Origin of the sequence: Janthinobacterium sp. PLB04, assembly GCF_021165895.1 — a bacterium.
GTDB lineage: Bacteria > Pseudomonadota > Gammaproteobacteria > Burkholderiales > Burkholderiaceae_D > Janthinobacterium > Janthinobacterium lividum.
Map to the genome: position 1 here is coordinate 3643399 of NZ_CP088968.1, position 108115 is coordinate 3751513.

A 108115-nucleotide genomic window follows, 5' to 3' on the forward strand; every position below is an offset into this window, starting at 1 on the left:
AGTGATCCGGCACCTTATCCTTCAGACCCAACCGGCAGAACCAGCGGTAAGCCAGATTCATGCCGACTTCTTCGCACAGCCTCCGCTCAGAACGTATGCCATAGCAGTAGCCAATGATCAGCATGCGAGCCATGAGCTCGGGATCGACTGATGGTCGACCGGTATGACTGTACGACTGGGCCAAGTTCTCGCGAAACTCGGTCAGGTCGAGGTACTGATCCACCGCTCTCAGTAGATGGTCTTGGGGAACGTATTCGTTTAGACTAATCAAGACGAACAGCTCCCGTTTGGTTTCCTGACGTCCCATCATCGCAGCCTCCGTCTTTTCTTGGCTTAGACAGCGGCAAATCGTGAAGATCGCCTGCTCAACTGGAGTTTTTCAACGCAATAGGGCGAAAGCAGACCTTCCTCAACCGCAAACTGCCAACGACAGCAAGACCACGCCCGTGCCTCGAGCAAAGGCTCCCCGGGCCAGCGAGCCTGAAAAATGGCCAGGGCAAGGCGCGCGGGCGAAGACAGTACGCATGTACGGCGAGCCCAAGCAACGCAGCCATGGTCATTTTCTCAGGCCCGCGACTCAGGCCCGCCGTTCAAAACAATACGATCACTGAACCCGCGCCAGGTACTGTGCCAGCTGAGCGAACGTCGCCTTGAACCCCTCCTTCATCGACTCAAACCCCTGCTTGAAAGTCTCATGCTGCTCATCCGTCGCCTTGTGCGGCGTGGACCGCAAGGTCATCGTCGTCTTGCCATTCTCTTCGGTGAGCGTCATGGTGTTGAACGATTCCAAAGGCCAGGTGGCGCTGACCGGATGCTGCACGGCATTGCCCTGCTTGTCGGCAAACGACAGGATCGACACGATGCGTTCAGGCGCTTCAATGGACTGGTAAGTGAACTTGCCCCACATCTCATAGCCATTGTCGGCGCGCATGCCGTAGTGGAAGACTCCGCCCGGTTTGAGATCCAGCGCCAGCACGCTCAATTCGAAGCCGATGGGACCCCACCATTGGGCCAGGCGCTCCGGCTCCACCCACGACTGGAATACCAGTTCGCGCGGCGCGTCGAAAGTTTGCGTGATGACAAAGTCGCTGCTGTCGCGGTGCTGTCCGTCCTGCTTCTGTTCTGCGGTGGTCATGGCGCTCTCCTGAGGATGATGGTCTGGCACTAATGTACCAGCGGCGCCGATAAACGGGAAGGCCTGTACGCCTGCCAAACTCGCATGCTAGAATATTCGTTAGACACCTAACCATTAGACGACTTACCTTATGACTTCTATCGAAGAGCGCTTTTCCGCCGCCCTCCACAAGACGGCGCGCGGCTGGCGCCATGCCATCGACCGGCGCCTGAAAGACCTGGACCTGGGGCAAGCGAGCTGGATGTGCATCGCCATGATCGCCAAGTCGCCGCAGCCGCCGTCGCAAAGCGAACTGGCCCATCAATTGGGCGTGGAAAACCCCACCATGGTGTCGATGCTGGACCGGCTCGTGAAATCGGGCTTCGTGCAGCGCCAGCCATCGGAAACGGACCGCCGCGTGAAACTCGTCGTGCTGACCGAGGCGGGCCTGCAAGTGTATGACACCGTGCGCAAGGAAGCGGATGGCTTCCGCAAGGAACTGCTGCAGGGAATTGATCCCGATCAACTGCGGGCCGCCACCGAACTGCTGGAAGCGTTACAGGCGGCCACGGAGAAATCCGCATGAGTTCGGCCACAGCCGGCGCCACACCGGCGCTGCCCGCTTCACAAGACCCCAGCCTGAACCGGCGCATGATCACGATTTCGATCATGCTCGCCACCATCATCCAGGCGCTTGACGGCACCATCGCCAACGTCGCCCTGCCCCACATGCAAGGCAGCCTGTCCGCCTCGCAAGACCAGATCACCTGGGTACTCACCTCCTTCATCGTTGCCGCCGCCATCGCCACGCCCCTGACGGGCTGGCTGTGCGACCGTTTCGGCCAGAAGAACACCTTTCTCGTTTCCGTGGCCGGCTTCACGCTCGCCTCCGTGCTGTGCGGCTTGTCCGCCACCCTGTCCGAGATCGTCGCCGCCCGTTTGCTGCAAGGCGTATTCGGCGCGGCGCTGGTGCCGCTGTCGCAGGCGGTGCTGCTCGACATCAATCCGCGCGAGAAACACGGCTCGGCCATGGCCATCTGGGGCATGGGCGTGATGATCGGCCCCATCCTGGGACCGACCTTGGGCGGCTGGCTGACAGACAGCTACAGCTGGCGCTGGGTCTTCTTCATCAATATCCCCATCGGCGCCATGGCCTTCTATGGCATCTGGCGCTACATCCGCAAGGACCCGCCGAACCGCCGCATGAACTTTGACATGTTCGGCTTTGCCACCTTGAGCCTGTCGATCGGCGCGCTGCAGATGCTGCTGGACCGGGGCGAGCAGAACGACTGGTTTTCTTCCACGGAAACGTGGATCGAAGCCATCGTGCTGGCCATGAGCTTGTGCTACTTTATCGCCCATACGGCCTTGCGCCCGGCCGGCAAGTCCTTCCTCGACTACCGGCTGTTGAAGAACTCAAACTATGTGAGCGGCTTGCTGTTCATCTTCATCGTCGGCATGGTGCTGTTCGCTACCCGCGCGCTGACACCGTCGATGCTGCAAGGCTTGATGAACTACCCGGCGGCGATTGCCGGCCTGGTGACGGCCCCCAGCGGGCTGGGCACGATGCTGGCCATGCTGATCGTCGGCAAGCTGACGGGCAGGATCGACACGCGCATCCTGCTGGGCGTGGGCTTTTCCATCACCGCGTTTTCGCTGTGGCAGATGGCCAATTTCACCCTGGATCTGGTGCCGAAGACCGTCGTGTGGAATGGCATCATCCAGGGTATCGGCCTGGGCCTCGTCTTCGTGCCGCTGAGCGCGGCCACGTTTGCCACCCTGTCGCCGCAGATGCGGGCGGAAGGCACGGCCATCTACAGCCTGGTGCGCAATATCGGCAGCAGCATCGGCATCGCCCTCGTGCAGACCTTGTTGGTGCGCAATACGCAGATCGCCCATGCGTCCTTGACGGAACACATCAATATCGCCAACCCGGCCCTGCATGACCCTGCCATTGCCGGCGTCTACAACCTGGGTACGGCTTCTGGCATGGCGGCGCTGAATGGCGAAATCACGCGGCAGGCGTCGATGATCGCCTACCTCGACGACTTCTGGCTGATGATGTGGCTGACCATCCTCGTGCTGCCGCTCTTGCTCCTGATCAAACCACCGAAGAAGAATGCGCCCGTCGTGGTCGACCACGCGGCCATGGAATAACCCTCATGCACACACCTATGAAACTCTCCCTGCGCATATTGGCGCTCAGTTTGGCCCTGGCCGGCTGCGCCAGCATCCCGCCCGACACGCAGCAGTTGCCGCAGCAAGACCTGGCCACGATACAGCTGGCGGCCGACATCCACCTGGCCAGCGAAGGCTGGCCCGCCGCGCAATGGTGGCGCCAGTTCCAGGACGAGCAGCTGGACCAGCTGATTGAAAGCGCCCTGTCCAGCAGCCCGAACCTGGACGTGGCGAATACCCGCATCGGCTCGGCCCTGTCCGCGTTTGACGCGCTGCATGCGCAGCGCGGCCCCAGGGTCGACCTGGGCGCAAATGCCAGCCGCCAGCGCTATTCCGCCAACGGCCTGATGCCCGCCCCCATCGGCGGCAATTACTACAACGAGGTGACCGTGGGCATGCAAGCCCATTACGACCTCGACTGGTGGGGCAAGCACAAGGCGCAGATCGCGGCCAGCCTGGGCGAAGTCAACGCCCGCCGTGCCGAATACGCGATGGCGGAACAGATGCTGGCCGCCGAGATCGCCCGCCACTACTTCAGCATGCAAAATGGCTGGGCCCGCATGGATAACCTGCATGCGCTGGTCAAGTTGCAGCAGCAACTGGTGCTGGACAAGGAAAAACGCATCGCCAACGGCCTCGGTGTCAGCGACGACCATTTGTCGGCGCAAACGCGTTTGAGCTTGCTGCAGCAGCAGATCGCGCTGCTGGAAACGCAGGTCGTCACGGAACGGGAAGCCTTGCGTGCGCTGTTGGGAACATCCTTGGGTGCGGATGCCTCGGCCCTGGCCAGCCTGCAAGCAAAAGAAGCACAGGCGCTGCCGCACACCCTGCCCGGCAAGCTGGGCATGGAATTGCTGGCGCGCCGGCCCGACTTGCAGGCGGCGCGCTGGCGGGTGCAGGCAGCCATGAGCAAGATCGAAGCGGCGCAGGCGTCGTTCTACCCCGATATCGACCTGAGCGCCTCGTTTGGCCTGGATGCGATAACACTGGGCAAGCTGCTGCAGTCCGGCAGCCGCACCCTGTTCATTGGCCCGGCACTGTCCTTGCCGCTGTTCGACAGCGGCCGCCTGCAGGCGCAGCTCGGCGGAGCGCGCAGCGAACGCAATGAACTAATCGCCGACTACAACCAGAGCGTCTTCAATGTCGTGCGCGATGTGGCGCAGGCGGGCGCCAGGGTGCAGGGCGTGGAAAACCAGCTGCGCCTGCAGCAGGAAAACCTGCGCGCCAGCGAAGCGCAGTTGCGCAATGCGAATGCCCGCCTGAAACAAGGTCTGGCCGACCGCGCCACCCAGCTGAATGCGGAAATGACCGTGCGCGGCCAGGTCGACCTAGGCATGCAGCTGCAAAACCAGCGCCAGAACGCGGAAATCAACCTGACCGTGGCCCTGGGCGGCGGCTACCGGGGCGGCAGCGACTTTTCCGCCAACGCCACGGCCAAACAATAACCATCGATTACGGAACACATCATGAGCAGCGATACCACAGCCACCACCACCCAAACGGAACAACCCGGCAAGCGCAAGGCCGTCCTCATCGCCATCACGGTCGCCTTTCTCGCGGCTGGCGCGGCCTGGGGCGCGTATTATCAGCTGGTGCTGGCCAAGGAAGAAGTGACGGACAACGCCTATGTGGGCGGCAACCTCGTCACCCTGTCCGCGCAAGTGACGGGCAATGTCGATGCCATCCGCGCCGACGAGACGCAAATGGTCAAGGCGGGCGCGCCCCTGATCACCCTGAACGCCATCGATGCGGAGCTGGCCCTGAGCCAGGCCGAGGCACGGCTGGGCAACGTCGTGCGCCAGGAGCGCGAGCGCTATGCCAATGTGGCGCAATACGATGCCGTCATCGGCCAGCGCCGCCTGGCGCTGGCCACGGCGCAGGGCAACCTGGCGCGCCGCGCGCCGCTGGCGGCGGACCAGACGATTTCCGGCGAAGACCTGGCCCATGCGAAACAGGCCGTCGACGACGCGAAAGCGGCCTTGACGGTGGCCCAGCGCCAGGCCGAATCCGCCAAATCGGGCGTGGCCGGCGTGAACCTGGCCAGCCATCCGGCCGTCCTGTCGGCCCGGAGCGACGTGCTGCAGGCGTGGCTGGCCGTGTGCCGCAATGCCGTGGTCGCGCCCGTCTCGGGCTATGTCGCCAAGCGCAGCGTACAGCTGGGCACGCACGTGACGCCGGGCACGCCCCTGATGTCCATCGTGCCGCTGGACCAGTTATGGGTCGATGCGAACTTCAAGGAATCCGAACTGCGCAATATCCGCGTGGGCCAGGCGGCCACCATCGAAACGGACTTATATGGCAGCAAGGTGGTCTACCACGGCAAGGTGCTGGGCATGTCGGCCGGCACGGGCAGCGCATTTTCCCTGTTGCCGGCGCAAAACGCCACGGGCAACTGGATCAAGGTGGTGCAGCGCGTGCCCGTGCGCGTCACGCTCGATGCCAGGGAACTGGCAGCCCACCCGCTGCGCATCGGCCTGTCGACCACGGTGACGGTCGATACCAGCCATGGCGAAGGCGCGACGTTGGACCAGCCGATGGTGGCGTCCACCGTCTACACGACCAAGGCGCTGGAACAGCCGGTGGACGAGGCGGAGAAGATGGCCGATGCGATCATTGCGCAGAATCTTCTGAATTGATGCGTAGGTCGGGTTAGCGCAACGCGCGTAAGCCGACACCACCAACGGCCTGGGCCAATAATGTTGTCGGATTACGCGGGGCTTTGCCCCGCTAATCCGACCTACTTCGCTTTGCCAGCCGCCGCCACCTGGTCGAGTATATGCTTGGGCACGGCCGCATAGTGCTTGAATTCCATCGTGTAGGTGGCCCGACCCTGGGTCAGCGACCGCAAGGTGGTGGAATAGCCGAACATTTCCGCCAGCGGCACCAGGGCCTTGACGATGCGACCCGCGCCGCCGGGAATGTCGTCGACGCCCTGCACCATGCCGCGCCGCGCCGTCAAATCGCCCATGACGTTGCCCATGAATTCCTCCGGCGTTTCCGCCTCCACCTGCATCATCGGTTCCAGCAGCACGGGCGACGCTTTGCGCATGCCATCCTTGAAGGCGATGGAGCCGGCCATGCGAAACGCGTTTTCGTTCGAATCGACGTCGTGATAAGAACCGAAGGTCAAGGTTGCCTTCACGTCCACCACGGGGTAGCCGGCCAGCACGCCCGACTTGAGGGTTTCGGCGATGCCCTTGTCGACGGCCGGGATGAACTCGCGCGGCACCACGCCGCCCTTGATGGCGTCGACGAACTGGTAGCCGGTGCCTGGCGGCAAGGGTTCCAGTTTCAGCACCACGTGGCCGTACTGGCCCCGTCCGCCCGATTGCTTGACGAACTTGCCTTCCACGTCTTCCACCGCGCGCGTGATGGTTTCCCGGTACGCCACCTGCGGCTTGCCGACATTGGCTTCCACGCCGAATTCGCGGCGCATGCGGTCGACCAGGATTTCCAGGTGCAATTCGCCCATGCCCGACATGATGGTCTGGCCCGATTCCTCGTCCGTATGGACCCTGAACGACGGATCTTCCTGCGCCAGGCGGTTCAGGGCGATGCCCATCTTTTCCTGGTCAGGCTTGGTCTTGGGTTCGACAGCCTGGGAAATCACGGGTTCCGGGAAGATCATCTTTTCCAGCACGATGATGTGATCGATGGCGCACAGGGTGTCGCCCGTGGTGACAGCTTTCAGGCCCACGGCGGCGGCGATGTCGCCCGCATACACTTCCTTGATTTCCTTGCGCTCGTTCGCGTGCATCTGCAGGATGCGCCCCAGCCGTTCGCGCGCGCTCTTGGTGGGGTTGTAGACCATGTCGCCCGAATTCACCACGCCCGAATACACGCGGAAGAAGGTCAGCTGCCCCACGAACGGGTCCGTCATGATCTTGAAGGCCAGGGCCGAGAAATGCTCGTCGTCCGTCGGGTGGCGCTCCACCTCGTTGTCGTGCTCGTCATGGCCCATGATGGGCGGCACTTCCATCGGTGACGGCAGGTATTCGATGACGGCGTCCAGCATCGCCTGCACGCCCTTGTTCTTGAAGGCGCTGCCGCACAGCATGGGCACGATCTCGTTGCGGATGGTGCGCGCGCGCAGGGCTTGCTTGAGCTCGGTTTCCGTAAACGTGTCGCCATTCAGGTAGCGTTCCGTCATCTCAAGCGTGGCTTCGGCCGCGTGCTCGACCATGTGGTCATGCCACTCCTGCGCCTGCGCCTGTAGTTCCGCGGGAATCTCGCCATAGCTGAACTGCACGCCCTGGCTGGCGTCGTCCCAGGTGATGGCGCGCATTTTCAGCAGGTCGATCACCCCCGTGAAATGGTCTTCGGCGCCGATGGGCAGCTGGATGGGCACGGCCACGCCCTTCAGGCGCTCGGCGATCTGCTTGCGCACGCGCAAAAAGTCGGCACCCACCCGGTCCATCTTGTTGATGAAGGCGATGCGCGGCACATGGTATTTATTCGCTTGCCGCCAGACGGTTTCCGATTGCGGCTGCACGCCGCCGACGGCATCGTAGACCATCACGGCGCCGTCGAGCACGCGCATCGAGCGCTCGACTTCAATCGTGAAGTCCACGTGGCCCGGCGTATCGATGATATTGATCCGGTGTTCGGGGAAATTGCCTGCCATGCCTTTCCAGAAGGCCGTGGTGGCGGCCGAGGTGATGGTGATGCCCCGTTCCTGTTCCTGCTCCATCCAGTCCATGGTGGCGGCACCGTTATGCACTTCGCCGATCTTGTGATTGACCCCCGTATAAAACAGGATGCGCTCGGTGGTGGTGGTCTTGCCGGCGTCGATATGGGCGCTGATGCCGATGTTGCGGTAGCGCTCGATAGGTGTTTTGCGGGTCATCACAATCTCCATGGCTAGCCCCGGCATCACTGGGTTTGCGCCGGTTTTCCAGTGTAGCAGACATCGATTTGGGCGGCATGGCAGCAGGCAGTTTACCAAGCGTACAACACTGGCGGTCGCGCACACGTCAGGCGCACGGAAGCTAATTGCGGATTCGGCTATACTTCCCAGACATTAATTTTTGAACTTTAATTCAACAAAGATTAATAAAAATCAATACGCATGGCATCCTGCCATGCAAGGCGACGCCGCCGGCATGCAGCCCAGGTGCGCACCGAACGACATGCCCTACTCAGCTTATGACTATCCAACTAAGAAAAATAATCCTTTCCTCCCTGCTGGCATCGCCGGCGCTGGCCATGGCCGGCGAACTGGAACAGCAAATGCAGCGTTGCGCCGTCCTCGGTGACGCCAGTGCCCGCCTTGGCTGCTTTGACACCCTGGCCAAGGCGGCGGAAAAGGCCACCATCGCGGCCGGCGGCGATCCCGTCACCGCGGCTGTGACCCTGGCTGCCGCTGCCGAGGTCGCGCCCCTCACACCAGTCAGTCCGCCGGGCGTGGCCACGCCGGACGCCGTCAACGCCGCCATTCCCGCCATCGCGCAGGCTGGCGCGGCGCCACCGGAAGCGCCGATTTCGCGCACGCAGCAATCGTGGGAACTGAACGAAGCGTCCAAGCGCGGCCTGTTCAACTTCCGCCCGCACCGCGATACCTATCTGCTGCTGGCCAATTACAGCGACGCTTCGAACGACGAACCGTTCCAGGATTTCACGCCGGCCGGCATCAAGAGCCAGCATGTGGAATTGACATTCCAGCTCAGCTTCAAGATGAAGCTGCTGGAAGACATCGCCGGCACGCCCATCGACATGTGGTTCGGCTACACGCAGCAAAGTTTCTGGCAGGCGTATAACCGCAAGGCATCGAGCCCCTTCCGCGAGACCAATTACCAGCCTGAGCTGATGCTGATCTTGCCGATCAACAAGAATTTCGCAGGCGTGGAATTCAATTACCTGAACTTCGGCCTCGTGCACCAGTCCAACGGACAGACGTCGACCCTGTCGCGCAGCTGGAACCGCGTGTATGCCGAGCTGGGCATGGAGAAGGACAACCTGGCCGTCACGACGCGCGTCTGGCACCGCCTCGACAATGGCAAGACCGACAATGACAATATCGACATCACCGATTACATGGGGCATGGCGACTTGCGCGTGAGCTACCGCAACAAAGGCCACGAGTACGCCGTGACGGCCCGCCGCAATTTCAGCAAGAAGCATGGCTCTATGCAGGCCAGCTGGGCTTTCCCATTGAAGGCCAATTTGAAAGGCTATCTGCAACTGTTCTCCGGCTATGGCCAGAGCTTGATCGACTACAACTATTCGCAGAAGTCGATCGGTGCCGGTTTCATGGTTGACCTGTAAGCAGCACCGTGACAGAAACGAAAATGGCGCCTATGGCGCCATTTTTTTATTGCGGGAAAGTAAGTTTCAACGCCGGCCGCCGCCCAGCACGCGCGCCGGCAGCATGACGATGGCGCGCAGCAATTCAAACACGCCCTCCACGCCGATGCCGATCAAGCGGAATGGCAGCAACAGCAGCCAGGCCAGCGGATACAGCACGAGGGCCAGCAAGGCCAGGGGCCAGCACACCAGCAAGAGCAGCAGCCACAGCACGAATCCCAGCATCGCGTTCCCCCTAGAATGAAATGTGCGGAGCAAGCCGTGCTTGCCCCGCTACCGTGACAGCACTATATGAAAGCGCCGCGACGGCGGCAACGGCCATGCGATGAACTGCGCGCTGCGGGGATGAACGGTGCAAAAACGGGAATGAACGGAGACTTACTGGCCGACGCAAATCACTTTCGTGATGTATTCATGCGCATTCGGCTTCTTGCTGGTGGCCCATTTGATGGCCTGGTTGGCATCTTCGATGGTCATGACGGTGGCCTTGTCCTTCGACTTGATGAAGGACACGCCTTCAAACACGCCTTCCTTGCTGCGCATTACCTTGGCAAACACGGGCGGCCTGGTCTCGCCATCGCTGATTTTGTTCTGTTGCACGAGGTAACGCTGATCGATCTGTTCCATGATAGTAAAGCTGTCCAGTGGGTAAAAGACGAAATATACCCTGAATGGACGAACGCCGCAGGATGAAATCGCTGCGGCGTTGCCTGGGAATTAACGATGCTTATGCATACACGGCGTTCTGCGTAGCGGGCTGAAGATTCACGTCGTAGATCACCTGGGCGCGGATCGACGCTTCCAGCGAGGGAATCGAGCCGCCGGCGCGGTACTGGAAGCTCACTTGCAGCACGTCGCCCGCCTTCACGGCCACCGGCGTGGCCAGCGGCAAGCACATGTAGTGGTTCAGCCAGTCGATGGTGGTCGAGCGCTCGGGCACCACGGCCAGGATGTTCTTGGTGACGAAACGCAAGGCATTCAAGGTGCCGCTGCGCTCGACGACAAACTTGCCATCAAAGCCGAACACATTGTCCGTCGGCTGGCTGAAGTCGATGATGCTGTAGACGGAAGGCGGCGCCAGCTCCTGCACGCCAGGATGAATGGCCGTGGTTTCCTGGAATTGCACGACGGGCGCATAAAAACCCTCGAAATCGTATTCCTGCTGCATCGGCTGCACGGCCATGATGACGGCTTCGGGCAGGAAGATGGGCAGCGGACCGCCAAAGCGGGCCAGGTAGCGGCGCTTGAACGATTCGATCACTTCCACCTGCTTTTCGCGCAGCATGCCGACATGGATCATTTCGCAGATGACCACATCGACGGGCTCGGGCGGCAGGTATTCAAAGGCGTCCGCGTGGACGACTTCGACTTTTTCACCGTTGGGATTGAGCGCCAGCATCTTGCGCGCTTCCTTGACCATGTCCGGATTGAACTCCACGCACCACACCTTGTCGGCGCGCGCGGCCGCAAACCACGACAGCACGCCCGTGCCGCCGCCCAGCTCCAGCACCTTCATGCCGGGTTTTACCGCGTAATCGATCGCCGACTTGAACCCGTGCATGCGGTTCTGGTCCATCAACATATTGTGGTGGTAATGGACGGGGATAAATTGCCCCAGGTAACAACTCTCGATTTCTCGTTCATTCAGCATGTCTGTCCTCTTGGAGTCTGGCTCCGATGGCCGATCGGTTTTGTCATTCCAGAAAGCAGTGATATCGCACGGGCTGCGCGAGGGGCGGCGACAATACAGCCGGCGCCTGACGGTGATGTGATGACCCATGTGACGTATCTCCTGATTAATGCGACACGATCATTATCGTTAATCGGCAGGGAGAACAAAGGGCTGAGGTGAGAGGCAATTCCATGCCAGTTTCAGCGCTGGCATGGAAAGCATTGAAATTAAAACATCACTTGCGGGCTGCGCGCGCCTTCTGTGCCGCTTCGATGATGGCGACCACGCCGGGCTTGTCGCCCGCCTGGGCAAACTGTACGGCCGTCCAGCCATGGCCGCTTTTCAGGCTGGCGTCCGCGCCCCAGGACAACAGCAGCTTGACGGCGCCCTCCTGTCCTTCGCGGGCGGCAAACATCAGCGGCGTGACGTTGGCGGGCGCAAGCGCATCGACCACGGCGTCGCGGTCGAGCAATATCTTCATGATGGGCAGGTCGCCTGCCGAGGCCGCATAGTGGAGCGCCGTCCAGCCGCTCTGGTTGACCTTGGCGCCCTTGGCCAGCAAGGCGTTCACGGCGTCCTGCTTGTGCTTGTAGGCGGCCATCATCAGTGCCGTGTTGCCATTGGCTGAACGGGCTTCCAGGTCGATGCCGGGAGCATCGAGCAGCACCTGGAACACCCGGTCCGCATCGTCGCGCAAGGCCAGCACGAGGGGAATGTCGCCCCGCTGCGCGTCAGGCTGGTTCGGATTCATGCCTTCCGCCAGCATGCTGCGCACGCCGCTGGCATTATTGACGGACACGGCGCGGAAGAAGGCGTCCGGTTCCGGCGCCGCCTGGCTGGCGGTGGCGCAGCACAGCAGCATCGCCAGGGCGAGTTTTTTCATCATGACTGACCTTAAGAAGTTACGGCAACTGATTGAATAACTTGAAGAAATTATCCGTCGTCTGCTTCGCCACCTGGTCCAGCGGGATGCCTTTCAGGGTCGACAGGTATTCCGCCACGTGGGCCACATAGCCGGGCTCGTTCATGCGGCCACGGAATGGCACGGGCGCGAGATACGGCGAATCCGTCTCGATCAGGATGCGCTCGAGCGGCACTTCCAGGGCCACGGCCTGCAAATCCTTGGCGCTCTTGAACGTGACGATGCCGGAAAAGGAAATATAAAAACCCATGGCTATGGCGGCGCGCGCCACTTCCAGGGATTCCGTAAAGCAATGCATGACGCCGGCCACGCCGCCGTCCGACACGCCCGCGCCCTCTTCGCGCATGATGCGTATGGTGTCTTCACTGGCCGCTCTTGTGTGAATAATCAAGGGCTTGCGCGTGATTCTTGAAGCTTTGATGTGAGTGCGGAAACGCTCGCGCTGCCACTCCAGGTCGCCCGTCAGGCGGAAATAGTCGAGGCCCGTCTCGCCGATGGCGATGATCTTCGGATGGTCGGCCAGGCGGACCAGGTCTTCCACGGACGGTTCAGGCGTGTCCTCGTAGTCGGGATGCACGCCGACGGACGCGAAAATATGCGGATACTGCTCGGCCAGGGCCAGCACCTGTGGAAAGTCCGGCAAGTCGACGGACACGCACAAGGCGTGTGTCACCTTGTTCTCGGCCATCTTGGCGAGGATCTCGGGCATGCGAGCAGCCAGCTCGGGGAAATTGATATGGCAATGGGAATCGATATACATAAGGCGGGATTGTACCGGAGCGGGCGGAATCTGGCAGGGGGAAGGCGCAAATCCGTCCTGCCGCTGACGACTCCCGCGCAGTCCCCCTACTGCCCCTGCGGCGGCTGCCACAGCTCTACCTTGTTACCCTCGGGATCGATGACCCAGCCGAACTGGCCATATTCGGAATCGGGCGCCTTTTCCAGCACGTTGCAGCCCTCGTCGCGCAGGGCTTGCAGCAACGCGTCGAGGTCGTCGACGCGGTAGTTGATCATGAAGGACGCCTTGCCGGGCGCGAATTGTTCGTTGTCATTGGCCGCGACGGACCAGATAGTGGTGCCGCCAGTGGGCTTGCCGTCGGCGTCCGTCCAGGTGAAGGCGGCGCCGCCCCACGGCTGCACGTCCAGGCCCAGGTGGCGCTGGTACCAGGCGCGCAGCGCGGCCGGGTCTTGCGCGTGGAAAAAGATGCCGCCGATGCCAGTGACTCGTTTCATGCACGCCTCCGTTGCTGTCCAGTGCCTTGACTGTAACACCGGGGGCCAGGCGTGGCAAACGATGCGGCGAGCCTTCCGCCGGGCCAAGAAATAGATAATTTACTTTAACTTGACCACGCAAGCACTTGATTTTATTGACAACTGGATGCGTAGTCGAGCAGCATGTCTTCCAAAAACAGCTTGGGCGACAAGGGGTGCTCGGCAATCGCCCGGCGTTCGTTCGCCGCCTTGATCGCAGCCATCAACCGGCTCACGTTGATGCGTCCTGCCAGCGCTTCCAGTTCGCGCCGGTGGCGCGGGTAGTAGCGGATGCTGCCGGACAATTTGACGGAAAACACGTCGTACAGCCAGCGCTGGAGCGATGCCACGAGCGGCGCCAGCGGAGACTTCTGTAATTTGTCCGCCGCTTTCAGGGCCGCTTCCACGCCAGGGTTCGCCAAGACTTGCAGCAATTGTTCCGTTTCTTCGCGGCCGCCCGATTCGGACTGGGCCAGCGCTGCCAGCGGCGCGCCGCCCTGCTCGCGCAGCCAGCTGTCCGCATCGTTCAAGCCTTGCTGCTTGAGCCACGTCAAGGCCTGCTCGTGGCTGGGCATGGGCAAGGCGAATTTCCTGCAGCGCGACAAGATGGTCGGCAGCAAGCGGTCCAGGCTGTTCGAAGCCAGCAAGAACAAAGTGCCCGGAGGCGGCTCTTCCAGGGTTTTCAGCAAGGCGTTGGACGCGGGCGTGTTGAGCGCCTCGGCCGGGTACAGCACCACCACGCGCAAGCCCTGGCGGTGCGTGGAAATATTCATGAAGTCGGCCAGGTTGCGGATCTGCTCGATCTTGATGTCTTTCGACGGCGTCTTGGTCTTGGCGCTTTTCTTCGCGCCCTCGCCCTCTTCGCCGTCGTCGGCCACGTCGTCTTCCAGCGCTTCCGGACGGACCCGGCGGTAATCGGGATGGTTGCCCTGGCTAAACCAGCCGCATGAGGCGCACGCGCCGCAGGCATGGCCGTCGGCGCGCACGTCTTCGCACAGTAATGCCTGCGCGAAATGCTCGATGAAGTCGGCCTTGCCGATGCCCTGCGCGCCATGGAACAAAATGGCGTGCGGCATGCGCGGGCGCAAGGCTTGCAATTGCTGCCAGGCGTTCTGTTGCCACGGATAGAGAGGACTATTCATTTTATTCCTTATCAATCAGTGGCTTGCAATACTTTGCTCAAGCAATACATCAAGCAGTTTTGCCAGCTGTACTTGAATATCGGCAATGCTTTGCGTGGAATCGATGATGCGGAAGCGTTCCTGGAACTGGGCCGCGCGGCGCAGATACTCGTTGCGCGTGGCGGCAAAGAAATCGGCCTGCTCCTGCTCGAACTTGTCGAGCGCACGCGTGGCGTCCAGGCGGGCACGGGCCACGGCCAGCGGCACGTCGAACAGGAAAGTCAGGTCCGGCTGCAAGTGCGGGTGCACCCACGCTTCCAGCGCTTCCATCTTGCGCAAGTCCATGCCCCGGCCCCCGCCCTGGTAGGCGAAGCTGGCGTCGCTGAAGCGGTCGGAAATGACCCACTCGCCCCGATCGAGGGCTGGCGCGATCACTTGCGCGATATGTTCGCGGCGGCTGGCGAACATCAGCAAGGCTTCCGTTTCCAGGTGCATTTTTTCATGCAGCAGCAGTTCGCGCAGTTTTTCGCCCAGGCTGGTGCCGCCCGGTTCGCGCGATGAAACGAGGCTGACGCCACGCTGCTGCAGGTAGTCGGTGACAAAGCCGATATGCGTCGACTTGCCCGCGCCATCGATGCCTTCGAAGGTGATGAAGCGGGGTTGATAGTGTGGTGTCATGAAGCTTCTAGTTTGAAATAATTAACGCTGGTATTGATTCACGGCGCGGTTATGGTCGGGCAAGTTGGCCGAGAACTGGCTGGTGCCGTCGCCCCGCGCCACGAAATACAGCGCTTGCGTGCGGGCCGGCGCCAGCGCCGCCGTCAGCGACTGCGCGCCAGCCAGGGCGATCGGCGTGGGCGGCAAGCCGCCGCGCGTGTAGGTATTGTACGGGGTGTCCGCTTCCAGGTCGCGTTTGCGGATCTTGCCCTGGTAGTTGTCGCCCATGCCATAGATCACAGTCGGGTCCGTCTGCAGCAGCATGCCCGTCTTGAGGCGGTTGACGAACACGCCGGCAATCATGGCGCGCTCGGACTTTTGCCCCGTTTCCTTTTCCACGATGGAAGCCATGATCAGCGCTTCGTACGGGTTTTTATATGGCAAGGCGGGGTCACGCTTGTCCCACGCTTCGGACAGGCGGCCGATCATGGCCGTATGCGCCTGCCTGAAAATCTGCATTTCGCTGGCGCCCTTGGCAAACAGATACGTATCCGGGAAGAACAAGCCTTCCGGGTGCACATATTCCGGGCTGATTTTCGCCATCAGTTCCTTGTCGGACAGGCCCGCGGTATCGTGCTTGAGACCGGGATGGTTGGCCATCGCCAGGCGCATCTGTTTGAAGGTCCAGCCTTCGATGATGGTCAGCGACTCTTGCGCGAATTCGCCGCGCGCCAGCTGCGTGATCAAACGCTGCGGCGTGGTGCCCGGTTTCAGTTCATAGGAACCGGCCTTGATCTTCGAGGTCTTGCCTTCGATTCGCGCCAGCATGTTGAACAGGATGGGCACGATGGGCACTCCCGCGTCCGCGATCTGCTGGCCGGCCGCATGCGCGCCGCTGCCCGGGCTGATCGTAAACGGAATCGCTTCTCCGTCCGTGGTGATGGGCTGCTGCGCCCAGTACACAAAAGTACCGCCCACGCCGATAGCGGCGATGACTGAACTGACTACAAGTTTTTTAAAGAAAGCCATTGTTCCGATTCTTGTGATGCGAGCGCTGATGGCCAACGTCCGCTTGTTATGATCGTTCATTTGTGAAGCAAGTGCGCGCAAAGCGGCGCCAACACTGGCAATCTTGCCGTTGCCGACGCAATCTGCGCGACATCACTATAATGAACCCGTAATGATAATGCTTAATCGCTGATCTAATGGAAATTATGAATAACTGGAATCAATTTTTAACAGCCCAAGGCGCCCGCCCCGTTGCCATCGATGGCGCGCCTGACGGCACCGCCCCCATCACCGCCGTCCCTATCCATGATTTCGGCCAGTCCCTGACAGTGCCCCAGCTGCAAGAAGGTTTTGTCGCGGCCATCACGGACCAGGGCTTGATCGGCTTGAGCGGCGACGATGCGGCCAGTTTCCTGCACGGCCAGCTGACCAACGATGTGGAACACCTGAACCAGGAGCAAGTGCGCCTGGCCGGCTACTGCACGCCGAAAGGCCGGCTGCTGGCCAGTTTCCTGATGTGGCGCAACGCCACCACCATTTATCTGCAATTGCCGCGCGCCATACAGCCGGCCATCCAGAAGCGTCTGCAGATGTTCGTGCTGCGCGCCAAGGCCAAGCTGCACGATGCATCCCTTGATGAAACCAATCAAGTTGTCCTGGGCCTGGGCGGCAAACAAGCCAGCGCGGCCCTGTCCGGCTGGTTCCCGGCGCTGCCCGCCACGCCGTTCAGCAAGGTCGAACACGCGTCCGGCACCCTGCTGCGCGTGGCCGATGCGTTCGGCAGCGCCCGCTATGAATGGCTGACGTCGGCCGCCACGGCGCGCGACGCGTGGCCGCAGCTGGCGCAAACGCTCGCCAAGGGCGGGATTGACGCCTGGCGCTTGTCGGAGATCCACGCGGGCATCCCGCAGATCACGGCCGCCACGCAAGAGCAGTTCGTGCCGCAAATGATCAACTTCGAGCTGCTGGGCGGCGTCAATTTCAAGAAAGGCTGCTACCCGGGCCAGGAAATCGTCGCGCGCAGCCAGTACTTGGGCAAGCTCAAGCGCCGCACCACCCTCGTCAGCATTGCCGATCCCTCGGTAGTGGCCGGCGGCGAACTGTTTGCCGTCAGCGACCCCGAGCAACCTTGCGGCATGGTCGTCAACGCGGCGCCCAACGGTGATGGCGGCATCGACGCCCTCGTTGAAATGAAGCTGGGGGCGATCGAAGAAGGTGCAAGCGCCGCCGGCGCCGTGCGCTACGGTTCGGCCCAGGGCGCTCACGTGCAGTTCCTGTCCATGCCTTACGTGCTAGACGCACTCGACTTGTGAGAATGCCATGAAAGATTTGTACATTTATTACCAGGTCAAGGAAGAGCACGCCCAGGCGCTGGAAGCCCGGGTCCGTGCCTTGCAGGCAAAACTGGCTGCCGCGTCCGGCGTGGCGCCGCAATTGAAGCGCCGCCCTGACGCCAAGGATGGCTTGCAGACGTGGATGGAAATCTACCCCGTCGTCGGCGAAGGTTTTACGGAGCTGTTGGCCAGCGCGTCCGACGAAGCGGGATTGCTGTCCTTGACGGCTGGCGCGCGCCATACGGAAGTGTTCATGGATTTGCCTCCATGTGCCTGATCGTTTTTGCCTGGAAAGTCAATCCGCACATCCCGCTGATTGCCGCCGCCAACCGCGACGAATTCTATGAACGCGCCAGCGCCCCCGCCGGCGCCTGGCCCGAGCACCCGCAAGTGTATGCGGGCCGCGACCTGCAGGCGGGCGGCAGCTGGATGGGCATCACCCAGGCCGGCAGCGGCAGCTCGCGCTTTGCCGCCATCACGAATATCCGCAGCCCGCAAGACCGCAACCCGGACGCCCCCTCGCGCGGCGCCCTGGTAGCCGACTATCTGGCCGGCAATATGTCGCCACAGGATTACATCGCGCAAATCCGCCCCGGCTGCACAGCCTACAACGGCTTTAACCTGGTGCTGGGCGATGCGGACACCCTGATCTGGTTTTCCAACCGGGGCGATGGCGATGCGCGCAATGGCCAGCCATTGGAGCCGGGCATCTACGGCCTGTCGAACGCCCTGCTGGACGCGCCGTGGCCGAAAGTCCTGAAGACCAAGGCCCAGTTCGCCAGCCTGCTGTGCCAGGGTGCGCCCGACGAGGCGTATTTCGACATGCTGGCTGACACCACGCGCGCACCCGATTTCCGCTTGCCGGACACAGGCGTGCCGCTCGACCTCGAGCGCGTACTGTCCGCCGTCTGCATCGAAACGCCGGGTTACGGCACGCGCACTTCCACCGTCGTGAAACTGTTCCCGGATTCTCCCGGCGAACTGCATGAGCTGGTGATCCAGTAGGTCGGGTAGGTCGGGTTAGCGCGCAAGCGCGTAACCCGACAACACCAGCGCCCTCAACCGGCATCACCGCCGTCCCCGATGTCGGATTACGCGCGCCTCCGGCGCGCTAATCCGACCTGCGCAAGCTTCCCCTATCCTCATCGACAACCCACCCGCCATCCATCCGCAGAAAAAAGAAAGCGCTTGCGCAAGCGCTTTCTTTTGTTTACGATAGCTTCAATCGCGGCGACACAGCCGCACCCAATCGCAGTACACAATAATAAAAAAACCTCAGGAGACACCATGGCCACCATGGAAGATGTAGCGCGGGCGGCGGACGTATCGCTGTCGACCGTCTCTCACGTAGTCAACGGCACCCGCAAGGTCAGCCCGAAAACCGTCGCCGCCGTCAACGCGGCCATGCAGCAGATCGGCTATGTGCCGAACATGCTGGCGCGCGCGCTGGCCGGCTCCTCGTCGGGCACCATCGGCGTGGCCATTTCCGCCTTCACCAATCATTATTTCAGCGAAACCGTGCGCGCCATCGAGGCTGCCTGCACGCGGCACGGCTTGATGATGCTGTTTTCCGATACGCATGACGACCCCGAGCAGGAGTTGAAAGTGGTGCAAAACTTGCACCAGCGCCGCGTCGACGGCATCGTGCTGGCGCCATCCGGCGATCCGCACAACCGCGCCCTCGACTATTTGACCAGCAACAAGATCGCTTCCGTGCTGGTCGACCGCATGTCGCCGCAACCGTTCGACCAGGTGGGCGTGGAAAACATCGAAGCGACGGCCCAGCTCGTCAGCCATCTGATCGCGGCCCATGGCCACCGCCGCATCGGTTTCATCGCCGGCGCGCCCGGCCTGTCCACGACGGACGAGCGTATCGAAGGCTACCGCCTGGCCTTGCAACGCGCCAATATTGCCTTCGATGGGGCACTGCTGCGTTCGGGCGACTCCAACCTGGAACGCAGCGGCGCAGCCACGCGCGAATTGCTGGCCCTGCCCGCCGCACAGCGTCCCACGGCCATCGTTGCCGGCAATAACCTGATGACCATCGGCACCATGCATGCCTTGCGCGATGCGCACATTGCGGTACCGCAAGACGTCGCGCTGGCCGGCTTCGATGATTTCGACTGGGCCGATTACTTCAGCCCCCGCCTCACCGTGATGGCGCAGCCGCTCGAAGAGCTGGGCGCCATGGCCGTCGACCTCCTGATCGACCGTATCGCCAATCCCGATCGCGCCCAGCACGTGCAGCGCTTGTCGCCAACCTTGCGCGTACGCAATTCCTGCGGCTGCCCCTGACCTTTTACAGTAAACCAAACATGCATCCAGCGATTTCCCTCGGTATCGACCTCGGTACCTCCGAACTGAAAACCGTGCTGATGGACAGCACTGGCGCCGTGCGCGGCCAGGCATCCGTGCGCATCGACACCAGCCGCCCGCAAGCAGGCTGGTCCGAACAGGCGCCGCAGGACTGGTGGGCCGCCTGCGTCAACGCGCTGGGCCAGCTGCGCGCAGGCTGGCCGCAGGACTATGCCTGCATCGCCTGCATCGGCCTGTCGGGCCAGATGCATGGCGCCGTGCTGCTCGATGCCAACGATACCGTGATCCGTCCCGCCATCCTGTGGAACGATGCGCGCGCCGAGGCCGAAGCGGCTAGCCTGGCGCGCGACTATCCCGCATATGCGGATGTGACGGGCAGCCTGCCCATGGCGGGCCTGACGGCGCCAAAACTGCTGTGGCTGCAAACGCATGAGCCGGCCGCCTTTGCCGCCATCGCCTGCCTGCTGTCGCCGAAAGACTATTTGCGCCTGCAATTAACGGGCATCAAGCTGACGGACATGTCGGACGCGGCCGGCACCCTGTGGCTGGACGAGGCCAACCGTGCCTGGTTCGTGCCCATGCTGGCCGCCTGCGGCTTGCACCCAGAACAGATGCCGGCGCTGGCCGAAGGCGACGCCGCCACGGGCAGCGTGCTGGCGTCCGTCGCCGACCAGCTGGGCTTGCCGGCGGATGTGGTGGTGGCGGGTGGCGGCGGCGACAATCCCGTCTCGGCCGTGGGCATCGGCGCCGTCAATGGCGGCGACAGCTTTATCTCGCTGGGCACCAGCGCCGCCATCGTCAGCGTGACCGAAGCGCCTCTGGGCAATCCGGCCGGCGGCGTACACAGCTTTTGCCACGCCCTGCCCGGCCGCTGGTATGCGATGGGCGCGATCCTGTCGGGCGCCAGCTGCCTGCGCTGGGCGACGGGCGTGCTGGGCCAGCCCGACGAGGCAGCCCTGCTGGCGCTGGTGGAAGCGGGCTTGCCGCTCAACGCGCCCATCGCGCCCTCGGCGCCCCTGTTCCTGCCCTACCTGTCGGGCGAGCGCACGCCGCATAACGACCCGCAAGTGCGCGGCGCCTTTTTGCAACTGGGCCATGACAGTACGCCGGCGCAGCTCGGCTACGCCGTGCTCGAAGGCGTTGCCTTTGCCTTGCGCGACGCCATGGCGGCCGTCACGTCAACGGGCGCCGTCGTTCCCCACTGCATGCTGGTGGGCGGCGGCGCGCGCAGCCAGTACTGGGCGCAATTGCTGGCCAATGTGCTGGGACGCGAAATGCGCACCCTGCACAACAGCGAACTGTCGGCCAGCCTGGGCGCTGCCAAGCTGGGCTTTGCCGCCATCGGCGACACCAGCCTGCTGACGCAGGGCTTGCCCATCAAAAACACTTTCCTGCCCGATGCCGCGCACAGCGCAGCCTTGAGCATCCGTTACGGTCGCTACCGTAGCCTGTTTCCCGCCGTGCAAGCCTTGCACCAACTCAGTGATAAGGAATAGTAATGAATCAGCTGCAACAATTGAAGCAATACAGCACCGTCGTCGCCGACACGGGCGACTTCCTGCAACTCGCGCGCTTCGCGCCGCAAGACGCCACCACCAATCCCTCGCTGATTTTAAAGGCCGTGCTGCAGCCCGATTACGCGCCCTTGCTGGAAAGCACGGTCGCCGCGCATCAATCCGCTGCGCTGGACGATATCGTCGACCAGGTGCTGGTGCGCTTCGGCCTGGAAATTTTAAAGGTCGTGCCGGGCCGCGTATCGACGGAAGTCGATGCCCGCCTGAGCTTTGACCGCGACGCCACCGTCACTCGCGGACGCCGCCTGATCGCCCTGTACGAGCAAGCCGGCATCAGCCGCGAGCGCGTGCTGATCAAGGTTGCCGCCACCTGGGAAGGCATCCAGGCAGCGCGCGAACTGGAAAAGGACGGCATCTTTTGCAATTTGACCCTGCTGTTCGCGTTCTGCCAGGCCGTCGCCTGCGCCGACGCGAAAGTGCGCCTGATTTCGCCGTTTGTGGGCCGCATCTACGACTGGCATAAAAAATCGCTGGGCGCGGCATGGGACGAAGCGGCGCGCAGCCTGTCCAATGATCCAGGAGTGCAGTCGGTCACGCGCATCTTCAATTACTACAAACAACATGGCATCGCCACGCAAGTGATGGGCGCCAGCTTCCGCAACGTGGGGCAGATCACGGCCCTGTCCGGCTGCGACTTGCTGACCATCAGCCCGGATCTGCTGGCCAAGCTGGAAGCGGCAGATGCGCCATTCGAGCGCGCCTTGGGCGGCGACCTGGGCGCGGCACAACCTGCCATCACGTATGACGAAGCCGCTTTCCGCTACGCCTTGAACGACGACGCGATGGCGACCGAAAAGCTGGCCGAAGGCATCCGCGGCTTTGCCGTCGATGCGGGCAAGCTGGACGCCATGATCGAGAAGTTACGCAATCAATAAGTTTGCACCCCGTTTTTACCCGTAGCACCGTTTGTTTTTACAATAAAAACCCTTGGAGATCCTCATGAAAAAAGTCATTACCGCCTCCCTGCTGCTGTCCGCCGCCTGCGGTGCTTTCGCCGCTGACAAACCGCTGAAATCGATCGGCGTGAGCGTGGGCGACCTGGCCAACCCGTTCTTCGTGGCCATTGGCCGCGGCGCGGAAGAAAGCGCGAAAAAGCTGGGCGGCCCTGGCGTGAAAGTCACCACGGTGTCCAGCAAGTATGACCTGAACACCCAGGTGGACCAGATCGAGAACTTCATCGCCAACAAGACCGACATCATCATCCTGAACGCCGTCGATTCCAAGGGCATCGCGCCAGCCATCAAGAAAGCGCGCAATGCGGGCGTGGTCGTGATCGCCGTCGACGTGGGCGCCGTGGGCGCCTCGGCCACCGTGATGTCCGATAACACCATGGCCGGCGACGTGTCGTGCGCCTACCTGGCCAAGCAGATCGGCGGCAAGGGCAATGTGGTGATCCTGAACGGCCCGCCGGTCACGTCCGTGATCGACCGCGTCAACGGTTGCAAGAAAACCCTGGCCGCGTTCAAGGATATCAAGATCCTGTCCGACAACCAGAACGCCGGCGGCAGCCGCGACGGCGGCATGACCGTGATGTCGAACCTGCTGACGGCCCATCCGAAGATCGACGGCGTGTTCGCCATCAACGACCCGACCGGCATCGGCGCCGAACTGGCGATCAAGCAATCGAAGCGCACGGACGTGAAACTGATCACGGCAGTCGATGGCGCGCCCGATGGCCAGAACGCCCTGAAAAACAAGGCCGGCCTGTTTGCCGCCACCTCGGCGCAAAACCCGTACCGCATGGCCACCGACGCCGTGCAGATGGGCTACGACATCATGAACGGCCGCACGCCGAAACAGACCATGGTGCTGTTGCCGACCCCGGCCATCACCAAGGAAAACGTCGCCACCTACACGGGCTGGGTAAAGAACTGATCTGCCTGACCTGAACCACGTGGCGCCGCCAGCCAGTTGGCAGGCGGCGCCAGTTTCACCAGCAAGGAAGGACAGTCATGAGCGACGATATTATTTTTGAAATGCGCGGCATCGAGAAGCGCTTTGGCGCCACGCGCGCGCTGCGCGGCGTGCACCTGACGGTGCGCAGCGGCGAAATCCATGCCGTGATGGGCGAGAACGGCGCCGGCAAGAGTACCCTGATGAAGATTTTATCCGGCGTGTACACGCCGGACGCGGGCGAGATCATCCTCGACGGTAAACCTATCCGTATCCGCAACCCGGGTGAGGCGCGCGCGCTGGGCATCAACCTGATCTACCAGGAATTGAGCGTAGCCAGGAACATGACGGTGGCGCAGAACGTCTTCATGGGCAGCGAGCCGCAAGGACCGTTCTGGACCATCAAGGGCGGCGAAATGCGCGCGCGCACGAATGCCATCCTGGCCGACCTCGGCTCCCGCTTCGACGCGGACACCATGGTCTCGACCCTGTCGATCGCCGAGCAGCAGCAGGTGGAAATCGCCCGCGCCCTCGTGCACGAAAGCCGCATCCTGATCATGGACGAGCCCACTGCCGCCCTGTCCGACCGGGAAACCGAACAATTGTTCCGCATCATCGAAGAACAGCGCGACAAGGGCCTGGCCGTGCTCTACATCAGCCACCGCATGGCCGAGGTGGAACGCCTGGCGCGCCGCATCACCGTGCTGCGCGACGGCGCCTATGTGGGCGAGCTGGGCAAGGATGAGCTGGATCAAAAGAAAGTCGTGCAAATGATGGTGGGGCGCCCCGCCGACGACTTTTATGCGCACCAGCGGCGCACCACGCGCGGCGCCGAGCGCCTGCGCGTGGAAAACGTGGGCGGCGGCAAGGTCAAGCCCGCCTCGTTCGCGCTGCATGCGGGTGAAGTGACGGGACTTGCCGGCCTGGTCGGCGCAGGCCGCACGGAACTGGCGCGCCTGATCTTTGGCGCCGACAAGAAGCAATCGGGGCAAGTATGGCTCGACGGCCAGGAAGTGCACATCCACCGGCCGCTGGCGGCCATCCGCCACGGCATCGGCTACCTGCCGGAAGACCGCAAGAGCCTGGGCCTGTTCATGCAATTGTCGGCCATGGAAAACATGTCGATGAACATCCTCTCCAAGCACTCCACGGCGGGCGTCGTCAACCGTGGCGCCCTGACCCAGCTGACGCGCGAGGCAATTGCCAACCTCAACGTGAAAGTGTCGGGACCGGAAGGCATCGTCGGCGGACTCTCCGGCGGCAACCAGCAAAAAGTCTTGCTGGCGCGCTGGCTGGCCATCGCGCCCAAGGTCCTCATCCTCGACGAACCGACGCGGGGCGTGGACGTGGGCGCGAAGAGCGAAATCTACAAGATCATCCACCAGCTGGCCGATGCGGGCACGGCCGTACTGTGCATTTCCAGCGAACTGGCCGAACTGGTCGGCATCTGCGACCGCGTGATGGTGATGTGCGAAGGACGCCTGACGGGCGAAGTGACGGGCGACGACATTACGCAGGAAAACATCCTTGCCTATGCCACGCAGCTGGAAGCGGCATAAAAACACCTGTCAAAACCTACTGCGCGTCGCGGGTTGCGGTTTCCGATGCTCACTGTGCATCCGCACAGTTCCGCGTCTCAACCACAACCCACATCCGCTCGCTACGGTTTTGTCAGGCGTTTTAAGAATACGTCTTAAATAATCATTCAGGAGACTCATGATGACAACTAGCACCACCCGCGGCGCCGCGCGCGCCGGCGAACCCTTCAATGCCTCGAACCTGATGCGCCGCCTGGGCATGCTGCCCGTGCTGGTGGTGCTCTACCTGGCCATGTATGGCCTGACCGTGTACTTCTCGGCCGATGGCACGTCAACGTTCATGACCAGCAATAACACCATGAACATCTTCCGCCAGGTGTCGATCAATATCGTGCTGGCGTCGGGCATGACCTTCGTCATTCTGACGAGCGGCATCGATTTGTCCGTCGGCTCCGTGCTGGCCGTCTCGGCCGTGGCAGGCATGCTGATGTCCCTGTCGGCCCAGTTCGCCGGCTTCTCGATTCCCGCCTTCCTCATCGTCGGCCTGCTGCTGGGCGCGCTCAATGGCGTGCTGGTGGCCCTCGTCGGCCTGAACCCGTTCGTGGTGACTTTGGGCACCATGACGGCCCTGCGCGGCGCGGCCTACCTGTTCGCCGACGGCACCAGCGTGCTGAACACGGAAATCCCCAGCTTCGAATGGATGGGTAACGGCAGCTTCCTGGCCGTGCCCTGGCTGATCTGGCTGGCCGCGGCCGTCGTCGTGCTGACGTGGTTCATCCTGCGCAAGACCACCCTGGGCCTGCATATCTACGCTGTCGGCGGCAATATCCAGGCGGCACGCTTGACGGGCATCAAGGTCGGCCTCGTGCTGATGTTTGTCTACACGATCAGCGGCCTGTTCGCGGGCCTGGGCGGCGCCATGTCGGCCAGCCGTCTGTATGCGGCCAACGGCAACTGGGGCACGGGATATGAGCTGGACGCCATCGCGGCCGTCGTGCTGGGCGGCACCAGCCTGATGGGCGGTGTGGGCTCCGTCTGGGGCACCGTCATCGGTGCCCTGATCATCGGCGTGATGAACAATGGCTTGACGATTCTGGGACTGTCGTCGTTCTGGCAGTATGTGGCGAAGGGTGTCGTGATCGTGCTGGCCGTGATTCTGGATAAATGGCGCCAGAGCCACGCGCAGAACTGATTGTGCTGGTGGTGTCGGGTTACGTGCTGCGCGCTAACCCGACCTACCGTTTACGTCGTAGGTCGGATTAGCGCTACGCGCGTAATCCGACCACACCCTAGAACACCAGCCGCATCTCCACATGCGCAATCCCCGCCTCTTCAAACACTTCCCCCTGCTGCACGAAACCGTGGCGCGCATAGAATGGCGCGGCCACGGTCTGCGCATTGAGCACCACCGCCGCATCGCCCCGTTCACGGGCTTTGTCCATCAGCAAGGTCAAAATGGCGCCGCCCACGCCCGTGCCGCGGCCCGGCTGGCGCACGGCCATGCGGCCGATGTGGCCGTCTGGCAATAAACGTCCCGTGCCGATGGCGTTGCCGGCGCCGTCGTAGGCGACGGCGTGCAGGCAGACGGCATCCATGTCGTCGAGTTCGATCTCGGCCGGCACTTTCTGTTCATCGACAAAGACTTCGAAACGGATGGCGGTGGCGTCAGGGCCCAGGGTGGCCCAGTCGCCGAGGCGGATGGTGTGATTGGTCATGGATATGCGCTAGTAAGAGACGGGCCGCAATTGTCGCACGGCCCGCCTTGCGGAAGGAAGGTCAGGCTAGTTTCACCAATTGCTTGCCGAAGTTGCGCCCTTTTAAGAGGCCGATGAACGCTTCCGGCGCGCTGGCCAGGCCATCGGCCACGGATTCGCGGAATTTCAGCTTGCCCGTCGCCACCAATGTTCCCAGTTCCGCCAATCCTTGCGGCCAGAATTCCGGCTGTTCCGACACGATGAAGCCGCGCACGGTGAGGCGGTTGGTGAGGATCAGGCGTGCATTGTCGAGCGGCGTCGGCTCGCCGTTGTAGCCGGCGATCCAGCCGCACACGGCCACGCGGCCAAACGCGTTGGTGCGCGCCAGGGCTGCATCGAAGATGGCGCCGCCCACGTTTTCAAAGATGGCGTCGATGCCGTCCGGCGTGGCCGCCGCCAGGTCGGCCTCCAGCTTGCCCGCCTTGTAATCGACGCAGGCATCGAAACCCAGTTCATTCACCACATACGCGCACTTGTCGGCGCCGCCAGCGATGCCGACGACCCGGCAGCCTTTCAATTTCGCCAGCTGGCCCACGACGCTGCCCACGGCACCGCTGGCGGCCGACACGACCACCGTTTCGCCCGCTTTCGGCGCCATGATCTGGTTCAATCCATACCAGGCGGTCATGCCCGGCATGCCGACGGAGCCCAGGTAGGCCGAGGCGGGAATATGCGTCGTGTCGACCTTGCGCAGCATGGTGCCGTCCGACACAGCCACTTCCGTCCAGCCCAAAGTCCCCACGACGGTGTCGCCCGCGGCAAACTTCGGATGCCTCGATTCCAGCACCACGCCCACCGTGCCGCCGATCATGGTTTCATCGAGCGCCTGCGGCGCCGCATAGCTTTTATTGGCGCTCATGCGCCCGCGCATGTAAGGATCGAGCGACAGATACTGGTTACGCACCAGCAACTGGCCATCCGCGATGGCGGGAATCTCTTTGGTTTCCAGACGAAAATGTGCCGGCTGCACTTCCTCATTGGAAGCGGGGCGCGAGGCGAGGACGATGCGTTGGTAGGTGGTCATGAATGCTCCTGTCATTTGTCAAATGAACCCCAGAGGCAAAGTCCGGGGTCAGACCCTCAGGGTCTGACCCCAGCCCTTCGCTTTGGGGTTAACGGGTTTTCACACTTCGTAATCCATACATTGCCGTGCTTCCCGCACGGCCCCAAAAAACGGCTTGATCTTCACGTGATCGGGATGGTTCTGGTAGGCGTCGAGCGCTTCGCGGCTGGCGAACTCGCTGTACAGGACGATGTCATAGGTGGCTTCCAGGCCCGGCTGGGCCACGGCTGCTTCGAATTTCAGGATGCCGGGCACCAGGTCCGAGCAGGAATCGAGCAGGGCTTTCAGTTTCAAGGCGTTCGTGGCGCGGTCGGCGCCTTCGGCGTGGTCTAACAGTTTCCAGAAAACGATGTGCTTGATCATGGTGGCGGGCTGGTTGTTTATTAATGAAGCATTACTGTACCCGCTATCGGCGCGCCTTGCAGGAAACGGGCGCGCAATGCAAACGGGCGGCCTTGTAAGCCGCCCGCAGACTGGATAAAACCTACCTTACAGCACTTCGAACAGGCCGGCCGCGCCCTGCCCGCCGCCGATGCACATGGTCACCACCACGTATTTGACGCCACGGCGCTTGCCTTCGATCAGGGCATGGCCCGTCAGGCGGGCGCCCGACACGCCATACGGGTGGCCGACGGCAATCGCGCCGCCGTTGACGTTCAGGCGGTCCATCGGGATGCCCAGGGTGTCGGCGCAATACAGCACTTGCACGGCGAACGCTTCGTTGAGTTCCCACAGGCCGATGTCGGCAACAGTCAAGCCCGCCTTTTTCAGCAGTTTCGGGATGGCAAACACGGGACCGATGCCCATTTCATCGGGTTCGCAGCCGGCCACGGCAAAGCCGCGGAAGATGCCCAGCGGTTGCAAGCCTTTCGCTTCTGCCACTTTCGCATTCATGACGATGGCCATCGCCGCGCCATCGGAAAACTGGCTGGCGTTGCCGGCGCTGATGACGCCGCCCGGGATGGCCGGACGGATCTTCGCCACGCCGTCGTAGGTCGTGTCGGCACGGATGCCTTCATCGGCGGAGATCGTCACTTCGCGCGACAGCAGCATGCCGCTGGCCTTGTCGGCCACGCCCATGATGGTGGTCATCGGCACGATTTCCGCGTCGAACAGGCCGGCCGCCTGGGCCGCGGCGGCGCGCTGCTGGCTTTGCGCGCCATACACATCCTGGCGTTCGCGCGAGATCTGGTAGCGCTTGGCCACGGTTTCGGCCGTCTGCAGCATGGGCCAGTACACTTCCGGCTTGTGCTGCTGCAGCCAGACGTCGCGGTACATATGCGTATTCATTTCATTTTGCACGCAGGAAATCGATTCCACGCCGCCGGCCGCATAGATATCGCCTTCGCCGGCGATGATGCGCTGCGCGGCCAGGGCGATCGCCTGCAAGCCCGACGAGCAGAAACGGTTGACGGTCATACCGGCCGTCGTCACGGGGCAGCCGCCGCGCAGGGCGACCTGGCGCGCGATATTGCCGCCCGTGGCGCCTTCCGGAAAGGCGCAGCCGACCAGCACGTCTTCCACTTCCTCCGCCTCGATGCGCGCGCGCTCGACGGCGGCCGCCAGCACGTGGCCGCCCAGGGTGGCGCCATGCGTCATGTTGAACGCGCCCTTCCAGGACTTGGCCAGGCCCGTGCGGGCGGTCGATACGATGACGGCTTCATTCATGCTGTGTCTCCTTGTGGGGAATATTATGGGGTGGAATATCTGCGGAATCAGAATAGCACATTTAAGTACGATCGTTCGCAAAGTTCTGGCGCGCATCAATTTGTAAGCTTGGTGTAAGTTTCAAGCAAGCATGACGTAAGGTTCGGAGAACACACTCGCCTCCAGCTGTTGCAAGAATGGTCAAAAAGACCGCGGCACCAGTTCACTATAAAACATAGGGAGACAAACCATGGCATCACCATCCGGCTCGGCCGACGTACGGAAATTTTCCACCAAAGGCACTCCGATCACGCCTGAGGAACGCAAGGTCATCTTTGCATCATCCTTGGGCACCGTCTTTGAATGGTACGATTTTTACCTGTACGGTTCGCTCGCTTCCATCATCGCCAAGCAATTCTTCATCGGCGACCCTACCACCACCTTCATCTTCGCGCTGCTGGCCTTTGCCGCCGGCTTCATCGTGCGTCCGTTCGGCGCGCTGGTCTTCGGCCGCCTGGGCGACATGATCGGCCGCAAGTACACCTTCCTGATCACCATCCTGATCATGGGCGGCTCCACCTTCATCGTCGGCTTGCTGCCGGGCCACGCTTCCATCGGCATCGCGGCACCGATCATCCTCGTTTTCCTGCGCATCCTGCAAGGCCTGGCGCTGGGCGGCGAGTACGGCGGCGCAGCCACCTATGTGGCCGAGCACGCGCCTGAAGGCAAGCGCGGCGCGTTCACGGCGTGGATACAAACGACGGCAACCCTGGGCTTCTTCCTGTCGCTGATGGTCATCCTGGGTACCCGCCTGGCGACCGGCGAGAAGGATTTCGAGGCATGGGGCTGGCGCATTCCCTTCCTGGTCTCCGTCATCCTGCTGGGTATTTCCGTGTGGATCCGCCTGGCCATGAATGAATCGCCGGCGTTTGCCAAGATGAAGGCCGAGGGCAAGACCTCGAAAGCCCCGCTGACGGAAGCGTTCGGCAAGTGGAAAAACCTGAAGATCGTCATCCTGGCCCTGATCGGCCTGACGGCCGGCCAGGCTGTCGTGTGGTACACGGGCCAGTTCTACGCCCTGTTCTTCATGATCCAGACCCTGAAAGTGGACCTGGCAACAGCCAACGTGCTCGTCGCCATCGCCCTGCTGCTGGCCACGCCATTCTTCCTGTTCTTCGGCAGCCTGTCCGACCGCATCGGCCGCAAGTACATCATCCTCGGCGGCTGCCTGATCGCCGCTGCGACCTATTTCCCGATCTTCAACGGCCTGACCCACTTCGCCAATCCGCAACTGGAAGCAGCACTGAAGAACTCGCCAGTGGTGGTGGTCGCCGATCCTGCTTCCTGCCACTTCCAGTTCAACATGACGGGCACGAAGAAATTCCCATCGTCGTGCGACATCGCCACGGGCTTCCTGTCGAACAGCTCGGTGAACTACACGAAGGAAGACGCACCGGCGGGCAGTATCGCCAAGGTACGCATCGGCACGAAGGAATTCACGTCGTTTAACGCCGTCATGACGGCCGATGGCTTGAACTTCGATGCGGAAAGCAAGGCCCACGAAGCGGCGCTGAAGAAAGAACTGGGCGCCGGCATCAAGGAAGCGGGCTACCCTGCGAAAGCCGATCCGGACCAGATCAACAAGCCGATGGTGGTCTTGCTGCTGTTCATCCTGGTGCTGTACGTGACCATGGTGTATGGCCCGATCGCCGCCATGCTGGTGGAAATGTTCCCGACCCGTATCCGCTACACCTCGATGTCCCTGCCCTACCATATCGGTAACGGCTGGTTCGGCGGCTTGCTGCCGACCACGGCCTTCGCGCTGGTGGCCTTCAAGGGCGATATCTATTACGGCCTGTGGTATCCGATCGTCGTCGCCCTGGCGACTGTCGTGATCGGCACCCTGTTCGTCAAGGAAACCAAGGACAACAATATCTACGCCGACGATTGATCTGATGCATGCCCCGGTCGCAAGGCCGGGGTTCGCAAAGCAAAACGCCGCTGACTCGTCAGCGGCGTTTTTTTATGCGGCGTATGCGGCGGCGAACTTGCCGAACTTACTTGTCGCTCTTGCCCTTTTTCAGCTGGTCGCGCTGCTGCACGTATTCCTGGTAGCTGGTCTGGTTGCGCTTGCGGCAGGCATTCCGGTCGTCAAAATTATTGAGGCTGTTGCAATACTCGCCGATCTTGTCCCGGTTTGCGTCATACAGTACTTCGCAGCCAGTGATGGCCAGCAAGAAGGGAATGATCAGATATTTCATTGCTACTCTCATGGATAGGGACGGGATTGCGCGAAAAAACACCAGATTGCCCACTGGATAAGCGGGCAGCTTTATCTTAACGCGATCTTGACGAAAAGTACAAGCGCTCGGTATTACTTAATGGAAAGGATTGCCTGCGCGCCCGCCACTGCATGCTATGGTGGCAGTTTCTCCCAGCAGATTCGTACCAGGCATGCCGACCATTCCTCCCGCCCCCTGCGGCCCACTGCAGCAGCATTTCGACGCCTTGCTGCAAGACGTTTGCGCCAGCCTGGCTGCGCACGCCGGTAGCTTGCTGGACGGCATATACCTGTATGGCAGCGTCGCCCGCGGCGACGCCACGCCGGGCGTATCCGACCTCGACCTGACCCTGGTACTGCGCCATCCGCCCACGCAGCAGCAGGCCGGCGCGCTGGAGGCGCTGCGCCTGGCCTTGCAGGCGCGCCACCGCGAAGTCAAGAAGATCGATTTCGATATCGGCCACCGGGCCCAGGTACTGGCGCCGGAGCACCTGTACAGCTGGGGCTACTGGCTCAAGCACCAGTGCCGCTGCCTGTGGGGCGAAGACCTGGCGCGGCACTTTGCGCCGTTCGCGCCCTCGCGCGCCATTGCCCTGGCCGTGAATGGCGACTTTGCCCGCGTGCTGGACGAGTATGCGCAGCGCCTTGATGACGAGCGCGACCCTGCCGTCATCGCCCGCCTGCAGCGCGAAGCGTCGCGCAAGCTGATCCGTTCCTGCAACACCCTGCGCCAGGATGGCGATCCAGGCTGGCCCGCCAGCCTGGACGAGCATGTCGCGCTGTTGCTGCGGCACTCTCCCGCCATGCAGGCGCCCATCGCGTATTTCCTGGCCCAGGCCGGGCCCGGTGCCGCGCCAGCCAGCGGTTTTACGCCAGCGCTGCGCCAGTTCACGCTGTGGCTGGCGCAGCAACAGGCAAGCTAAACGCCCGGCTCTTCGTTCAACAAGGGATTATCCGCCGCAAACGCCGCCAGGTGCTCGAGCAGCACGCGCACGCGGGCCGGCAGGTAGCGCCGCTGCGCCCACACGGCATACACATGGCGCGGCTGCGGCATCCAGTCGGGCAAGACGCGCACGAGGCTGCCCCGGGCCACTTCCTCGCGGCATTGTAAAAGCGGGCACAGCAGGATGCCGATGCCCGCGTCGGCCATCTCCACGGCCAAACGCATCTCGTTGACGCGCAGGCGCGCCTGCGGTTCGATCACCATTTCGGCGCCGTCGCCGGGCCGCCGCAGCCGCCAGCTGCGCAGCGGCTCGGCCACGATCAGCTCGTGCTTTTCCAATTCCTGCAAGTCGCGCGGCACGCCGGCGCGCGCCAGATAGCCGGGCGCGGCCACCATCACCAGCGCGGCACTGCCCAGCCGGCGCTGCATCAGCGAGGAATCGTCGAGCGCGCCCACGCGGATGGCCAGGTCGGCGCCGCTGCCCACCAGGTCTTGCAGCAGGTTCGACAGTTCCAGCTCGAGGCGGATATCCGGATACTTCTGCATGAAACTGACCCAGGCCGGCGTCAGCAAGCCGCTGGCGAAGTTGACGGGCGCCAGCACGCGGATGCTGCCCGAAACGGCCGACAGGCTGGCGTCGAGCTGCTGCGTCGCCTGCCGCAAGGCATGCACCAAGGGGCGGCACTGCTCGTAGTATTGCCAGCCCTCCGCCGTCGGCTGCAGGCGGCGCGCGCTGCGGTTGAGCAAGCGGTAGCCGAGCTGGCTTTCCAGCTTTTGCAGCCGGCGCGTGACGGTCGCGGCGGGCAAGTCTTCCTTCACGGCCGCCGCATGCAGGCTACCCGCCTCGACAATGGCGACAAACAGGGCTAAGTCATCAAGCATGATTGCATTTTCGGAATTTGAAATTAAAAATATGGCTCTAGTATAGATTGCTGCAAGTCGTTACGCTGCCATATCCTCATATCTTGAAAGTGCGCCATGTCCGAAGCCCTGCGTTTGCGCTGTGTATTTGCCTTCCTGATGTCGCTGGTCATGACCCTGCTGATGAGCGCCTGGGTCACCTGGCTGAATATCGGCCTGCAGGCCGACTTCCTGCCCCGCTGGCGCCATGCGTTCTTTGCCGCCTGGCCCGTGGCCTTCTGCGCCGTGATGCTGTTCGCGCCCCGCGTGCAGCTGTTCAGCCGCACTATCGTGGCCCGCCTGGCGCGTCCGGCGTCACCAAGCTGCCCCGCCTGCCCGGCCGGTGCGCCATGTGCCTGCGCCAGCCGCACTTAACCGGCAGTCGGCCAGCAACAGTATCACTCGGTCACTCCCGCCCACGGCCGCCCTGATCCGGGCTATGCTATGGCCGTCCTTGTTTTTACAGCGGAGTGCCCATGCTCGATCACGTTTCCCTCACTGTCAGCGATCTGGAGCGCGCCGAGCGCTTCTATGACGCCATCTTTGCCGCGCTGAACGTGCCCAAGGTGGGCAGCGACCATGCCAACGCCTGGATAGGCTACGGCGAGCGCAGCGATGCGGAGCATCCCGGGCGCAGCTATTTTTCCGTGCGCCTGGGTCCCAAGCCCGACGACGCGCCGCGCCGCCATTGCTGCTTCAAGGCCCCCTCGCGCGCGGCCGTGGAAGCGTTCTGGCACGCGGGACTGGCGCACGGCGGCATCGACCTGGGCGCGCCCGGCTTGCGCCACTATCACGCCAGCTATTACGCGGCCTTTTTGTTCGATCCGGACGGCAACCGCATCGAAGCCGTCTGCCATCGCGCCGACGCCGGCTGACAGGACGGTAAATCCGCCTCTGTTCGGCATTTCCACTTCGGCACGATTTGCCTATAATGGCTGGCAAGCCATACCGGTCCCCGGTCCGTGCACCAAGAAGGAGATTCATGCATCATCTATTCGTCGGCCGCCCCGCGCGCACCATGCTCCTCTCCAGCGCCGGCTTGCTGCTGGCAAGCTGTTTTTCCGGCTGCTCCCTGTTGCCATCCACCCCGGTCATGCCAGGCGTGCCGGCCACCGCCGCCCTGCCCGACGCCAGCATCGCCTACACCCTGAGCGGCCAGGGCGGCTTGCCCGTGGTCTTCCAGTCGGCCATGGGCGACGGCAAGGATGTGTGGGCCAAGGTGGTGCCCGAAGTGGCCAGGCAGCACCGCGTGCTCGTGTACGACCGTCCCGGCTACGGCGAGAGCAAAAAGACCACCACGCCGCGCGATCCCTGCACCGTTGCTGCCCAGCAGCGTGCCCTGCTGACGCAAGCGGGCTTGAAACCGCCGTATGTGCTGGTCGGCCATGGCCTGGGCGGGCTGTACCAGTACGTGTATGCCAGGCTGTACCCGCAGGACGTGGCCGGCCTGGTCTTGCTCGATCCCACGCACCCGCAGCAATGGAACCGCCTGCAGACGGACGCGTCCACCTACGCCATGCTCGTCAAGACGCGGCGCAAGCTGATGTTCAACAGTACGGAATCGGCCGAATTCGATGCCCAGACGCAGTGCCTGCAACATGTCGATATGAGCAGCCCGCTGCGCGTGCCCGCCATGCTGCTGGTGCGCGACAAGTTCGGCATCGAGGAAATGGGCTCGTTTGAAAACGTGGTGCGGGCCCAGGAAAAGGATTGGCAGCGCCTGTCCGGCGCGCCAGCCATCGAGCGCATCACGGGCACCGGCTACTACATCCAGAAGGACAACCCCGTCATCGTCAACGAGGCGGTCAAGATGGTGGCGAAGAAAAAATAACAACGTAGGTCGGATTAGCGGCATGTCGCGTAATCCGACACCGCTATGGCCGACAATGTTGTCGGATTACGCGAGGCGGAGCCTCGCTAATCCGACCTACATCTTTTCAACCGTGCCTCATCAGCTGTTGAAACCCTTGCCCTCGCCCGCCAGTTTCACCAGCAGCGGTGCCGGCGTCCACGCTTCGCCGTGGCGGCCTTTCGCATAGCCGGCGATCGTATCGAGCACGTTCGGCAAGCCGACCGTATCCGCGTAGAACATCGGGCCGCCGCGGAACAGCGGGAAACCGTAGCCCGTCAGATACACCATGTCGATGTCCGAGGCGCGCAGGGCGATGCCCTCTTCCAGGATGCGCGCGCCTTCATTGACGAGCGCATACACGAGGCGTTCGACGATTTCCTGGTCGCTGATCTTGCGCCGTGCCACGCCGATGTCGGAGGAATGCTGGACTATCATGGCGTTGACCTGTTCCGACGGATACGCCTTGCGGTCGCCCGGCTTGTAGTCATACCAGCCGGCGCCCGTCTTCTGGCCGTAGCGCCCCAGTTCGCACAGCAGGTCGGCCGTCTTCGAATACGTCACTTCCGGTTTTTCCACGTAGCGGCGCTTGCGGATGGCCCAGCCGATGTCGTTACCGGCCAGGTCGCCCATGCGGAACGGGCCCATGGCGAAGCCGAATTTCTCGACCGCCTTGTCGACCTGTTCCGGCAGACAGCCTTCTTCCAGCAGGAAACCGGCCTGGCGGCTGTACTGCTCGATCATGCGGTTGCCGATGAAACCGTCGCACACGCCCGAGACGACGCCCGTTTTTTTCAGCTTTTTCGACAGCGCCAGCGCCGTGGCCAGCACCTCCTTGCCCGTTTCCTTGCCACGGACGATTTCCAGCAGCTTCATGACGTTCGCGGGGCTGAAGAAATGCGTGCCGATCACGTCTTGCGGGCGCTTGGTGAACGCGGCGATCTTGTCCAGGTCCAGGGTCGACGTGTTCGAGGCGAGGATGGCGCCCGGCTTCATGACGGCGTCCAGCTGCTTGAAGACGGTTTCCTTCACGCCCAGTTCCTCGAAGACGGCTTCGATGACGATGTCCGCCTGCGCAATGTCGGCGTAGGCCAGCGTGCCGCTAACGAGCGCGATGCGCTGCTCGGCCTTCTCTTGCGTCAGCTTGCCCTTCTTCACCGTGTTCTCGTAATTCTTACGGATGGTGGCTAGGCCCTTGTCCAGCGCTTCCTGCTTCGTTTCCAGCAAGATGACGGGAATGCCCGCGTTGGCGAAATTCATGGCGATGCCACCACCCATGGTGCCGGCGCCGACGATGGCCGCGCTGGCGATCGTGCGCACGGGGGTATCGGACGGCACGTCCGGCACCTTGCTGGCGACGCGTTCGGCAAAGAAGGCGTGGCGCAGGGCTTTCGATTCGGGCGACTGCACCAGCTGCATGAACAGTTCACGCTCGTACTTCAAGCCTTCGTCGAATTTCATCGTCACGGCGGCCGCCACGGCATCGACGCATTTCAGCGGTGCGGGGAACGGGCCGGACATGGCTTTCACGGTATTGCGCGAAAACTGCAAAAACGCTTCGTGGTTCGGGTAATCAACCTTGCGCTCGCGCACTTTCGGCAGCGGGCGCACGTCGCCCACTTTGGCGGCGAAGGCCACGGCGGCGGCCAGCAAGTCCGCGCCGGGCGCGATGACTTCGTCGAACAGGGCCGTGCCGGCCAGTTTTTCGGACGCCACGGGCGTGCCCGAGACGATCATGTTCAGGGCCATTTCCAGTCCCAGCACGCGCGGCAGGCGCTGCGTACCGCCCGCGCCCGGCAAGATGCCGAGTTTGACTTCCGGCAAGGCCATCTGCGCGCCCGGTGCTGCCACGCGGTAGTTGCAGCCCAGCGCCAGCTCCAAGCCGCCCCCCATGCAGACGCTGTGGATGGCCGCCACGACCGGCTTGGTCGATTGCTCGACGACGTTGATCAGGGTGTGGAGAGTCGGTTCCGTGAGCGCCTTGGGCGAATTGAATTCCTTGATATCGGCACCGCCCGAAAAGGCCTTGCCTGCGCCCGTGATGACGATGGCTTTGACGGACTCGTCCGCCAGCGCCTGGCGGATGCCGGCCACGGCGGCCGTGCGCGTGGCCAGGCCCAGTCCATTGACGGGCGGATTGGCGAGGGTAATGACGGCAACGGCGCCGTTCACTTGATATTCAGCACTCATGTCTCTTCCTTATTGATTTTGCTCAGCGATGAGGTGGTTGCAAGGGATGAAGCTTCACTATACCGCATAAAAGAACGCTCGTATTATTTTTGTCGTGGCGTGCCCGGCGCCAGCATGGTACGCCATGGTACAACATCGTTTGCGGAAAGATTCTGCTGCAAGCAGCAAGCTCCCGTAGAAGCTATCACTTGGATATTCATTTAAATAATAAAAGCACAATAATAATAACGACGTTTTATTATGCAAAATAAAGGGATTGTTATATGCGGGCATGGGTCAATTACGACAGTTTTGACATTATTTATTTCCGCCCCTTGTTTTTCGCCAGATGCTGGGGAATAATCAAATTGTTGATTCAAATCAATACTCTACAATTTATCCACTATAAGGCAAACCGCAGGGCAAACACTGGCGGCCGTTGATCGCGCACATTCTCACCGATTATCACCAGATGTCGATCCATGCAATAACATCGCTGCCTTATATGGATAGCAGAAAAAATAATAACAGCAGCCTTATCGTTCCCATTCCTCTTCTCACCCCGAAGGAAATACTATGGACGCAGCCAGCCATGTCAGCCACTCCCAGGATCTGGACTTACAAGCGATAAATACTGCATTGAACCGTGTCCAGGCCGTCATCGAATTCGAACTCGACGGCACCATCCTGCATGCGAATGACAATTTCCTGCGCGTCCTCGGCTATACCCTGGACGAAGTGCAAGGCAAGCACCATGCCATCTTCTGCGACCCCGACTATGTGAAAACGGCCGAATACGCCACCTTCTGGGCCAAACTGGGACGTGGCGAGTTCGACCATGGCGAATACAAGCGCCGCGCCAAGGATGGGCGCGAAGTGTGGATCAATGCGTCCTACAATCCCATCCTCGATGCGGACGGCAAGCCGTATAAAGTCATCAAGTTTGCTACCGACATCACGGCCAGCAAGCGCCGCAACGCCGATTATGAAGGCAAGATCGACGCCATCAGCAAGGCCCAGGCTGTGATCGAGTTCCGGCTCGACGGCACCATCCTCGACGCCAACGACAATTTCCTCAAGTCCGTCGGCTACACGCTCGATGAGATCAAGGGCAAGCACCACCGCATGTTTTGCCTGCCCGACTACGCCAGGAGCGACGACTATGCGCAGTTCTGGCAGAAGCTGGGGCAAGGCCAGTTCGACTCGGGCGAATACAAACGCGTCACCAAGGACGGCCGCGAAATCTGGCTCAATGCCTCGTACAACCCCATTTTCGATGCGGAAGGACGGCCCTTCAAGGTAGTCAAGTTCGCCAGCGACATCACGGCCCTGAAAATGCGCAATGCCGAATACGAAGGCAAGGTCAGCGCCATCGGCAAGGCGCAGGCCGTGATCGAATTCGACATGCACGGCAATGTGCTGGACGCAAACGACAATTTCCTCGCCGTCATGGACTACGACTTGAGCGATATCCAGGGCGAACACCATCGCATGTTTTGCGAGCCCGAGTACGCGAGCAGCCCCGAGTACAAGAAATTCTGGCAAAAGCTCAACCGCGGCGAATTCGACGCGGGCCGCTACAAGCGCCTGGGCAACCATGGCAAGGTAGTGTGGATACAGGCCACCTACAACCCCATCCTGGACCTGAACGGCAAGCCGTATAAAGTGGTCAAGTTCGCCATCGACATCACGGAACAGGTGAACCTGGAAAACAGCATCCAGTCCAAGGCCGCCAACGACAGCCGCAAGGTCAATGCCCTGCTTGAATCGGTGGCGCGCGCGGCGCAAGGCGACCTGACCTGCAATATCGTGCCCGAGGGCGACGAGCCGATCGACCTGCTGGCCGGCGGCATCAGCAAGATGATCGTCGACTTGCGCGGCGTGATCGGCAACGTGGTATCGGCCGCGAACGGCTTTGCCGACGCCTCGCACGCGATCGCCGAACGGGCCACGGGCGTGGCCGTGGGCACGCAGGCGCTTGGCGCCACGGTGGAAGAAATGAACGCGTCCATCGACGGTTTGACGTTCTCCATCAATTCCATCGCGGAAAACACCTCGAACGCCGATTACCTGGCGAAAGCCACGCAGCAGGAAGCGGAAGCGGGCGCGCGCGCCGTCGCCAAGTCGATCGAGGCGATGGACTTGATCAACCGCTCCTCGGAAGACATCGGCGAAATCGTCAAGGTGATCAGCGAAATCGCCAACCAGACAAACATGCTGGCCTTCAACGCGGCCATCGAAGCGGCCCGCGCGGGCGAGCACGGCCTGGGCTTTTCCGTCGTTGCCGACGAGGTGCGCAAGCTGGCCGAGCGCTCCTCGCAGGCAACAAAAGAGATTTCCAAGCTGATCAACGAATCCGTCAAGCGCGTCTCGACGGGCAGCGAAATCTCGCGCCAGGCCAGCGACGCCTTCGACAAGATCGTCTCGGGCGTGGCGAAGACCACCCTGGCCATTTCCGATATCTCGAAGGCGGCCAATGAACAGCTGCTGACGGCGCGCGAAGTATCCACGGCCATCCAGTACATCGCCGAGGAAACGGAAAAGTCGGCCGCCAACTGCGACAGCATCGCCCGCTCGACGGATGGGTTGAACGAGCGCGCTGGCAGCCTGAACCAGACTGTATCCGGCTTCGTGGTGTAAGCCATGAGCCATGCGGCCACCTTGACGCCCGAGGTGCTGACGACCCTGATCGCCCTGGTGCGCCAGCATACGGGCATCGCCATGACGGCGCGCAAGAGCGTCTTGCTGGAACGGCGCTTGCAGCCTCGGCTGCGGGCGCTGTCCCTGCACAGCTACCAGGCGTACCTGGAGCGCGTCAGCAGCGACCGCGACGAGGTGGCCCATTTCATCGACCTGGTGACCACCAACGACACCCTGTTCTTCCGCACGCCGTCCATCTGGGATTACTTCCGCGACCGCTACCTGCCCGCCTGGGCCCGTGCGCATCCGGACGGCTGCCTGTCCATCTGGTCGGCAGCGGCCGCCAGCGGCGAGGAGCTGTATTCAATCGCCATGCTGTGCGAGCAATTCAGGCTGCAAGCGCCCGCTTTCCGCTACCAGATCCTGGCCAGCGACATTTCGCAGCAAATCCTGGGCGCGGCGCGGGCCGGCCAGTACAGCGGCCGCTCCGTCGAACGCATCCGCCTGTCGCATCCGGACTTGCTGCGCAAATATTTCACGCCCTCGCCGCATGGCGTCAGGGTCAACGAGGAATTGCGGCAACACGTCTGCTTTGCCCAACACAATCTGCTGGAAGCATTGCGCCCGGCGCGGCAGTTCGACCTGGTGTTCCTGCGCAATGTGCTGATCTATTTCGATGCCGAGCACCAGGAAACCGTGCTGCGCCAGGCACGGCTCAGCCTCAAGGACGAGGGCCGGCTGATCCTGGGCGAGTCGGAAACCATCGCCCGCCTCGGTACCGGCTATCAATTCGAGTTTCCCATGATTTATAAGGCGGGTAGCGCATGAACATCATCATCGACCCTAGCCTGCCGCTGCACCATGTTGGCATGGGGCAACTCAGCGTGGGCACGCATGGCGAGCAACTGCAAGCCTTGCTCGGCTCCTGCATCGGCATCGGTTTCATCTGGAAGAATGGCCCCTGCTGCGGCCTGGCCCATTGCCTGCTGCCGGAAGCGCCAGGCACCGACAGCAGCCTGGGGGCACGCTATGTGAGCCAGGCCGTGCCCTCGCTGCTGCGGATGATGGGTGTGCGCCAGGCCGATTACGCCGATATCGAAGTGGTGCTGGCGGGCGGCGCCAGCATGTTTGGCCCGCGCAATGGGAGATTGCAAGTGGGCAGGCAAAATGCGGAAGCGGCGCAAAAATACCTGGACCAGTGCGGCTTGTCGGTGAGTTTTTGCGCGCTGGGCGGACGCCACGGGCGTCAGTTGCTGATCGATTGCGCCAACCACAGCTATGCCGTCACCGATGTGGTGGCGCAACCCGAATTAATTCCACGCAAGGAAGGCGCATATGGATATGCATGAAGCGACAGGCTTGCAAGCGCAGGCCCATGGAGAAACGGCCGCCGAGCTGTTCGGCTCCTTCCACCTGGGCGACGATGAATTCGCCCTGCCCGCCAGCTGCATCCGCGAAGTCGTCAATTACCCCGCGAAAGTCACGACCCTGCCCCTGTCGCCCGCCTACCTGGAAGGCATGTTCACCTTGCGCGGCAGCGTCATTCCGGTGGTCAACCTGGGGCGCTTGTTCCGCCCCGATGCGCCGCGCGCCGTGGCCACGGACAAGATCGCCATCCTCGACTTCCAGCAAGTGCTGGTCGGTATCGTCTTCCAGGATACGGGTGAAATCCTGCGCGTGCCCGCCAGCGCCCGCAGCGCCCTGCAATATGCGGCCGGCGACAGCCACGCCGTCATCGCCGGCACGATCCTGCTCGATGGCGGTGCGCGCCTGCTGCAGGTACTCGATCCGCATGCCCTGCTGCGCATCGAAAACGTACCCCATGTGCTGGCCCTGCAGGCGACGGGCGCCAAGCTGAGTTCGGCCCGCTACCATGCGCAAAGCGAACGTCGGCAGTGCGTCAGCTTCCATGCGGCCGGCGCCACGTTTGCCTTCGAAATGCTGGCCATCCAGGAAATCATCCGGGTGCCGGAACTGCACAGCTCCCTGCTGAACAGCGAACTGTGCCTCGGGCGCATGCATTTTCGCGGCAGCCAGGTGGCCGTCGTCGACTTCGGCGCCCTGCTGCAGGCGGCCAGGTCCGGCATGGCGGCGACCAGCGACCAGCGCATCATCGTCGTGCGCCTCGATGATACGACCGTGGGCTTCCTCGTCGACTCCGTCGACAGCATCGTGCATTTCTTTGGCGACGAGGTGCTGCCGATTCCCCTGCTGAGCAAAGCACGCGCCGCCATGTTTGCCGGCTGCATCACGAAAGAGGGTCTGGGCGACATCATTTTCCTCGACCACAAGGGCATCTTGTCGCAGGCGGAGATCGTCGAGATGCGCGACGGCCACGCGCGCCTGTACCCGACCGACACGGAAGCGGGCAGCGCCGCCACGCGCAAGGCGCAGCGCCGCGTCTATATCACGTTTACGGTGGAAACCCGCTTCGCCGTGGAAATCGGGCAAGTGCGCGAAATCATCGACTTCAGCGGCGCCATCACCACGCCACCGGGCATGCCGGCCTGCATGCGCGGCATGCTCAACCTGCGCCAGCAAATGATCAGCATCATCGACCTGCGCCAGCTGTACGCCATGCCGCCGCTGGCGGACACGGGCGCGGGCAAGATTTTGATCGTGGAACGGGGTGCCGAGCGCTACGGCTTTCTCGTCGACCATGTCGACAACATCATGACCATCTCCGACAGCCAGCGCTTTGCGGCGCCGCAAATCATCCGCACGGGAGAGCATGACGACTTGCGCAGCGAAATGGATGAAATGATCGATATCGGCACGGATGCGCAGCGCCAGACCCTGTCCGTCTTCCAGTGCGACCATCTGCTGGAAAAGCTGGGCTCGGCGCTGCCGCAGGCGGCGTAAGTTTTTTTACAAGCCCGGCAACTTGTGCCCCTTGAACTGGTCACGCAGCTTGTTCTTCTGGATCTTGCCCGTGGCGCCCATGGGCAAGGCGTCGATGAACAGCACGTCGTCGGGCGTCCACCACTTGGCGATCTTGCCTTCAAAAAATTGCAACAGCGCTTCGCGCGTAACCGTCATGCCGGGGCGCAGTACCACGACGAGCACGGGACGCTCGTCCCATTTCGGGTGGAACACGCCGATGCAGGCCGCCTGCAGCACGGCCGGGTGCGCCATGGCCAGGTTTTCCAGGTCGATGGTGCCAATCCACTCGCCGCCCGACTTGATCACGTCCTTGCTGCGGTCCGTGATCTGCATGTAGCCGTCCGCATCGATGGTGGCCACGTCGCCCGTGGGGAACCAGCCATCCTGCAGCACCTCGCCGCCCTCGTTCTTGTAGTACGCGGAAATGATCCATGGCCCTTTCACCAGCAAATGGCCGTACGCCACGCCATCCCACGGCAATTCCTTGCCATCGTCATCGACGATCTTCATGTCCACGCCGTAAATGGCATGGCCCTGCTTGTGCAGGATATCGCGCTGCGCTTCCTTGTCCATGGCCAGGTGCTTGGTCTGCAAGCCGCCCGTGGTGCCTAACGGCGACATTTCCGTCATGCCCCAGCCATGGATGACTTCCACGTCGAACTTGTCGATCAGGGTATCCATCATGGCTGGCGGGCACGCCGCGCCGCCGATCACCGTGCGGCGGAAGGTGGAAAATTTCAGGTCATTCTGCAAGGCATAGTTCAGCAGGCCCAGCCAGACCGTGGGTACGCCGGCCGAGAAGGTCACTTTTTCCGATTCGAACAGTTCGTACAGCGACTTGCCGTCCAGCGCCGCGCCGGGAAACACCATGCGCGCGCCAGACAGCAGCACGGAATACGGCAAGCCCCAGGCGTTCACGTGGAACATGGGCACGACTGGCAGGACCGTGTCGGTGGCGCGCACGTTCAGTGCGCTGGGCATGGCCGAAGCATACGCGTGCAGCACGGTCGAGCGGTGCGAATACAGCGCACCCTTGGGGTTGCCCGTCGTGCCCGAGGTATAGCACAGGGCGGCGGCCGAGTTTTCATCGAACACGGGCCAGGTATACTCGTCGGAATGCGTGTCGATCAGGTCTTCATAGCACAGCAGGTCGGGAATGCTGCTGCTGGCTGGCATGCGGTCGCGGTCGCACATCAGCACGAAATGGCGCACGAAGGTACAGTCGGCGGCGATCTTTTCCACCACGGGCAGGAAGGTCAGGTCGAACAGCAGCACCTGGTCTTCCGCGTGGTTCGAGATGTAGGCGATCTGCTCGGGAAATAAACGCGGATTGATGGTGTGCAGCACGGCGCCCGAGCCGGACACGGCATAGTACGCTTCCAGGTGACGGTAGCCATTCCAGGCGAGGGTGGCGACCCGGTCGCCCATGCCTATGCCCAGGCCGTGCAAGGCATTCGCCAGGCGCCGCGTGCGCTGGTGGCAATCGCGGTAGGTATAACGGTGCAGATCGCCTTCCACCCGGCGCGACACGATTTCGCCGCAGCCATAATGACGCGCTGCAAACTCGATAATGCTGGAAATCAGCAGGGGCTGATTCATCATCTGGCCCATCACTGGACTCAAGGGAAATGCCGACATCGTGTCTCCTGGTTTGGATACTCGGTTATTGTTGGAAGTTAAAGATTTTCCTTAGTTTCGTACGGTCGTGCGGAAATCGTCAACGCATTTCGATATTGCATTGCAGCATGGAATTTTTGATTCCGTTTTTTGCCGCATTGCTCCCCACGACAGCGCCCGCCACGCGCCCTGGCGCTGTGCGGTAAAATCGCATTCCAGGCTGGCGCACCTTGCCGGTCCATCTTACTGACTGGAATTGCCATCACCGCTCATACCTTACCACTGGATAATGCCTTTGCGGCCTTGCCGCCCGCGTTCTATACGCGCTTGATGCCCACGCCCCTGCCCGCCCCATATTTCGTGGCCGCCAGCGCGCCGGCCGCCAGCCTGGTCGGCCTCGATGCGGCGCGCCTGGCCGGGCCCGATTACGTGGAGCTGCTGAGCGGCAACACGGTTGCCGAGCGCTCGATTCCCCTGTCGGCCGTGTATTCAGGCCACCAGTTCGGCGTCTGGGCTGGCCAGCTGGGCGATGGCCGCGCCATCCTGCTGGGCGACATCGCCACCGAACACGGTCCGATGGAACTGCAGCTGAAAGGCGCCGGCGCCACGCCGTATTCGCGCATGGGCGACGGCCGCGCCGTGCTGCGCTCGTCCATCCGCGAGTTCCTGTGTTCGGAAGCCATGGCGGCGCTGGGCATTCCCACCTCGCGCGCGCTGTCCATCATGGGTTCGCAGCAAGGCATCATGCGCGAAACCGTCGAGACTGCAGCCGTCGTGACGCGCATGGCCCCCAGTTTTGTGCGCTTCGGCTCGTTCGAACACTGGTTTTACCGCAAGAAGCCGGAAGAACTGAAAATCCTCGCCGATTACATCATCGACGGTTTTTATCCCCATTTGCGCGCTGCATCAAATCCATATCAAGCCTTGCTGGCCGAAGTCTGCGTGCGCACGGCGCACATGATTGCGCAATGGCAAGCCGTGGGCTTCATGCATGGCGTCATGAACACGGACAATATGTCGATCCTGGGCTTGACGCTCGATTACGGCCCCTTCGGCTTCATGGAAGCGTTCGATGCCGAGCACATCTGCAACCATACGGACCAGCAGGGCCGCTATTCCTACGCCAACCAGCCGCAGGTGGGCCACTGGAACTGCTATGCGCTGGGCCAGGCCCTGCTGCCACTGATCGGTGAAGTGGCCGAGGCGCAGGCGGCGCTGGACAGCTACCAGCCCGCGTTTGCGGAGAAGATGAATGCCTTGCTGCGCGCCAAGCTGGGCTTGCGCACGCAACATGACGACGATACGCAACTGTTCGACGGCATGTTTGCCCTGATGCAAGCCAACCACGTGGATTTCACCAATTTTTTCCGAGCGCTGGCGACACTGGAAATAGCCGCCCCCGAGCACGACACCGTGCTGCGCGACATGTTCATCGACCGCCCCGCCTTCGATACGTGGGCAGCGGCGTACCGCGCGCGCCTGCTGCAGGAGCACAGCGTTGATGCCGAACGGCAAACGGCAATGAACCAGGTTAACCCGAAATACGTGCTGCGCAACTACTTGGCGCAAGTGGCCATCGAGAAAGCCCAGCAGCAGGACTACACGGAAGTGGCGAAATTGCTGGAAGTTTTGCAAAAGCCATTTGACGAACAGCCCGAACACCAGCACTATGCGGCCCTGCCGCCCGACTGGGCCAGCCACCTTGAAGTCAGTTGCTCATCCTGAGGAGTCATTATGACCACCAATAAAGTCAAAAAAACCGACGCCGAATGGCGCGCCATGCTCGACTCGATGCAATACGAAGTCACGCGCCACGCGGCCACGGAACGGGCCTTCACGGGCAAGTTCTGGGACCACCATGAACATGGCATCTACACCTGCGTCTGCTGCAACACGCCCTTGTTTGCTTCCGATACGAAATTCGACTCGGGCTGCGGCTGGCCCAGCTATTTCCAGGCGCTCGACCCGGCGAATGTGACGGAAATCGTCGACCGCAGCCACGGCATGCTGCGCACGGAAATCGTCTGCGCCGTCTGCGACGCCCACCTGGGCCACGTCTTCCCGGACGGGCCGCCACCCACCGGCTTGCGCTATTGCATCAATTCGGCCTCCTTGCGCTTCGATCCGCAGCCTTGATCTGGCAATGGCTTAGGCGTTGCTCCTAAGCCATTCCTAAGATGATTCTAATAAGACCAGTGTAAAGTCTCGCCATGAAATTTCTATTCGACCTATTCCCCCTGATCGCCTTCTTTGCCGCTTTTAAACTGGGCGGCATGTATGAAGCGGCCACGCACGATTTCGTGCAGCAATATTTGTCCGGCTTCGTGTCTGGCGGCCTGATCAAGGCCGACCAGGCGCCGTGGATACTTGCCACCCTCGTCGGCATCGTCGCCACGGCTTGCCAGGTCAGCTATCTGCTGCTGCGCGGGCGCAAAGTGGACGGCATGCTGTGGCTGTCGCTGTTCATCTTTGTCGTGTTCGGCGGCGCCAGCATTTACCTGCATGACGATTTCTTCCTGAAATGGAAGCCGACCCTGATCTACTGGCTGTCCGGCCTGGCCCTCCTGATCGCCTACGTGGGTTTCAAGAAAAACCTGATCCGCAAGACCATGGAAGCGCAAGTGCAGTTGCCTGATGCCGTCTGGAACCAGTTGCTGGCCGCATGGATCATTTTCTTTGGCGCCATCGGCGCACTGAACCTGTTCGTCGCCTTCGTGCTGTACAAGGGCGACATGGCCGCCTGGGTCAGCTTCAAGGCGTTTGGCGCGACGGGCATCTTCTTTGCCTTCATCGTGGCGCAAACCCTGTTCCTGGCCAAACATATCAAGGAAGACGCATGATGAGCTCCACTACCGAAAACACCGCGCCGGAAACGCGCATGCAGCGCATTCGTACCCGCCTGGAAACGGCACTTTCCCCTCTGGAATGCGTGCTGGAAGACGACTCGGCACGCCACCGGGGCCATGCGGGCGCCGCCTCCGGTGGAGGCCATTACAATCTACGCATTATTTCTAGTCAATTTGAGGGGCTCAGGCTCGTCATGCGCCATCGACTGGTGTATGATTCCGTGCACGATATGATGCATAATGAGATACATGCATTGGCGATTGTGGCACTGGCGCCATCCGAAGTAGTGTAAGGATGGCGTTTTTGGCGTACCGGGGCAACTTGGTATGCCGTTTGCCGCAAGCGCCATGCACGCGTTTTCTTTCCATGCGTTTTTTACGAAACTTTCCCTAACAGGATTTAATAATGACTTTTAAGCCAGCCCGCTTGCTGATCGCACTACTCGCCGTTGTCGCGGTACCTGTTTTTGCGCAAAATGTTGCCGTTGTTAATGGCAAGCCTATCCCATCGTCGCGCGTTGATGCAGTCGTCAAGCAAGTCGTCGCCCAAGGCCAGCAACCGGATTCGCCGCAATTGCGCGAAATGATCAAGAAGGACTTGATCGGCCGTGAAGTGCTGATGCAAGAAGCGGAAAACAAAGGTTTCGGTAAAGATGCAGCCGTCAAGCAGCAAATCGAGAACGCACGCCAGGCCATCGTCATCAACGCCCTGGTCGGCGACTACCTGAAAAAGAATCCTGTCAACGACGCTGAAATCAAGGCGGAATACGACCGCTTCGTGGCCCAGACCGGCGACAAGGAATACCACGTGCGCCACATCCTGGTGGGCACCGAAGCTGAAGCGAAAGACATCATCGCCAAGCTGAAAGGCGGCGCCAAGTTCGAAGACCTGGCCAAGCAATCGAAAGATAGCGGTTCGGCCGACAACGGCGGCGACCTGGACTGGGCAGCGCCATCGTCCTTCCCGAAAGTGTTCTCCGACGCCTTCGTGAAACTGCAAAAAGGCCAGGTTACCGACACCCCGGTGCAAACGCCTAACGGCTTCCACGTGATCAAGCTGGACGACACCCGCGCGGCAAAACTGCCAACCCTGGAAGAAGTCAAGCCACAGATCGCCGAAGCGCTGCAGCAAAAGAAATTGCAAGCGTATCAGGAAGAAATGATCAAAAAAGCGAAAGTTCAATAAGAACTGACCTCCCCGGCGCCCTTTTCGGCGCCGGTCGTGTATTCTGCGCCTGAACGCGAACTGCACGGCAGTCGCGATCTCTTGTATCAGTTTTTGTAAATTTATTAGGAATGAACATGATTTTGAAGCCAGCCCGCCTGATCTTAGCCCTGGTCGCCGTTGTAGCGATCCCTGCGTTCGCGCAAAACGTGGCCACCGTGAATGGCAAGGCCATCCCATCGTCGCGCGTTGACCAGGTCGTCAAACAAGTCGTCGCCCAAGGCAAGCAAGCTGATTCGCCGCAATTGCGCGAAGCCATCAAGAAAGACCTGATCGGCCGCGAAGTGCTGATCCAGGAAGCCGACAAGCAAGGCTACGGCACGCGTCCGGAAGTCAAGTCGCAGATCGACAATGCCCGTCAAAGCATCATCATCAACGCCCTGCTGGCCGACTACGTCAAGAAAAACCCCGTCAAGGACGCTGAAATCAAGGCCGAGTACGACAAGTTCAAGGCACAAGCCGGCGACAAGGAATACCATGCACGCCACATTCTGGTCGCCACCGAAGCGGAAGCGAAAGACATCATCGCCAAGCTGAAAGGCGGCGCCAAGTTCGAAGAACTGGCCAAAGTATCGAAAGACGGTTCCGCAGCCAATGGCGGCGACCTGGACTGGGCTAGCCCAGCTTCGTACGTGAAGCCATTCTCCGACGCCATGGTTGCCCTGAAACCAGGCCAGGTCACGCAAACGCCAGTGCAATCGCAATTCGGCTTCCACGTGATCAAACTGGAAGAAACCCGTCCGACGAAGTTGCCGGCACTGGAAGAAGTCAAGGGTCAAGTGGCCGAGTCGCTGCAACAGAAGAAACTCGCCGCCTACCGCGATGAACTGATGAAGAAAGCCAAAATCCAATAAGAATACCCGATCAAACCTACTGCGCGTCGTGACTTGCGGCCTGCGATGCTCACCGTACCTTCGTACGGTTGCGCTTCCCGGCCACAATTCACTTCCGCTCGTTACGGTTTTATCGGGCATTCTGCCCTGGTATAAAGCGCTCCACGGAGCGCTTTTTTTACGCCTGAAAAAAGCGAGATGCGATGGATTTACATGCAGAACTGAAGGCCGCGCTGGAAGCGGCGGCCGAACCGGGCCGTGCGGCACCCATGCAGGCCTACATGCGCGAGCAGTTCATCTTCCTGGGCGTGGCCGCACCGCAGCGGCGGATGGCCGCCAAGGGCTTGCTGGCAGGTTTGAAGGGCATCGATCCCGCAACACTGCTGGAACACGCGCAACGGCTGTGGCAGCAGCCGGAACGCGAATACCAGCACGTGGCGCTCGACATGCTGGCCCTGCACTGGCGCCAGCTGGGTATCGAGCACATCCCCGCCCTGCTCGGCCTGGCGCGCCAGCGCGCATGGTGGGACAGCGTGGACGGCATGGCGGGCATTGTCGGCGACGTGCTGCAGGCGGAGCACCTGCGCGGCGGCGATGGCCATGCGCACATGGACGCGGCCTTGCGCCATGACGATTTCTGGCTGCGCCGCATCGCCATGCTGCACCAGCTGGGCTGGCGCGCCGACACGGATGCGGTCTGGCTATTCGGCGCGGCGCTGGCGCTGGCCCACGAAAACGAGTTTTTCATCCGCAAGGCCATCGGCTGGGCCTTGCGCGATTACGCGCGCCACGCGCCCGAGGCGGTGACAGCGTTTGCCAACGCGCACCTCCAGTTGCTCTCTCCCCTCAGCCGCCGCGAAGCGCTGAAGCACCAGCCACGCTGAAGGCCGAGCCGCCCAGCAGGCGCAGCGCGGCGTCGATGCGCGGCGCCGCATCCCAGCACGGCACGGGCGCCAGCAAGTCCAGCGCCATCTGCCGCAGCGGCTCGGCAATCACCATGGCCAGCAGCAAGCCGGCCAGTTCCTTCCCGTCGTGCAGCACCAGATGGCCGCGCGCAGCCTGGCGCTGCAGCCACTCGGCCAGCAGGGCCGTGCCCCGCTCGATGCCGTTGCGCTGATACACGGCCAGCAGATCGGCGCGGGCGGGAAACTCCGTGCACAGCAAACGGAACAGGCCCACGGCGTCCGCCGTCAGCACGCGCGCCGCCATCGCCTGCAAGATCTCTTTCAATAAAGGCAGCACTTCGCCAGGCGCGGCCGCATCCTGCGCCATGGCCGGCAGGAAGGCATCCGTCCAGCCGCGCACCACCAGGGCGACGAGTTCCTCGCGGTTGGCCGCATATTGATACAGTGACTTCTTTGCCATCCCCGCGTGGCGCGCCACCGCTTCCATGGTCGTGGCCGCATAGCCTTCGTGCAGCAGCAGCCAGGTGGCGGCCTGCACGGCCGCCTCGCGCGCTTCCTCCGGCGGGCGCGCCGGACGGCCCCGTCCACGCACAGCCTTGCTCTCATCTTCCCGCATGCCCGCTCCAAGCTTGATCGATGGACGATTTTACACTGAATCCAATTTTGGAAACGCTATACGTTTCTTTAATATATAATTGTTTTACCCAAACAACGGAAAATGACATGACGCAGCATATTCAATTCCCATGGAACATCACCGACACGGGCGACTTGCTCGACCCGTTTCCCCTGCCCCTGGAAACGGGCATCACGCGCCTGCAAGACGGTTGCCTGCTGGTGGCGGCACGCACCGAGCTGCACGGCTGCAGCGGGCGCATGCTGGACTGGTGGTTTACGTTTTTCGAGACAACACAGCACATCAAGTGGTGGCACCCGCACGATCACGTGGCCCATCACGGCTGGAACGGCGCGTGGAAAAAGGGAGAGAGTTACTACGGCGCCTCGATCGAGGCAGTGGAATCCCTGGGCGACATTCCGCCCGTGAAAGCCAAGCTGAAGTTCCATGATCCGAAAGACGTATTTGATGCGGAGCAACTGCGCCACGCACAGGACAGCGGCGCCCTGTCGGCCGCCGTCTGCGCGCGCATCGGCTTTGGCGATTACGTCGTGCTTGACCCGTACGGCGATCCGCTCGACGGCGAAATGCTGCACCTGGCACGCGATACGCCCACGGGCTGCGTGCTGCGCAGCCGCTTCCTGCTGGGGCGCAACAGCCTCAACCCCGTGCGCGACGTGCCCGACGTGCTGGGCCTGAACTTGCTGCGCCACTGCTACAGCGAATTTACCTATCTGTCGCGTTTCCTGCCGTCGCTGTACTACGGCGAACACGCCAACGGAGAGCAAGCGCCGCTGCCGTGGTAAAGCGCCGCATCACAGCCGCTTGTGCATGCGCGCCAGCGGCAGCTTGATGTCATCGGGCAAGTCCAGGTGAAACTCTTCCGTGACTACAAAGCCGCTGGCCAGGTACAGCGGCACGCCGGGCAAGGTGGCGGCCAGTTCCAGGGCGGTAAAGCCGGCGGACAGCGCCTGGCGCTCGCAATGGCGCATCAGCATGCTGCCCAGGCCCTGGCGCGCGGCCGCGGGTTCCACAAAAAAGGCGCGGATGCGGCCCGGCTGGCTGGCCGGATCGAGCAGCGGGTCCGGCCCGCTCTTGGCGCGGTCGGCGCCATACAGGGTGGCGCGCTGGCTCCAGCCGCCGCAGGCCAGCATGGCGCCATCGCGTTCGATCACGAAATACGTCCGGTCGGCAACGAGTTGCGTATCGACGCCGAACACGTGGCGCGTCACGGACTCGGCCTGTTCCTGCGTATAAAACCCCGCACTCAGCTCCACGCCGGAACGGGCGATCAGCGCATTCATTTGCGGCACATCGGCCGGCAGCGCCACGCGCAGGCGCGTCAACGCGCCAAAGCTGAACCAGGCACGGCTGATGCGACCGTGCGTCACTTCATACGTCGCCACCAGTTCCTGCGCCGATACGCCATCATCCGTGTCGCCATGGACGATTTCATGGTCGATCACCAGCTTGCCGCAGGCGATGCGGTTCAGCAACTGCGCCCGCGGCCGGCTGGCGGCGAAGCGGGCCGTGAAGCGGGGGCCGATCTGCGCGCTGCCCTGAGCCAGCAAGGTATCGGGATGCTGGAATTGCTGTGCGTCATCGGCATAGATGGCCAGCAAGGCCAGCACGTCGTGTGCGTTATAGGCATCCAGTTGTGCCTGGACCACCGCCGTGGCCGAAATGAGTGTATCGTTGGCAAGCGCCATGCATGCACCTGTTGTGATGTGGTTGGAAAGTTGCAAAGCGTAACACTGTCGCTCCTATCGCGGCGCGGTTTGCTGCGATAATTGTAAGATTCGTTATCAGATTCACCGCAAGAGACATCTTGCGGCGTCACCAATCAATCGCAAATCGCAGCAGGAGTAGATATCATGAAATGGGAAGGCAATCGCGAAAGCGACAATGTGGAAGATCGCCGTGGCGAAGACGGTGGCGGCGGCGGCGGGGGCGGCTTTGGTTTTGGCGGGCGCTCGATCGGCATCGGCACCATCGTCATCGCCCTCGTCGGCTCGTATGTGCTGGGCGTCAATCCCTTGACCTTGCTGAATCTGCTCAGCGGCGGTGGCGGCCAGGTCAGCACCCAGCAAAGCCAGGCACCGGCGCGCCAGCCGCCCGAATCGGACGAGATGGCCCGCTTCGTGAAAACCGTGCTGGCCGATACGGAAGATACGTGGGGCGCCCTGTTCAAGGCCGAGGGCGGCAGCTATGTGAAACCCAAGCTGGTGCTGTTTTCCGGCAGCACGCCGACCGCTTGCGGCACGGGCCAGAGCGCCAGCGGCCCCTTCTACTGCCCCGGCGACCAGAAAGTCTACCTGGATCTCGATTTCTTCAATCTGATGCAGCAGCGCTTCAAGGTGTCGGGTGAATTCGCCGAAGCGTATGTGATCGCCCATGAAGTGGGCCACCACGTGCAAAACCTGCTGGGCCTGTCCGAGAAGGTCGACAAGGCGCGCCGCACGCAATCGGAACGTCAGGCCAACGCCATGTCCGTGCGCCTGGAATTGCAGGCCGACTGCTTTGCCGGCGTGTGGGCGTACCACGCGAACGCCGACCGCAAGATCCTGGAACAGGGCGACGTGGAAGCGGCCCTGAAAGCGGCCACGGCCATCGGCGACGATGCGCTGCAGCGCCAGTCGCAAGGCCATGTCGTGCCGGACTCGTTTACGCATGGCACCTCGGAGCAGCGCGTGCGCTGGTTTACCAAGGGCATCGAAAGCGGCCAGATTTCCCAGTGCAATACGTTCGAGGCACGCCAATTGTAGTGCCACCACGCATGCCGCCCTGGGGGCCGGCATGCGTATCCATCAGGGCACGGTGACGTCGTAGCGCTTGCCCAGTCTTTTCAGCTCGCCCGTCTCGATCAGGTTATTCAGCTCCTGGTCGAACTGCAGGCGCAGCTTGTCGAAAGTGGGCGAGCGGGGGAAGGCGAAATAGCCGTTTTGCAGTTCTATGACTTTGGGCAATGGTTTCACCTGGCGTCCATAGCCGAGGCGCGCAATCACGGGATCGGTGTTGCGACGGTTGCTGACAAACACGTCGACGTGGTTGTGCACCAGCATCTTCAAGCCGTTTTCCACATTGTTGGCCACGCTGACCTGCAAGCCGGGCCGCACGCGCTCCCAGTCCGCGCCATAGGCCCAGCCATTGAGCAGCACCACCCGGCGGTTCTTCAGCACCGCGTAGTCGCCATCCCAGCCGAAGCTGGCGTCCTGGCGCGTATAGAAGACCATCTGGTCCTGGTAGAACGGCTTGTCGGAAAACGCCATGCTGGCGATACGCTCGGGCGTCTTGTAGGGGCCGATCAGGATATCGGCCTGGCCCTGCACCAGCATGGCTTGCGCGCGCGCCCACGGCACCATGCGAAAACGCACGGTGTTACCCGTGCGCGCCGCCATCAGGCGCAGCAGTTCCGCGCCCAGGCCGCCGTATTCACCACTGTCCTGGTACTCGAACACGCGCTCGAACTGCGCGCCCACGGCCAGCAGCTCGCGCGCCTGCAGCGGCGCGGCGAATGCCGGCCACAGCAGCGCCAAGGCCAGCAGGCGCCGCCCTGCTCTTCTCATCAGCCGACGATGCGCAAGGAGTAATCGGTGGCCCGCACATCCTTGGTCAGGCTGCCGATCGAGATGCGGTCCACGCCCGTTTCGGCAATCGCGCGCACGGTATCGAAATTGATGCCGCCGGACGCTTCCAGCAAGGCGCGGCCTTTGGTGATGGCCACGGCCTCGCGCATCATGTCGTTGCTGAAGTTATCGAGCAAGACGGAGACGGCGCCCGCATCCAGCGCTTCCTGCAATTGCGCCAGGGTTTCCACCTCGATCTGCACGGGCACGCCCGCGTCGAGGTTGCGCGCGTTTTCCAGGGCCTGGCTGACGCCGCCCGCGGCCGCGATATGGTTTTCCTTGATAAGGATGCCGTCGTACAGGGCCAGGCGCTGGTTCTTGCCGCCACCGACGCGCACCGCATACTTTTGCGCCAGGCGCAGGCCGGGCAAGGTCTTGCGCGTATCTAAAATGGACGCCTTGGTGCCGGCGATCACGTCGACATACTGGCGCGTGGCCGTGGCCACGGCCGACAGCAGTTGCAGGAAATTGAGGGCGCTGCGCTCGGCCGTAAGCAAGGCGCGCGCAGGCGCTTCGATGGTGCAGACGACGCTGTCGGCCGCCATCATGTCGCCTTCGGCGTAATGCCAAACGATGTCGATGCTGCGGTCCAGGCTTTTCATGATGCCTTCGAACCAAGGCGCGCCGCACAGCACGGCTGCTTCGCGCACGATGACACGGGCCGTGACGATGTGGTCAGGCGGCACCAGCTCGCCCGTCAGGTCGCACTGGCCCACGTCTTCCAGCAAGGCGGCCAGCAAATTGCCTTCGAATGCGCGCGCCAGGGCGGGATCGAAAGGGGCGAAAGAATTAACGAGGGTACTCATGCTGGACCGATTCCTTGGAACAATGTGGTTTCTTTTGCCAGGTCCGCGCCCGGCTTCAGGCCCGCCTTCTTGGCGGCGGCAAAATCGAGCATGCGGTTGATCGAGCGCACGGCCAGCTGGCCGACGGCAGGATCGACGTGGATTTCGTTGTGCATGTTTTCCAGCGTTTCGGCCAGGTTCAGCAAGCCATTCATGGCCATCCACGGGCAATGCGCGCAGCTTTTGCAGGTGGCGCTGTTGCCGGCCGTGGGCGCTTCGATGAAACGCTTGCCCGGCGCGGCCGCACGCATCTTGTGCAGGATGCCGTTGTCGGTGGCGACAATAAACGTGTCCGTGTCCATGGTTTGCGCTGCCGCAATCATTTGCGACGTGGAACCCACCATGTCGGCCAGCGCCACCACATTCGCGGGCGACTCCGGATGCACGAGGACTTTGGCTTGCGGATACTCTTCCTTGAGCAAATCGAGTTCGATGCCCTTGAATTCGTCGTGCACCAGGCATGACCCCTGCCACAGCAGCATGTCGGCGCCCGTTTGCTTCTGGATATACGAGCCCAGGTGCTTGTCGGGCGCCCACAGGATTTTCTTGCCCTGCGCATGCAGGTGGGCAACGATGTCGAGGCCGATGGACGACGTCACCATCCAGTCCGCGCGCGCCTTGACGGCCGCGCTGGTGTTGGCGTAGACGACGACCGTGCGGTCCGGATGGGCGTCGCAGAAGGCCGTGAATTCGTCCACCGGGCAGCCGAGATCGAGCGAACAGGTCGCGTCGAGGTCGGGCATTAATACCGTTTTTTCGGGACTGAGGATCTTGGCCGTTTCCCCCATGAAACGCACACCGGCCACGACGAGGGTCTTGGCCGGGTGGTCGCGCCCGAAGCGGGCCATTTCCAGGGAATCGGAGACGCAGCCGCCCGTGGCTTCCGCCAGGTCTTGCAGGTCGGCATCAACGTAATAGTGGGCAACGAGCACGGCTTCGCGCTCGATCAGCAGGCGCTTGATGCGCGTGATCAGTTCGGCTTTTTCAGCCGGGGAAGGCGTCGCTGGCGTGCGTGCCCAGGCGTGGGCAGTGCAGCTGGCTCCGTCTTGTGGATGTTCGTACTCGACGGATTTGATGGCTAAAGTTTGCATGGCTGTGTCAAACAAAAACGGGATAGACCGGCACGATTGCAATAAAGCAGGTGCGCCGGAACGAAAGGACCGCGGCGCGTCGGTGTGGTGCTGGGTGGCCTCACTGGCCGGCATTGTCGGATTACGCTGCGCCTCGGCGGCCCCGCTAATCCGACCTACGCGACCAAGCCGGGCAACTCACCCTGACGTAGGTCGGATTAGCGCACAGCGCGTAATCCGACGCAACGCTACTCCAGCAATTAATCAATACCTTGGCTCTTGAGGTAATCCTCATAGTTGCCGCGGTAATCGACCACTTCATCTTCCTTGATCTCGATGATGCGGTTGGCCAGCGAAGAGACGAATTCGCGGTCATGCGACACGAAGATCAGGGTACCCGCGTATTTTTCCAGCGCGATGTTCAGCGATTCGATCGATTCCATGTCCATGTGGTTGGTCGGCTCATCGAGCATCAGCACGTTGTGGCGGCCCAGCATCAGCTTGCCGTACATCATGCGGCCTTTTTCACCACCGGACAGTACCTTGACGGCCTTTTTCACATCGTCGCCGCCGAACAGCAAGCGGCCCAGGATGGAACGCACGGCCTGGTCGTCGTCGCCCTCTTTCGTCCACTGGCCGATCCAGTCGGTCAGGTTCGTGTCTTTAGCGAAATCTTCCGTCGGGTCTTGCGGCATGTAGCCGACGTTGGCGTTTTCCGCCCACTTCACGCGGCCCTGGTCAGGCTGCAGGCCGGCAATGTCGCCAGCGATGCAACGCAGCATGGTGGTCTTGCCGGCACCGTTGGCGCCGATGATGGCGATGCGTTCACCCGCCTCGACCATGATGCTGAAATTCTTGAACAGCTGGCGGTCGAAACCTTTCGAGATGTTTTCGACTTCCACGGCCAGACGGTGCAATTTCTTTTCGCCGTCGAAACGCACGAACGGATAGGCGCGCGACGATGGCTTGATGTCGTCGACCTTGATCTTTTCGATCTGCTTGGCGCGCGATGTTGCCTGGCGGGCCTTCGATTTGTTCGCGGCGAAGCGGCGCACGAATTCCTGCAGCTCGGCAACCTTGTCTTTCGCTTTCGCGTTGTTGGCCAGCTGCTGGTTGCGCGCCTGGGTCGAAGCGAACATGTATTCGTCGTAGTTGCCTGGATAAATCTTCAGCGTGCCGTAGTCCATGTCGGCCACGTGGGTGCACACCTGGTTCAGGAAGTGGCGATCATGGGAAATGATGATCATGGTGGAATTGCGCTCGTTGAGCACGTCTTCCAGCCAGCGAATCGTGTTGATGTCCAGGTTATTCGTCGGCTCGTCGAGCAGCAGGATGTCCGGGTTCGAGAACAGCGCCTGCGCCAGCAGCACGCGCAGCTTCCAGCCTGGCGACACATTGCTCATCGGACCTTGATGCAGGTCGATGGCAACACCGGCGCCCAGCAGCAGTTCGCCCGCGCGCGATTCGGCCGTGTAGCCGTCGTATTCGGAGACTTTGCCTTCCAGATCGGCGGCCTGCATGTAGTCGTCGTCGGTCGCTTCCGGGTTCGCGTAGATCGCGTCGCGCTGCTGGATGGCAGCCCACATTTCCGTGTGGCCCATCATGACGACGTCGAGGACGCGCATGTCTTCAAAGGCAAACTGGTCCTGGCGCAGCTTGCCCAGGCGTTCGTTGGTATCGAGCATGACGTTGCCGCCCGACGGGTCCAGGTCGCCGCCCAGGATCTTCATGAACGTCGACTTGCCGCAGCCGTTCGCGCCGATCAAACCATAGCGGTTGCCGTCGCCGAACTTGACGGAGATATTCTCAAACAATGGCTTGGCGCCAAACTGCATTGTAATATTTGCTGTAGATAGCATGTGATATTGGGTCTTTATTCAGTTAAAACAGCTAGTTAAATACTTTCCTTCCATTATACAGCACCGACCATGAGCCACTGTATAGCAGCCATAAAAGCATGACTGGCAATTGCATGGATCACGATGCATGACGCGGGAACGTTCCCGCCAACCGCCATGGGCTAGCGTGAGCGCAAACATGCAATCTACCACTGGCCTTGGCGTTAAGTCACCAACAACGACTAGCATGGCGAACCGGGTGAGCCAGCTGATCAACATTGCCCGGCGATCATCCCGCACAAGATTTCAACCGCCAGGATACACAGCCGCCACATATCTCCTGCTCAAAATTACGACAGATTAGTGACAATTGATTAGAATTGTTTATATTCAACCAACTAAAATAAGTAGGAATCATCCTACGCGCTGCATTGCTGGTCGAGATACCCTCTAAAACAACCGATTCTGGAGGTCGCATGAAGTTAGCAATGATTGTCGTTGCAACCCTGTTGACTTCCTCCCCATGGGTCGCTGGCGAGGAGACACAAAAATACTTGGGCCTGAACGAGTACCGGCATGTCAAGCCATTTACCGACCAGCAGCGGTGTGGTGTTGATGCCTGGGAAGATGGGAATTATTTCAAGAACAGCTATCCTCAGCGCTTGTTTACTCCCAACATCGACACCCTGACGATCAAGCTAAAAGGGGCGTATTTCGACTACGCCCCCGAGACAAATTGGAAATGGGCTCCGAAGCCAATCGTCCAAGTCGGCATATTCGCTGACATTACCGTCAAGGGTGGTTCGATGATCGCCCCCGGCACTGCGGGCATCCCCGGGCGCCTGGTCTTTTTCAGCGAAAATCATATGACCCGACAGCGCCGAATTCCCGACGTGAATACCAATGTATATGGTCCCGTCCTCTATACCGGCGGTGGATTGGCCCTCAAATTTTCCATCCTCGAGTTTGATCAATCCAACGGCGACAAGCTCGCCGATAACCTGCTGAAAAATATCGCCGACCTGGGAGCTCAGGCATCGGCTGGGGTGCCTGCCTATCTTCAGGGGCCCCTCACCTCGCTCTTCCAAACCGCCCTGGCAAGCGCCAAAAGCAAGGATGACCTTTTTGGCCAGATTACCTTCGTGCTGGACGACAGGAATGGCCCGGACAACATGCCAACCTCCCCACTTCGCACCGGCGATATCGTCTTTGTGCGCCAAAGCATCCGAAACATACCTGTGCCATGGAAAGACCTCTGCTACAAGCCGAGTACCGGCGAACTGTTCATTGACGACCGCAACGACAGTGCACGAACCACTCCTGCCAGTGTGGCGACCACGACCGAGACACCGACACCGACCGGAGCACCGTCGACTAGCGAAAAGCCTCCCCAATTGAACTATGTGACGATTTCCCTGGTAAAAAACGCAGGGGCCGACGTTGGCCGCATCCAGGACGCGTTGACCTATGAACGTTTCGTGTCCGAACTAGGCCAGCGCAACACCGACACGGGTCTCATTTCCAGCATGACGGAGGTCACTACAGCCTTGTTACACAGAGCAACCGAGCGTGAACTGTTCAGGCAGGTAGACGTGCTCGCGATGGAAGCGGGAAGCGTGTCCGAGATGGAAAAATATGATGCGACTGCGCGTTTGAGCAAGGTGCTGTATGCGACTGGATTAGAAGCCAACAAATTCGACGCAACAACGCTAAAAGCCGATCCCAACTGCGCCTACCTCTTTAACGAGAGAATCAGTCCCGCCCTGTTTGGCCGTCTTTTCGCAAGGCTTTCACGCCTGAACAAGCTTCATACGCATGCAAAATTCAAAATCTTGTTTGTGCCCAGCCCAAGCAATTGCGCCGAGGCGAACAACTCCTTGCAAGCCATCCACGATCAGTTACAGAACCCGAGGCAGTAGCGGCATCGAGTACAGTAATCCACGTCGATGCCTGCTCTCGCCTGGCAATCATCGCATGCGCGCTCAAGATAAAATTATCCATACATCATGATTGCCTTGTCCGTCTTTAGCAGTTAGGCTGCGTGCTCGCCCGCCACCAGACATTGGGATTGTGCGGGCGCATCCCAACCCTACCGGACTCACAGGCATCACTTGAAAAAAACTACCATTGCCGCCGCTGCGGCCATCATTGCCATCGCCGCCACCGTCTACGCTTCGCCGTACTACGCCTTGCACCAGATCAAGACCGCGCTGGCCGAGCGCAACGCCGACGCGCTGGCCGCACACGTGGACTTCCCCGCCCTGCGCGCCAGCGTCAAGACGCAGCTGGAAGCCAGCATGGCCCGCAGCATCGAGGCGACAGCCGGCAGCGGCAACCCGCTGGCCGCCCTGGGACAGTCGATCGCGAACGCCATGCTGGGCAAGATGGTCGACACCATGGTCTCGCCCGCCGGCGTGGTTGCGCTGGTCAACAAGAGCGCCGTCAGCCCGCAAGAAGAGGTGAATGCGAATCCGGATGCGCCCGCCGATGGTGCACGGAAGAAGGCCGACTATACGGCGGGCTATGCCGGCGTGAACACTTTCGTCGTGCGCGCCAAGGATGGCAATGCGCAGGAAGGCGCGCTGGTCCTGCTGCGCCATGGCGTGTGGGGCTGGAAACTGAGCTCGATCGAGATTGCCTCGGCGATGGCCGCACATTAGCACAGCGCGCGCATGCGCCAGCAATCTGAGACACAATGCGGGTCATTTACATCAGATTGCAGGAAACTTCATGCAGAAACACACAGCCTTGGCGCTGACCATGGCCATCGCCTGCGCCGCGCCATCCGCCCATGCCACGGATGGGATTGCTGGCGCCGAGCGCAGCCACTCCGTCGCCGCGCGCATGCAGGCGGAAACGTCCAGCGCTGCCGATCCGGATGCCCCCGCCCTGCTGCCCGTGCCCAGCGATATCTCGCTGGCCGAACTGGAGCGCCGCCTGGCACTGGGCCAGGCGCAGGCCGCTGAAAAACACTATACCAGCGCACTCGACCCGGCCGTTCTGAACGGCCTGGCACAGCAGATGGATTGCCTGGACATCATCGGCGTGCAGCCGTTCGGCTTCCCCCTCGATCAAACGCAGCCCACCGTCCTGAGCGGCGCACACCTGCTGGCTCGCTGCCCGGACAGGGCTTACGTGGCGATCACGGCGATGTCGATGGCGGGCAAGACGGGCAAGCGCGTCAGCATTTCGCCGCAATCGTTCCAGCATACCGTGGATGGCAAGCCCGCGCGGCGGCTGTATTACAAGGCGCCCAACGGGCGCCAGAAGGAATCGCTGACCATCGCCGATGGCAGTTATGTGTATGCGCTCGAATATTGGTCGCTCGATGACAGCCAGCAAAGCGGCATGGTCGGCAAGCGCAGGATGGAAACATTGACGTTGCCGCAATAAGACAGCCGCAGATAGCCAAAATACTGTATATTCATACAGTTATTGACTATCCCCCCCTTTGAGCATGCCTGCACACCCGCACAAGGACTTACCCTACACTATCTGCATCAGCGCCACGATCGATGCGGAGGTCGAGCAAACCATCCTCGATGGCTTGAATGCCTATAACGATGCGATCACGGGATACCAGGACAGGCAGGTATTGAGCGTGGTCGTGCGCGACCGCGACAGCCAGCGGGTGCTGGGCGGCGCCATGGGCCGGACCTCGCTGGGCCTGCTGTTTCTCGATCTGTTCTATTTGCCCGCCGCCTTGCGCGGGCTGGGTCTGGGCAGCCAGATACTGGCGCAATTCGAAGAGGAAGGACGCCGGCGCCGCTGCGCTTCGGCGGTGCTGTACACCATCAGTTTCCAGGCACCCGAGTTTTACGAGCGCCGCGGCTGGCGCCGCTTCGGCGACATCGCCTGCAGCCCGGAAGGCACGAGCCGGGTGTTCATGAGCAAGGCCTTGTAAGCCGCATGCGACAATGGCTGGCGGCAAACCTGCCGCCAGCCACGATCAACGGCAACTGCTTACATGCCCAGGGACTTGAGCAGGTCGGCGTTGTCGTCGTCTTCCGGTTCCGCTGCAGGCGCCGGGGCGGCGTCCCGTTCGCGGTTCGCGAATTCGCCATCCATCAGCGAGTCGGCATCGACTTCGCGCGAATCGAAATCATGCAATTTGATGAACTCGGTACGGTCGATCGCCAGTTCCAGGTAGAAAATATTGTTCTTTTCCGTGTAGAAAGTGACGCGGCGCATTTCCGGACGGTCCAGCGGCGTGTCGACGCTGAGCATCACCTGCTTGTTCAGCACCAGCATCTTCGGCTGGCTCTGGGTGATATTCGTTTGCAGTTCGCGCCGCACCTTGCCCGTGAAGTCGCCCACGATCTGGTTCATCAGCTCGCCCATGATGTTCGACACTTCGTCCGACGTGTAGAAACTGGCCAGCTCCGACTTCGGCATACCCATGTGCAACATGTAGCGCTCGTAGATTTCCATCGCCGTATCGGCGGCAAAATTGAGCACCACCAAGCCCGTGAAACCGCCATCGAACATCACGAAGCAGCCGATGTCCGGCTTCAGGCCCGTCTTGGTGATGCGCTGCACCATGCCCGAATAATTGACCTTGCTTTGCGTTGCAACGTTGAGCACCCGAACCACCGAGTTGCACAAACTCATCAACAAATCTTCTGTACCGTACACAACATCCTTTTCTGCATCCATGAGCAACCTCTCCTACTATTTTAAAGATGACAGCACTGTTCCCTGTCCACCGCGAGCCGAAACACGACAGTTTCGCTCAGCAAGCGGACGACTTCACCTTTGCATGTCTGACCTTGCGTGGCAGCGCGCGCCGCGTTGCCGCCGGCACGAACCGCCCTCTTACCTTTTTCCGTATAGAAATAAGTATCAGATGCGCAGAATACCCAGATGTAACATTTCCGTCCAGCCATACCTGCATTTACTTGATGATCTGTGCAGAAATACCATATCCGGCCTGGGCACTGGCGTCAGCACAGGAAATAGTAACTAAAAATCAAGGGCGCGCAAGACCACACCGCTGACCAGCAGATCGCGGCTCAGGTAGGCGAAGGCACGCTGGCCGATGCGCAGGCGGTGGGTGTCGAAGATGGCCAGCAAGTCGCCGCCCTGCCCCTGGTCCAGGCTGTGCAATGCCGTGATGGTGATACGGCACGTCTTTTCCGCCCCGAAAACGGTCAAATGGAAACGGATGGCGTCACCCGCCTGCTCGAGCGCGATGCTGTCGCGCAGGATTTCATAGGGCATGGCGGCTCTCCCCGCTGTGGGCCGAATGCGCAGGCCGGTGGCACCCGTTCATGTGGCGAACGTGGCGGCAGGATCGACATGCCGTGGCAAGTCGATGATGAAGACGCAGCCATGGCCAACCACGCTTTCCACGCTCAAGTTGCCGCCATTCGCTTCCACGCTGCGCCGGGCAATCGACAGGCCCAGTCCCAGGCCAGTCTTGTTGGCGCCGGCTTGCGTAAATGGCAGGAACATGTCATCCGCGGCCACGGGCGACAGGCCAGCGCCGTTGTCTTCCACCTCGATCCTGATCCGTTCGCCATTCGCATACGCGCGCAGCACCACGGTGCCATTTGGCGCGCCAAACTTGAAGGCATTCTGCAGCAGGTTTCCCACGGCGGAGAGCAGCAGATCCTGGTCCGCATGGAGCTGCAGCAAGGGAGCGACCTCTTCCACGATCAAGGTGCAGCGCAGCAACTCCGCTTCCAGACTGGCTGAATAGTTCAGTTCACTGATGAAATTGCTCAGGAAGAAAACCGAACGCTGCAAGGTCAGGCCCGCCTCCACCCGCACCTCCGCCAGGGAACGGTCGATCAGGGTGCGCAAGCCCACGAGGCTGCGGTCGAGTACGGCGCCAGTCGCGCCCGACAAGCCCATGCCGCCCTGCTTGAGGGCGGCCACGGCCAGGCTGGCCGTGCCCAAGTGATTGCGCAGTTCATGGGCAAAGTAGCCGATACGCTGACTCAGTGCCAATGCCTGTTCATTGGCAATCAGCACGTCGCGCCGCTGGGTAAATTCGGACACGGCTTCGGCAATGCCGTTGTCGAGGCAGCGGTTCAGCGTCCTGAATTCCTCGACGGCAAATTGCTCATCTAGCGCTACGGCAAGATCGCTGACAGCCTGGCACAGGTCGCCATAATCGTGCACCACCTGGCTGACGGAGTAACCGAGCGCCAGCAATTGCCCACCGTGCGTAGTGGCACTGCCGGCCAGTTCCGATGTCCCCGCCGCACTGCCGTCAGCGGGACCCGAAATGGCCAGGCTTTTCGCCATCTGGCCTGCCTCTTCCGCCTGCAGCGTGCGGATCAGCTGATCCAGAAAGATGGGTATGCCGTGTTGTAACTGTTGCTCGGTCGGCAATCGCAATGGTCTCCTGGCGACTTTTTCACGGCAACGGCGCTCCAGCTCGGCGCGATTTTTCGCTAGGAATAAATGCATCATGACGTTTCCGGCAATCTCAATGATTAAGAATAAGCAAGCCTAGCGCACTGACCTGTCAGGCACTGTCTGTTACCGTACAGATTTACCGGCGCCTGGCCGGCGCCGTGCCGCGCACGCAGCGTGCCTTCCACTGTGCTATTGTCAGCATGTACTTAATCAAGCAGGTGTCAAGCATGCACAACATCGTTACCAGCGTTTCGTTCCGCTACATCGATCCGCGTCACAAGGAACCGGGCCCGAGCAGGGAATTCATCAACCAGAACATCCTGCTGCCGCCGGGCGCCCATCTGCCGCGCATGGGCGAGGCGATCGAACTGATGCACTGGGACTTGAACCGAGACATGAAATCCGGCGTCTATTCTGTGCTGTTTGTCCACACGCGCATTGCCTTATTTGATGGCAACGAAAAGCCTTCCGGCTGGCACACCACGATCACCGTGGGACCGCAGTCCGACGACATCGACGCGCGCTTTCTCAGCGCTCCCTCCTGATAGCCGTGCGCCCCTTGTTCCGGGCAGGCCTGAGCACCTAAAATAGTGCTTTATATTAAACATAATCGTGACGGCAACAAGCACCAATGTCACGCACAAGGAAGTCAATGAGCACACTTGTAGAAGAACAGGCAACGGCGGAAATGATGGCGTCCGTGGAAGCGTGGTTTGTCGAGCGCCTGAAGCGCACCGACCTGGAAAGCGCCGTGAATCGCACCACCTTGCAGATGGGTGTCTTCAGTGATTTATTGCTCGACTACAAACCCGGACGCACCACGGCCGACGATTTCCAGCTGACTGATGCCGATGAGTTCGCACCGAGGACGCGATCGGGCCTCGATGAAGCCGTCGTGCGCGACAGCATCGCGCCCCAGCTGGTTGCCATGGTGCAAGCGAAGCTGGAAACACTGGCCGACACGCCCCTGATCGACTACCGCTTCAGCTTTCGCGGCAAATTCCAGACAGCACAGGGCACGCTGCACCTGAACCTGCTCGACTACGTCAACGAAGGCAAGCGCCTAGCCTTGCTCGAGCGCATACACGGCTACGTTACGCAAAAACTCGAGCGCGGCAGCCGGCCGACGAAAAAGCTGGAAACTTTCTTCCTGGCGCGCCACCTGCTCGATCCACACCTGTTTCCACAGCCCGATATCGCCTGGACCATCGCACAATTCGAGCGCATCGAGCAGCTGAACAAGTCTCGGCCGCAAGCGCTGGCCGAACATCGCAGCGATATCATCCAGGCCGTGTCGGCCTGGGCGGAAAAGCAGTTCCTGCCGCAGTTCTATGATGTGCAGCAATCAGCCTACCGCAGCACGGAATACACCCTGAAGCCGGGCGCGGCGCCCGATGCGCAGGCACGGCAAGCGATCGATCTGCTGCTGTATGGCGCCGTGATGATATTGCGCCACGAACCGAGCTACGCCAAATCCAGGGGCCTCGAATTCCTGGAAAGCGCGCGCGAACTGGGCAGCGAACGGGCCGTGCGCATGCTCAAGGAAGGCAGCGGCACCTTCCCGGACGGCGATATCCACGTAAAAAATGCGCTGCTGGAATGCCGCGCCAACGATGTGTTTGCCACGATCAACATCACCATCGCCCGGGAAGAGGAAAGCGCGTATGGACAGGCGCTGGCCTTCATCACGCATTTGCTGCAAAACGGTTTTCCGAAAAGCTACCAGATCAAGCTCAAATCCAGGGTCAAGGCCTACCTGCCGGTCAAGGGACTGGCGAAATCCGATACGCACCGCTTCTTTGCCAATACCCTCGCCTGGCCCGCCCTGCAGCCGCAGCTGGAAGCGTATGCGCGCGCAGCCATCGAGCAATTCGAATTCTATGCCGACACGGAAGGCGAAAAGAATTGCATGCCCGGCAGTTACGCCACGTTTGGGCTGGGCCTGCTCGACTCGCGCTATTTCCCGCTGGTGCAGCACTACATGGCCAATGTCGACGAGGAACACCAGTCCGTGCAAGACCAGTTCACGGCAGCCTTCGCCGAACAACATGGCGTGACGACGGAGTCCGTTCCCGTGCTGGCGGCGTGCCTGCGCGCGTGCACGGATAACGCAAAGGTAAAAATCCAGGCGGAACTGGAGGATGTGGAGAAACTGGAGCTGTTCTGCCAGCAACTGCAAGGGCTGGAAGGCTATCTGGTGGAGCACATGCTGTATCCCGTCTGGGGCAAGCTGGAAAAGCTGGCGGCCCAGGCGCGCAAGGCGCAAGGCCGGCGCAGGGAGCTGCTACTTGCCTTGCTTGAAGCGGCCAGCAAGACGGCCGCCTGAGGTGGACAACGTTGCGTGCGCAACGTTATGACTTTCACCATATATAATGCGGGCGCCGAAATTGCCACAAGGCATCTTTTGGCACCTGACATTGAATCGTGGAGAAAATACATGCACCAAACACAACAAACATCGCGCATCGCCATGCTCGCGACCGCCTTTGCCGCCACCATGGCGCTGGCCCAGCCCGCCATCGCCGCCGACGCCGTGGAACTGGCCCCGCTCGATGCGGCCAACCTGTACATCAAGACCATCATCAACCAGGATGAAGCCAGCGTCGCCAAGCTCAACGCCTACCTGCGTCCCACCCGCCTGGCCGGCCACCAGAGCGCCGAATACGCGTCGTACAGCGACATGAAGGAAGCGGACGCCAAATTCCCAACGGAAACGGGCAAGCTGATCGCCGACCTGTTCCCTGCCGCCATGCGCACGGCCGTGACGCCGGCCGCCGAATTGCTGGCGGCGAACGTCATCGCCGCCAAGAAGGGCGCCGCCTGCCAGGCCACCAAGGCGGACCCTGTAACGGTGGAAAACGGCATCCAGACGGCCGCCGTCAGCTTCGAATGCCAGATCGTCAAGGTACCGCTGGCATGGGCACCTGCCGCCCAGCAACTGGCGAAGAGCGGTTGCAAGGTCGAGCAATGCAAGGCTGGCTTGCAAAAGATCGCTGCGACCTACACCAGCTCGTCGAAACAGACGTGGCGCGCCGTATTTGCCGTCAGCCGCGAAAAGAACTCGGAAGCCTGGCGCAACGATTTCGCGCGTGAAACCTTCGATGAAATCTGGGAATATCTGTAATCCTTCACGGATTGATAAACTGCCGATGGATAAGCCCAAACTGACACCAGTCGCCCAGCCCGCAGGCCTGGCATTGCTGCACCTGCTCGCCCCTGAGCATGTGGAGGTCACGCTGGGCGCGCAAGTGCTGGCGCTGGATTTGCCCGCCCTGCACGGCAAGCAATTGCTGGCGCTGCTGCGCCGGCTGCGTGCCGCGCAATCCAACCAGCAGGATTATGCTGGCGCCAGCGTCGAGCAAGCCGAACAGCTGTTTGGCGCCGCCATCGCCGCCGTCAAGACGGAGCTGGCCACGCGCCCGCACACCCCCAACAAGCTGGAAGCGAAGGCCTTGCGCCAGGCGGCCAGGAAGCGTTAATCGAGGCGCAAGCCGGCCGCCAGCAAGGCCATCCCGTGCGCGCTGGCATGCCGGCGCCCTTCTATAATGGGAAGCTCTCTTGTTTCCGCTATTGAAAGACGCCCATGCCCACACGATTTTCCCGCCACGTATTGAACTGCGCTATTCTCGCTTTCTCAGGCTTGGCCGCCATGCAAGCGGCCCAGGCCCAACCTCAGCCGACAGGCCCCATCGACGCGCGCGCCGTGTGGCAGGAACGCTCGCTGTCGGCTTGCCGCAGCGAACAATCGACCACCGCGCCCGACGTGTGCCTGCTGCGCACCATGCAGCGCTCCGGTGCCCGCCCGCAAGCCATCGCCGCCGCCAGGATGCTGGTGAAAGCGAACAATGCCGGCTTCATTTCCGCCTGGCGTCCGCAGGGCAAGGCGGCCCTGGCCACCGTCACCTATCCGTTTCGCGCCAACACGAATGAAGGCACTTTGCTGATCGGCAGCGATGGCGCGGCCATCGATGTCGACGAGAACTCCGTGCGCGAGGAAGACCGCGCCACACCGGCCTGGCGCGCGTTTGCCGCCGCCCATCCAGACTCTGTGCCGTTTGCGCCCGCCGACTTCGTCGGCAGCACGGCCACCAGCGATGGCGGCCAGAGCGTGCTGTTTTCCACGCCCCTGATCACCTGCCACGCCTGCGCCGAGGATGGCGCACTGCTGGTCGCCTACACGATCGACAAGGCGGGAATCGTGCGCGAGCGCAAGCTATTGACGATCAAGTAATGCTGCACCAAAGATAAGATAGAATTGCTTGATGGCATGTCTATACGAGTACATGCCATCGATCCAAACTTACTTATTACAGGAAAACATGCGCCGCTCTTGCCTTGCACTACACCTCACCGCCGCCCTGCTGCTGTCCAGCCCCTTCCACCTCGCCAATGCCGCGCCCGCCGCTACCGCTTCCTCCAGCGCGGCCACCCCGCTCGTCATCGGCGAAAGTTTCAGCATCGATTCACAGGCGCTGAAAGAAAAACGCCACATCAATGTCTACATGGCGCGCGCCTGGGATACGCCGCCCGACGCACCGCTGCCCGTGCTGTACATGCCGGACGGCGGCGTGGCGGAAGATTTCCTGCACGTGGCCGGCTTGCTGCAAGTGTCGGTAGCGAATGGCACGATGCGCCCCTTCATGCTGGTCGGCATGCAAAATACGCAGCGCCGGCGCGACCTGACGGGCCCAACCGGGAATGCGGAAGACCGCAAGATCGCCCCCGTGGTGGGTGGCGCGGCCGCCTACCGGACCTTCATCCGCGATGAGCTGATGCCGGAAATCAAGCGCCGCTACCGCACAACGGGCGAAACGGCCATCGTCGGCGAGTCGCTGGGGGGCCTGTTCGTGGTGGAAACATATTTGCTGGAACCGCAGCTGTTCGACCATTACCTGGCCTTCGACCCCAGCCTGTGGTGGAATCATGGCGCCCTGCCGCGCCAGGCAGCAGCCCTGCTGGCGAAAGGTGCGCCAGGCAAGCACAGCCTGTACATGGCGTCCAGCAGCGAAGCGGGCATCGCCATCGAAGTGCAGCGCCTGGCCGACGTGCTGCAAAAACAGGCGCCGCGCGGCTTACAATGGCACCTGGAAAAGATGCCGGAAGAAACACATGGCACGATCTATCACCCGGCAGCCCTGAAGGCTTTCCGCAGCGTCTTCAAGCCACAGGAAGCGGCCAGACAGTAAGACATGGACAAACTGTAATCTTGCAAGGGGCTCGCCCGCAGGATCGGGCGGGTAAAATCGGCGGCCCTGCTTTTCCCGCCCGAGTCAGATACCCATGAGCTTTTTGCAATTATTGATCCTTTCCATCGTCCAGGGCTTCGCCGAGCTGCTGCCCGTGTCCAGCTCCGCCCACGTCATCATGGCGGAAAAATGGATGGGGCTGGACCCGACGTCGCCGGAGCTGACCATGCTGCTGGTGATGCTGCACACGGGCACCATGTTCGCAGTCATCGTGTATTTCTGGAAATCCTGGCGCGCCACGTACTTCAGTTCGGCCACCGCTTTCCGCAGCAATGTCCTGCTGCTGGCGGCCGCCACGGCCCTGACGGGCATCGTCGGCTTTGGTTTGCTGAAAGGCATTACGCACGTCATGAGCAAGGATGCGCCCGGCTTTGAAATCGAACACCTGTTCGGCAACGCGAAATTGATGGCCGCCGCGCTGGCCGCCGCCGGCGTGCTGATCATCGTTTCCTCGCGCCTGCAAGCGCGCCAGCATGGCACCTTGTCCATCGGCAAGGCGATGGTGATCGGCGCCGTGCAAGGCCTGTGCCTGCCCTTCCGGGGCTTTTCCCGCTCGGGCGCCACCATTTCAGCCGGCATCGCCATGGGCGTGCCGCAGCGCCGCGCCGAGGAATTCAGCTTTGCCCTGGCCGTGGTGCTGACGCCGGCCGTGCTGGTCAAGGAAGGCTGGCGCTTTTACCAGGCCGTCGCGAATGGCAGCCTCGATCATCTGCAACACGGCAACAGCCTGCTGCACCTGCTCGGCCCCAGCCTGCTGGGCATGCTGCTGTCGTTCCTGGCCGGCTTGCTGGCCCTGCGCTGGCTGTCGCGCTGGCTGGAACAGGGCCGCTGGCATTTCTTTGGCGCGTATTGCCTGGCCGCCTCCATGGTCGTGTTGTACGTAGGGTAAAATCGCCGGGTTTACAGCTATACACATCCCAGCCAGTTTTACTGAAAGCCAACGATGAATTTCGCCGCCACCGCCGCCCTCTCGCTTGCCATGTCCACCGATGCCTTCGCGGCCGCAGTGGGCAAAGGCGCCGCCCTGCACAAGCCGCAATGGCGCGAGGCGCTGCGCACGGGCCTGATCTTTGGCGTCATCGAAGCCATCACGCCCATCATCGGCTGGGCCCTGGGCAGCGTGGCCGCGCCGTACGTGGAAGCATGGGACCACTGGATCGCCTTCAGCCTGCTGGGTATCATCGGCTTGCTGATGATACCCAATGCCCTCAGCGATAGCGATGAGGAAGAAGCGCCAGCCCAGTCGCACTCGTTCTGGGTGCTGGCCGTCACCGGCCTGGCCACCAGCATCGACGCCATGGTGGTGGGTGCGGGCTTGGCCTTGCTGGGTGCCAACATCGTCGTGACGGCCGCCGCCATCGGTTTTTCCACCTTCGTCATGGTGACCTTGGGCGTGATGCTGGGCCGCGTGCTGGGCACGGTAGCGGGCCGGCGCGCCGAACTGGTGGGCGGCCTGGTGCTGATCGCCATCGGCTGCGTGATCCTGTACGAGCATATCGGCCATCCGGCAGCCTGAGCCCCGGCACGCCGGCCCCGCCTTCCTTCTCGATAGCCGCGGACGGCCTGCCTGGCGGGCGCGCCGCGCACTGTTGCTGGCGTATGATGACGGGAATCAACTTGGCTCCTACAGCCTGAAAGCAGCGATGATGCAATCGACTAAGCAATTCAAGGAAGGCGATACCGTACGCGTCAAATGTGGCGGTCCGGCAATGACGGTACTGTGCGTCGATGGCGATTACTTCACGGGCGAAGAAAACCGTACGGCTGTCTTTTGCGTGTACGAAAAAGACCAGTTCCTGTTCGAGCAAGCCTATCCCGAGAATGCGCTCGACATCCTCCGCGACGCCTGACGGCAAGCGGCGCAGCCGGCGCCCCGCTTTGTGCTACATTCAATGTTCTGCATTCCTGTCTAGCAAGGTGACCATCATGGAAACTCTTGAGCTGCTTTTTGCCTCGCTGGTGCGCGAAACGGCCGAATCGATACGCGACCACCACGTTCCTTTTGCCATCAAACACGACGAGCGCGCCTATTTCGAGTGGATGGATGGGCATCCGATCAATGGCTATATCCAGGAAGCGTATCGGGAGATCGAGGAAACAGCCCAGCAGATCCGCGCCATTCGCGCTGGATGATGACGCTTGCGACAAACGTCGATACGGTCGTTAAGCTATGCAGTGAACGTATTGACTTAGATCAAACACTCAGCTGTTCCAATCGAATTGATAGCCCAAAGCCGGGACAATCAGGTCTGGAGGCGGGAGACATGGATCAGGAACAAAAACACCAGATCAGGGGCTATGAATTTCATGTTGCGGGGGCTCTGGAGAAGGATGGGCGTTACCGGGGCATGATTTTGATTAGCAAGCGCGGCGACACGCAGCAGGTGTACACCAAGCCCGTGCTGATCGAGACGCCAAGCAGTTTCAAGTCCGTGCATGCGGCCTTGATCGAGGCATCGGCGTATGCCCAGGAACTCATCTATAACGGCGCCATCAAGGCGTTGCTGCCGGCCGATGCGCCGCTCGCAGGAAAAGAGGCGCCGCAGCCGCCGGATTTCGTCGGCAATTGACGCTGGCAAGCCGATCCGGGCACCCTGGGGACGCGTATAATGACGCGCTTTCCCGGACAAAAACTCAACACCATGGAATTTGTGAATTTACCGCTGGTCTTCCTGGTCGGCTGCGCGCTGATCGCTTTACTGGCCAAGAAGAATGGCTATTCGTGGTACCTGTTTTTCTTCGCCATCGCCGTGCCTGCACCATTGCTGCTGCTGGCCTTGCCCCATGTGCTGGGCGTGGAAACCGCTTCGCTGACCGCCGTACGGCTGGGTACCGTCCTGTTCTTCCCCGTGGCCGGCTTGCTGCTGGCCCTGCGGAGGAAGAGCTGACCGGCAAGTTGCCTCAGCCTGCCTGCACGCCATCGGCCAGGCGCCAGCCGACGGACAGCGCCAGTTGCTGCGCCTCTTTTTCGTTGCTGCAATCGTCGTAATCGCAGGTGTCCGCATACGCGCCGCATGCCTGGTTCTGGCTGACATACGAGCCGACCCAGCGGCCATCGCGGCGTTGGCTGGCCGTGGCGCTGATAATAAAACCTTTGTGGGTAGTGGGATTTTCAAACGACATAGTTCCTCCGGTGCAAGAAGCGTCAGGAAGCTGACTGGTCTCCACTGTGCGCCACCTGCCGCCCGCAGTCTGTACGTTTGACCACACACAGAAAGCACGCGCGCGCCTGGCTCGCGGCGCCGGGCGATCGGGTATGATTTCAGCATGTGTGGACGACTCGATCAAAATGACACGGCGCCCGTGCTGGCGTCATCCTTCGGCTGGACCGACGCGGTGTTCGACAGCGAGGCCGAGCCGCACCTGAACGTATCGCCCGGCACTTACCGGCCCGTGCTGCATATCCAGGATGGCGTCCACAGGGTCGATGACGTCTTCTGGGGCTACCGCCCCGCCTGGGCCGCGCAAGCCGTGCCCGCCCCCGGCAAGAAAAAAATCCCCATCGCCATCAATGCCCGCCTGGAAAAACTCGCTGGCGCCTACTGGAAGCCCTTGCTGCGCGCGGGACGCGGTATCGTCAGCGTTTCCGGCTGGTATGAATGGACGGGAGAGAAAGGCAGCAAGCAACCGTGGCACATCCACCGCAAGGACCGCGCTCCCCTGTTCCTGCTGGCGCTGGCCCAGTTCGGGCCGTACAAGCATAACCGCGAGGAAGCCGGCTTCGTGCTGGTGACGGCCGACAGCATGGGCGGCATGGTCGATATCCACGACCGCCGCCCCGTCGCCGTCAGCCTGGAAGACGCGCACCGCTGGCTCGACCCCGCCCTGACGCCGGAGCAGGTGCTGCACCTGGCGCGCACCTGCATGCTGGATGTAGAACTGTTCGAATGGCATGCCGTCGATAATCCGCTGGTGCCGTCTGCCAAACCCAAGCTGCCGCCACCGGCTGCGGCGCAGAGCGCGTTTGACTGGGGAACGGATTAAGCATCCGCTCCTCGACGTTTGCGAAAATGACCAACGGCTACGAATCAAGACCGCCGGAAGATTAAGACCAGCTATCAACAACTGGTGCGTATCGCGGCTCACGCTTTCCTATGCGCGCTGCCTCCGTGCTCCAGGGCATGCGCACAGTTTCGCTTCTCAAACACAGCCCACATCCGCTCGCCATATTTTTTGCAAGTGTTCCGACGTGATAAACAGCAAGGCGAAGCATGAAGCGGGCCACGTCATTGCATCCCCGTGCAGTTGAAAGCTTGACAGCGACGGAGATTCCCGCGATGAGCATGCCATCACGTTCCTCTTCTTGCCCCTTTTCTGCAATGAATGACGCCACATTCATTTCGCCGGGCACCTTCAATTTATTAATTACTTATTACTAATTACCGTAAAAAAAATAACTGCCAGTTCTCAGAGAGACAGCCGCCTTGTATATTCAACTATTTTTAGTTACCATGTGGAAATGTTTGGCAACCATGCAACTGCCAATTCCCATCACCTCACCAAAATATTGGTATCAAAAGGTTATTCTGTGAGAAATAATACCGTAATCAGCACCTTGAGCCTTGCCTTGATTTTCTCCACTCCATTTGCCAGCGCAATAGAATCCGATTCAAACCCCATTTCAAATTTCCTGGGGGCTTTACAGAAAATTGCTGACGGTCCCGGCGCCGCGCCCGCAAAGCGCGCAGAAAGCCCGAGCGACATGAAGTCTGATGACGTATTGCAGAGCATTGCCAATGAACATGGCGCAGATAGCCGCGCTTCGTCCGGCACATGCCGTTATTTGCTGGATGATGATGGCAAGATGCTTATTGCCCAAAAAACGGAAAACTTCCACCAAGTCTCGATATTGGCGCAAATACGTGCGGCCAACGTAGCAGCGTGTTCCCTGCGCGGAGCCGGAGCATCCATTTCGCAAGCAAAAAATGATGTCGGTCAATTACTGACGATTTCTGCGCTCAACGCGAATCAAGCCGATATGGTTACCGAAAATACACTGCGGCACGCGAAATACGCGATTATCCTGCTTAAATTAAATGCGACGGCCAATCAGAATTCTATTTCTGCATTGGAAAATGTGTTTTGGCCGAAAGGCCCCGTAGCTGACTCGAAAGCTTTTGCGGTCATGACGGCGAAAGATGCAGCGACAAAATACATCGCCAATTCATTTGCATTCCTGCGCACCTATTCCAACAAAACCCTGCAGATCAAGGGACGCGTCCAGAGCATCAATGGACATGATGACCGCGCCTCAGTTACTCTCGAGGGTATCATACAGAAAGATATCAATGACCAGGGCTGGCAACATATTGTCGCGTGTAACGTCCAGAGCAAGGATGCATTGGACGATGCAGCACGCATTTCAAAGGGCGACATGATAACCGTTCAGGGCATCTTTACGCCGCGGACATTGCCTGGTGTTTCGCTGGATGACTGCCGCGTTGTCCGATAAATTCAGGCCATGCCTGCCGTCTTCCGCGGGCGCCCTCGCTGTCCCGCCATTCGGCGCAATATAGTTCAATCCAGCCGCGCCAGGCGCCGCCATAGCGCTTCCATCGGCCCCTGGCGAAAATGCCGCAGCCAGTAACGGCTCAGCAGCACCTGCCCCGCCATGATCAACACCGCCAGGCCCAGCATCTCGGCCGGGCGCAGTGTCGCACCCCAGCCCAGACCCGGCCCCTGCAGCAGCCAGGTGCCGATCAAGGATTGCAGCAGATAATTGCTCAGCGCCATGCGGCCCACGGGCGCCAGCCATGCGCCCAGCCAGCGCAGCATGAAAGGACCGGTCAGCATCAGCGCGGCCACATAGCCGGCCGCCAGCACGGGGCCGCCTGCAAACAGGCCCACTTCGAACAGGGCCGTGTCAAACACGGTTTGATACGGATCGGCTACTTGCCACGCGACAGCGCCCGCCGCCAGCAGGTTGAACGGCAAGCCCACGCCCAGTCCCACGGCGCGCACCCGACGCCACAGGCGCTGGTGACGCTGCGGCTGCGTCAGCCAGCCACAACGCACGGACAAGATGCCCAGCAGGAACAACACGATGATATGCGGCAGCATGACGGCGGCGTACAGCAAGGAAACGAGGAAATCGTTGGCGCGCAGCTTGGCGACGGCCCACGCACCGCCTTGCGTGTAGATGGCGTAACGCTCAGCAAAACTGTGCAGGTCGCGCGCGATGCCCGGTGCGCCACCCTGCTGGCCCACGGGAATGAGCAGGCACATGAACAGCAAAAAACCGGCCGCCACCAGCCAGGCGCGGTTGCGCACGCGGCTGAGCCTGGCTGATGCCAGGGGCAGGATCAGCATGCCGGCGATGGCATACGAGGTCAGCACGTCGCCACTCCAGATGAGGAAACCGTGCAGCAGGCCGAATGCCAGCAGCCAGCGCAGCCGGCGTCGATAAGCCGCTCGCGCCTGCTCCCAGCTGCTCAGTTGGCGTTGCAGGGAACGTGTCTGCAAGGCAAAGCCGGCGCCAAACAGAAACGCGAAGATGGGATAGAACTTGAATTGCGCCAGCGCCGCCACCAAAAAAATGACGAGCTGGTCTAGCACGGGCGGCTGCGCCGGCAAGGTGCCATAGCGCAAGGAAATCGTGCCCCAGGCAAAGCCCCATATATTCACCAGCAAGATGCCGAACACGGCAAGGCCGCGCAGCACATCGAGCTGCAGCAACCTGCCGGGCCTGGCGGACATGGAGTTCAGGGGCGCGCCAGGGTGGGGTAATCGGTCACCCGCAGGCTGAAGCCGGAAGCATCCGATTGCAAGCTCGCCTGGCCGCCGAACGGCAAGGTGACCCGGCGGCGGATGTGGCCAAACTCGAGCCCCGTCAGCACGGGCACGGGCAGGCGCTGGCGCACGTAGGCCAGCATGGCGTCGAAATCGTAGCCGTTATCCATGGGACTGAGTTTATACGCGGAAAAATCGCCGAGCACCACGGCTTGCTGGCGGCCAATCACGCCCGCGTGCAGCAGTTGCAGCAGCATGCGTTCGACCCGGTACGGGTGTTCGTTGACGTCTTCCAGGAACAGGATGCCGCCGTCGATTTCCGGGAAATATGGCGTACCGAGCAGATGCACGAGCATGGCCAGGTTGCCGCCCCACAGCTTGCCTTTCAGCTCGACCTGCGGATTGCCCGTTGCCGTGCCCGTGACCGTGTGCGTGGGGCCGGCCAGGCACGACCACATCTGATCGAGCGTAAATTGCTCGGGCTCGTCGCGGATGAAATCGTCGCACATCATGGGGCCGGCAAAGCTGGCGCGGCCCGTCTTGGCCATCAAGCCCATGTGGAAGGCCGTAAAATCGCTGTAGCCGACAAACAGCTTGCCGCTGTCCGCCATGAGGCCGAAATCGATGTCGGGCAGGATGCGGCTGATGCCGTAGCTGCCGCGCAAGGCGATCACCACCTGCACGGCAGGGTCGGCCGCGGCGGCATGGAGCTGCGCCAGGCGGCCCGCATCCGTGCCGCCGAAGCGCTGGAATCTATGTTCGTGATCGTAGTAATTGTGGACGGTGGCGCCTTGCGCCTGCAAGCGGGCGATACCGCGTGCCAAGGCCGCCTCGTCGGGCGCATAACCGCCCGGCGCGACGATGGCGATGCCAATCTCAGGTGTCTTCAAAATATGCCCGGCTAGTCAAGGGGTGGGCGCGCCTGGCTCAAGCTGGCTGGGAGCGCATCTGGGGCGCCATCTTACCTTGCAGATGCACATCGATCAAGGCGAGCAGGCGCTCGATCAGCTGGGGCGGCATGTCGTGCCCCATGCCTTCGATGACTTCCAGCCGGGCGCCCGGGATCAGCGCCGCCGTATCGATGCCGCAGGCGACGGGGATCAGGGGGTCGGCCGCGCCATGGATCACCAGCGCCGGGCAACTGATGCTCGGCAACAAGGCCGTGCGTTCGCCCGAGGCGGCGATGGCCACCATTTGCCGCGCCACGCCTTCCGGGCAACTGCCCCGCTGCAGCGCCGCTTCGATGCGCTGGTACAGCAATTTTTCCGAGACGGGATAGGCGGGACTGCCGATGACGCGCACGGTGGCGGCCATGTGCGCCATCAGTTCGGCGCGGCTGGCGTTGCGTTTCGGGCGTTGCAATAGAGCGTTGCGCGCGGCCCGCGTGGGGCCGGGCAAGCCGCGCCGGCCGCTGCTCGACATGATGGACGTCAAACTGAGCACCTGCTGCGGCGCGCGCGCCGCCATCACTTGCGCGATCATGCCGCCCATCGACACGCCGATCACATGCGCCTGGGCAATGCGCAGGGCCGCCAGCAAGCCCAGCGCGTCTTCGGCCATGTCATTCAAGGTGTAGGAAGTTTTCAGGGGCCAGCCGACCAGGTTTTTCACATAGGCCAGCGGCAGATAGGGTTTGCCCGCCAGCGCCATCTTGCTAGACAGGCCGCTGTCGCGGTTGTCGAAACGCAAGACGCGAAACCCTTGCTCGACGATGCCTTCGACGAAGTCCGCCGGCCAGGCAATCAATTGCATGCCCAGGCCCATGACCAGCAGCACGCACGGATCGTTGGGGTCGCCGTGGCTCTCATAAGCTATGTTGAGGCCGTTCGCCATGATGGTTGCCATGATTGCCTCTCTTCCAGGAACCAGCACGCAGGCACGATCGCTGCGGCCTTGTAATCAGCATACCACTATTGTGCTTCAGACATGAGACCGGCACACGGCACTCAGCTGAAGTGTTGCCGCGCCGGTACGGCGCGCGGCAACGGTGACGAATCAACGGTGCTGCTTACTTGGCTTTAGGCAAGGAATCGGCCAGGTCGACCCAGCTTTGCGGCTGCGGTTTGCCCCGTTCGCGCACGCCGAAGAAGGAGACCACTTGCGTGCCTTCCTTGTCGAAGAACTCGACGGAGGTGACTCCGCCGCGCTTGACGACCCAGCCGCTGCGCAGGGCCGTGTCGCGGATGTGCAGGTTGAAGTCCGGGTCCAGCACGTTGAAGAAGCCGCCGGCGGCCATGGTTTTCTCGATCTTGCCGCTGTAGATCTGCGTCAAGCCTTCGTTGCCCAGGAACACCATGATGGCGACCTTGTCCTTTGCCGCGTTTTCCAGCAGGGTACGCAGCGCTTCGGGCGTCACGCGCTCGACCACGCCGGCCGGCGCCAGGCGCAGGGCCTGTTCGCGCGACAGGTGGAATTCACGCATGATTTGCGCAAACTGGTGCACGTCCGTCATGTCTTTCCAGGCCAGCTGGAATTCCTTGACATCGATCTCGGCATCCGGCTTTTCCGCCGCCTTCGGCGCCACGGCCAGCACGTTCAGCTCCGCGCTCTGCTGCGGCAGGCGGAACGTCGCCACCAATTTATCGTAGACAGCCACGCCCGGCTCGTTGCGCAGGTAGATCTTGTGCACGGCCGTGCCGTTGGCGTCAAAAAACTGCAGGCTGCGCGTCGGCTTGCCATCGCGGCCGGCCTGTTCCACGGCAAATGCGTATTTCCAGTTTTCAAAGTGGAAACGCAGGTCGATCTGGCCGCCCAGGTAGCCGCCGGCAATATTGCGCTGGCGTGCTTCCGTTTCCGGATCCTGCTTGGCGTCGGCCTGTTCCGACTTGTCGCCCGCCTGCTTGAATTTGCTGGCAACGCCCGTCGTTTCGATCACGCCATTTTCATTGCGCGTGATGGCTTGCACGATGCCCAGGTCCAGCGCGGCGCGCATGATTTCGCGCGGCTGGTTGCCGTCGGCCTGCAGGCGCGTGACGCCCTTGCCGATATTGGTTGCCAGCAATTGCGCTTCGGACACGCCCAGCGCGCGCGCCGCGTCGCGGATCTGCAGCTTCGGCTGCTCCGTGCGCAAGGTGGACCAGCGTTCCGCCAAAGTGGCTGGGGCCGCATATGCGTTTGCGATCAGCAGGCTGCCTAGCAGGGATAGAACGAGTTTGGATAACTTCATAGAGAGACCATTCAATCAAACATGGAAAAAAAGAGGGGCAAGCACCCCTCCCCGGTAAAAATCAATAGTTGATGCTGAGGCTGGCGGCGACGTTGCGGCCCGGCTTGGCGTAGCGCTCGATCTCCGCGCGGCTGGCCACCGTGGTGCCGGCGGACAGGCTGCGCGCAGCGGCGTAATCCCAGTACTTGCGGTCCGTCAAGTTGTACACGCCGACGATGATCTTGGCGTTCTTGTGCACGTTCCAGTAGGTCGACAGGTCGAAGATGGTATACGACGGCACCTTGAAACGCGGCGCCGTCGTGCCCATCAGCAAGTCGTTCGGCGCCTGTTTCTCGCCGGCATGCAAGGCCGTCAGCTCCAGGCCGAACAGCTGGTTCGCATGGTCGTAGCCGAAGGTCAGCGCCGTCTTGGGCGGCGCCACCGAGGCCAGGCCGCCGCTCTGGCCCGTCTGGGTATTGAAGGAGCGGCCCTTGGCCACGCCCGTGGCCAGGTCGACGCGGTAGCCCTGCATGGCAGGCGACCAGGCACCCAGCTCCGCGCGCAAGCTCAGCTCGCCGCCCCAGGTGCGGGCATCGCCGATGTTTTCCGGACGGAACAGACCCTGTACGATGGTGGGGAAATTGACCGGATCGTCTTCCTGCGCCACATACTCGATCATGTTCTTGTATTCCGTCTGGTAGACGGAGGCGTGCATGCTCAAGCCCTTGACGATATCGCCCTTCAAGCCCAGCTCGTAGGCCTGGCTGGTTTCCTTGCGCAGATTCGCATTGCCCAGCACGGCATAACCGGTGCCCGTGCCCGTATAGCTGAAGGAATCATAGGTGCCCGTGCGCTCGGCCGCCGTCGGCAAGCGTGTGCCGCGCGTCACGGTGGCATAGGCATTCATCTGCGGCAGCACTTCCACGGACAGGCTCAGGCTCGGCGTGAAATAGGTATCGCTTTCCTTGCGCACTTCCTTGGCGGCATTGGGCACGGCGATCACATAGTTTTGCAGGTTTTTCGGTTCCAGCTTGCGGTAGTCGGCGCGCAGGCCCGGCGTCAGCACGGCTTTCTTGCCGCCCAGGTTAAAACTGAGGTCGTCGCGCACGTACAGGGCCAGCTTGGTGCTGTCCATGTCGGCCATACGGTTCTTGCGCGTGATCTGGTGCACGCCTGTGGCGATGATGGTGCGGTCTTCCACCCATGGACGGCGCGATTTGCTTTGCTCCAGCTGCACGCCGTACAGCAGCGCATTGTCGGCATTGACTTGCTTGAACGCTTCCGACGTCAGGCCGATGCTGTCATTTTTGAAGCTGGTATCGATGGTCCGCTGGGACGGGCTGCCGAAGGTATAGCGGCCTTGCGTCTGGTCATCGATTTTCGCATTCTGCAGATACACCTTCGACGTCAGGCGGTCGAACAGGGCGAAGTCTTTCAGTGCCACATCGTGGCCCAGGCTGACGCGCGTGCGCTTGGTGGTGGAATCCTGCTGCACGCCCGTCGGATAATACGTGCTGACCTTGTTGCGCAGATCGCGCTTGTTCTTGCGCTCGAACATGTCAACCGTCAAGTCCAGCTTTTGTTCGCCCGGCAAGGCCCACACCAGCTTGGACAGCAAGGCGTTCGAATGCCAGTCGTCCGGATTGACGGGGGCGCTGCCGCGGCTGTCCGTCTGCTCGCCATCGCGGTGCACGTACACGGCCAGGCCTTGCAGATTGGCGCCGATCTTGGCGGCACCCGTCAATGTGTGCGCATTGCTGCGGTCGGCCGTGGCACGGCCGTATTTATACGCCACGTAATGGTCCACGCCTGCGCCCAGGTAATCCTCGGGCGACTTGGTGATGAACGCCACGCTGCCGCCCAGGCCAGGATTGGAGCCGCTGGCGGCCGTCGTGCCCGAATCGATGCGCACCTCGCGGAAAGTTTCAGGATCGAAATAGTCACGCCCCGTGCCGAAGGCGTTCAAGGTGGTGCCGTCCGGCTTCGGCGCCGCATCCGGCAGGGAAATGCCATCCACGTCCAGGCTGACCCGGTTGCCTTCCATGCCGCGGATGTTGTAGCCCGTGTTGCCCGAACCATCCCACACGCTGCCGGCGCCCGATGCCGCCATTGGCGTGCTGATCAGTGGCTGGTAGCGCACGATGCCTGCCATGTCGCTGACGCCACGGCGCTCCAGGTCGTCGCTGCGGATCACCGTCTTGGTGCCGGCGCGGCGCTCGTAATCCTGTTTGGCATTGACGACGATTTCCGGGAAGACAGGCAGCTTGGCCGGTTCCTGGGCGGCCGTGCCCGCGTTGATGGCGGCCGTTTGGGCCACGGCAGGCAGCAGCGGCGCTGCAAACAGGCCCAGCAAGGCGGCGCGCAGCACCAGGTTGTGGCGGCGGGCCGGCAGGCAAGATGAAGATACAACGGGCGCAGCGAAGCGCTGCAGAGGCACAGTAGTCATGATGATCCGGTCTAAGAGTAAAGGCTGGCTCTTGAACCCGGATCGATAACGATGCGCAAGGGAAGTTTGCTGGCGAAAACAATACTGTAACACGAATCATTCTCATTTGAGAATGGCGAAGTGGTCTAGACAGATGTTATTTCGCAACAGTTATAAAAATGCCAGCCTCGGTGGCTGGCAAGGAGGGCTGGCTGGGCAAGGCCATGGCGGCCCTGCCCTGTCAGGACTGGTGTCAGTCCTGCGGATTGGCCAGCTTGCGCGCTTCCGCCTGCGCGCGGCGGCGCTCGGCAAAGAAGCGCTTGAGGAAAGCGCCGCACTCGTCGGCCAGCACGCCGCCTTCGATGGCCGTCTGGTGGTTCAACGCAGGCTGCTCGAACAGGTTCAGCACGGAACCGCAGGCGCCCGTCTTCGGATCGCCCGCGCCGTACACGACGCGCGCCAGGCGCGCATGCAGCATGGCGCCCGAGCACATCACGCACGGCTCCAGGGTCACGTACAGCTCGCAGCCGGGCAAGCGGTAGTTGCCCAGCTTGTCGGCGGCCGCGCGCAGGGCCATCACTTCCGCATGCGCCGTGGGGTCGTGGCGGCCGATGGGCTGGTTGTAGCCCACGGCGATGACTTCCCCATCCTTGACGACGACGGCGCCGACGGGCACTTCGCCCAGGTCCCACGCGCGCTGGGCCTGCTCGAGGGCCAGCCGCATATAGCGCGCATCCTGCGCGCTAGCGTGCGTTTCAGTCATCGGTCACTTCTGCCCAGCAATTCGGCGTTTCATGCAGCACCAGCTTATGCAGGTGCAAGCCCGTGCCGAAATGGTCGGTAAACGCCGCCTTCAGGATCTCGAAGGCGATGCGCGCCAGGTTTTCCACGGTGGGGATGCGGTCGATGACGACGGTTTTATGGTCGGGCAGGCTGGCCAGGAAGTCGCGCACGGCCGTGTCTTTTTCATACACGAGGAAGGCATGGTCCCAGACATCGACCAGGTGCTGCTTGGCCAGGGTTTTCACGTCGGAAAAATCCATGATCATGCCATTGTCGGAATTGCCTTCCGCTTCGATGACCTGGCCGACCAGGGTGATTTCCACCGTGTAGCGGTGGCCATGCAGGTTGCGGCACTGGCTTTTGTGGTCGGGAATGCGGTGGCCCGCGTCGAATTCGAGCTTGCGTGTGATAGTCAGCATATTATTTGATTAAGGTATTTGCAGGAGTTTATGGGTTTGCAGGCTCAGCTTCCACTTCGGGTTGCTTTTGCACGTCTCGATGGCCAGCTTCATGTTGTGCGCGGCCAGGGGGCCGTCCATCGCTTGCACGAAGAAGTTCTCGAAGTCCAGTTGTTCGTAGGCGGCCAGGTCTTGCTGGAACTGGGGAATAACCACCTTGATTTCATTACCCTTGTGCACCACCAGGGTGGAGCCCATCTTCGGGCTGACGCAGATCCAGTCCACGCCGGCCGGCACGGGCAAGGTGCCGTTGGTTTCGATGGCGATGGTAAAGCCCACCGCATGCATGGCGTCGATCAGGGCCGTGTCCAGTTGCAGCAGCGGTTCGCCGCCCGTAAACACCACGTATTTGCTCGGCGCGTAGCTGGCCGGCCACAGGCTGTCGATCAGCGCGGCCAGTTCCTGCGGCGTCTTGAACTTGCCGCCCAGCTCGCCATCGGTGCCGACGAAATCCGTGTCGCAGAACTGGCACACGGCCGTGGCGCGGTCGCTTTCGCGGCCCGTCCACAGATTGCAACCGGAAAAGCGGCAAAACACGGCTGGACGGCCCGCATGCGCGCCTTCGCCCTGCAGGGTGTAAAAAATCTCTTTGATGCTATAAGTCACTGTATTTCCTAAGAGCTGGCTGGCGTCATCGCGCAGGGCGAACGCATCGAGGCCGGCGCACTGCGCCGTCACCGCAAAAGCCGATTGACAACCCTCTATTATATGCCGCCACGACACTTCCCGTGCAAATGCCGTGCCTGCCACCTGCCGCCGCGGCATCCAGGGGGCAAGAAAGCCACACAGGCAGGCATAACGACGTAGCTTTTGCGTTTAGACAATATAAATAGCCCCAAGTTAATATATTTTCCGTAAGGGCATTGCCTGATGGAAAACATTTTTGGGGAGCATGGACATGCTGCAACGCTGGATACGTCCGCCGTACCGCCTGAGCATTCTGGCCTGCCTGGCGGCCGCTGCACTCGCTTCCCTGCACGCCGGCCATGCCGCCGAGCCGATGCTGCAGACTGGCGCAGCGTCCCCTTCGATGCTGGCCTGCGCCGTCCTGCTCGGTGCGCTGGCGCTGCTGCTGTGGCGCCTGCGCCGCCTGGCGCTGCGCCTGCAGGCGCTGGAACAGCTGCGCGCGGAAGCCGAACAGGCGCGCCTGGCGGGCGAGCAGAACAAGGCGCGCGAACAGGAGCGCCTGCGCATCGGGCGCGACATCCACGACGACCTGGGCCAGCATCTGCTGACCCTGAAAATCGACTTGGCCATGCTGCAGACCAGCACGCATGACGCGGCGCCCTTGCTGGCGCGCCAACTGGCCATGATGGCGCGCAATGTCGACCTGAGCATCGCGGCGCTGCGCTGCGTCATCCACGACCTGCGCCCGCCCGCCCTCGACGCGGGCCTGCAAGCGGCGTGCGACGGCTTGCTGGCGGACTTCAAGCGCACCACGGGCATCGATTGCAGCTGCGATTACCGGCTCGACGCCGCCGCCGGCAGCGCGCATGGCGCCCTGCTCTACCACGCGCTGCAGGAAGCGCTGGCGAACATCGCCCGCCATGCGCGCGCCACGCATGTCCAGCTTTGCCTGCAGCAAACGGGCGCCACCCTGGCATGCCGCATCAGCGATGACGGCGTCGGGCTGTCGGGTTCGCCGCCGCGCCTCGGTTGCGGCCTGTCCGGCATGCATGAGCGCGTGGCCGCCGCCGGCGGCAGCCTGCACATCGAAAGCCACAGCGGCGCCGGCACCACCTTGCGCGTGTCGCTGCCCCTGCCAGGCTGCCACGATGAAGCGACGCTCCATCGGTGAAAATATTGCTCAATATCAACACCATCGACTCTCCACATTGCATCATGGCCAGCGAGCCAGCCCCATTCACCCCGAGAAGGATGCTTACATGCCGGATAGCCATGCACATGCCAGCGCATCGCCCTGCGATGCAGCCCAGGGTTTCGCCGTCAAGATGATGGAATTGCTGGTGGTGCCCACCTTTGTCCTCGACGCGCATGGCCAGGTGATGATCTGGAACCGCGCCTGCGAGCAGTTGACGGGCGTGCCGGCGGCCGAAGTGCTGCGCACGCGCGAACCGGGCCGCTGCTTCTACAACGACGAGCGCCCCACCCTGGCCGACCTGCTGCTGGCCGGGCGCGGCGGCGACATGCGCGCCCTGCACGCGCAACAGCAATACCGCAGCAGCACGGGCAGCAATCTGTGCGCGGAAAACTGGTGCGACATGCCCCGCACGGGACGGCGCCGTTACCTGGCCGTCGATGCCAGCCCCATCTATGGTAATCACGGCGAACTGATCGCCGTCGTCGAAACCCTGCGCGACATGACGGATGAAAAACGCGCGCATGTGGAGCTGGAACGCCTGGCCACGCGCGACGGCCTGACGGGCCTGGCCAACCGGCGCTGCTTCGACGACACCATCCTGGCCGAATGGCAGCGCGCCCAGCGGCAAGGCCAGCCCCTGTCGCTGCTGATGGTCGATGTCGACAATTTCAAGGAATACAACGACAGCCACGGCCACCAGGGCGGCGACCTGTGCCTGCGCAAGGTGGCCGGCGCCGTGGCCAGCGAAATGCGCACAAACGATCTGGTGGCCCGCTATGGCGGCGAAGAATTTGCCGTCATCCTGCCGAACCAGTCGCTCAAGGGCGCGGCCATCGTGGCCGAACGCATCCGCCAGCGCGTGGAGCGGCTGCAACTGCCGCGCAAGCGCGCCGATGGTGCCAGTGCCTGCGTCACCGTCAGCATCGGCGCCGCCACGGCCCTGCCCGGCCCCGGCACGGAACTGGGGCAATTGATCCACACGGCCGACTGCGCCCTGTACCGCGCCAAGCACCTGGGCCGCAACCGCATCAGCCTGCCGGAAACGACGCTCACCTAGGCAACAAGGAAGCACGACCAAATTTGGTGTATATTTGGTCCTATCGTATTTTTTTCGCATTCGGAGCCGCCATGGACTTCAAGGAACGCATCAAGCCGATTTCCTACCTCAAGGCCAATACCACCGAGATCGTCAACAGCTTTGACGCAGGCCAGGACGAGCCCATCATCATCACGCAAAATGGCGAAGCGAAGATGGTCGTGCTGTCCATGCACGCGTATCAGGAAGGCAAGCGGCAAGCGCGGCAGATGCAGGAGCAGCATGCATTCATGAAACTGATCGCCATGGGCAACCAGGACATCGCGCGCGGCGACGTGGTGTCCGAAGAAGACTTCCTGGCCAGCCTCGATCACGACTGACATGGCGCGCATCGTCGTGCTGAAAAGCGCGCAAGCCGATTTCAATGAACTGCGCAGCGACTTCAAGGCGCGCCACACGGCGGCCGCCCATGCCCAGTTCATCGCGGCTTTCCGGCAATTATTTGCCGATCTCAAGACCTTTCCCGACAGCGGCACGCCCGTCGAAGCCGCCCGTGAGGTCGGCATGGATGTGCGACAACGCCTGTGCGAAGATATCCGCGTCGTGTATCACCATGACCGCGCGCACGACATCGTGTACATCCGCATGTTCCTGCCCACCAAACGCGACTTCCTCGCCCACTTGACGGCGCGCATCCTGCGGCCCGACTGTTAGCCCCTATGCACGGCGGCACGAATATTCTATGCTGCGGCGTTGCACTTTCCACATTCCAAAAAAAGAAGGAGCCCCCGTGTCAAGAATCATGCCTGTTTTATTACCCGTCTTCGCCCTGGCCCTGTCGGCCATGGCTTCGTCGAACCTGGGCGCCGCGCCCGTCAAACCGGCCGCCGCCCACAGCGCCGCCGCCAGCAAGGCCGATTTGCTGCCGTTCAAGGCGACGGAAAAGACCCTGGCCAACGGTTTGAAGATCATCATCGTGCCGACCGGTTTCCCCAACCTGGTCTCGTTGCAGATTCCCGTACAGACGGGTTCGCGCAATGAAGTCGAGCCGGGCAAGTCCGGCTTTGCCCACTTCTTCGAACACATGATGTTCCGCGGCACCAAGGCTTATCCGCCCGAAAAATACCAGGAAGTCATCACCCGCGCCGGCGCGCGCCAGAATGCGTATACGAGCGACGACCTGACGAATTACCACACGACGTTTGCCAAGCAAGACCTGGAAACCGTGCTGAAGGTGGAAGCGGACCGCTTCCAGCACCTCGACTATGCGGAAGACGCGTTCAAGACGGAATCGCGGGCCGTGCTGGGCGAATACAACAAGAACAGCGCCAATCCCGTCTCGAAACTGTTCGAAGTGATGCGCGACAGCGCCTATACGACGCATACCTACAAGCACACGACGATGGGTTTTATTCAGGACATCGAAGACATGCCGAACCAGTACGCGTACTCGAAGGTCTTCTTCGACCGCTGGTACCGTCCCGAGCGCACCACCATCATCATCGCCGGCGACGTGGAACCGCAGCAAGCCATCGCGCTGGTGGAAAAGTACTGGAGCGCCTGGCAGCGCGGCAAGCAGCAGGCGGCCGTGCCCGTGGAACCGGCCCCGCGCGGCCCCGTCTACAAGCACGTGGCCTGGCCCACGCCGACCCTGCCGTGGGTCGCCGTCGGCTTCCACGCGCCCGCGTTTTCCGTAAAGGACAAAGACCAGGCCGCATTGGCGACGCTGCTGTCGCTGTCGTTCGGCCGCACCTCGCCGCTGTACAAGCGCCTGGTGCAGAACGAGCAAAAGGTCGATCAATTGTTCGACATGACGCCGGAGCGGGTCGACCCGACCCTGGCCGTGCTCGGCGCGCGCGTGAAAAACATCGATGATGCCGTCTACGTGCGCGACGCCATCCTGGCTACCGTGGCGCAGCTGCGCGATACGCCAGTGAGCGAAAAAGACCTGGCGGATGCCAAGTCGGCGGAAAAATACGGCTTGATCCGCTCGCTGGACAACACGGAGCAGATCGCCGGCACCCTGGCTTCCTTCGTGCATTTCGACCGCTCGTACGTCACCATCAACCAGTACTACCGGCTGATCGATACGCTGACACCGGCCGACCTGCAGGCGGCCGCGCGCAAATACCTGACGGACGACGGACTGGTAGTGACGACCCTGTCGCACCAGCCGATGGCGGCCGCCATCGCCACCACGCCGACACTGGCCAGCCTGCTGCCAGCCGTCTCGAACGCGAAGTTCGACGTGCTGGTGCAAAAGTCCGCGCTGCCGCAAATCCGCTACAAGCTGCTGTTTACGGCCGGTTCCGCGCAAGATCCGCAAGGCAAGGAAGGCCTGGCCGCGCTGACGGCCGCCATGGTGGCGTCCGCTGGTTCGTCCGAGCGCAAGATCGACGAGGTCAACCAGGCCCTGTTCCCGCTGGCCGGCAGTTTCAGCCAGCAGACGGACAAGGAAATGACGACGTTTACGGGCTCCATCCACAAGGATAACTGGACGCAGTTCAACGCCATCGCCCTGCCCCTGCTGCTCTCGCCCGGTTTCCGCGAAGACGACTTCCGCCGCCTGAAGGATGCGCAAAAGAATGCGCTGCTGCTGGATCTGAAGGATAATAACGAAGAAGAATTCGCCAAGGAACGCCTGCAAACCAATGTCTACGCGGGCACGCCGTATGGCCACCCGGTGCTGGGCACGGTCGCCGGCATCGACGCCATCACCCTCGACGATGTGAAACAGTTCTGGAAGAGCGCGTATGCGCAAGGCGCCGTCAAGGTGGGCATTTCCGGCGACGTGTCCGACGCCATGACGGCCTCGCTGACGCAGGCGCTGGCAAGCTTGCCGGCCGGCCCCGGCTTGCCAGCCACCGTGAAACCCGTCGGCCGCAAGGCGCAGGGCCTGGAAGTGGAAATCATCGAGAAGAACACGCGCGCCACGGCGATTTCCTTCGGCTTGCCTTTAGAGGTGACGCGCACGCACCCGGACTTCCCCGCCCTGTGGCTGGCGAAGACGTGGCTGGGCGAGCACCGCGCCTCGAATTCCTACCTGTACCAGCGCATCCGTGAAATCCGCGGCATGAACTATGGCGACTACGCGTACATTGAAGCCTTCCCGCGCGGCATGTACCAGTTCTTCCCGAACCCGAACCTGGGCCGCAAGGCGCAGCTGTTTGAAATCTGGATCCGCCCCGTGGCGCCGGACAACGCTCACTTCGCCCTGCGCGTGGCCCTGACGGAACTGGGCAAGCTGGTCGACAACGGCCTGACGCAGGACGATTTCGCCACCACCCGCGATTACCTGATGAAGAACGTCTTCGTGATGACGTCGACACAGGACCAGCAACTGGGCTATGCGCTCGATTCGCAATGGTATGGCACGCCGGAGTTCACCAAGCTGATGCGTGATGGCTTGTCGAAACTGACGGTGGCGGACGTCAACCGCGCCATCAAGCAGCACCTGTCGGCGCAGAACCTGTCCGTGGTGATCGTCGCCAAGGATGCGGCCGGCTTGAAGGATAAGCTCGTCAGCGACGCGTTCTCTCCCATCAAGTACGACGGCAACAAGCCGCAGGCGCTGCTCGATGAAGACAAGGTCATCGGCGCGATGAAGCTAAACATCAAGCCGGCCGCCGTCACAGTCACGCCGGCGGCGCAGGCGTTCGCCAGATAAGCGCGACAGAAAAATAACGCACAAAGTAAATGCAGTCATGGCCGCCAGCATAAAGCTGGCGGCTTTTTTTATGCACGAAAATGGCGCACCGCAGCATCCATTGGCGATTATCTACTCATATTATCCCGCCTAGCCGGGTGCGTCATAGAGCATCCGTCGCCGCACCAGAACGGTGCATCTGCAACATATTACAAATGTAAAAGTTTGCAACTTGAATGGACATCCTAAAAACAGCAAAAAAATATTTTTAAGCGGAAATAATTTAAATTAATCTTTAAAAAACAATAACTTACAAATTTAATGGTGCATTTATGGAATTGTTTATTTTATAATTTTTTGATATTTCCTAGCATAAAATCTTTTGCCTGCCATCAATTTTTTACCGAATATGTAAGCATAAAAATAATCTAGATAAACTGTTGTGTCAACGTGACAATATTGAAAAAAAGCATGGCGCAACTTTTCCGAAAATGTTTTGATAAAGGTCTAGGCAATACTGTTTATACGGTTTTGCAACAAAAATCGCTCAAGCGATCCACTAGACCGGGAAAGTCGCGCATCGTACAACGATGTCAGACCATGTGTTCAGCAGTTGAAATTCGATGGAGAATATTTTGCTTAAAAAAATAGTCTTAAAACAAAGTGTGATCGCAGTCGCCTTGACCTTATCTTCTTCTCAGCTGGTCTATGCGCAACTGGCACCGCAGGAGCCAGCGCTGCAGAAAATTCTCATTACAGGTTCGAACTTGAAGCGGGCCGACAAGGAAGGTACCTCCCCCGTCGATGTCATTACCGCCAAGGATATCAAGGACAGCGGCGCATCGACCGTTGCCGAACTGATGAAACTGGTGCCATCCATGGGCACCGACACCAACCAGGACCAGGCCAGCGGCAGCGGTTTTGCCAAGGGCGTCGCCACCGCCTCGCTGCGCGGACTGGGCTCAAGCTCCACCCTGATCCTGTTGAACGGACGGCGCATGACGCCATCGGCCTATGCCGACCCGAACAACGGCAACTCCACCCTGTATGACTTGAACAGCATTCCGCTGTCCGCCCTGGACCGCGTCGAAATCCTGAAAGACGGCGCATCGGCCGTCTACGGTTCGGACGCCATCGGCGGCGTCATCAACTTCATCACCAAATCGAACTATCGCGGCGCGCAAATCGCCGGCAATGCGGGCGCCAACGACGATGGCCTGTTCCGCCGCAAGAACGTCAATGGCTTCTTCGGCACGGGCGATCTTGAGACCGATGGCTACAACGTCTTCATCGCCGCCGACTTCTCGCAACGCGACCGCGTGGCCCGCCGCGACGCCAAGGATGTCGCCTACTCGACCTACCAGGACTTGAACGGCCGCTTCCGCTCCAACTACTCGAGTTCCGTCTCGAAATACGCGACCGTGTACCGCGAATCATCGCCAGGCTCGCGCAACTTCGGCGTGACGCAAGCGACTGCGCCTGCGCGCGTAACCTTCAACCTAGGCTGCGACCCGTCGGAACGCATTACGGGCGGCACCAAGGATGGCCTGCTGCCAACGAGCATCCTCATTGGCCGCACCTTCTGTAACTATGACCTCGATCAATTCCTCGAAAGCCAAGGCGACGGCCGCGATGCCAGCGTATTGAGCCGCGGCACCTTGAAGCTCAGCAGCAGCGTCACCGGCTACGCGGAAGCGGCTTACACGCGCTCCTCACGCTCGTACACGGGCGCGCCGATCTCCCTCGGCACGACCTCCGTAACCAATTACATGGCGACGGGCCTGGCCGATCCATTCCAGGCCATCCTGCCGATAGGCCATCCGGACAACCCGCTGACGAATGCCCGCGCATCGGTTGCCTACCGCTTTGAAAACCTGCGTGGCGGATCTGAAACGGTCAACCAGAACATGCGCCTGCTGACGGGCCTGCAAGGCGATCACTTCGGCTGGAGCTGGGATACGGGCCTGCTGTGGAACCGCTCGGAACGCGATGAAACGCAATATGGCCGCCTGTACCTGCCAACCTTGCGCAAACTCAATACCGGCACCTCGCTGGCGCAGCTGGCGGCCGATCCGACCATCGGCTACGATCCGAAAAGCGAAGGCGTAGCGGAAATCGTCCAGCTGGACGGCAAGGCCAGCACGGAATTCGGCAAGCTGGGCGGCGGGGCCATGGGACTGGCTATCGGCTTCGAACTGCGCCAAGAGAAAATCCGCATCGATCCGGACAGCAAGGTTGCCAACGGAGAAATCTACGGACAGTCCAATACCATCATCGACGGCCAGCGCAACGTCAAATCGGCCTTCGTCGAACTGCGCACGCCATTCACCAAAAGCTTCGAGATGGACTTTGCCGGCCGGGTAGACAAATACCCTGGCATCAAAACCAACTTCGTGCCGAAAGTGGGCGCCAAGTGGACCGCCACGGATACGCTGGCCTTCCGCGGCACGTATGCCGAAGGTTTCCGCGCTCCCGCACTGTCGCAAGTGACGCCAGGCGGCGCGCAATTCTTCCTGCAAGGCGTGTGGGATCCGAAACGCTGCCAGGAAGATGAAAGCACCCCGCGTCCCGGCGGCGTGACGGCCGACTGCAGCAAGTCGATCTCTGGCGTCGGTGGCGCCAATCCTGACCTGAAGCCGGAAACGTCGAAAAGCTACTCGCTGGGCCTGATCTACTCGCCAACCTCCAATATCGACGTGGTCGTCGATGTATACCGCGTGCGCAAGGAAAAAGAAGTGGCGCTGGGTACGGCCAGCGAAGCGCTGAAGAACGAAGACCGCTCGCCGGAAAACGTACTGCGCGACCAGAACCCGGCCAACTTCATCACGGACGCGAACGGCAATCCGATTCCCGGCACGGGCACCTTGTTGTCGGTCAAGACGCCTTGGTCCAACCAGGGTTCGACCGAACTGCGCGGCGTCGATTTCGAAGGTCGTCTGCGTAACAAGCTCGGTGAATGGGGTTCGCTCAGCACCGCCTTGCGCGGCACGTATGTCTACAGCTACAAGCTGGAGCAGCACGAAGGCGACACCGTAAACAATGTGACCGGCACGCGTCCAGGCTTGTATGACTGGCAATTGTCCACCGGCACCGATATGCCGAAGGTCAAGGCTTCGCTGACCACCAACTGGACGCGTGGCGACCATAGCGTCAACGCCTCGCTGAACTTCGTTGGCAGCGTATCGCTCAAGCGCAACCGCGATGGCGCCGAGATCTACGACCAGCCTTTCTGTGCCTATGGCACGAAGAAGCCCACCGATGCGGCGCCGGATCGCAATACCACGATCCCTGGCTACGAAGCGGCGTTCCCGGACTGCAAAGTGGCCAGCTGGACCACGGTGGGCCTCGGCTATACGTACACCGGCTTCAAGAACCTGAGCCTGGGCATCAATATCCAGAATCTGTTCGACCGCGCCGCACCGTATGATCCAGACTACCCAGCCGTCGGCTACAACGAAGGCTTGCATAACGCCTATGGCCGTTACTTCACCTTCAATGCGCGCTACACGTTTTAATTAACTGTCTGCAAAAGAAAACGCCTCCTTCGGGAGGCGTTTTTTTTGCCATTACTCGAAGGGATTGGCTACCGACGTCACTTCGGGCGGCGGCAGCTGGTCGGGCAAGTCCTGCTTTTCCAGCTGCGCCACCACGTCGCCCAGCAGTTTTTGCAGCTGTTTCGCCAGGGCCAGGCCCGGCTTGTCCAGGGTCAGGTCGATGTCGCCGCTGATGCTGATGCGGTCGATCCTGTTTTCGATAGTCAGGTTGCCAATGTCCAGCACATCGCTTTCATTGGCATACGGGACGAATTTCTTTGCGCACATGGGATTTCCTTTTTGACGGTCTTATTTCTTGGACTTGCTCTTTACCTTGGGCAAACTCAGCATGCGCAACTTTTGCTGCCGCGTCAGCGACGGTAACAGATCGATGCCTATCCTGTCTTCCAGTTGCGCAATGCTCAACACTTCATACGTCTTGGTATCGACGTTTTCAATGAAGTAGGCGGCGCCGGCGCGCTGGCGCGGGCTATACACGGCCTTGTACAGATGGCTGGGCACGATCACCCTGCCCACCTTGCGCAGGTTGCCGCCAATAAAAGCCGGGCCCGTGATCACGTACAGGTCGCCTTCCTTCTTCGCCATCTTGCGCACGGCGCCCTCGATGCCGGCCCACACATAGCGGTTGTTGCGCGCATCCTGCGGCACCATGTTGGCGAGGGTGAAGCTGTCGCGCTGGCTCTGGCGGTCCGGCATGTCGCCGTTGGGCGCCATGTGGCCACGGTCGAAGCCGCTGCGCGCATAATCGGCCAGTTCCGCGCGCTGGGCCGCGGGCAGCTTGCGTTCGGCATGGAAGGAGTTTTCGCGCGACAAATCCTGTGCCGCTTCCAGGTTGTTCGCCGTCAAGTGTTCAGCCGACCACAGCGGCGTGCGGGTGATACCCGAGTGCATCACGCCAAACACGTTGTAGCACAGCTCCTTGGTGGCCACGTCCAGCTTGGGGTTGGTGATTTCCGGCTTGCGGCCATCGACGTAATGGGCAGGACAGGCATCGGCATGCGCCAGGTTCGCGGCAAAGGCGGAAGCCAGCAGGCCGCACGCCAGGGTCAGCCTGGCGATCGATCGTTGAATCATATTTCCCTCTGAAATCTTGCAGGCCAGCATTCTAGCGGACGCCGGCCCTCAGCACCAAGCTGCACAAACCTGGCGTGCGCGGCGAAAAACAGGCGTACAGGCGGTCCTGCGCAGAGCTGGCGCAAATAAAGGCCAACAGGCCGCGCACAGCCATTCATATCTGCTAAGATTGCCTTGATTTGTTCGCATCGACCATTCAAGATTTGGAGAGCATATGATCAAAAAAACCCTGCTGCTGATCGTTGTCGTCGTCGCCGCCATCCTCGGCTATGCCACCACCAAGCCCGACACCTTCAGTGTCCAGCGCGAAATCACCATCAAGGCCCCGCCCGAGAAAATCGCCGCCCTGATCACGGACTTCCACTACTGGGCCGCCTGGTCGCCGTGGGAAAAGCTCGATCCGGCCATGCGCCGCACGTTTACGGGTCCTTCCAATGGCCTGGGCGCGCAGTATGCGTGGACGGGAAATGACAAGGTGGGCGCCGGCCGCATGGAAATCACGGAAGCGGCCCAGCCCGAACGCACCGTCATCAAGCTGGACTTCCTCAAGCCGTTCGAAAGCCATAACACCACCACCTTTACCATGGCGCCCGAAGGCGATGGCACCAAGGTGAACTGGACCATGACGGGCCCCAGCCCTTACGTCAGCAAGGTCATGACGGTGTTCGTCAGCATGGATACCATGATAGGCAAGGATTTTGAAAAAGGCTTGAACAACCTGAAGGCGGCGGCGGAACGCTAAGCCCGCTCACCGCCACCAGACACAGGGCCCGCGCGGCCCTGTTTTAGTTGGCGCCGCCCCTTGCGGGGGGCATGCTTAGCTCAGAATTGCTCGATCCAGGCCGCCAGGTGGTCTGGCGTGAGCGCCGGTTCAGCCTGCACCACCTTGCCTTGCAAGCCTTGCTCCGTCTTGCTGAGCTGCAAGGACCAGCCGCGCCGCGCCAGCCACAGCAAGCTGGCCAGCCAGAACGAGTGGATGGGCGAGACGGGCGTGGTGGTCGGCGTTTCCAGGAATTCCGTCAGCAGCCGGCCATCGAGAAACAGCGCCGTGCCGCCCTGGTTTTGCAGCGCCGCGCCGAATACGGGCAGCAGCATGTCGATCGTCTGTTCCACGCCGCGCCCCGGATAGTCGCGTTCGAGCGTGTCGAGCTGCTGGCGCACGGCGGCGGCAAAGGCTGTGCCGCGGAAGGCTTCCGAACTGACCAGGTCGGCATAATCCATCAGCAGCCAGTCCGGCTCGGGCGGCGTGACGCCGGCCGTCAGGGCCGCCGACAAATACGCTTCCACGGGCAACTGCTGCTCCGGACCAGCCAGGCTGGCGCACAGGGCGTAGAGGGTGCCGATGCGGTTGGCGACGGCTTGCCGCTGGCGCACCATCAGCTTTTCGCGCAGCAACTGGGCGTGCTCGTTGCGCAAGCGCGCCAGTTCCAGCGCCTGCTTGAGTTCCATGCGCAGGGCCGCGATATCCCACGGCTTCTGGATGTAGCGGTGGATCTGCCCCTGGTTGACGGCTTCCACCGTGTGCTCCAGCTCGGAATACGCGGTGGTCAAAATGCGCACGATGTGCGGATGGCGGTCCCAGGCATACGACAACAGCTCGTTGCCATAAGCGCCGGGCATGCGCTGATCCGACACCAGCACGGCGATGCGGTCGGCCTGCTCGTCGAGGATGCGCTTGCCCTCCTCGACCGAGGTGGCCGTCAGCACGACGGCCAGCGGCGCGATAGCGCGCTGGAAATATTTGAGGGCGTTGGCCTCGTCATCGACATAGAGTATCGTCGGCAAGCCTTGCGCCGGCTCACGCTGAGCCGGTAAACGCAGATTGGCGTCAATCATGCTCGTTCCTTATATGTACTGGAAAATTCAGGGTTACCGTGGTGGAAGTGCCAAACTCGGTGGCGATATCGAGGTTGCCGCCAAACGACTGCATCATGCGGTGACAAAACACCATGCCCCAGCCCTTGCCTTCGCCGCCGCCGGTACTGACGGGGTCGATCAACAGCTGTTCGACGATCTCGGGGGCGATGCCGGCGCCATTGTCGCGCACCATGATGCGGCCGGCGTCGATGCGGATGCCGATCGCCGGATGGGCTTGCTCGCCGGCCGAGCGCAAGGCATTCGCCAGCACGGACGATAAAATCAGCGCGACGCAATTGGGCGACTCGGCAATGGAGAAATCGTCACCCACTTCGACCGTGATGGCGGCGCGCTGGGCCGTGCTCAAGGGATAGCTGTCGAGCAAGGCGGCCAGCAGCTGGCGCGCGCTGCCGGCGCGGCGTCCGCCCTGCATGCCCGGCCCGGCACTGGCCAGGCGCACCGTGTCGATAAAGCTGGCCAGGACGGACAGGCAATAGCGCGCATTGTCGTGCATCAAGGCGGCTGCTTCGCCGATCTCGGCCTGCGGTGCCGCGTCCGTCTGCGCACGCCGCGCGATGCCGCGCGCAAAATTGGCGATGGCCGCCAGCGGGGTGTTCAATTCATGCGCGAGGAAAGCCAGCGATTCCTCCATCGCCACCAGGCCCTGGCGGCGCGCGGCGCGCTCGCGTCCCGTCTGCACGGCCAGTTGCAGCGCCGTTTGCATGGCGGGCAAGTCAAGCGGCTTTTCCAGAAGGCGGAACACCGCGCCGCCGTTGATCAGTTCGAGCAGCACGTCCTTGTCCGCATACGCGGTCACCAGCATGCAGACGATGTGCGGATAGCGCTGCGCCACTTCCTGCAGCAATTCGCTGCCCAGGCGATCCGGCATGCGGTAATCGGTGACGAGCACGTCGATCTGGCCGGCGTCGTCTTGCAACAGAGCGAGCGCCGCATCGACGCTCTGCGCCGTCAGCACGCGGTAGCGTGGCCCGACGGCACGCTCGAAATACTTGCAGGCGAGCGCTTCATCGTCCACGTACAGCACGCTGGCGCGGCTATCGTTATCCATGCTAGCGGCCCTCCCAATCGGAGCGCTGCAAGTCGAAATTCATGCTGGCCCACACGCCCAGCTCGCTTTCGGCGCTGAGGGTGCCGCCGTGGCGCTCGATCACGCCATAGCTGATGCTCAGTCCCAGGCCCAGGCCCTGCCCCACTTCGCGCGTGGTAAAGAACGGTTCGAACACGCGCGCCAGGTTTTCCGGCGCGATGCCGGGGCCGTTGTCGCGCACGCTGATGCGCAGGCGGTTCTCATCCCAGTGGGCCGTGATGCGGATCTCGAACGGCGGCGCATTGCCCTTGCGCATGGACAGCACGGCATTGCCCAGCAAGTTGATCAGCACGCCCACGATGGCCGCCTCGTCGCCGCGCACCAGGGTGTCGACGGGCAAGTCGTGGCTGATGCTGACATTTTTCGTTTCATGCCCTACCAGGCGGATGGCCGCGTCGAGCGCGCTGCGGAACTGGAAATGCCCCGTTTCCAGCTGGTTGCCGCTCTTGCGGTAGGCAAAGGTCTTCAAGTCGGACACGATGTGCTGCACGCGCAGCATGCCCTGCTTGGCGTCGGCCAGGCATTCGCTGACCAGTGCGCTTTGCTGGGCGGCCGGGTCTTCGATGGCCACCTCGATGGCCATCATGCAGAAGTTCACGGGGTTATTGACTTCATGCAGCATGCCGGCGGCCAGGGTGCCGATGGCGGCCATTTTCTCCTGCTGCAGCATCTGCCCCTTGATATCGGCCAGGCTCTTGTTGGTTTCTTCCAGCTGCGTGTTCTTTTGCGCCACTTCCGCCTTCAGCTGGAACAGCATGAAGCGGGCGCGCTCATTAAAATAGGTAAATACGGCGCTGATGCTGGCCGACATGATGAGGAACAGGCAGTTGACGACAAACGTGCCCGGCAAGTCGAAGCCGCCCGCATGCCAGGCGCAGGCGGCCACATACAGCAGGCAGGAGATGGCGCCGAAGACCATGTTTTGCCACAGGCCGAACGCCAGCACGATGCCCGACGAATAGATGGCCAAGGTCATGCCCACATAATAGATCGAGGTGGCGCCTTCCGTGACGGCGATCATCCAGGCGATCATGATTTGCGGCAGGATCAGCCAGACAAACGTCAGGCCCTGGATACGGTCTTGCGCCCAGCGCGTGCGCATGGCCAGCACGACGCAAAAGATCAGCACGGACACGACGATGCGCGCGCTGGTAAACGCCGATTGCTTGTCCGGGTACAGGGCCGAATCGAGGCCCATGCCCAGCAGGATCAGCACGATGCCCGTGTACGCCCCGCCGCGGCTGAATTCCAGGCGGAAGTCGCGCAAAACGGCCGTGTAGCCGGCGTGCAGGCCTGGAGTATCCATCAAGGAATGCTCACTTCCGCGAACACATTCACGCCCGTCGCGTCGACATAGATCAGCGGATCCGTTGCATGTTCGGGCAGCAAGGCCGACAGGCCTTCCTCATTGCGATAGATCAAATGCCACTCCAGCAAATGCTCCATGCCGAACTTGCCCGGATTGTTCGCGTGCACATTGGTGACGAGCAAACGTCCGCCCGGCCCCACGCGCGAGGCGAAGTGCATCAGCAGGCGCGCACACACCTTGTCGGACAGGTAGTCGAACAGGCCGGCGCAATACACGGCGTCGAAACTGCCCGGCAAGCCCGTAATGCCCGAGCCATGGCGGCGCTTGAGCAGGTTATGCACGGAATCGTGCACATAGTCGATCTCGACCACGCGCCCCGTGCGCTGCATGATGGTGGTCAGGCGCGCGCGCGTCCAGTCCAGGGTCTCGCTGCTGAAGTCGACCAGCTCGAAAGCCAGCCATTGCGCATCGGGACAGGTTTCCAGGAAACGCTGTACTTCGATGGCCGGGCCGCAGCCCACGTTGAGCACCTTGTAGACGCGCCCGGCAGTGCGCGCCGCGGCCGCCTTCTGCGACAGGAATTCCGTCAAAATATCGATGCGGTTGCGGTGCGCCGTGGCGACAGCCGCCTGCAGGAAGGCCGCATTGACGATCTGAAAATAGGTGCTCGGGCCCTGGCGCGGATCGTCCAGCAGCTGGTTGACCATCTGGTAATCGCCCGCATAGCCGAGCGGTTTGGTAAACGTGCGGAAGACGAACGGCGCGCGCAGGATCAATGGATGCAGCGCCGCCTGGGCGAAGGCGCGGTGCGCCGGCGCCCGCTCTTCCTCGACGAGCGAGGCTTCCACCTCAAGCTGGCGCAGGTACAGCTGGGTCTGCTCCATCAGCGGCAAGGCCAGTTCATCGAAGATATCGGGGCGCAGCCGGCCGTTTTCCTTCGGCAGCGAGTCGGACAGGTCGACCTGCTCGACCCAGCGCGCCACTTCCGACAGGAAGGCGCGCATTTCGTTGACGACGATCTGGTAGTCGCGGCGGATGCGGAAGCGCTCGCCCCAGCCGGCGACAAAGGCGCAGGACTCTTTCAGCACGGCGCCCTTGACGACGACCACGTCGCTCAGCTCGCGCCACTCGTCGATTAGGGTCACGGAAACGATGGCGGTCAGGCCCGTGTTGACGCTGCTGATGACGACGGCCTTGCCCACGTAGGCGTTTTTCGCCCCCATGCGCACCGTCACGTCATTGAGCACCTCGCTGACCTGCACAATCGAGTATGGATTATAGATTTCCATGACCAGCGAATTGCGCTGCAAGTTGAAAATCGTGCCACGCACCGCCTCACCCTGGGTGTTGCGGAAACTGACGACTGGATCGATCTGCGATTGTGAATACACGATTGAGCATTATCAAGTTGCCCGGTTTCCGGCACACCACACGGGTGACGCCAGTTTCCAGGCTGGGTTAAGGCACGGCACACCGGTCGTCTGCCGCCGGCCCCGCCATCAAGATGGCGGTATTGCGGCGTCGTTTGACGCCGTGCCGGAGCGCCTCAAAGCGCGTCTGTTCGCTCTCTGATCGAGTGTACTATGGATGTAGCAGAACGGGCAATTGTTCCCTCAGGAACGACTGTCCGTGGCGCTGGCGCGCAACGCCGGCGATCAACCAGCCACGAACAGTGCCAGCGCGTGACGCAATAGTTGCGGCGTTTGCCCCGTCCAGCGCTTGAACGAGCGGCGGAAGTTGGTGGCATCATGAAAGCCAAGGTAGGCGGCCACGGCATCGTTATCGTAGCCATGGGCCTGGAACAGGTAGATGGCCTTGTGCGCGCGCACCTGGTCCAGCTCGGCCTGGAAATGCGTGCCATGGCGCGCCAGGTGGCGTTTCAGGGTGGCGGGACTGACGCCGAATTCCTGCGCCGTGCGTTCCAGGGTCGGCGCGCAGCGGATATTGGCCAGCAGGTAGTCGTACAGCGCGCCGAGCAGGCTCGCTGCCGGCACGGGCGCCAGGGCGGCCGCCCGCAAGGCCAGCGCCGCCGCCGTGGCATTGCCGCGTGGCCAGGGTTTGTCGAGCCAGCTGGAATCGATGAGCATGGCGTCGACCTGGCAATCGAAACGCAGCGCCTGGCCCAGGTGCACTTCATGCTGTTCGACGTGGCGGGGCCGCGCGCGGTTGAAGCAGAAGCGCCACGGCAGGGACTGCCCGGCCAGCCAGCGGCACATGGCCGCCAGTGCCGTCATGTGCATTTCCACCAAAAAAGGCAGCTGGCTCGGCGCGCCGAATGCATCGACCCAATACAGCACATGCATGTCGCCCGCTTCGCGCAAGCGCGGCTGCAGCAGCGGACACAGCAAGGTATGAAAGCCGCACAGGATGCCCAGCGCCTGGCGCAGATTCTGCGCCTGCAGCAAGGCATGGCTGGCGGCGCCGTAATGGCCGGGCAGCATTTGCTGGCCCAGCATGAAGCTGGTGTCGGCACTGTCCAGGCCGCGCGCCACGTTGGCCAGCAATTGCAGGTATTGCGCGGCGCTGACCTGGCTTTCCTCGGACGGCAGCGCGCCGCCATCGAGACCCGTGCCCTTGAGCAGCGGCGCCACGGCCAGCTCCCGGCTGCGCGCGTAATCGAGCACCAGCGCCGGCTGGTGATGGGCCGCGATGCTGGGGTCGCCTTGCTGGTTCAGCGGCATCAGGCAGGCGCGGCGGAACTGATTCCGGCACCGGAGCGCGGCGTTTCCACGGCCCGGCTCAGCTCGGCCAAGACCACTTCCGGCACGCCATCGGTCAGCGAGCAGGCATGCCGCAGGCTCAGGCGGATTTCGCGGTTATCGTTGGCGTGGTGGCGCATCTGCCCCACCATGGCGCACAGGTGGCGCGCCTTCACGGCCGCATCTTCGCGCGACACGCCCGGCATCAGCACGGCAAAGCGGTCGCCCGCATAGCGGCACAGCAAATCGTCATTACGCAAGTTCAGCAGCAGCATATGGCCCACGGCTTGCAGCACGCGGTCGCCTTCGCGGTGGCCGTATTCGCGGTTAATCAGGTGAAAGCTGTCGATATCGAGCAAGACCAGCGCGCAATCGAGGCCGGGACGGCGCTCCTGCTCCAGGCGCATCTGCGTGCGCAGGTAGCTGGCGTCGGCCAGTTGCGTGATACGGTCGAAGGCGCGGTGGTCGCGGAACAGGCGTTCGCGCTTTTGCAGGTGTTCATTTAACCGGAACTGTTCCTGGCGCCAGTAATACATGCCGATCGTCAGCACCAGCATGCCAAACGGAATCAATGCTTCCAGCCAGTTATCCCACACGGCGCTCTTATCGACGGCAAAGAATTCATCGAGGCAATCGGCCCAGGACCCCAGCATGATGGCGCACAGGCCGCCCGCGATCAGGCGCGTCACCAGCCCGCGGGGTCGGCTGCTGAGGGTAAACAAAAACCAGATGCCCGCCATGACGGCCGTGCCGCCTTCGCAGACGATATCCATCCACTTCCAGATGGCAAACGGTTTAAGGTGCCCCAGTGTGGCGTACAGGAACAAAAACAGGGGCAACGCGAGCGCGGCGGCAATCAGGCTGTTACGGTGCAACGGCAGCATGTGGGAAACCTTTAAAAGTGGTGCTGTCGCCACGATAGCGCCCGCCCATGACGGCACGATGACATGCCCTGCGCCCGTGCGGCAGGTGCAAACGGCTCATCATTAGTAGCGCAGCCGATGCAAATCCGGCAAGCCGCATCCCATGCGCCCCGCGCTGGCAGGTCATTTCAGCTCATGGCAGCGCCATTCCAGCCGGAAAGCGTTCGCATGCCGTTGTTTTCAGGGTGGCAAGCCCTTGCCTGTCACGCAACCGTCATATTTGCTGCCTAGAATCCGCCCGGTTCCATCCCCCTAACCGAGCTCTTCATGAAAACCATGCACACATCGTTCCCCTCCCCGCTGCGCCTCACGGCCCTGGCCCTCGGCATCATGGCCGTCTTCAGCGGCCAAAGCCATGCGCAAGCGCAAGATGCGGACGGCCTGCCGGCCGCCACCGTGGTCGTCAGCGGCCAGCGCGCCAGCCTGCGCAACGCCATCGCCGCGCAAGAGAAAGCCGACAACATCATCAGCGTCATCAGCAGCGACGATATCGGCGGCTTGCCCGATAAGAACGCGGCCGAGGCGCTGGCCCGCTTGCCGGGCGTGTCCGTGCAGCGCGACCAGGGCGAAGGCCGCTACATCACGGTACGCGGCCTGGGTCCTGACTTGAACGCCGTCACCATCAACGGCGCGCTGGTGCCGTCGCCGGAAGCGGGCCGCCGCGCCGTGGCGCTGGACATCCTGCCAGCCGGCCTGATCCGCACCTTGGAGGTATCGAAGACCTTGCTGCCGGAAATGGACGCCAACTCGCTGGGCGCCACCGTCGAGGTGAAATCACTGTCCGCCTTCGACTTGCCGGGCAAGCTGCTGTCGGCCAACGTGGGCGCCAGCTACGATGAAAAAACGGGCAAGACCAGCCCCAGCGGCGGCGCCCTGTGGGCCCAGCGCTTCCTCGACGGCAAGCTGGGCGTAGCCGCCGGCCTGAGCGCGGAAAAGCGCTCGTTCGGCTCGGACGACGTGGAAACGGGCGGCGCCTGGAGCAAGGGTAAGTTGTCGGGCCTGGAATTGCGCGACTACCTGCCCGTGCGCAAGCGCGGCGCGCTGGCCGTCAACCTCGATTACCGTCCCGAAGCGGGCAACAGCTGGTTCCTGCGCTCCTTCGTCAGCGAATTTTCCGACGATGAAGTGCGCGACCGCTTGACCATCAGCAATATCGCAGGCGGCAGCCTGGCCGAAGGCCAGACGGCCAGCGCGCGCGCCGAGCGCCGCATCCGCCAGCGCAAGTACACGCAGCAAGTGCGCTCCTTAGTCCTGGGCACGCAGCAAAAATCGGGCGACTGGACGCTGGACGTGAAAGGCGGCATGAGCCGCGCCACGGAAGACACGCCGGAGTCGCTGAACGATGGCCGTTTCCGCGGCACCAGCAATTTCGCGGGCATCAGCTTCACGGACACGCAGGAACCGAAATTGAGCGGCCCCGCCTCGCTGTACGACCCGGCCAGCTACGCGCTTAACGCCATCACCCTGCAAAAGCGCTACTCGAAGGACAATGAGCACCACGCGCGCATCGACCTGGCGCGCAAGTTCGACATCGCCACCCTGAAATTCGGCGCAAAAGTCAGCCGCCGCGAAAAATCCAATGACACGGATCAATGGGCGTACAACAGCAGCAAGGCCACGAGCGGCAATTACTGGGGCGCCGGCTCGACTTCGATGAGCAACTTCGTGCAAGGCCATAATCTCGACTACGACCTGGGCAACATCGGCGTGGCGCTGGACCCGGCCCTGATACGCGCCCGCGTGGCGGGGCTGGACCGCGCCAAGGCGCGCCTGTCCACCGAGTCCATCATCAACGACTACCGCATGCATGAAGACATCAACGCCATGTATGTGCAGAACAGCTATGACTTCGACGCCTGGCACATCCTCGGTGGCGTGCGCGCCGAGCGCACCAGTTTCGAGGCGGCCGGTTCGCAAGTGGACAGCGCCGGCGTCGCCACGCCCTTGACGCGCGAACGCTCGTACACCAACTGGCTGCCAAACCTGCAAACCCGTTATGACCTGGATCAACATACCAGCGTGCGGGCCGCCTGGACGCAAGCCGTCGTGCGCGCCAATTTCAGCCAGCTGGCGCCCGGCATCAGCCTGGCCAGCAACACGGAAGCCGTGATCGGCAACCCGGACTTGAAGCCCTTGAAGGCAAACAACCTGGACCTCGGTATCGAGCGCGTGCTGGGCAACGACGGCGTGATGTCGGCCTACGGCTTCTACAAGGACATCAAGAATTTTACCTACACGACGAATCTGGCCGGCACGGGCCAGTGGGCAGGCTACACGACGGCCACCTCGTATGCGAACGGTGACGCGGCCAAAGTAAAGGGCATCGAACTGGCCTACATGCAGCCGCTGCGCATGCTGCCGGCGCCATTCAACAAGTTCCTCGTCGGCGTCAACGGCACCCTGAGCACCTCGAGCGCGCAAATCGGCCGCTTCGACAAGGCCAGCAACAAGCAGATGAACCGCGACATCCGCCTGCCGGGCCAGTCGAACCAGGTGATGAACTTGATGCTGGGCTATGAAACGGGCCCGGTCAGCGCCCGCCTGGCCCTCAACTACAAGTCGCCGTATCTGCTGGAAATGGGCGGCGACATCCTCGACCAAAGCCAGGACCATATCGTCGCCAGCCAGAAGCAGCTCGATTTCTCGCTGTCGTACCAGATCAATAAACAGTTCCAGCTAATGTTTGAGGCGGCTAACCTGAACAACGAAAAATACTATGTCTACCAGGGCACGAAGCAATACAACGTGCAGAACGAACAATATGGCCGCACCTTTAAAGTGAGCCTGAAAGCCAGCGCCTTCTGATGATGATTTCCAATAACATGAAAAAAACCGTACTCTGCAGCGCCTTGCTTGCTGCCTTCTGCATCATGGGCACGGCACAGGCCGCGCCTGCCCAAGCTGTTCCCTCCTTCACGCAGGAAGCGGAAGAACTGGCCCGCCTGCCCGGCGGCGGCTGGCTGACCCTGGACAAGCACGGCTTGCGCCTGTTCAACGCAGCCGGCCAGGAGCAGGACCGCATCGCCGTGCGCGCCAAGCAGCTCGACACGCGCATCGATGGCAACAAGGTACTGGCCGTGTTCCTGGAAGCGGACACGCAGCGCCCCCTGCCCGTGTCCGTCGATGTGCAGGCCGGCAAACTGGTCAAGCTGGCGCCGTTTCCCATCCCGACGTTTTCCGTGGAAGCGTCGTGCCTGTACCGCGACGCGCAGCAGCTAGCCCATCTGTTCTTGATCGGCAAGGATGGGCAAGCGGAACAGTGGGTGATGCAGGGCGAGCAGCGTCAGCTAGTACGCAAGCTGGCCTTGCCGCCGCACGCGAAACATTGCCGCGCCGACGATGGCGCCCAGCGTCTGCTGGTAAGCGAGGCCAACATGGGCGTATGGGCGTATGACGCCGAGTCCGAAGGCATGGGCAAGCGCGAAGTGGTCGCCCTGCGCAAGCCGTACGGCCAGCTGGACGGCGGCGCCGGTGCGCTGGCCGTGCTGCCGGGCGGGGTGGCAGTACTCGACGGCAAGGCGGAAAAGCTGCACCTGTACACCCATCAGGGGAGTCAATGGACGGCCATGCCGCCGCAAGCCGTCGCCTTGAACGTGCGCAAGGGCGACAGCCAGCTGGCACTCAATGGAAATTCGTTGATGTTACGCGGCAAGAATGGTTGGCAGGCGCGGCCCTTGAAATGGGCTGGCCAAGCGGAAACGCAGCCTGCGGTGGCCATCATCGCCCCGCAAGCGCAGACGGAACCGATGGCGCGCCAAGGCGACGCGGCCGACGATCCGGCCATCTGGCTATCCAGCAACCCCGCCGACGCACGCATCCTCGGCACCAACAAGAAACAGGGTTTATTGGTCTACGACCTGCAAGGCAAACAGACGCAGCTGCTGGAAGTGGGACGCCTGAACAACGTCGACGTGCGGCAGAACATCAGTCTTGGCGGCAGCAAGGTCGACCTGGCCGTGGCCACCCAGCGCGACGACAACAGCATGATGTTGTTCACCATCAATGCCAGCGGCGACGTGGCGGAAGCGGGCCGTTTCCCTACCGGTCTGAAAAGCATCTACGGCATGTGCTTGTACCAGCCGGCCAGCGGCGGCGTGCAAGCGTTCATCAACGACAAGGACGGCACTTTCCAGCAGTACAGCATCGGCCTGGAAGGCAACAAGTTCAGCGCCACCCTCTTGCGCAGCTTCAAGGTCGCCACGCAACCGGAAGGCTGCGTGGCCGACGACGCCAACGCCCGCTTGTTCCTGGGCGAGGAAACGCGCGGCATCTGGACCACCTCGGCCGACGCCGCCAAGCCGGACGCCCTCACCATGGTCTTGCCGGTGGGCGCGAACCTGACGGCCGACGTGGAAGGCATGGCCATCTACCGCCAGCCTGGCGCCAAGGCCAATACGGGCTACCTGATCGTCTCCAGCCAGGGCGACAGCAGCTACGTGGTGCTCGACGCGCAAGCGCCCTACAAGGTGCGCGGTCGCTTCAAGGTGGGTTTCAACTTGCCCGCCGGCATCGACGGCACCTCGGAAACGGACGGCCTCGACGTCACCTCCGCCAACCTGGGCGGCGCGTATGCGCAAGGCATGCTGGTGATCCAGGACGGCTACAAGCGCTTGCCGGACGGACCGCAGAACTTCAAGTATGTGGCGTGGGGGGATGTGGCGACGGCGTTGAAGCTGGAATAATCAGGCGGGGCTGACCCCGCCGGAGGAATGCGCCTCAATGGGGCGCATTCCAATCCCGCTGAGCCCGGCCCCGATACTATCTGCGCGGCATATCGATATGAAATGGCAGGCGCTTGCCGCACAAGTCCACCATGCCCGACACGGCTAGTCGATCCGCCGACAATTCAATGATGTTGACAGCCGACACGTCACCATATTCCATCATATAGATACCCGATTCCTCTGCCTCGGGATGCATATCCAGCATCCCGATCGAAAACGCTCCTCCCTGCCCTTCCGGTATGCGCAAGCCATGCAGGAAAAAAACCGGCGGATACAGCGCCCACGACCATTCCGCATCCTCCGGCTCGGTCAAGCGCATAAACACCTCATCGTCGCCATGGATATCGATATTCAGCTCCAGCATACCGCCGCCAAGAACTTCCAGACTAATGTTTGATTTCGCTACATCCACTTCAAAATTGGTGTTGCCGATACTAAAAACAGTCATTCAATACTTCTCCTGAGTTACAAGTAAATAGACGGCACGATAAACAGCAAGGAATGCAGGATTGCCCTGCCTTCATCATATTCATTCAACTATTGTCAATGCGCACAGCAATGACATTAAACTTTACCGTCTTTAATAGTGTCAATAAATGCAAGAAAGAGGCGTTTACTCTGTAAAACAGGTAAAACTTGTAATGTCCGCTTCCGCCTGCGGATTCAATCGGTCAACGCAACACACTGTTCAAATCGTTGAGCCGGTGTTTGGTAGTGTAGCGTCTTCCTAGGGCGCTCGTTGAGTCTTCTGGCTACCGCATCGAGTTGCTCTTGCGAATA

106 protein-coding genes and 1 pseudogene are annotated in these 108115 nt (G+C 61.7%); 59 read left to right on the forward strand and 48 right to left on the reverse strand.

What is annotated here, in order from left to right; all coding sequences use genetic code 11:
* Together LSO07_RS16115 and LSO07_RS16120 are read right to left on the reverse strand one after the other, a co-directional pair.
* A partial coding sequence (locus tag LSO07_RS16115; protein WP_231772985.1) for a transposase occupies positions 1–310 on the reverse strand: 310 nt, incomplete at its 3' end.
* A gap of 294 nt (positions 311–604) precedes the next feature.
* Positions 605–1135 (reverse strand): SRPBCC family protein, encoded by a 531-nt coding sequence (locus LSO07_RS16120; RefSeq protein ID WP_151095400.1) that lies wholly within the window; start codon positions 1133–1135, stop codon positions 605–607.
* A gap of 130 nt (positions 1136–1265) precedes the next feature.
* Between LSO07_RS16120 and LSO07_RS16125 the strand changes: the two genes are divergently transcribed.
* From LSO07_RS16125 to LSO07_RS16140, 4 genes are read left to right on the forward strand one after another with little or no spacing between them, the layout of a single operon-like run.
* The gene (locus tag LSO07_RS16125; protein ID WP_070279648.1) at positions 1266–1700 is read left to right on the forward strand and encodes a MarR family winged helix-turn-helix transcriptional regulator; all 435 of its coding nucleotides are present in this window, start codon (positions 1266–1268) and stop codon (positions 1698–1700) included.
* Positions 1697–3271, forward strand: a complete 1575-nt coding sequence (locus tag LSO07_RS16130) for a DHA2 family efflux MFS transporter permease subunit (RefSeq protein WP_151095402.1) — start codon at positions 1697–1699, stop codon at positions 3269–3271. The genes LSO07_RS16125 and LSO07_RS16130 overlap by 4 nt, the downstream gene beginning before the upstream one ends.
* 5 nt (positions 3272–3276) lie before the next feature.
* Positions 3277–4737 (forward strand): efflux transporter outer membrane subunit, encoded by a 1461-nt coding sequence (locus LSO07_RS16135; RefSeq protein ID WP_225317322.1) that lies wholly within the window; start codon positions 3277–3279, stop codon positions 4735–4737.
* A 21-nt stretch (positions 4738–4758) separates the two neighbouring features.
* Positions 4759–5928 (forward strand): HlyD family secretion protein, encoded by a 1170-nt coding sequence (locus tag LSO07_RS16140; RefSeq protein ID WP_151095404.1) that lies wholly within the window; start codon positions 4759–4761, stop codon positions 5926–5928.
* A gap of 101 nt (positions 5929–6029) precedes the next feature.
* On the opposite strand, the gene fusA is transcribed toward LSO07_RS16140, so the two are convergent.
* A complete protein-coding gene (gene fusA / locus LSO07_RS16145; RefSeq protein ID WP_151095406.1) occupies positions 6030–8138 on the reverse strand; it encodes an elongation factor G in 2109 nt (702 codons plus the stop codon).
* 299 nt (positions 8139–8437) lie between these two features.
* Here fusA and LSO07_RS16150 point away from each other — a divergent pair, with 299 nt between their 5' ends.
* Positions 8438–9556 (forward strand): phospholipase A, encoded by a 1119-nt coding sequence (locus tag LSO07_RS16150; protein WP_070253751.1) that lies wholly within the window; start codon positions 8438–8440, stop codon positions 9554–9556.
* Positions 9557–9622: 66 nt separating this feature from the next.
* On the opposite strand, the gene LSO07_RS16155 is transcribed toward LSO07_RS16150, so the two are convergent.
* The 9 genes from LSO07_RS16155 to mltG form a co-directional block, all read right to left on the reverse strand.
* A complete protein-coding gene (locus LSO07_RS16155) occupies positions 9623–9820 on the reverse strand; it encodes a hypothetical protein (protein WP_034784591.1) in 198 nt (65 codons plus the stop codon).
* Between the two features lie 153 nt (positions 9821–9973).
* Complete coding sequence (locus tag LSO07_RS16160; protein WP_034784592.1) at positions 9974–10222, reverse strand: hypothetical protein; 249 nt, start codon at positions 10220–10222, stop codon at positions 9974–9976.
* 100 nt (positions 10223–10322) lie between these two features.
* Complete coding sequence (locus LSO07_RS16165; RefSeq protein WP_151095408.1) at positions 10323–11246, reverse strand: methyltransferase domain-containing protein; 924 nt, start codon at positions 11244–11246, stop codon at positions 10323–10325.
* A gap of 256 nt (positions 11247–11502) precedes the next feature.
* The gene (locus LSO07_RS16170) at positions 11503–12153 is read right to left on the reverse strand and encodes an ankyrin repeat domain-containing protein (RefSeq protein ID WP_151095410.1); all 651 of its coding nucleotides are present in this window, start codon (positions 12151–12153) and stop codon (positions 11503–11505) included.
* Between the two features lie 16 nt (positions 12154–12169).
* Positions 12170–12949 carry a TatD family hydrolase gene (locus LSO07_RS16175; RefSeq protein ID WP_034784594.1) on the reverse strand — a complete coding sequence of 260 codons (780 nt, stop codon included), beginning with the start codon at positions 12947–12949 and terminating at the stop codon, positions 12170–12172.
* Between the two features lie 86 nt (positions 12950–13035).
* Positions 13036–13422: a VOC family protein gene (locus LSO07_RS16180; RefSeq protein ID WP_092604977.1), complete on the reverse strand. Its 387-nt coding sequence runs from the start codon at positions 13420–13422 to the stop codon at positions 13036–13038.
* A gap of 131 nt (positions 13423–13553) precedes the next feature.
* Positions 13554–14582, reverse strand: coding sequence for a DNA polymerase III subunit delta' (locus LSO07_RS16185; RefSeq protein WP_151095412.1), 1029 nt, complete (start codon positions 14580–14582; stop codon positions 13554–13556).
* Positions 14583–14597: 15 nt separating this feature from the next.
* Entirely contained in the window at positions 14598–15239 is a 642-nt protein-coding gene (gene tmk / locus LSO07_RS16190; protein ID WP_151095414.1) for a dTMP kinase, read from the reverse strand.
* A 21-nt stretch (positions 15240–15260) separates the two neighbouring features.
* Positions 15261–16247, reverse strand: a complete 987-nt coding sequence (mltG, locus tag LSO07_RS16195) for an endolytic transglycosylase MltG (protein WP_034784598.1) — start codon at positions 16245–16247, stop codon at positions 15261–15263.
* 176 nt (positions 16248–16423) lie between these two features.
* On the opposite strand from mltG, the gene ygfZ reads away from it, so the two are divergent.
* The 9 genes from ygfZ (at position 16424) to LSO07_RS16240 (ending at position 26073) form a co-directional block, all read left to right on the forward strand.
* Entirely contained in the window at positions 16424–17539 is a 1116-nt protein-coding gene (ygfZ, locus tag LSO07_RS16200; protein WP_151095416.1) for a CAF17-like 4Fe-4S cluster assembly/insertion protein YgfZ, read from the forward strand.
* Positions 17540–17546: 7 nt separating this feature from the next.
* Complete coding sequence (locus tag LSO07_RS16205) at positions 17547–17837, forward strand: DUF4936 family protein (protein WP_034784600.1); 291 nt, start codon at positions 17547–17549, stop codon at positions 17835–17837.
* Positions 17828–18565, forward strand: a complete 738-nt coding sequence (locus LSO07_RS16210; RefSeq protein WP_034784601.1) for an NRDE family protein — start codon at positions 17828–17830, stop codon at positions 18563–18565. Before LSO07_RS16205 ends, LSO07_RS16210 begins: the two co-directional genes overlap by 10 nt.
* Before the next feature lie 282 nt (positions 18566–18847).
* Entirely contained in the window at positions 18848–19855 is a 1008-nt protein-coding gene (locus LSO07_RS16215; protein WP_151095418.1) for a LacI family DNA-binding transcriptional regulator, read from the forward strand.
* Positions 19856–19887: 32 nt separating this feature from the next.
* Positions 19888–21372 (forward strand): xylulokinase, encoded by a 1485-nt coding sequence (gene xylB, locus LSO07_RS16220; RefSeq protein ID WP_208672513.1) that lies wholly within the window; start codon positions 19888–19890, stop codon positions 21370–21372.
* A 2-nt stretch (positions 21373–21374) separates the two neighbouring features.
* Entirely contained in the window at positions 21375–22325 is a 951-nt protein-coding gene (gene tal, locus LSO07_RS16225; protein ID WP_151095422.1) for a transaldolase, read from the forward strand.
* 64 nt (positions 22326–22389) lie between these two features.
* Entirely contained in the window at positions 22390–23325 is a 936-nt protein-coding gene (locus LSO07_RS16230) for an ABC transporter substrate-binding protein (RefSeq protein WP_077404737.1), read from the forward strand.
* Positions 23326–23402: 77 nt separating this feature from the next.
* Positions 23403–24902: a sugar ABC transporter ATP-binding protein gene (locus LSO07_RS16235; protein WP_151095424.1), complete on the forward strand. Its 1500-nt coding sequence runs from the start codon at positions 23403–23405 to the stop codon at positions 24900–24902.
* A gap of 160 nt (positions 24903–25062) precedes the next feature.
* Entirely contained in the window at positions 25063–26073 is a 1011-nt protein-coding gene (locus LSO07_RS16240; RefSeq protein WP_070279901.1) for an ABC transporter permease subunit, read from the forward strand.
* A gap of 97 nt (positions 26074–26170) precedes the next feature.
* On the opposite strand, the gene LSO07_RS16245 is transcribed toward LSO07_RS16240, so the two are convergent.
* The 4 genes from LSO07_RS16245 to LSO07_RS16260 all read right to left on the reverse strand — a co-directional run bounded on the left by LSO07_RS16245 (position 26171) and on the right by LSO07_RS16260 (position 29366).
* Positions 26171–26596, reverse strand: a complete 426-nt coding sequence (locus LSO07_RS16245) for a GNAT family N-acetyltransferase (protein WP_099387838.1) — start codon at positions 26594–26596, stop codon at positions 26171–26173.
* Positions 26597–26657: 61 nt separating this feature from the next.
* Positions 26658–27659 (reverse strand): NADP-dependent oxidoreductase, encoded by a 1002-nt coding sequence (locus LSO07_RS16250; RefSeq protein WP_151095425.1) that lies wholly within the window; start codon positions 27657–27659, stop codon positions 26658–26660.
* Between the two features lie 99 nt (positions 27660–27758).
* Positions 27759–28061: a Dabb family protein gene (locus tag LSO07_RS16255; RefSeq protein ID WP_151095427.1), complete on the reverse strand. Its 303-nt coding sequence runs from the start codon at positions 28059–28061 to the stop codon at positions 27759–27761.
* A gap of 126 nt (positions 28062–28187) precedes the next feature.
* Positions 28188–29366 (reverse strand): acetyl-CoA C-acyltransferase, encoded by a 1179-nt coding sequence (locus LSO07_RS16260; RefSeq protein WP_099387840.1) that lies wholly within the window; start codon positions 29364–29366, stop codon positions 28188–28190.
* A gap of 229 nt (positions 29367–29595) precedes the next feature.
* Between LSO07_RS16260 and LSO07_RS16265 the strand changes: the two genes are divergently transcribed.
* Positions 29596–31296, forward strand: coding sequence for an MFS transporter (locus LSO07_RS16265; RefSeq protein WP_034784609.1), 1701 nt, complete (start codon positions 29596–29598; stop codon positions 31294–31296).
* 106 nt (positions 31297–31402) lie between these two features.
* On the opposite strand, the gene LSO07_RS16270 is transcribed toward LSO07_RS16265, so the two are convergent.
* The gene (locus LSO07_RS16270) at positions 31403–31606 is read right to left on the reverse strand and encodes a hypothetical protein (protein WP_034784610.1); all 204 of its coding nucleotides are present in this window, start codon (positions 31604–31606) and stop codon (positions 31403–31405) included.
* 193 nt (positions 31607–31799) lie between these two features.
* On the opposite strand from LSO07_RS16270, the gene LSO07_RS16275 reads away from it, so the two are divergent.
* Positions 31800–32549, forward strand: a complete 750-nt coding sequence (locus tag LSO07_RS16275; protein WP_151095429.1) for a nucleotidyltransferase domain-containing protein — start codon at positions 31800–31802, stop codon at positions 32547–32549.
* Here LSO07_RS16275 and LSO07_RS16280 read toward each other — a convergent pair.
* Positions 32546–33451 carry a LysR family transcriptional regulator gene (locus tag LSO07_RS16280; RefSeq protein WP_151095431.1) on the reverse strand — a complete coding sequence of 302 codons (906 nt, stop codon included), beginning with the start codon at positions 33449–33451 and terminating at the stop codon, positions 32546–32548. The genes LSO07_RS16275 and LSO07_RS16280 overlap by 4 nt on opposite strands.
* 96 nt (positions 33452–33547) lie before the next feature.
* Here LSO07_RS16280 and LSO07_RS16285 point away from each other — a divergent pair, with 96 nt between their 5' ends.
* From LSO07_RS16285 to LSO07_RS16295, 3 genes are all read left to right on the forward strand, one after another.
* Positions 33548–33844 (forward strand): DUF2798 domain-containing protein, encoded by a 297-nt coding sequence (locus LSO07_RS16285; RefSeq protein ID WP_099387842.1) that lies wholly within the window; start codon positions 33548–33550, stop codon positions 33842–33844.
* 101 nt (positions 33845–33945) lie between these two features.
* Entirely contained in the window at positions 33946–34344 is a 399-nt protein-coding gene (locus LSO07_RS16290; protein WP_151095433.1) for a VOC family protein, read from the forward strand.
* Between the two features lie 107 nt (positions 34345–34451).
* A complete protein-coding gene (locus LSO07_RS16295) occupies positions 34452–35300 on the forward strand; it encodes an alpha/beta fold hydrolase (protein ID WP_191909693.1) in 849 nt (282 codons plus the stop codon).
* Between the two features lie 120 nt (positions 35301–35420).
* Here the strand turns inward: LSO07_RS16295 and LSO07_RS16300 are convergent, their stop codons facing one another.
* On the reverse strand, positions 35421–37508 hold the full coding sequence (locus LSO07_RS16300) for a 3-hydroxyacyl-CoA dehydrogenase NAD-binding domain-containing protein (protein ID WP_151095440.1): 2088 nt from the start codon (positions 37506–37508) through the stop codon (positions 35421–35423).
* 555 nt (positions 37509–38063) lie between these two features.
* On the opposite strand from LSO07_RS16300, the gene LSO07_RS16305 reads away from it, so the two are divergent.
* Genes LSO07_RS16305 through LSO07_RS16320 form a run of 4 tightly spaced genes read left to right on the forward strand, consistent with a single transcriptional unit; the run spans position 38064 to position 42989 of the window.
* Positions 38064–40127, forward strand: coding sequence for a methyl-accepting chemotaxis protein (locus LSO07_RS16305; RefSeq protein WP_080753571.1), 2064 nt, complete (start codon positions 38064–38066; stop codon positions 40125–40127).
* A 3-nt stretch (positions 40128–40130) separates the two neighbouring features.
* Positions 40131–40955, forward strand: coding sequence for a CheR family methyltransferase (locus LSO07_RS16310; RefSeq protein WP_151095443.1), 825 nt, complete (start codon positions 40131–40133; stop codon positions 40953–40955).
* A complete protein-coding gene (locus LSO07_RS16315) occupies positions 40952–41476 on the forward strand; it encodes a chemotaxis protein CheD (protein ID WP_052140344.1) in 525 nt (174 codons plus the stop codon). Before LSO07_RS16310 ends, LSO07_RS16315 begins: the two co-directional genes overlap by 4 nt.
* Positions 41463–42989: a chemotaxis protein CheW gene (locus LSO07_RS16320; protein WP_225317324.1), complete on the forward strand. Its 1527-nt coding sequence runs from the start codon at positions 41463–41465 to the stop codon at positions 42987–42989. The genes LSO07_RS16315 and LSO07_RS16320 overlap by 14 nt, the downstream gene beginning before the upstream one ends.
* Before the next feature lie 6 nt (positions 42990–42995).
* Here LSO07_RS16320 and LSO07_RS16325 read toward each other — a convergent pair whose 3' ends face one another.
* The gene (locus LSO07_RS16325) at positions 42996–44648 is read right to left on the reverse strand and encodes a 3-(methylthio)propionyl-CoA ligase (RefSeq protein ID WP_151095446.1); all 1653 of its coding nucleotides are present in this window, start codon (positions 44646–44648) and stop codon (positions 42996–42998) included.
* A 309-nt stretch (positions 44649–44957) separates the two neighbouring features.
* On the opposite strand from LSO07_RS16325, the gene LSO07_RS16330 reads away from it, so the two are divergent.
* The 7 genes from LSO07_RS16330 to LSO07_RS16360 all read left to right on the forward strand — a co-directional run bounded on the left by LSO07_RS16330 (position 44958) and on the right by LSO07_RS16360 (position 50415).
* Positions 44958–46352: a protein adenylyltransferase SelO gene (locus LSO07_RS16330; RefSeq protein WP_231772986.1), complete on the forward strand. Its 1395-nt coding sequence runs from the start codon at positions 44958–44960 to the stop codon at positions 46350–46352.
* 9 nt (positions 46353–46361) lie between these two features.
* Positions 46362–46763: a peptide-methionine (R)-S-oxide reductase MsrB gene (msrB, locus tag LSO07_RS16335; RefSeq protein WP_034784618.1), complete on the forward strand. Its 402-nt coding sequence runs from the start codon at positions 46362–46364 to the stop codon at positions 46761–46763.
* A 74-nt stretch (positions 46764–46837) separates the two neighbouring features.
* Complete coding sequence (locus LSO07_RS16340) at positions 46838–47467, forward strand: septation protein A (protein WP_034784619.1); 630 nt, start codon at positions 46838–46840, stop codon at positions 47465–47467.
* Positions 47464–47766 (forward strand): BolA family protein, encoded by a 303-nt coding sequence (locus tag LSO07_RS16345; RefSeq protein WP_225317325.1) that lies wholly within the window; start codon positions 47464–47466, stop codon positions 47764–47766. Before LSO07_RS16340 ends, LSO07_RS16345 begins: the two co-directional genes overlap by 4 nt.
* Before the next feature lie 113 nt (positions 47767–47879).
* The gene (locus LSO07_RS16350; RefSeq protein ID WP_034784620.1) at positions 47880–48659 is read left to right on the forward strand and encodes a peptidylprolyl isomerase; all 780 of its coding nucleotides are present in this window, start codon (positions 47880–47882) and stop codon (positions 48657–48659) included.
* A 116-nt stretch (positions 48660–48775) separates the two neighbouring features.
* Complete coding sequence (locus LSO07_RS16355) at positions 48776–49552, forward strand: peptidylprolyl isomerase (RefSeq protein ID WP_034756072.1); 777 nt, start codon at positions 48776–48778, stop codon at positions 49550–49552.
* Positions 49553–49734: 182 nt separating this feature from the next.
* A complete protein-coding gene (locus LSO07_RS16360; protein WP_151095449.1) occupies positions 49735–50415 on the forward strand; it encodes a DNA alkylation repair protein in 681 nt (226 codons plus the stop codon).
* Here LSO07_RS16360 and LSO07_RS16365 read toward each other — a convergent pair.
* On the reverse strand, positions 50378–51052 hold the full coding sequence (locus LSO07_RS16365; RefSeq protein ID WP_151095452.1) for a TetR/AcrR family transcriptional regulator: 675 nt from the start codon (positions 51050–51052) through the stop codon (positions 50378–50380). The two genes, LSO07_RS16360 and LSO07_RS16365, sit on opposite strands and share 38 nt — an antisense overlap.
* 107 nt (positions 51053–51159) lie before the next feature.
* On the opposite strand from LSO07_RS16365, the gene LSO07_RS16370 reads away from it, so the two are divergent.
* Positions 51160–51858, forward strand: coding sequence for a DAPG hydrolase family protein (locus LSO07_RS16370; protein ID WP_151095456.1), 699 nt, complete (start codon positions 51160–51162; stop codon positions 51856–51858).
* A 9-nt stretch (positions 51859–51867) separates the two neighbouring features.
* On the opposite strand, the gene LSO07_RS16375 is transcribed toward LSO07_RS16370, so the two are convergent.
* Positions 51868–52761: a GNAT family N-acetyltransferase gene (locus LSO07_RS16375; protein ID WP_151095459.1), complete on the reverse strand. Its 894-nt coding sequence runs from the start codon at positions 52759–52761 to the stop codon at positions 51868–51870.
* Positions 52762–52926: 165 nt separating this feature from the next.
* On the opposite strand from LSO07_RS16375, the gene ypfJ reads away from it, so the two are divergent.
* A complete protein-coding gene (gene ypfJ / locus LSO07_RS16380; protein WP_034784624.1) occupies positions 52927–53817 on the forward strand; it encodes a KPN_02809 family neutral zinc metallopeptidase in 891 nt (296 codons plus the stop codon).
* Between the two features lie 42 nt (positions 53818–53859).
* Here ypfJ and LSO07_RS16385 read toward each other — a convergent pair whose 3' ends face one another.
* From LSO07_RS16385 to LSO07_RS16400, 4 genes are all read right to left on the reverse strand, one after another.
* Positions 53860–54618, reverse strand: a complete 759-nt coding sequence (locus LSO07_RS16385; protein WP_034784625.1) for a substrate-binding periplasmic protein — start codon at positions 54616–54618, stop codon at positions 53860–53862.
* Positions 54618–55484, reverse strand: a complete 867-nt coding sequence (nadC, locus tag LSO07_RS16390; protein ID WP_070259452.1) for a carboxylating nicotinate-nucleotide diphosphorylase — start codon at positions 55482–55484, stop codon at positions 54618–54620. The genes LSO07_RS16385 and nadC overlap by 1 nt, the downstream gene beginning before the upstream one ends.
* Positions 55481–56614 (reverse strand): quinolinate synthase NadA, encoded by a 1134-nt coding sequence (gene nadA / locus LSO07_RS16395; protein ID WP_092604999.1) that lies wholly within the window; start codon positions 56612–56614, stop codon positions 55481–55483. The genes nadC and nadA overlap by 4 nt, the downstream gene beginning before the upstream one ends.
* A gap of 239 nt (positions 56615–56853) precedes the next feature.
* Positions 56854–58452, reverse strand: coding sequence for an ABC-F family ATPase (locus tag LSO07_RS16400; RefSeq protein ID WP_034784627.1), 1599 nt, complete (start codon positions 58450–58452; stop codon positions 56854–56856).
* Between the two features lie 455 nt (positions 58453–58907).
* Here LSO07_RS16400 and LSO07_RS16405 point away from each other — a divergent pair, with 455 nt between their 5' ends.
* From LSO07_RS16405 to LSO07_RS16420, 4 genes are all read left to right on the forward strand, one after another.
* Positions 58908–60350, forward strand: a complete 1443-nt coding sequence (locus tag LSO07_RS16405; RefSeq protein WP_151095462.1) for a hypothetical protein — start codon at positions 58908–58910, stop codon at positions 60348–60350.
* 192 nt (positions 60351–60542) lie between these two features.
* On the forward strand, positions 60543–61091 hold the full coding sequence (locus LSO07_RS16410) for a DUF2939 domain-containing protein (RefSeq protein ID WP_151095465.1): 549 nt from the start codon (positions 60543–60545) through the stop codon (positions 61089–61091).
* Between the two features lie 70 nt (positions 61092–61161).
* On the forward strand, positions 61162–61824 hold the full coding sequence (locus LSO07_RS16415; RefSeq protein WP_151095468.1) for a hypothetical protein: 663 nt from the start codon (positions 61162–61164) through the stop codon (positions 61822–61824).
* A 64-nt stretch (positions 61825–61888) separates the two neighbouring features.
* The gene (locus LSO07_RS16420) at positions 61889–62335 is read left to right on the forward strand and encodes a GNAT family N-acetyltransferase (RefSeq protein ID WP_151095471.1); all 447 of its coding nucleotides are present in this window, start codon (positions 61889–61891) and stop codon (positions 62333–62335) included.
* Between the two features lie 59 nt (positions 62336–62394).
* On the opposite strand, the gene LSO07_RS16425 is transcribed toward LSO07_RS16420, so the two are convergent.
* The 3 genes from LSO07_RS16425 to LSO07_RS16435 all read right to left on the reverse strand — a co-directional run bounded on the left by LSO07_RS16425 (position 62395) and on the right by LSO07_RS16435 (position 64851).
* Positions 62395–63087 (reverse strand): DUF3334 family protein, encoded by a 693-nt coding sequence (locus LSO07_RS16425; RefSeq protein WP_034784631.1) that lies wholly within the window; start codon positions 63085–63087, stop codon positions 62395–62397.
* A gap of 306 nt (positions 63088–63393) precedes the next feature.
* Entirely contained in the window at positions 63394–63651 is a 258-nt protein-coding gene (locus LSO07_RS16430; RefSeq protein WP_034784632.1) for a DUF1488 family protein, read from the reverse strand.
* Positions 63652–63699: 48 nt separating this feature from the next.
* Positions 63700–64851, reverse strand: coding sequence for a sensor histidine kinase (locus tag LSO07_RS16435; RefSeq protein ID WP_191909694.1), 1152 nt, complete (start codon positions 64849–64851; stop codon positions 63700–63702).
* A 173-nt stretch (positions 64852–65024) separates the two neighbouring features.
* On the opposite strand from LSO07_RS16435, the gene LSO07_RS16440 reads away from it, so the two are divergent.
* The 12 genes from LSO07_RS16440 (at position 65025) to LSO07_RS16495 (ending at position 72931) form a co-directional block, all read left to right on the forward strand.
* Complete coding sequence (locus LSO07_RS16440) at positions 65025–65342, forward strand: hypothetical protein (protein ID WP_151095474.1); 318 nt, start codon at positions 65025–65027, stop codon at positions 65340–65342.
* 107 nt (positions 65343–65449) lie between these two features.
* Entirely contained in the window at positions 65450–67123 is a 1674-nt protein-coding gene (locus LSO07_RS16445; protein WP_151095477.1) for a DUF6138 family protein, read from the forward strand.
* 111 nt (positions 67124–67234) lie between these two features.
* Positions 67235–67921 (forward strand): hypothetical protein, encoded by a 687-nt coding sequence (locus LSO07_RS16450; RefSeq protein WP_151095480.1) that lies wholly within the window; start codon positions 67235–67237, stop codon positions 67919–67921.
* 25 nt (positions 67922–67946) lie between these two features.
* Positions 67947–68276 carry a hypothetical protein gene (locus LSO07_RS16455; RefSeq protein ID WP_151095483.1) on the forward strand — a complete coding sequence of 110 codons (330 nt, stop codon included), beginning with the start codon at positions 67947–67949 and terminating at the stop codon, positions 68274–68276.
* A 170-nt stretch (positions 68277–68446) separates the two neighbouring features.
* Entirely contained in the window at positions 68447–69028 is a 582-nt protein-coding gene (locus LSO07_RS16460; RefSeq protein ID WP_151095486.1) for a hypothetical protein, read from the forward strand.
* A gap of 88 nt (positions 69029–69116) precedes the next feature.
* Positions 69117–69983: an alpha/beta hydrolase gene (locus LSO07_RS16465; RefSeq protein WP_151095489.1), complete on the forward strand. Its 867-nt coding sequence runs from the start codon at positions 69117–69119 to the stop codon at positions 69981–69983.
* Positions 69984–70077: 94 nt separating this feature from the next.
* Positions 70078–70932: an undecaprenyl-diphosphate phosphatase gene (locus LSO07_RS16470; protein WP_151095492.1), complete on the forward strand. Its 855-nt coding sequence runs from the start codon at positions 70078–70080 to the stop codon at positions 70930–70932.
* A 54-nt stretch (positions 70933–70986) separates the two neighbouring features.
* Positions 70987–71559 carry a manganese efflux pump MntP gene (mntP, locus tag LSO07_RS16475; protein ID WP_151095495.1) on the forward strand — a complete coding sequence of 191 codons (573 nt, stop codon included), beginning with the start codon at positions 70987–70989 and terminating at the stop codon, positions 71557–71559.
* Positions 71560–71686: 127 nt separating this feature from the next.
* Complete coding sequence (locus LSO07_RS16480; RefSeq protein ID WP_151095498.1) at positions 71687–71893, forward strand: DUF2158 domain-containing protein; 207 nt, start codon at positions 71687–71689, stop codon at positions 71891–71893.
* A gap of 76 nt (positions 71894–71969) precedes the next feature.
* Entirely contained in the window at positions 71970–72176 is a 207-nt protein-coding gene (locus tag LSO07_RS16485) for a hypothetical protein (protein WP_070259409.1), read from the forward strand.
* A gap of 215 nt (positions 72177–72391) precedes the next feature.
* Positions 72392–72613, forward strand: a complete 222-nt coding sequence (locus LSO07_RS16490; RefSeq protein ID WP_151095501.1) for a hypothetical protein — start codon at positions 72392–72394, stop codon at positions 72611–72613.
* Positions 72614–72652: 39 nt separating this feature from the next.
* On the forward strand, positions 72653–72931 hold the full coding sequence (locus LSO07_RS16495) for a hypothetical protein (protein ID WP_151095504.1): 279 nt from the start codon (positions 72653–72655) through the stop codon (positions 72929–72931).
* A gap of 13 nt (positions 72932–72944) precedes the next feature.
* Here the strand turns inward: LSO07_RS16495 and LSO07_RS16500 are convergent, their stop codons facing one another.
* Positions 72945–73166 carry a hypothetical protein gene (locus LSO07_RS16500; protein WP_070279728.1) on the reverse strand — a complete coding sequence of 74 codons (222 nt, stop codon included), beginning with the start codon at positions 73164–73166 and terminating at the stop codon, positions 72945–72947.
* Between the two features lie 144 nt (positions 73167–73310).
* Here LSO07_RS16500 and LSO07_RS16505 point away from each other — a divergent pair, with 144 nt between their 5' ends.
* Together LSO07_RS16505 and LSO07_RS16510 are read left to right on the forward strand one after the other, a co-directional pair.
* On the forward strand, positions 73311–74027 hold the full coding sequence (locus tag LSO07_RS16505) for an SOS response-associated peptidase (RefSeq protein ID WP_151095507.1): 717 nt from the start codon (positions 73311–73313) through the stop codon (positions 74025–74027).
* Between the two features lie 475 nt (positions 74028–74502).
* A complete protein-coding gene (locus tag LSO07_RS16510) occupies positions 74503–75495 on the forward strand; it encodes an OB-fold protein (protein ID WP_151095510.1) in 993 nt (330 codons plus the stop codon).
* Between the two features lie 65 nt (positions 75496–75560).
* On the opposite strand, the gene LSO07_RS16515 is transcribed toward LSO07_RS16510, so the two are convergent.
* From LSO07_RS16515 to queE, 8 genes are all read right to left on the reverse strand, one after another.
* Positions 75561–76739, reverse strand: coding sequence for a DUF418 domain-containing protein (locus LSO07_RS16515; RefSeq protein ID WP_151095513.1), 1179 nt, complete (start codon positions 76737–76739; stop codon positions 75561–75563).
* 5 nt (positions 76740–76744) lie between these two features.
* Positions 76745–77662, reverse strand: coding sequence for a muramoyltetrapeptide carboxypeptidase (gene ldcA / locus LSO07_RS16520; RefSeq protein WP_151095516.1), 918 nt, complete (start codon positions 77660–77662; stop codon positions 76745–76747).
* Between the two features lie 37 nt (positions 77663–77699).
* Positions 77700–78617: an alpha/beta fold hydrolase gene (locus LSO07_RS16525; protein ID WP_070259397.1), complete on the reverse strand. Its 918-nt coding sequence runs from the start codon at positions 78615–78617 to the stop codon at positions 77700–77702.
* A gap of 163 nt (positions 78618–78780) precedes the next feature.
* Complete coding sequence (locus LSO07_RS16530) at positions 78781–79938, reverse strand: hemin-degrading factor (protein ID WP_034785915.1); 1158 nt, start codon at positions 79936–79938, stop codon at positions 78781–78783.
* Between the two features lie 61 nt (positions 79939–79999).
* A complete protein-coding gene (locus LSO07_RS16535; RefSeq protein WP_151095519.1) occupies positions 80000–82363 on the reverse strand; it encodes a TonB-dependent hemoglobin/transferrin/lactoferrin family receptor in 2364 nt (787 codons plus the stop codon).
* Positions 82364–82595: 232 nt separating this feature from the next.
* Positions 82596–83105: a tRNA adenosine(34) deaminase TadA gene (gene tadA, locus LSO07_RS16540; protein ID WP_151095522.1), complete on the reverse strand. Its 510-nt coding sequence runs from the start codon at positions 83103–83105 to the stop codon at positions 82596–82598.
* Entirely contained in the window at positions 83098–83544 is a 447-nt protein-coding gene (queD, locus tag LSO07_RS16545) for a 6-carboxytetrahydropterin synthase QueD (RefSeq protein WP_034785919.1), read from the reverse strand. The genes tadA and queD overlap by 8 nt, the downstream gene beginning before the upstream one ends.
* Positions 83545–83553: 9 nt before the next feature.
* Positions 83554–84189 (reverse strand): 7-carboxy-7-deazaguanine synthase, encoded by a 636-nt coding sequence (queE, locus tag LSO07_RS16550; protein WP_034785949.1) that lies wholly within the window; start codon positions 84187–84189, stop codon positions 83554–83556.
* Between the two features lie 286 nt (positions 84190–84475).
* Here queE and LSO07_RS16555 point away from each other — a divergent pair, with 286 nt between their 5' ends.
* From LSO07_RS16555 to LSO07_RS16580, 6 genes are all read left to right on the forward strand, one after another.
* Positions 84476–85381, forward strand: a complete 906-nt coding sequence (locus LSO07_RS16555; protein WP_151095525.1) for a sensor histidine kinase — start codon at positions 84476–84478, stop codon at positions 85379–85381.
* Between the two features lie 88 nt (positions 85382–85469).
* On the forward strand, positions 85470–86462 hold the full coding sequence (locus tag LSO07_RS16560) for a sensor domain-containing diguanylate cyclase (RefSeq protein ID WP_070259386.1): 993 nt from the start codon (positions 85470–85472) through the stop codon (positions 86460–86462).
* A 71-nt stretch (positions 86463–86533) separates the two neighbouring features.
* Entirely contained in the window at positions 86534–86821 is a 288-nt protein-coding gene (locus LSO07_RS16565) for a type II toxin-antitoxin system Phd/YefM family antitoxin (protein ID WP_151095528.1), read from the forward strand.
* A 1-nt stretch (position 86822) separates the two neighbouring features.
* Entirely contained in the window at positions 86823–87155 is a 333-nt protein-coding gene (locus tag LSO07_RS16570) for a type II toxin-antitoxin system RelE/ParE family toxin (protein ID WP_151095531.1), read from the forward strand.
* A gap of 76 nt (positions 87156–87231) precedes the next feature.
* The gene (locus LSO07_RS16575; RefSeq protein WP_225317326.1) at positions 87232–90108 is read left to right on the forward strand and encodes a M16 family metallopeptidase; all 2877 of its coding nucleotides are present in this window, start codon (positions 87232–87234) and stop codon (positions 90106–90108) included.
* 659 nt (positions 90109–90767) lie between these two features.
* Positions 90768–93602 carry a TonB-dependent receptor gene (locus LSO07_RS16580; RefSeq protein ID WP_191909695.1) on the forward strand — a complete coding sequence of 945 codons (2835 nt, stop codon included), beginning with the start codon at positions 90768–90770 and terminating at the stop codon, positions 93600–93602.
* Between the two features lie 51 nt (positions 93603–93653).
* Here LSO07_RS16580 and LSO07_RS16585 read toward each other — a convergent pair whose 3' ends face one another.
* The gene (locus tag LSO07_RS16585) at positions 93654–93908 is read right to left on the reverse strand and encodes a hypothetical protein (protein ID WP_151095537.1); all 255 of its coding nucleotides are present in this window, start codon (positions 93906–93908) and stop codon (positions 93654–93656) included.
* Positions 93909–93929: 21 nt separating this feature from the next.
* Positions 93930–94715, reverse strand: coding sequence for a DNA/RNA non-specific endonuclease (locus LSO07_RS16590; protein WP_070279907.1), 786 nt, complete (start codon positions 94713–94715; stop codon positions 93930–93932).
* Between the two features lie 214 nt (positions 94716–94929).
* Here LSO07_RS16590 and LSO07_RS16595 point away from each other — a divergent pair, with 214 nt between their 5' ends.
* On the forward strand, positions 94930–95457 hold the full coding sequence (locus tag LSO07_RS16595) for an SRPBCC family protein (RefSeq protein WP_151095540.1): 528 nt from the start codon (positions 94930–94932) through the stop codon (positions 95455–95457).
* 80 nt (positions 95458–95537) lie between these two features.
* Here the strand turns inward: LSO07_RS16595 and LSO07_RS16600 are convergent, their stop codons facing one another.
* The 6 genes from LSO07_RS16600 to LSO07_RS16625 all read right to left on the reverse strand — a co-directional run bounded on the left by LSO07_RS16600 (position 95538) and on the right by LSO07_RS16625 (position 102572).
* Positions 95538–96551, reverse strand: a complete 1014-nt coding sequence (locus LSO07_RS16600; RefSeq protein ID WP_052140444.1) for a response regulator — start codon at positions 96549–96551, stop codon at positions 95538–95540.
* Positions 96544–97641, reverse strand: coding sequence for a hybrid sensor histidine kinase/response regulator (locus LSO07_RS16605; RefSeq protein ID WP_092605024.1), 1098 nt, complete (start codon positions 97639–97641; stop codon positions 96544–96546). The genes LSO07_RS16600 and LSO07_RS16605 overlap by 8 nt, the downstream gene beginning before the upstream one ends.
* A 1-nt stretch (position 97642) precedes the next feature.
* Positions 97643–98986 (reverse strand): sensor histidine kinase, encoded by a 1344-nt coding sequence (locus LSO07_RS16610; protein ID WP_034785939.1) that lies wholly within the window; start codon positions 98984–98986, stop codon positions 97643–97645.
* Entirely contained in the window at positions 98986–100380 is a 1395-nt protein-coding gene (locus tag LSO07_RS16615; RefSeq protein WP_151095543.1) for a class I SAM-dependent methyltransferase, read from the reverse strand. Before LSO07_RS16615 ends, LSO07_RS16610 begins: the two co-directional genes overlap by 1 nt.
* A 264-nt stretch (positions 100381–100644) precedes the next feature.
* On the reverse strand, positions 100645–101670 hold the full coding sequence (locus LSO07_RS16620; RefSeq protein WP_034785941.1) for an AraC family transcriptional regulator: 1026 nt from the start codon (positions 101668–101670) through the stop codon (positions 100645–100647).
* Positions 101670–102572, reverse strand: coding sequence for a GGDEF domain-containing protein (locus LSO07_RS16625; RefSeq protein WP_151095546.1), 903 nt, complete (start codon positions 102570–102572; stop codon positions 101670–101672). Before LSO07_RS16625 ends, LSO07_RS16620 begins: the two co-directional genes overlap by 1 nt.
* A gap of 306 nt (positions 102573–102878) precedes the next feature.
* On the opposite strand from LSO07_RS16625, the gene LSO07_RS16630 reads away from it, so the two are divergent.
* Positions 102879–105416 carry a TonB-dependent receptor gene (locus LSO07_RS16630; RefSeq protein ID WP_151095550.1) on the forward strand — a complete coding sequence of 846 codons (2538 nt, stop codon included), beginning with the start codon at positions 102879–102881 and terminating at the stop codon, positions 105414–105416.
* A 17-nt stretch (positions 105417–105433) separates the two neighbouring features.
* On the forward strand, positions 105434–107293 hold the full coding sequence (locus LSO07_RS16635; protein ID WP_151095553.1) for a phytase: 1860 nt from the start codon (positions 105434–105436) through the stop codon (positions 107291–107293).
* Between the two features lie 76 nt (positions 107294–107369).
* Here the strand turns inward: LSO07_RS16635 and LSO07_RS16640 are convergent, their stop codons facing one another.
* Entirely contained in the window at positions 107370–107783 is a 414-nt protein-coding gene (locus tag LSO07_RS16640; protein WP_151095556.1) for a hypothetical protein, read from the reverse strand.
* Between the two features lie 215 nt (positions 107784–107998).
* Positions 107999–108115: pseudogene (locus tag LSO07_RS16645) on the reverse strand (IS30 family transposase); the annotation flags it as partial.

Bases quoted from the DNA above. Each gene is read 5' to 3' on its own strand.
- LSO07_RS16120 (WP_151095400.1), bottom strand. From the start codon at position 1,135: ATGACCACCGCAGAACAGAAGCAGGACGGACAGCACCGCGACAGCAGC.
- LSO07_RS16125 (WP_070279648.1), top strand. From the start codon at position 1,266: ATGACTTCTATCGAAGAGCGCTTTTCCGCCGCCCTCCACAAGACGGCG.
- LSO07_RS16130 (WP_151095402.1), top strand. From the start codon at position 1,697: ATGAGTTCGGCCACAGCCGGCGCCACACCGGCGCTGCCCGCTTCACAA.
- LSO07_RS16135 (WP_225317322.1), top strand. From the start codon at position 3,277: ATGCACACACCTATGAAACTCTCCCTGCGCATATTGGCGCTCAGTTTG.
- LSO07_RS16140 (WP_151095404.1), top strand. From the start codon at position 4,759: ATGAGCAGCGATACCACAGCCACCACCACCCAAACGGAACAACCCGGC.
- fusA (WP_151095406.1), bottom strand. From the start codon at position 8,138: ATGACCCGCAAAACACCTATCGAGCGCTACCGCAACATCGGCATCAGC.
- LSO07_RS16150 (WP_070253751.1), top strand. From the start codon at position 8,438: ATGACTATCCAACTAAGAAAAATAATCCTTTCCTCCCTGCTGGCATCG.
- LSO07_RS16155 (WP_034784591.1), bottom strand. From the start codon at position 9,820: ATGCTGGGATTCGTGCTGTGGCTGCTGCTCTTGCTGGTGTGCTGGCCC.
- LSO07_RS16160 (WP_034784592.1), bottom strand. From the start codon at position 10,222: ATGGAACAGATCGATCAGCGTTACCTCGTGCAACAGAACAAAATCAGC.
- LSO07_RS16165 (WP_151095408.1), bottom strand. From the start codon at position 11,246: ATGCTGAATGAACGAGAAATCGAGAGTTGTTACCTGGGGCAATTTATC.
- LSO07_RS16170 (WP_151095410.1), bottom strand. From the start codon at position 12,153: ATGATGAAAAAACTCGCCCTGGCGATGCTGCTGTGCTGCGCCACCGCC.
- LSO07_RS16175 (WP_034784594.1), bottom strand. From the start codon at position 12,949: ATGTATATCGATTCCCATTGCCATATCAATTTCCCCGAGCTGGCTGCT.
- LSO07_RS16180 (WP_092604977.1), bottom strand. From the start codon at position 13,422: ATGAAACGAGTCACTGGCATCGGCGGCATCTTTTTCCACGCGCAAGAC.
- LSO07_RS16185 (WP_151095412.1), bottom strand. From the start codon at position 14,582: ATGAATAGTCCTCTCTATCCGTGGCAACAGAACGCCTGGCAGCAATTG.
- tmk (WP_151095414.1), bottom strand. From the start codon at position 15,239: ATGACACCACACTATCAACCCCGCTTCATCACCTTCGAAGGCATCGAT.
- mltG (WP_034784598.1), bottom strand. From the start codon at position 16,247: ATGGCTTTCTTTAAAAAACTTGTAGTCAGTTCAGTCATCGCCGCTATC.
- ygfZ (WP_151095416.1), top strand. From the start codon at position 16,424: ATGGAAATTATGAATAACTGGAATCAATTTTTAACAGCCCAAGGCGCC.
- LSO07_RS16205 (WP_034784600.1), top strand. From the start codon at position 17,547: ATGAAAGATTTGTACATTTATTACCAGGTCAAGGAAGAGCACGCCCAG.
- LSO07_RS16210 (WP_034784601.1), top strand. From the start codon at position 17,828: ATGTGCCTGATCGTTTTTGCCTGGAAAGTCAATCCGCACATCCCGCTG.
- LSO07_RS16215 (WP_151095418.1), top strand. From the start codon at position 18,848: ATGGCCACCATGGAAGATGTAGCGCGGGCGGCGGACGTATCGCTGTCG.
- tal (WP_151095422.1), top strand. From the start codon at position 21,375: ATGAATCAGCTGCAACAATTGAAGCAATACAGCACCGTCGTCGCCGAC.
- LSO07_RS16230 (WP_077404737.1), top strand. From the start codon at position 22,390: ATGAAAAAAGTCATTACCGCCTCCCTGCTGCTGTCCGCCGCCTGCGGT.
- LSO07_RS16235 (WP_151095424.1), top strand. From the start codon at position 23,403: ATGAGCGACGATATTATTTTTGAAATGCGCGGCATCGAGAAGCGCTTT.
- LSO07_RS16240 (WP_070279901.1), top strand. From the start codon at position 25,063: ATGACAACTAGCACCACCCGCGGCGCCGCGCGCGCCGGCGAACCCTTC.
- LSO07_RS16245 (WP_099387838.1), bottom strand. From the start codon at position 26,596: ATGACCAATCACACCATCCGCCTCGGCGACTGGGCCACCCTGGGCCCT.
- LSO07_RS16250 (WP_151095425.1), bottom strand. From the start codon at position 27,659: ATGACCACCTACCAACGCATCGTCCTCGCCTCGCGCCCCGCTTCCAAT.
- LSO07_RS16255 (WP_151095427.1), bottom strand. From the start codon at position 28,061: ATGATCAAGCACATCGTTTTCTGGAAACTGTTAGACCACGCCGAAGGC.
- LSO07_RS16260 (WP_099387840.1), bottom strand. From the start codon at position 29,366: ATGAATGAAGCCGTCATCGTATCGACCGCCCGCACGGGCCTGGCCAAG.
- LSO07_RS16265 (WP_034784609.1), top strand. From the start codon at position 29,596: ATGGCATCACCATCCGGCTCGGCCGACGTACGGAAATTTTCCACCAAA.
- LSO07_RS16270 (WP_034784610.1), bottom strand. From the start codon at position 31,606: ATGAAATATCTGATCATTCCCTTCTTGCTGGCCATCACTGGCTGCGAA.
- LSO07_RS16275 (WP_151095429.1), top strand. From the start codon at position 31,800: ATGCCGACCATTCCTCCCGCCCCCTGCGGCCCACTGCAGCAGCATTTC.
- LSO07_RS16280 (WP_151095431.1), bottom strand. From the start codon at position 33,451: ATGCTTGATGACTTAGCCCTGTTTGTCGCCATTGTCGAGGCGGGTAGC.
- LSO07_RS16285 (WP_099387842.1), top strand. From the start codon at position 33,548: ATGTCCGAAGCCCTGCGTTTGCGCTGTGTATTTGCCTTCCTGATGTCG.
- LSO07_RS16290 (WP_151095433.1), top strand. From the start codon at position 33,946: ATGCTCGATCACGTTTCCCTCACTGTCAGCGATCTGGAGCGCGCCGAG.
- LSO07_RS16295 (WP_191909693.1), top strand. From the start codon at position 34,452: ATGCATCATCTATTCGTCGGCCGCCCCGCGCGCACCATGCTCCTCTCC.
- LSO07_RS16300 (WP_151095440.1), bottom strand. From the start codon at position 37,508: ATGAGTGCTGAATATCAAGTGAACGGCGCCGTTGCCGTCATTACCCTC.
- LSO07_RS16305 (WP_080753571.1), top strand. From the start codon at position 38,064: ATGGACGCAGCCAGCCATGTCAGCCACTCCCAGGATCTGGACTTACAA.
- LSO07_RS16310 (WP_151095443.1), top strand. From the start codon at position 40,131: ATGAGCCATGCGGCCACCTTGACGCCCGAGGTGCTGACGACCCTGATC.
- LSO07_RS16315 (WP_052140344.1), top strand. From the start codon at position 40,952: ATGAACATCATCATCGACCCTAGCCTGCCGCTGCACCATGTTGGCATG.
- LSO07_RS16320 (WP_225317324.1), top strand. From the start codon at position 41,463: ATGGATATGCATGAAGCGACAGGCTTGCAAGCGCAGGCCCATGGAGAA.
- LSO07_RS16325 (WP_151095446.1), bottom strand. From the start codon at position 44,648: ATGTCGGCATTTCCCTTGAGTCCAGTGATGGGCCAGATGATGAATCAG.
- LSO07_RS16330 (WP_231772986.1), top strand. From the start codon at position 44,958: ATGCCCACGCCCCTGCCCGCCCCATATTTCGTGGCCGCCAGCGCGCCG.
- msrB (WP_034784618.1), top strand. From the start codon at position 46,362: ATGACCACCAATAAAGTCAAAAAAACCGACGCCGAATGGCGCGCCATG.
- LSO07_RS16340 (WP_034784619.1), top strand. From the start codon at position 46,838: ATGAAATTTCTATTCGACCTATTCCCCCTGATCGCCTTCTTTGCCGCT.
- LSO07_RS16345 (WP_225317325.1), top strand. From the start codon at position 47,464: ATGATGAGCTCCACTACCGAAAACACCGCGCCGGAAACGCGCATGCAG.
- LSO07_RS16350 (WP_034784620.1), top strand. From the start codon at position 47,880: ATGACTTTTAAGCCAGCCCGCTTGCTGATCGCACTACTCGCCGTTGTC.
- LSO07_RS16355 (WP_034756072.1), top strand. From the start codon at position 48,776: ATGATTTTGAAGCCAGCCCGCCTGATCTTAGCCCTGGTCGCCGTTGTA.
- LSO07_RS16360 (WP_151095449.1), top strand. From the start codon at position 49,735: ATGGATTTACATGCAGAACTGAAGGCCGCGCTGGAAGCGGCGGCCGAA.
- LSO07_RS16365 (WP_151095452.1), bottom strand. From the start codon at position 51,052: ATGCGGGAAGATGAGAGCAAGGCTGTGCGTGGACGGGGCCGTCCGGCG.
- LSO07_RS16370 (WP_151095456.1), top strand. From the start codon at position 51,160: ATGACGCAGCATATTCAATTCCCATGGAACATCACCGACACGGGCGAC.
- LSO07_RS16375 (WP_151095459.1), bottom strand. From the start codon at position 52,761: ATGGCGCTTGCCAACGATACACTCATTTCGGCCACGGCGGTGGTCCAG.
- ypfJ (WP_034784624.1), top strand. From the start codon at position 52,927: ATGAAATGGGAAGGCAATCGCGAAAGCGACAATGTGGAAGATCGCCGT.
- LSO07_RS16385 (WP_034784625.1), bottom strand. From the start codon at position 54,618: ATGAGAAGAGCAGGGCGGCGCCTGCTGGCCTTGGCGCTGCTGTGGCCG.
- nadC (WP_070259452.1), bottom strand. From the start codon at position 55,484: ATGAGTACCCTCGTTAATTCTTTCGCCCCTTTCGATCCCGCCCTGGCG.
- nadA (WP_092604999.1), bottom strand. From the start codon at position 56,614: ATGCAAACTTTAGCCATCAAATCCGTCGAGTACGAACATCCACAAGAC.
- LSO07_RS16400 (WP_034784627.1), bottom strand. From the start codon at position 58,452: ATGCTATCTACAGCAAATATTACAATGCAGTTTGGCGCCAAGCCATTG.
- LSO07_RS16405 (WP_151095462.1), top strand. From the start codon at position 58,908: ATGAAGTTAGCAATGATTGTCGTTGCAACCCTGTTGACTTCCTCCCCA.
- LSO07_RS16415 (WP_151095468.1), top strand. From the start codon at position 61,162: ATGCAGAAACACACAGCCTTGGCGCTGACCATGGCCATCGCCTGCGCC.
- LSO07_RS16420 (WP_151095471.1), top strand. From the start codon at position 61,889: ATGCCTGCACACCCGCACAAGGACTTACCCTACACTATCTGCATCAGC.
- LSO07_RS16425 (WP_034784631.1), bottom strand. From the start codon at position 63,087: ATGGATGCAGAAAAGGATGTTGTGTACGGTACAGAAGATTTGTTGATG.
- LSO07_RS16430 (WP_034784632.1), bottom strand. From the start codon at position 63,651: ATGCCCTATGAAATCCTGCGCGACAGCATCGCGCTCGAGCAGGCGGGT.
- LSO07_RS16435 (WP_191909694.1), bottom strand. From the start codon at position 64,851: ATGATGCATTTATTCCTAGCGAAAAATCGCGCCGAGCTGGAGCGCCGT.
- LSO07_RS16440 (WP_151095474.1), top strand. From the start codon at position 65,025: ATGCACAACATCGTTACCAGCGTTTCGTTCCGCTACATCGATCCGCGT.
- LSO07_RS16445 (WP_151095477.1), top strand. From the start codon at position 65,450: ATGAGCACACTTGTAGAAGAACAGGCAACGGCGGAAATGATGGCGTCC.
- LSO07_RS16450 (WP_151095480.1), top strand. From the start codon at position 67,235: ATGCACCAAACACAACAAACATCGCGCATCGCCATGCTCGCGACCGCC.
- LSO07_RS16455 (WP_151095483.1), top strand. From the start codon at position 67,947: ATGGATAAGCCCAAACTGACACCAGTCGCCCAGCCCGCAGGCCTGGCA.
- LSO07_RS16460 (WP_151095486.1), top strand. From the start codon at position 68,447: ATGCAAGCGGCCCAGGCCCAACCTCAGCCGACAGGCCCCATCGACGCG.
- LSO07_RS16465 (WP_151095489.1), top strand. From the start codon at position 69,117: ATGCGCCGCTCTTGCCTTGCACTACACCTCACCGCCGCCCTGCTGCTG.
- LSO07_RS16470 (WP_151095492.1), top strand. From the start codon at position 70,078: ATGAGCTTTTTGCAATTATTGATCCTTTCCATCGTCCAGGGCTTCGCC.
- mntP (WP_151095495.1), top strand. From the start codon at position 70,987: ATGAATTTCGCCGCCACCGCCGCCCTCTCGCTTGCCATGTCCACCGAT.
- LSO07_RS16480 (WP_151095498.1), top strand. From the start codon at position 71,687: ATGATGCAATCGACTAAGCAATTCAAGGAAGGCGATACCGTACGCGTC.
- LSO07_RS16485 (WP_070259409.1), top strand. From the start codon at position 71,970: ATGGAAACTCTTGAGCTGCTTTTTGCCTCGCTGGTGCGCGAAACGGCC.
- LSO07_RS16490 (WP_151095501.1), top strand. From the start codon at position 72,392: ATGATTTTGATTAGCAAGCGCGGCGACACGCAGCAGGTGTACACCAAG.
- LSO07_RS16495 (WP_151095504.1), top strand. From the start codon at position 72,653: ATGACGCGCTTTCCCGGACAAAAACTCAACACCATGGAATTTGTGAAT.
- LSO07_RS16500 (WP_070279728.1), bottom strand. From the start codon at position 73,166: ATGTCGTTTGAAAATCCCACTACCCACAAAGGTTTTATTATCAGCGCC.
- LSO07_RS16505 (WP_151095507.1), top strand. From the start codon at position 73,311: ATGTGTGGACGACTCGATCAAAATGACACGGCGCCCGTGCTGGCGTCA.
- LSO07_RS16510 (WP_151095510.1), top strand. From the start codon at position 74,503: ATGTTTGGCAACCATGCAACTGCCAATTCCCATCACCTCACCAAAATA.
- LSO07_RS16515 (WP_151095513.1), bottom strand. From the start codon at position 76,739: ATGTCCGCCAGGCCCGGCAGGTTGCTGCAGCTCGATGTGCTGCGCGGC.
- LSO07_RS16525 (WP_070259397.1), bottom strand. From the start codon at position 78,617: ATGGCAACCATCATGGCGAACGGCCTCAACATAGCTTATGAGAGCCAC.
- LSO07_RS16530 (WP_034785915.1), bottom strand. From the start codon at position 79,938: ATGAAGTTATCCAAACTCGTTCTATCCCTGCTAGGCAGCCTGCTGATC.
- LSO07_RS16535 (WP_151095519.1), bottom strand. From the start codon at position 82,363: ATGACTACTGTGCCTCTGCAGCGCTTCGCTGCGCCCGTTGTATCTTCA.
- tadA (WP_151095522.1), bottom strand. From the start codon at position 83,105: ATGACTGAAACGCACGCTAGCGCGCAGGATGCGCGCTATATGCGGCTG.
- queD (WP_034785919.1), bottom strand. From the start codon at position 83,544: ATGCTGACTATCACACGCAAGCTCGAATTCGACGCGGGCCACCGCATT.
- LSO07_RS16555 (WP_151095525.1), top strand. From the start codon at position 84,476: ATGGACATGCTGCAACGCTGGATACGTCCGCCGTACCGCCTGAGCATT.
- LSO07_RS16560 (WP_070259386.1), top strand. From the start codon at position 85,470: ATGCCGGATAGCCATGCACATGCCAGCGCATCGCCCTGCGATGCAGCC.
- LSO07_RS16565 (WP_151095528.1), top strand. From the start codon at position 86,534: ATGGACTTCAAGGAACGCATCAAGCCGATTTCCTACCTCAAGGCCAAT.
- LSO07_RS16570 (WP_151095531.1), top strand. From the start codon at position 86,823: ATGGCGCGCATCGTCGTGCTGAAAAGCGCGCAAGCCGATTTCAATGAA.
- LSO07_RS16585 (WP_151095537.1), bottom strand. From the start codon at position 93,908: ATGTGCGCAAAGAAATTCGTCCCGTATGCCAATGAAAGCGATGTGCTG.
- LSO07_RS16590 (WP_070279907.1), bottom strand. From the start codon at position 94,715: ATGATTCAACGATCGATCGCCAGGCTGACCCTGGCGTGCGGCCTGCTG.
- LSO07_RS16595 (WP_151095540.1), top strand. From the start codon at position 94,930: ATGATCAAAAAAACCCTGCTGCTGATCGTTGTCGTCGTCGCCGCCATC.
- LSO07_RS16600 (WP_052140444.1), bottom strand. From the start codon at position 96,551: ATGATTGACGCCAATCTGCGTTTACCGGCTCAGCGTGAGCCGGCGCAA.
- LSO07_RS16605 (WP_092605024.1), bottom strand. From the start codon at position 97,641: ATGGATAACGATAGCCGCGCCAGCGTGCTGTACGTGGACGATGAAGCG.
- LSO07_RS16610 (WP_034785939.1), bottom strand. From the start codon at position 98,986: ATGGATACTCCAGGCCTGCACGCCGGCTACACGGCCGTTTTGCGCGAC.
- LSO07_RS16620 (WP_034785941.1), bottom strand. From the start codon at position 101,670: ATGCCGCTGAACCAGCAAGGCGACCCCAGCATCGCGGCCCATCACCAG.
- LSO07_RS16625 (WP_151095546.1), bottom strand. From the start codon at position 102,572: ATGCTGCCGTTGCACCGTAACAGCCTGATTGCCGCCGCGCTCGCGTTG.
- LSO07_RS16630 (WP_151095550.1), top strand. From the start codon at position 102,879: ATGAAAACCATGCACACATCGTTCCCCTCCCCGCTGCGCCTCACGGCC.
- LSO07_RS16635 (WP_151095553.1), top strand. From the start codon at position 105,434: ATGAAAAAAACCGTACTCTGCAGCGCCTTGCTTGCTGCCTTCTGCATC.
- LSO07_RS16640 (WP_151095556.1), bottom strand. From the start codon at position 107,783: ATGACTGTTTTTAGTATCGGCAACACCAATTTTGAAGTGGATGTAGCG.